Origin of the sequence: Burkholderia stabilis (assembly GCF_001742165.1) — a bacterium.
GTDB classification, from domain to species: Bacteria; Pseudomonadota; Gammaproteobacteria; order Burkholderiales; family Burkholderiaceae; genus Burkholderia; species Burkholderia stabilis.
This window is the reverse complement of sequence record NZ_CP016443.1, coordinates 1,375,683-1,487,735: the sequence shown is the minus strand read 5'-3', so window position 1 is coordinate 1,487,735 and position 112,053 is coordinate 1,375,683. Positions and strand designations below refer to the sequence as shown.

105 protein-coding genes (2 of these 105 running past the window's edge) are annotated in these 112,053 nt (G+C 67.4%); 57 read left to right on the top strand and 48 right to left on the bottom strand.

Annotated features, from left to right (window positions below; translation table 11 throughout):
- Positions 1–1,225 carry the 3' portion of an MFS transporter gene (locus BBJ41_RS24595; RefSeq protein WP_069748864.1) on the top strand. It extends 314 nt beyond the left edge of the window, so the window shows 1,225 of its 1,539 coding nt (coding positions 315–1,539); its start codon lies off the left edge, out of view; the stop codon is at positions 1,223–1,225.
- 33 nt (positions 1,226–1,258) lie between these two features.
- On the opposite strand, the gene BBJ41_RS24590 is transcribed toward BBJ41_RS24595, so the two are convergent.
- From BBJ41_RS24590 to BBJ41_RS24560, 7 genes are all read right to left on the bottom strand, one after another.
- Positions 1,259–2,632, bottom strand: a complete 1,374-nt coding sequence (locus BBJ41_RS24590; RefSeq protein WP_069748863.1) for an efflux transporter outer membrane subunit — start codon at positions 2,630–2,632, stop codon at positions 1,259–1,261.
- 11 nt (positions 2,633–2,643) lie between these two features.
- Entirely contained in the window at positions 2,644–4,662 is a 2,019-nt protein-coding gene (locus tag BBJ41_RS24585; RefSeq protein ID WP_069748862.1) for a MacB family efflux pump subunit, read from the bottom strand.
- Between the two features lie 2 nt (positions 4,663–4,664).
- Complete coding sequence (locus tag BBJ41_RS24580; RefSeq protein ID WP_069748861.1) at positions 4,665–5,858, bottom strand: efflux RND transporter periplasmic adaptor subunit; 1,194 nt, start codon at positions 5,856–5,858, stop codon at positions 4,665–4,667.
- A 285-nt stretch (positions 5,859–6,143) separates the two neighbouring features.
- Complete coding sequence (locus tag BBJ41_RS24575) at positions 6,144–6,872, bottom strand: class I SAM-dependent methyltransferase (protein ID WP_069748860.1); 729 nt, start codon at positions 6,870–6,872, stop codon at positions 6,144–6,146.
- Positions 6,873–6,927: 55 nt separating this feature from the next.
- Positions 6,928–7,509, bottom strand: a complete 582-nt coding sequence (locus BBJ41_RS24570; RefSeq protein ID WP_069748859.1) for an HD domain-containing protein — start codon at positions 7,507–7,509, stop codon at positions 6,928–6,930.
- Positions 7,510–7,588: 79 nt separating this feature from the next.
- The gene (locus BBJ41_RS24565; RefSeq protein ID WP_069748858.1) at positions 7,589–8,146 is read right to left on the bottom strand and encodes a helix-turn-helix domain-containing protein; all 558 of its coding nucleotides are present in this window, start codon (positions 8,144–8,146) and stop codon (positions 7,589–7,591) included.
- Positions 8,147–8,230: 84 nt separating this feature from the next.
- The gene (locus tag BBJ41_RS24560) at positions 8,231–8,866 is read right to left on the bottom strand and encodes a hypothetical protein (protein WP_069748857.1); all 636 of its coding nucleotides are present in this window, start codon (positions 8,864–8,866) and stop codon (positions 8,231–8,233) included.
- Between BBJ41_RS24560 and BBJ41_RS40590 the strand changes: the two genes are divergently transcribed.
- The 4 genes from BBJ41_RS40590 to BBJ41_RS24545 all read left to right on the top strand — a co-directional run bounded on the left by BBJ41_RS40590 (position 8,850) and on the right by BBJ41_RS24545 (position 12,285).
- On the top strand, positions 8,850–9,179 hold the full coding sequence (locus BBJ41_RS40590) for a hypothetical protein (RefSeq protein ID WP_156814856.1): 330 nt from the start codon (positions 8,850–8,852) through the stop codon (positions 9,177–9,179). The two genes, BBJ41_RS24560 and BBJ41_RS40590, sit on opposite strands and share 17 nt — an antisense overlap.
- Positions 9,180–9,228: 49 nt before the next feature.
- A complete protein-coding gene (locus BBJ41_RS24555) occupies positions 9,229–10,632 on the top strand; it encodes an HdeD family acid-resistance protein (protein WP_069748856.1) in 1,404 nt (467 codons plus the stop codon).
- Positions 10,633–10,725: 93 nt separating this feature from the next.
- Entirely contained in the window at positions 10,726–11,304 is a 579-nt protein-coding gene (locus BBJ41_RS24550; protein ID WP_069748855.1) for a hypothetical protein, read from the top strand.
- Between the two features lie 249 nt (positions 11,305–11,553).
- Positions 11,554–12,285 carry a ribonuclease T2 gene (locus BBJ41_RS24545; protein ID WP_069748854.1) on the top strand — a complete coding sequence of 244 codons (732 nt, stop codon included), beginning with the start codon at positions 11,554–11,556 and terminating at the stop codon, positions 12,283–12,285.
- 86 nt (positions 12,286–12,371) lie between these two features.
- Here the strand turns inward: BBJ41_RS24545 and BBJ41_RS24540 are convergent, their stop codons facing one another.
- Entirely contained in the window at positions 12,372–13,832 is a 1,461-nt protein-coding gene (locus BBJ41_RS24540) for a fatty acid desaturase (RefSeq protein WP_069748853.1), read from the bottom strand.
- Between the two features lie 61 nt (positions 13,833–13,893).
- Between BBJ41_RS24540 and BBJ41_RS24535 the strand changes: the two genes are divergently transcribed.
- Together BBJ41_RS24535 and BBJ41_RS24530 are read left to right on the top strand one after the other, a co-directional pair.
- Positions 13,894–14,604, top strand: a complete 711-nt coding sequence (locus BBJ41_RS24535) for a hypothetical protein (protein WP_069748852.1) — start codon at positions 13,894–13,896, stop codon at positions 14,602–14,604.
- Positions 14,605–14,613: 9 nt separating this feature from the next.
- Positions 14,614–15,729, top strand: a complete 1,116-nt coding sequence (locus tag BBJ41_RS24530) for a hypothetical protein (protein ID WP_069748851.1) — start codon at positions 14,614–14,616, stop codon at positions 15,727–15,729.
- Here the strand turns inward: BBJ41_RS24530 and BBJ41_RS24525 are convergent.
- Positions 15,717–16,613 (bottom strand): lipase family protein, encoded by an 897-nt coding sequence (locus BBJ41_RS24525; protein WP_069748850.1) that lies wholly within the window; start codon positions 16,611–16,613, stop codon positions 15,717–15,719. The two genes, BBJ41_RS24530 and BBJ41_RS24525, sit on opposite strands and share 13 nt — an antisense overlap.
- Positions 16,610–17,452 carry a metal-dependent hydrolase gene (locus BBJ41_RS24520; protein ID WP_236872143.1) on the bottom strand — a complete coding sequence of 281 codons (843 nt, stop codon included), beginning with the start codon at positions 17,450–17,452 and terminating at the stop codon, positions 16,610–16,612. Before BBJ41_RS24520 ends, BBJ41_RS24525 begins: the two co-directional genes overlap by 4 nt.
- A gap of 150 nt (positions 17,453–17,602) precedes the next feature.
- Here BBJ41_RS24520 and BBJ41_RS24515 point away from each other — a divergent pair, with 150 nt between their 5' ends.
- The 3 genes from BBJ41_RS24515 to BBJ41_RS24505 are packed head-to-tail and all read left to right on the top strand — an operon-like array spanning position 17,603 to position 21,274.
- Complete coding sequence (locus tag BBJ41_RS24515; protein ID WP_069748848.1) at positions 17,603–18,541, top strand: fatty acid desaturase; 939 nt, start codon at positions 17,603–17,605, stop codon at positions 18,539–18,541.
- Positions 18,541–20,139 (top strand): GH3 family acyl-acid amido synthetase, encoded by a 1,599-nt coding sequence (locus BBJ41_RS24510; protein WP_069748847.1) that lies wholly within the window; start codon positions 18,541–18,543, stop codon positions 20,137–20,139. Before BBJ41_RS24515 ends, BBJ41_RS24510 begins: the two co-directional genes overlap by 1 nt.
- A gap of 4 nt (positions 20,140–20,143) precedes the next feature.
- Positions 20,144–21,274, top strand: coding sequence for an aromatic ring-hydroxylating oxygenase subunit alpha (locus tag BBJ41_RS24505; protein WP_236872142.1), 1,131 nt, complete (start codon positions 20,144–20,146; stop codon positions 21,272–21,274).
- 33 nt (positions 21,275–21,307) lie between these two features.
- Here BBJ41_RS24505 and BBJ41_RS24500 read toward each other — a convergent pair whose 3' ends face one another.
- The gene (locus BBJ41_RS24500; RefSeq protein ID WP_069748846.1) at positions 21,308–22,252 is read right to left on the bottom strand and encodes a fatty acid desaturase family protein; all 945 of its coding nucleotides are present in this window, start codon (positions 22,250–22,252) and stop codon (positions 21,308–21,310) included.
- A 110-nt stretch (positions 22,253–22,362) separates the two neighbouring features.
- Positions 22,363–23,886, bottom strand: coding sequence for an FAD-dependent monooxygenase (locus BBJ41_RS24495; protein WP_069748845.1), 1,524 nt, complete (start codon positions 23,884–23,886; stop codon positions 22,363–22,365).
- A 148-nt stretch (positions 23,887–24,034) separates the two neighbouring features.
- Here BBJ41_RS24495 and BBJ41_RS24490 point away from each other — a divergent pair, with 148 nt between their 5' ends.
- On the top strand, positions 24,035–24,709 hold the full coding sequence (locus tag BBJ41_RS24490) for a TetR/AcrR family transcriptional regulator (protein ID WP_069748844.1): 675 nt from the start codon (positions 24,035–24,037) through the stop codon (positions 24,707–24,709).
- A gap of 4 nt (positions 24,710–24,713) precedes the next feature.
- Here BBJ41_RS24490 and BBJ41_RS24485 read toward each other — a convergent pair whose 3' ends face one another.
- From BBJ41_RS24485 to BBJ41_RS24465, 5 genes are all read right to left on the bottom strand, one after another.
- Positions 24,714–25,337, bottom strand: coding sequence for a cysteine hydrolase family protein (locus BBJ41_RS24485; RefSeq protein WP_069748843.1), 624 nt, complete (start codon positions 25,335–25,337; stop codon positions 24,714–24,716).
- Between the two features lie 176 nt (positions 25,338–25,513).
- Positions 25,514–26,029 (bottom strand): hypothetical protein, encoded by a 516-nt coding sequence (locus BBJ41_RS39540; protein WP_197680902.1) that lies wholly within the window; start codon positions 26,027–26,029, stop codon positions 25,514–25,516.
- A 759-nt stretch (positions 26,030–26,788) separates the two neighbouring features.
- Positions 26,789–27,724, bottom strand: a complete 936-nt coding sequence (locus BBJ41_RS24475; RefSeq protein WP_069748841.1) for an alpha/beta hydrolase — start codon at positions 27,722–27,724, stop codon at positions 26,789–26,791.
- A gap of 2 nt (positions 27,725–27,726) precedes the next feature.
- A complete protein-coding gene (locus tag BBJ41_RS24470; protein ID WP_069748840.1) occupies positions 27,727–28,611 on the bottom strand; it encodes an alpha/beta fold hydrolase in 885 nt (294 codons plus the stop codon).
- A gap of 31 nt (positions 28,612–28,642) precedes the next feature.
- Complete coding sequence (locus BBJ41_RS24465; RefSeq protein ID WP_069748839.1) at positions 28,643–29,698, bottom strand: sugar phosphate isomerase/epimerase family protein; 1,056 nt, start codon at positions 29,696–29,698, stop codon at positions 28,643–28,645.
- Between the two features lie 111 nt (positions 29,699–29,809).
- Between BBJ41_RS24465 and BBJ41_RS24460 the strand changes: the two genes are divergently transcribed.
- The 3 genes from BBJ41_RS24460 (at position 29,810) to BBJ41_RS39535 (ending at position 31,753) form a co-directional block, all read left to right on the top strand.
- Positions 29,810–30,406 carry a TetR/AcrR family transcriptional regulator gene (locus BBJ41_RS24460; protein WP_069750355.1) on the top strand — a complete coding sequence of 199 codons (597 nt, stop codon included), beginning with the start codon at positions 29,810–29,812 and terminating at the stop codon, positions 30,404–30,406.
- Between the two features lie 117 nt (positions 30,407–30,523).
- Positions 30,524–30,907: an ATP-dependent protease gene (locus BBJ41_RS24455; protein WP_069748838.1), complete on the top strand. Its 384-nt coding sequence runs from the start codon at positions 30,524–30,526 to the stop codon at positions 30,905–30,907.
- 336 nt (positions 30,908–31,243) lie between these two features.
- Positions 31,244–31,753: a hypothetical protein gene (locus BBJ41_RS39535; RefSeq protein WP_083281958.1), complete on the top strand. Its 510-nt coding sequence runs from the start codon at positions 31,244–31,246 to the stop codon at positions 31,751–31,753.
- 507 nt (positions 31,754–32,260) lie between these two features.
- Here BBJ41_RS39535 and BBJ41_RS24450 read toward each other — a convergent pair.
- Positions 32,261–32,722, bottom strand: a complete 462-nt coding sequence (locus BBJ41_RS24450) for a Rid family hydrolase (RefSeq protein WP_069748837.1) — start codon at positions 32,720–32,722, stop codon at positions 32,261–32,263.
- Positions 32,723–32,955: 233 nt separating this feature from the next.
- On the opposite strand from BBJ41_RS24450, the gene BBJ41_RS39530 reads away from it, so the two are divergent.
- Positions 32,956–33,846, top strand: coding sequence for a LysR substrate-binding domain-containing protein (locus tag BBJ41_RS39530; RefSeq protein ID WP_167362213.1), 891 nt, complete (start codon positions 32,956–32,958; stop codon positions 33,844–33,846).
- A 261-nt stretch (positions 33,847–34,107) separates the two neighbouring features.
- Here the strand turns inward: BBJ41_RS39530 and BBJ41_RS24440 are convergent, their stop codons facing one another.
- Positions 34,108–35,022: a glutaminase gene (locus BBJ41_RS24440; protein ID WP_069748835.1), complete on the bottom strand. Its 915-nt coding sequence runs from the start codon at positions 35,020–35,022 to the stop codon at positions 34,108–34,110.
- A 219-nt stretch (positions 35,023–35,241) separates the two neighbouring features.
- Between BBJ41_RS24440 and BBJ41_RS24435 the strand changes: the two genes are divergently transcribed.
- From BBJ41_RS24435 to BBJ41_RS24425, 3 genes are all read left to right on the top strand, one after another.
- Complete coding sequence (locus tag BBJ41_RS24435; RefSeq protein ID WP_069748834.1) at positions 35,242–35,952, top strand: response regulator; 711 nt, start codon at positions 35,242–35,244, stop codon at positions 35,950–35,952.
- A gap of 64 nt (positions 35,953–36,016) precedes the next feature.
- On the top strand, positions 36,017–37,147 hold the full coding sequence (locus tag BBJ41_RS24430; RefSeq protein WP_069748833.1) for an ATP-binding protein: 1,131 nt from the start codon (positions 36,017–36,019) through the stop codon (positions 37,145–37,147).
- A gap of 294 nt (positions 37,148–37,441) precedes the next feature.
- Positions 37,442–38,065: an FMN-dependent NADH-azoreductase gene (locus tag BBJ41_RS24425; protein WP_069748832.1), complete on the top strand. Its 624-nt coding sequence runs from the start codon at positions 37,442–37,444 to the stop codon at positions 38,063–38,065.
- A 71-nt stretch (positions 38,066–38,136) separates the two neighbouring features.
- Here BBJ41_RS24425 and BBJ41_RS24420 read toward each other — a convergent pair whose 3' ends face one another.
- A complete protein-coding gene (locus BBJ41_RS24420) occupies positions 38,137–40,443 on the bottom strand; it encodes a patatin-like phospholipase family protein (protein WP_236872141.1) in 2,307 nt (768 codons plus the stop codon).
- A gap of 361 nt (positions 40,444–40,804) precedes the next feature.
- Here BBJ41_RS24420 and mreB point away from each other — a divergent pair, with 361 nt between their 5' ends.
- The 3 genes from mreB to BBJ41_RS40585 all read left to right on the top strand — a co-directional run bounded on the left by mreB (position 40,805) and on the right by BBJ41_RS40585 (position 43,083).
- Positions 40,805–41,839 (top strand): rod shape-determining protein, encoded by a 1,035-nt coding sequence (gene mreB, locus BBJ41_RS24415; protein WP_069748831.1) that lies wholly within the window; start codon positions 40,805–40,807, stop codon positions 41,837–41,839.
- A gap of 227 nt (positions 41,840–42,066) precedes the next feature.
- Positions 42,067–42,726 carry a YdcF family protein gene (locus tag BBJ41_RS24410; protein ID WP_069748830.1) on the top strand — a complete coding sequence of 220 codons (660 nt, stop codon included), beginning with the start codon at positions 42,067–42,069 and terminating at the stop codon, positions 42,724–42,726.
- A 33-nt stretch (positions 42,727–42,759) separates the two neighbouring features.
- Positions 42,760–43,083: a hypothetical protein gene (locus tag BBJ41_RS40585; protein WP_156814855.1), complete on the top strand. Its 324-nt coding sequence runs from the start codon at positions 42,760–42,762 to the stop codon at positions 43,081–43,083.
- A 160-nt stretch (positions 43,084–43,243) separates the two neighbouring features.
- Here BBJ41_RS40585 and BBJ41_RS41930 read toward each other — a convergent pair whose 3' ends face one another.
- The gene (locus BBJ41_RS41930) at positions 43,244–43,378 is read right to left on the bottom strand and encodes a hypothetical protein (RefSeq protein WP_257786495.1); all 135 of its coding nucleotides are present in this window, start codon (positions 43,376–43,378) and stop codon (positions 43,244–43,246) included.
- Between BBJ41_RS41930 and BBJ41_RS24405 the strand changes: the two genes are divergently transcribed.
- From BBJ41_RS24405 to BBJ41_RS24395, 3 genes are all read left to right on the top strand, one after another.
- A complete protein-coding gene (locus tag BBJ41_RS24405) occupies positions 43,377–51,428 on the top strand; it encodes an autotransporter-associated beta strand repeat-containing protein (RefSeq protein ID WP_069748829.1) in 8,052 nt (2,683 codons plus the stop codon). The genes BBJ41_RS41930 and BBJ41_RS24405 overlap by 2 nt on opposite strands.
- Positions 51,429–51,604: 176 nt before the next feature.
- Complete coding sequence (locus BBJ41_RS24400) at positions 51,605–53,827, top strand: amylo-alpha-1,6-glucosidase (RefSeq protein WP_069748828.1); 2,223 nt, start codon at positions 51,605–51,607, stop codon at positions 53,825–53,827.
- Between the two features lie 96 nt (positions 53,828–53,923).
- On the top strand, positions 53,924–54,175 hold the full coding sequence (locus tag BBJ41_RS24395) for a hypothetical protein (protein ID WP_011354368.1): 252 nt from the start codon (positions 53,924–53,926) through the stop codon (positions 54,173–54,175).
- Positions 54,176–54,673: 498 nt separating this feature from the next.
- On the opposite strand, the gene penR is transcribed toward BBJ41_RS24395, so the two are convergent.
- On the bottom strand, positions 54,674–55,564 hold the full coding sequence (gene penR, locus BBJ41_RS24390) for a beta-lactamase transcriptional regulator PenR (protein WP_069748827.1): 891 nt from the start codon (positions 55,562–55,564) through the stop codon (positions 54,674–54,676).
- Positions 55,565–55,703: 139 nt separating this feature from the next.
- Between penR and blaPEN-bcc the strand changes: the two genes are divergently transcribed.
- Positions 55,704–56,603, top strand: coding sequence for a PEN family class A beta-lactamase, Bcc-type (gene blaPEN-bcc / locus BBJ41_RS24385; protein ID WP_069748826.1), 900 nt, complete (start codon positions 55,704–55,706; stop codon positions 56,601–56,603).
- 480 nt (positions 56,604–57,083) lie between these two features.
- Here the strand turns inward: blaPEN-bcc and BBJ41_RS24380 are convergent, their stop codons facing one another.
- From BBJ41_RS24380 to BBJ41_RS24360, 5 genes are all read right to left on the bottom strand, one after another.
- Entirely contained in the window at positions 57,084–57,284 is a 201-nt protein-coding gene (locus BBJ41_RS24380; RefSeq protein WP_069748825.1) for a DUF805 domain-containing protein, read from the bottom strand.
- Between the two features lie 550 nt (positions 57,285–57,834).
- On the bottom strand, positions 57,835–58,203 hold the full coding sequence (locus BBJ41_RS24375; RefSeq protein WP_069748824.1) for an antibiotic biosynthesis monooxygenase family protein: 369 nt from the start codon (positions 58,201–58,203) through the stop codon (positions 57,835–57,837).
- A 33-nt stretch (positions 58,204–58,236) separates the two neighbouring features.
- Entirely contained in the window at positions 58,237–58,683 is a 447-nt protein-coding gene (locus BBJ41_RS24370) for a MarR family winged helix-turn-helix transcriptional regulator (protein ID WP_069748823.1), read from the bottom strand.
- Positions 58,684–58,950: 267 nt separating this feature from the next.
- A complete protein-coding gene (locus tag BBJ41_RS24365; protein ID WP_069748822.1) occupies positions 58,951–60,327 on the bottom strand; it encodes an ATP-binding protein in 1,377 nt (458 codons plus the stop codon).
- Complete coding sequence (locus tag BBJ41_RS24360; protein WP_069748821.1) at positions 60,324–60,986, bottom strand: response regulator; 663 nt, start codon at positions 60,984–60,986, stop codon at positions 60,324–60,326. Before BBJ41_RS24360 ends, BBJ41_RS24365 begins: the two co-directional genes overlap by 4 nt.
- Before the next feature lie 232 nt (positions 60,987–61,218).
- On the opposite strand from BBJ41_RS24360, the gene BBJ41_RS24355 reads away from it, so the two are divergent.
- The 7 genes from BBJ41_RS24355 (at position 61,219) to BBJ41_RS24325 (ending at position 67,698) form a co-directional block, all read left to right on the top strand.
- Complete coding sequence (locus tag BBJ41_RS24355; protein WP_069748820.1) at positions 61,219–61,572, top strand: YgiW/YdeI family stress tolerance OB fold protein; 354 nt, start codon at positions 61,219–61,221, stop codon at positions 61,570–61,572.
- A 55-nt stretch (positions 61,573–61,627) separates the two neighbouring features.
- A complete protein-coding gene (locus BBJ41_RS24350; protein WP_069748819.1) occupies positions 61,628–62,488 on the top strand; it encodes a MurR/RpiR family transcriptional regulator in 861 nt (286 codons plus the stop codon).
- 55 nt (positions 62,489–62,543) lie between these two features.
- On the top strand, positions 62,544–62,969 hold the full coding sequence (locus tag BBJ41_RS24345; RefSeq protein ID WP_069748818.1) for a GNAT family N-acetyltransferase: 426 nt from the start codon (positions 62,544–62,546) through the stop codon (positions 62,967–62,969).
- A gap of 181 nt (positions 62,970–63,150) precedes the next feature.
- Positions 63,151–64,818 (top strand): ankyrin repeat domain-containing protein, encoded by a 1,668-nt coding sequence (locus tag BBJ41_RS24340; RefSeq protein WP_069748817.1) that lies wholly within the window; start codon positions 63,151–63,153, stop codon positions 64,816–64,818.
- A gap of 145 nt (positions 64,819–64,963) precedes the next feature.
- Positions 64,964–65,824: an isocitrate lyase/PEP mutase family protein gene (locus BBJ41_RS24335; protein WP_069748816.1), complete on the top strand. Its 861-nt coding sequence runs from the start codon at positions 64,964–64,966 to the stop codon at positions 65,822–65,824.
- A 336-nt stretch (positions 65,825–66,160) separates the two neighbouring features.
- A complete protein-coding gene (locus BBJ41_RS24330) occupies positions 66,161–66,427 on the top strand; it encodes a YodC family protein (RefSeq protein WP_069748815.1) in 267 nt (88 codons plus the stop codon).
- Between the two features lie 101 nt (positions 66,428–66,528).
- Positions 66,529–67,698, top strand: coding sequence for a cytochrome P450 (locus BBJ41_RS24325; protein WP_069748814.1), 1,170 nt, complete (start codon positions 66,529–66,531; stop codon positions 67,696–67,698).
- A 15-nt stretch (positions 67,699–67,713) separates the two neighbouring features.
- On the opposite strand, the gene BBJ41_RS24320 is transcribed toward BBJ41_RS24325, so the two are convergent.
- Positions 67,714–68,040, bottom strand: a complete 327-nt coding sequence (locus BBJ41_RS24320; RefSeq protein ID WP_069748813.1) for a superinfection immunity protein — start codon at positions 68,038–68,040, stop codon at positions 67,714–67,716.
- A gap of 90 nt (positions 68,041–68,130) precedes the next feature.
- Complete coding sequence (locus BBJ41_RS24315) at positions 68,131–68,550, bottom strand: rhodanese-like domain-containing protein (RefSeq protein ID WP_069748812.1); 420 nt, start codon at positions 68,548–68,550, stop codon at positions 68,131–68,133.
- Positions 68,551–68,664: 114 nt separating this feature from the next.
- On the opposite strand from BBJ41_RS24315, the gene ftrA reads away from it, so the two are divergent.
- Both ftrA and BBJ41_RS24305 read left to right on the top strand, forming a co-directional pair.
- Positions 68,665–69,627: a transcriptional regulator FtrA gene (gene ftrA, locus BBJ41_RS24310; RefSeq protein WP_069748811.1), complete on the top strand. Its 963-nt coding sequence runs from the start codon at positions 68,665–68,667 to the stop codon at positions 69,625–69,627.
- Positions 69,628–69,679: 52 nt separating this feature from the next.
- Positions 69,680–70,396, top strand: coding sequence for a hypothetical protein (locus tag BBJ41_RS24305; RefSeq protein WP_069748810.1), 717 nt, complete (start codon positions 69,680–69,682; stop codon positions 70,394–70,396).
- 116 nt (positions 70,397–70,512) lie between these two features.
- On the opposite strand, the gene BBJ41_RS24300 is transcribed toward BBJ41_RS24305, so the two are convergent.
- Complete coding sequence (locus tag BBJ41_RS24300; RefSeq protein ID WP_069748809.1) at positions 70,513–71,367, bottom strand: DUF1460 domain-containing protein; 855 nt, start codon at positions 71,365–71,367, stop codon at positions 70,513–70,515.
- A 250-nt stretch (positions 71,368–71,617) separates the two neighbouring features.
- Here BBJ41_RS24300 and BBJ41_RS24295 point away from each other — a divergent pair, with 250 nt between their 5' ends.
- From BBJ41_RS24295 to BBJ41_RS24275, 5 genes are all read left to right on the top strand, one after another.
- Complete coding sequence (locus BBJ41_RS24295; protein WP_069748808.1) at positions 71,618–72,736, top strand: NAD(P)H-dependent flavin oxidoreductase; 1,119 nt, start codon at positions 71,618–71,620, stop codon at positions 72,734–72,736.
- A gap of 80 nt (positions 72,737–72,816) precedes the next feature.
- On the top strand, positions 72,817–74,271 hold the full coding sequence (locus BBJ41_RS24290; protein WP_069748807.1) for a M20 family metallopeptidase: 1,455 nt from the start codon (positions 72,817–72,819) through the stop codon (positions 74,269–74,271).
- 50 nt (positions 74,272–74,321) lie between these two features.
- Complete coding sequence (locus BBJ41_RS24285) at positions 74,322–75,431, top strand: malate/lactate/ureidoglycolate dehydrogenase (protein WP_069748806.1); 1,110 nt, start codon at positions 74,322–74,324, stop codon at positions 75,429–75,431.
- A 16-nt stretch (positions 75,432–75,447) separates the two neighbouring features.
- Positions 75,448–76,020, top strand: a complete 573-nt coding sequence (locus BBJ41_RS24280) for a TfoX/Sxy family protein (protein WP_069750354.1) — start codon at positions 75,448–75,450, stop codon at positions 76,018–76,020.
- Between the two features lie 302 nt (positions 76,021–76,322).
- Entirely contained in the window at positions 76,323–76,901 is a 579-nt protein-coding gene (locus BBJ41_RS24275; protein WP_069748805.1) for an NnrU family protein, read from the top strand.
- Between the two features lie 28 nt (positions 76,902–76,929).
- Here the strand turns inward: BBJ41_RS24275 and BBJ41_RS24270 are convergent, their stop codons facing one another.
- Together BBJ41_RS24270 and BBJ41_RS24265 are read right to left on the bottom strand one after the other, a co-directional pair.
- Positions 76,930–78,309, bottom strand: a complete 1,380-nt coding sequence (locus BBJ41_RS24270; protein WP_069748804.1) for an amino acid permease — start codon at positions 78,307–78,309, stop codon at positions 76,930–76,932.
- A 290-nt stretch (positions 78,310–78,599) separates the two neighbouring features.
- Complete coding sequence (locus tag BBJ41_RS24265; protein ID WP_069748803.1) at positions 78,600–79,337, bottom strand: sulfite exporter TauE/SafE family protein; 738 nt, start codon at positions 79,335–79,337, stop codon at positions 78,600–78,602.
- 275 nt (positions 79,338–79,612) lie between these two features.
- On the opposite strand from BBJ41_RS24265, the gene BBJ41_RS24260 reads away from it, so the two are divergent.
- Genes BBJ41_RS24260 through BBJ41_RS24250 form a run of 3 tightly spaced genes read left to right on the top strand, consistent with a single transcriptional unit; the run spans position 79,613 to position 82,046 of the window.
- Positions 79,613–80,668, top strand: a complete 1,056-nt coding sequence (locus BBJ41_RS24260; RefSeq protein WP_069748802.1) for an aromatic ring-hydroxylating oxygenase subunit alpha — start codon at positions 79,613–79,615, stop codon at positions 80,666–80,668.
- A 20-nt stretch (positions 80,669–80,688) separates the two neighbouring features.
- Entirely contained in the window at positions 80,689–80,859 is a 171-nt protein-coding gene (locus BBJ41_RS24255) for a rubredoxin (RefSeq protein ID WP_048250728.1), read from the top strand.
- Complete coding sequence (locus tag BBJ41_RS24250) at positions 80,856–82,046, top strand: NAD(P)/FAD-dependent oxidoreductase (RefSeq protein ID WP_069748801.1); 1,191 nt, start codon at positions 80,856–80,858, stop codon at positions 82,044–82,046. Before BBJ41_RS24255 ends, BBJ41_RS24250 begins: the two co-directional genes overlap by 4 nt.
- Before the next feature lie 168 nt (positions 82,047–82,214).
- On the opposite strand, the gene BBJ41_RS24245 is transcribed toward BBJ41_RS24250, so the two are convergent.
- Positions 82,215–83,156: a LysR family transcriptional regulator gene (locus tag BBJ41_RS24245; RefSeq protein WP_069748800.1), complete on the bottom strand. Its 942-nt coding sequence runs from the start codon at positions 83,154–83,156 to the stop codon at positions 82,215–82,217.
- A 386-nt stretch (positions 83,157–83,542) separates the two neighbouring features.
- On the opposite strand from BBJ41_RS24245, the gene BBJ41_RS24240 reads away from it, so the two are divergent.
- Complete coding sequence (locus tag BBJ41_RS24240; RefSeq protein WP_069748799.1) at positions 83,543–83,980, top strand: hypothetical protein; 438 nt, start codon at positions 83,543–83,545, stop codon at positions 83,978–83,980.
- A gap of 129 nt (positions 83,981–84,109) precedes the next feature.
- On the opposite strand, the gene BBJ41_RS24235 is transcribed toward BBJ41_RS24240, so the two are convergent.
- The 4 genes from BBJ41_RS24235 to BBJ41_RS24220 form a co-directional block, all read right to left on the bottom strand.
- Positions 84,110–84,784, bottom strand: a complete 675-nt coding sequence (locus tag BBJ41_RS24235; RefSeq protein WP_069748798.1) for a TetR/AcrR family transcriptional regulator — start codon at positions 84,782–84,784, stop codon at positions 84,110–84,112.
- A 43-nt stretch (positions 84,785–84,827) separates the two neighbouring features.
- The gene (codA, locus tag BBJ41_RS24230) at positions 84,828–86,081 is read right to left on the bottom strand and encodes a cytosine deaminase (protein ID WP_069748797.1); all 1,254 of its coding nucleotides are present in this window, start codon (positions 86,079–86,081) and stop codon (positions 84,828–84,830) included.
- A 48-nt stretch (positions 86,082–86,129) separates the two neighbouring features.
- A complete protein-coding gene (codB, locus tag BBJ41_RS24225) occupies positions 86,130–87,425 on the bottom strand; it encodes a cytosine permease (RefSeq protein WP_069748796.1) in 1,296 nt (431 codons plus the stop codon).
- 181 nt (positions 87,426–87,606) lie between these two features.
- On the bottom strand, positions 87,607–87,855 hold the full coding sequence (locus BBJ41_RS24220) for a hypothetical protein (RefSeq protein WP_069748795.1): 249 nt from the start codon (positions 87,853–87,855) through the stop codon (positions 87,607–87,609).
- 304 nt (positions 87,856–88,159) lie between these two features.
- On the opposite strand from BBJ41_RS24220, the gene BBJ41_RS24215 reads away from it, so the two are divergent.
- The 4 genes from BBJ41_RS24215 (at position 88,160) to BBJ41_RS24200 (ending at position 92,838) form a co-directional block, all read left to right on the top strand.
- Positions 88,160–89,449, top strand: a complete 1,290-nt coding sequence (locus BBJ41_RS24215; RefSeq protein ID WP_069750353.1) for an NAD(P)/FAD-dependent oxidoreductase — start codon at positions 88,160–88,162, stop codon at positions 89,447–89,449.
- A gap of 22 nt (positions 89,450–89,471) precedes the next feature.
- Positions 89,472–90,029: a helix-turn-helix domain-containing protein gene (locus BBJ41_RS24210; protein ID WP_048245547.1), complete on the top strand. Its 558-nt coding sequence runs from the start codon at positions 89,472–89,474 to the stop codon at positions 90,027–90,029.
- A gap of 151 nt (positions 90,030–90,180) precedes the next feature.
- On the top strand, positions 90,181–91,527 hold the full coding sequence (locus BBJ41_RS24205) for a glutamine synthetase family protein (RefSeq protein ID WP_069748794.1): 1,347 nt from the start codon (positions 90,181–90,183) through the stop codon (positions 91,525–91,527).
- A 168-nt stretch (positions 91,528–91,695) separates the two neighbouring features.
- Positions 91,696–92,838, top strand: coding sequence for a hypothetical protein (locus tag BBJ41_RS24200; RefSeq protein ID WP_156814854.1), 1,143 nt, complete (start codon positions 91,696–91,698; stop codon positions 92,836–92,838).
- A 168-nt stretch (positions 92,839–93,006) separates the two neighbouring features.
- On the opposite strand, the gene BBJ41_RS24195 is transcribed toward BBJ41_RS24200, so the two are convergent.
- A complete protein-coding gene (locus BBJ41_RS24195) occupies positions 93,007–94,185 on the bottom strand; it encodes an FAD-dependent oxidoreductase (RefSeq protein WP_069748792.1) in 1,179 nt (392 codons plus the stop codon).
- Between the two features lie 155 nt (positions 94,186–94,340).
- Between BBJ41_RS24195 and BBJ41_RS24190 the strand changes: the two genes are divergently transcribed.
- Complete coding sequence (locus BBJ41_RS24190; protein WP_069750352.1) at positions 94,341–95,276, top strand: LysR family transcriptional regulator; 936 nt, start codon at positions 94,341–94,343, stop codon at positions 95,274–95,276.
- Here the strand turns inward: BBJ41_RS24190 and BBJ41_RS24185 are convergent.
- The 6 genes from BBJ41_RS24185 to BBJ41_RS24160 all read right to left on the bottom strand — a co-directional run bounded on the left by BBJ41_RS24185 (position 95,256) and on the right by BBJ41_RS24160 (position 100,966).
- Positions 95,256–95,795: a GNAT family N-acetyltransferase gene (locus BBJ41_RS24185; protein WP_069748791.1), complete on the bottom strand. Its 540-nt coding sequence runs from the start codon at positions 95,793–95,795 to the stop codon at positions 95,256–95,258. The two genes, BBJ41_RS24190 and BBJ41_RS24185, sit on opposite strands and share 21 nt — an antisense overlap.
- Before the next feature lie 42 nt (positions 95,796–95,837).
- Entirely contained in the window at positions 95,838–96,416 is a 579-nt protein-coding gene (locus BBJ41_RS24180) for a hypothetical protein (RefSeq protein WP_069748790.1), read from the bottom strand.
- Between the two features lie 69 nt (positions 96,417–96,485).
- Positions 96,486–96,875 (bottom strand): lysozyme inhibitor LprI family protein, encoded by a 390-nt coding sequence (locus BBJ41_RS24175; RefSeq protein WP_069748789.1) that lies wholly within the window; start codon positions 96,873–96,875, stop codon positions 96,486–96,488.
- Positions 96,876–96,929: 54 nt separating this feature from the next.
- Positions 96,930–97,685, bottom strand: a complete 756-nt coding sequence (locus tag BBJ41_RS24170; protein WP_069748788.1) for an N-acetylmuramoyl-L-alanine amidase family protein — start codon at positions 97,683–97,685, stop codon at positions 96,930–96,932.
- A gap of 147 nt (positions 97,686–97,832) precedes the next feature.
- A complete protein-coding gene (locus BBJ41_RS24165; RefSeq protein ID WP_069748787.1) occupies positions 97,833–99,452 on the bottom strand; it encodes an NAD(P)-binding protein in 1,620 nt (539 codons plus the stop codon).
- Positions 99,452–100,966, bottom strand: a complete 1,515-nt coding sequence (locus tag BBJ41_RS24160; protein ID WP_069748786.1) for a polyamine aminopropyltransferase — start codon at positions 100,964–100,966, stop codon at positions 99,452–99,454. Before BBJ41_RS24160 ends, BBJ41_RS24165 begins: the two co-directional genes overlap by 1 nt.
- 121 nt (positions 100,967–101,087) lie before the next feature.
- Between BBJ41_RS24160 and BBJ41_RS24155 the strand changes: the two genes are divergently transcribed.
- Genes BBJ41_RS24155 through BBJ41_RS24135 form a run of 6 tightly spaced genes read left to right on the top strand, consistent with a single transcriptional unit; the run spans position 101,088 to position 105,003 of the window.
- On the top strand, positions 101,088–101,474 hold the full coding sequence (locus tag BBJ41_RS24155) for a DUF350 domain-containing protein (protein WP_059239663.1): 387 nt from the start codon (positions 101,088–101,090) through the stop codon (positions 101,472–101,474).
- Between the two features lie 27 nt (positions 101,475–101,501).
- On the top strand, positions 101,502–102,545 hold the full coding sequence (locus BBJ41_RS24150; protein WP_069748785.1) for an SPFH domain-containing protein: 1,044 nt from the start codon (positions 101,502–101,504) through the stop codon (positions 102,543–102,545).
- A 9-nt stretch (positions 102,546–102,554) separates the two neighbouring features.
- Positions 102,555–104,063, top strand: a complete 1,509-nt coding sequence (locus BBJ41_RS24145) for a DUF4178 domain-containing protein (protein ID WP_069748784.1) — start codon at positions 102,555–102,557, stop codon at positions 104,061–104,063.
- Positions 104,060–104,209 (top strand): hypothetical protein, encoded by a 150-nt coding sequence (locus tag BBJ41_RS40575; RefSeq protein WP_156814852.1) that lies wholly within the window; start codon positions 104,060–104,062, stop codon positions 104,207–104,209. The genes BBJ41_RS24145 and BBJ41_RS40575 overlap by 4 nt, the downstream gene beginning before the upstream one ends.
- Entirely contained in the window at positions 104,206–104,589 is a 384-nt protein-coding gene (speD, locus tag BBJ41_RS24140; protein WP_069748783.1) for an adenosylmethionine decarboxylase, read from the top strand. The genes BBJ41_RS40575 and speD overlap by 4 nt, the downstream gene beginning before the upstream one ends.
- A 54-nt stretch (positions 104,590–104,643) precedes the next feature.
- Positions 104,644–105,003, top strand: coding sequence for a hypothetical protein (locus BBJ41_RS24135; RefSeq protein ID WP_236872139.1), 360 nt, complete (start codon positions 104,644–104,646; stop codon positions 105,001–105,003).
- Positions 105,004–105,180: 177 nt separating this feature from the next.
- Here the strand turns inward: BBJ41_RS24135 and BBJ41_RS24130 are convergent, their stop codons facing one another.
- A complete protein-coding gene (locus BBJ41_RS24130) occupies positions 105,181–106,068 on the bottom strand; it encodes a DUF4261 domain-containing protein (RefSeq protein ID WP_069748781.1) in 888 nt (295 codons plus the stop codon).
- A 141-nt stretch (positions 106,069–106,209) separates the two neighbouring features.
- Positions 106,210–106,662, bottom strand: a complete 453-nt coding sequence (locus tag BBJ41_RS24125) for a type II toxin-antitoxin system RatA family toxin (RefSeq protein ID WP_069748780.1) — start codon at positions 106,660–106,662, stop codon at positions 106,210–106,212.
- Positions 106,663–106,843: 181 nt separating this feature from the next.
- Here BBJ41_RS24125 and BBJ41_RS24120 point away from each other — a divergent pair, with 181 nt between their 5' ends.
- Positions 106,844–107,884 (top strand): bifunctional nicotinamide-nucleotide adenylyltransferase/Nudix hydroxylase, encoded by a 1,041-nt coding sequence (locus BBJ41_RS24120; RefSeq protein WP_069748779.1) that lies wholly within the window; start codon positions 106,844–106,846, stop codon positions 107,882–107,884.
- A 73-nt stretch (positions 107,885–107,957) separates the two neighbouring features.
- Positions 107,958–109,391 (top strand): nicotinate phosphoribosyltransferase, encoded by a 1,434-nt coding sequence (locus tag BBJ41_RS24115; RefSeq protein WP_069748778.1) that lies wholly within the window; start codon positions 107,958–107,960, stop codon positions 109,389–109,391.
- Positions 109,392–109,430: 39 nt separating this feature from the next.
- On the opposite strand, the gene BBJ41_RS24110 is transcribed toward BBJ41_RS24115, so the two are convergent.
- Positions 109,431–110,909 (bottom strand): aminotransferase-like domain-containing protein, encoded by a 1,479-nt coding sequence (locus tag BBJ41_RS24110; RefSeq protein WP_069748777.1) that lies wholly within the window; start codon positions 110,907–110,909, stop codon positions 109,431–109,433.
- Positions 110,910–111,032: 123 nt separating this feature from the next.
- Between BBJ41_RS24110 and BBJ41_RS24105 the strand changes: the two genes are divergently transcribed.
- Positions 111,033–111,920, top strand: a complete 888-nt coding sequence (locus BBJ41_RS24105) for a DMT family transporter (protein WP_069748776.1) — start codon at positions 111,033–111,035, stop codon at positions 111,918–111,920.
- Between the two features lie 55 nt (positions 111,921–111,975).
- On the opposite strand, the gene BBJ41_RS24100 is transcribed toward BBJ41_RS24105, so the two are convergent.
- Positions 111,976–112,053 carry the end of a VOC family protein gene (locus BBJ41_RS24100; RefSeq protein ID WP_069748775.1) on the bottom strand. The gene runs 291 nt beyond the window's last position, so the window shows 78 of its 369 coding nt (coding positions 292–369); the start codon falls outside the window, past its right edge; its stop codon occupies positions 111,976–111,978.

The following is a 112,053-nucleotide window of genomic DNA, read 5'->3' as shown; positions in this document are numbered from 1 at the left end:
CCGGCTGCTGCAGGGCGCGAGCGGCGGCGCGATGCTGATCTGCCAGATCGCGGTGTTGTCGCACCAGTTCCGCGAAGGCCGCGAGCGCGGCCGCGCGTTCGGGATCTGGGGCATCGTGTTCGGCATCGGGCTCGGTTTCGGGCCGATCGTCGGCGGCGCGATCGTCGCGCTGGCGAGCTGGCCGTGGGTGTTCCTCGTCCATGCGCCGCTCGCGGCCGTCGCGCTCGTGCTGATCGGCGGCGCGGTGCAGGAGTCGCGCGATCCGCATGCGGGCACGCTCGACGTGGCGGGCATCGTCACGCTGTCGCTCGCGGTGCTCGGCCTTGCGTTCTACATCACGCAGAGCGCGGAACTCGGGCTGACGAGCGCGGCAGGCCTCGGCGTGCTCGGCGCGACCGTGCTGGCGCTGATCGGCTTTTTCGTCGCCGAACGCGCGAGCGCGCGGCCGATGTTCGACTTCTCCGTGTTCCGGATTCGCGCGTTCACCGGCGCGATCTTCGGCTCGATGGGGATGAACTTCAGCTTCTGGCCGTTCATGATCTACCTGCCGATCTGGTTCCAGGTCGCGCTCGGCTACGACAGCGTGACGGCCGGCCTTGCGTTGCTCGCGTACACGCTGCCGACGCTGGTCGCGCCGCCGGTCGGCGAACGGCTCGCGCTGCGCTACGGGCCGGGTGTCGTGATCCCGGGCGGCCTGTTCACGATCGCGGCCGGCTTCGCGCTGATGCGGCTCGGCAGCGCGGCCGAGCACGCGAGCTGGCTCACGATGCTGCCCGGCTGCGTGATCGCCGGCATCGGGCTCGGGCTCACGAACACGCCCGTCACCAACACGACGACGGGCGCGGTGCCGAGCGCGCGGGCCGGGATGGCGTCGGGCATCGACATGAGCGCGCGGATGATCTCGCTCGCGCTGAACATCGCGGCGATGGGCTTCGTGCTGGTCGCGGGGATCGTCGCGAGCCTGAAAGCCGGCGTCGCGGGCGCGATCGGCGATGCCGCGCTGCGCCGGCTCGCGCAGGAAATCGCATCGGGCCGCACCGACGGGCTGCAGCAAATCGCACCGGCGCTCGCGCAGGCCGACCCGAGCGGCGCTGCGCTGCACGCGGCGCTCGTGCACGGGTTCGGCTGGGTGATGGTGTACGGTGCGACAGGCGTGGCCGTGCTCGCAACCGCGAGCGCGGTGGCGTTCGCGCCGGCGCGGCGCGGGGCGGCCGTGTGCGAATGAGGCGGCCCGGCCGGCGTGCTTGCCGGCCGCCGGTCAGGACGTGCCGCCGCCGAGCGCGCGGTAGAGCGTCATCTGGTTGTTGAGCCGGTTCAGGCGCGTCAGCTCGTCGGCGCTTTGCGCATCCCGCAGCCGCTGCTGCTGGTCGAGCCACGGCTGCACGGCGGTCGCGCCGGCCGCGAACCGCGCGGCGGCAAGCTGCTCCGCGCGCTGCGCCTGCGCGAGCGACAGCGCGCGCTGTTCGGCTTCGCGTTCGAGCTGCACGCGCGCCGACAGCGCGTTCTCGACTTCCGAGAGCGCCGTGTAGAGCCGCTGACGGAACCCGACGACCGCTTCCTCGTATTGCGACTTCGACACCTTGATCTGCAGCTGCATCGTGTTCCACTGGATGAACGGCAGCGCGAGGCCGAGCCCGAGCGTGCCGACCGGGTTCATCAGCACGCGCTCGAGGCTCGTGCTCGACGTGCCGGCGTTGCCGGTCAGCGTGAAGGTCGGGTAGAAGCTCGTGCGTGTCGCGTCGACCTGCGCGAGCGATTCGCGCAGCCGGAATTCCGCCGCGCGCAGGTCGGGGCGCCGGCCGAGCAGGCTGGCCGGCAGGCCGGCCGCCACGTCCGGTGGCGCCGCGTCGGGCAGCGCCGACGGTTCGGCCGCGAGCTGCTGCGGCGGCCGGTCGAACAGGAGCGCGAGCGCGTGGCGGTTCTCGGTGCGTTGCTGGATCAACTGCGTCTGCGCGGCGCGTTGCGCGGACAGGCTTTGTTCGGCCTGCGCGAGATCGAGCCCCGACACGGCGCCGGCCGTGTGCCGCGACCGGACGAGCGCGAGCGTGCGCGCCGCGTATGCGATGTTCGCGTCGCCGAGCGCGATCTGCCGGTTCAGATAGCCGATCCGCCAGTACAGCGACGCGGTCGTGCCGATCAGCGACAGCCGCGCGGCTTCGAGATCGGCGGCCGTCGCGTCGGCTTCCCAGTGCGCGGCGTCGCGCAGCGCGGCCAGCCGGCCCCACAGGTCGATTTCATAACTGAGCGAACCGGTGATGCCGCTCGCCCGGCTCATCTGATGCGTATCGAGCGTGCGCGACACCGAGCCGTTCGCGCCGATCGATACGTTGGGCGTCAGGTTGGTGTCGACGAGCCCGGCCTGCAACTGCGCGCGATACACGCGGATCGCCGCGATCGCGAGATCGTTGTTCGCGCGCAGCGCGTCGTCGATCAGCCGGTCGAGTTGCGGATCGCCGAAGCTGCGCCACCAGTCGGGTGTCGCGGCCGGCGCGCCGGCGGCAACCGGCGCGGCCCAGTTCGCGGGCATCGCGACGGCCGGCAGCGGTTCGTGGCGCGCGGCCGTGCAGCCGGCGAGCAGCGCGGCGGCGCACGCGCATGCGCACAGGCGGAGCAGGGGTGAGGATCGGGTCATCGCGGCCTCCGTCAGTCGCGCGCGAGCGCATCGATCGGATCGAGCCGCGACGCGTTGCGCGCGGGCATGAAACCGAATATCACGCCGGTGAGCGTCGAGCAGACGAACGCGGTCACGATCGCGCCGGCGGAGAACACCATCTTCCATTGCGCGACGAACATCGAGAACACCGCGCCGAGCCCGAACGACAGCGCGATGCCGATCGTGCCGCCGAGCAGGCAGACGAGCACGGCTTCGACGAGGAACTGCTGCAGGATGTCCGACTGGCGCGCGCCGACCGCCATCCGGATGCCGATCTCGCGCGTGCGCTCGGTGACCGACACCAGCATGATGTTCATCACGCCAATCCCGCCGACGACGAGCGAGATCACCGCGATCAGCGACAGCAGCAGCGTCAGCGATTGCCCGGTTTTCTCGACGGTCTTGACCACGCTGTCCATGTTGTACGTGAAGAAATCCTTGCGGCCGTGGCGCTGGATCATCAGTTTTTCGAGGCTTTTCTCGGCGGCGGCGCTCGGCTGTCCGTCGCGCACGCGCACGGTGATGCTGTCGAGATAGCGCTGGCCGAACAGGCGCCCGCTCGCGGTCGTGAACGGCACCCACAGGTTCAGGCTTTTCACGCTGCCGAACGCGCTTTTCTTGTCGGCCGTGACGCCGATCACGACGCACGGCACGTTGTCGACCAGGATCACTTCGCCGACCGGATTGCGCGTCGCGCCGAACAGCTTGCGGCGCGTGTTCTGGTCGATCACGGCCACCTGCGCCTGGCGGCGCACCGCGTCCTCGTCGAACGCGACGCCGAGCGCGAAACGCATCCCGCGCGCCTGGAAGAAGCGGTCGCCGACGCCGCTCACGAGCGCGTTGACGTCGATGTTGCGGTAGCGCAGCAGCAGCGTGCGCGAGGTTTCGGGCGTCGCGCTGTCGACGTACGGCTGCTCGGCGAGCGCGGCGACGTCGGCGGGCACGAGCGTCTGGATCGTGTCGGCGCGGCTGTCGCCCCAGTCGGTGCCCGGATAGACGTTGATCGTGTTCGTGCCGATGCTGCCGATCTCGTCGAGCATGTAGCGCTTCGCGCCTTCGCCGATCGCGACGATCGACACGACCGACGTGATGCCGATGATGATGCCGAGCATCGTCAGCAGCGTGCGCAGCCGGTGCGACACGAGCGCGATCCACGCCATCCGGCACGCTTCGGCGAAGCGGCCGGTGCCCGCGGCGAAGCGGCGCGTGCGCGTAGCGGGTTCGGCGGCCGGCGGATCGTCGGGGTGCGCGTGTGCGGAAGGCTCGCCGGCCGCGTCTTCGGCGGTGCCGACGCCGGCTTCCGCGAGCGCTTGCGCATAGTGGCGATTCGGCCGGTCGGCGACGATCTCGCCGTCGCTGATCTCGATGATGCGCCGGGCGTGGCGTGCGACGTCCTTGTCGTGCGTGACGATGACGATCGTGTGGCCGAGCGCGTTCAGCTCGTGCAGGATGCGGATCACGTCCTGGCCGCTTTTGGTATCGAGCGCGCCGGTCGGTTCGTCGGCGAGGATCACCTGGCCGCCGTTCATCAGCGCGCGCGCAATGCTCACGCGCTGCTGCTGGCCGCCCGACAGTTGCCCCGGCCGGTGATGCGCACGATCCGCGAGCCCGAGGCGCGCGAGCAATGCCTGCGCGCGCGCGTGGCGTTCCGCGCGCGTGGTGCCCGCGTAGATCGCGGGCATCTCGAGGTTCGCGACCGCGTCGACGTGCGGCAGCAGGTGATAACGCTGGAACACGAAGCCGAAGTGCTCGCGGCGCAGCTGCGCGAGCTCGTCGCTGTCGAGCATGTGCGTGTCGCGCCCGCCGACCGTGTAGGTACCTTCGCTCGGATGATCGAGGCAGCCGAGGATGTTCATCAGCGTCGATTTGCCGGAGCCCGACGCGCCGACGATCGCGACGATCTCGCCCGCGTCGATCGACAGGTTGACGTTGTTCAGGACGACGACGTCCTTGTCGCCGGCCGGAAAGCGCCGCGTGACGGCGGCAAGTTTCAGCAGGGGCTGGCTCATCGTCACACCACGTCCGCCAGCGGCGCGTGCTCGTCGGCGGCGGCTTCGCCGATCACGACGCGTTCGTTTTCCTTCAGGCCGGCCAGCACCTCGACGCGCACGTTGTTGTTGATCCCGATGCGGATAGTGCGCGTTTCCGTGCTGCCGTCGGCGCGCAGCACGCGCACCGCATAGGCGCCGTCCTTGCGTTTTTCGCCGAGCGCGGCGGCCGGGATGCTGAGTGCGTTGCGCGCGTTGCCGAGCACGATGTTGACCTGCGCGGTCATCGAGATGCGCAGCCGGTGCTCGGGGTTCGGCACTTCGAACAGCGCGTTGTAGAACACCGCGGCGTTCGGCTTCGTGCCGCCGCCTGCGCCGCCGCCGAGCGCGCTTTGCGCTTCGGCGTAGTTCTGCGGTGCGGGCTCGATCGCGCGCAGCTTGCCGTAGTGGCGCGCGTCCGGTTCGCCGAGGATCGTGAAATACGCGGTCTGCCCGGCGCGTACGCGGATCACGTCGGCCTCGGAGACCTGCGCTTTCACGGTCATCGTGTCGAGATCCGCGAGCTTCAGGATCACCGGCGCCTGCTGTTGCGCGATCACGGTCTGGCCTTCCTGCGTGACGATCGCGACGACTTCGCCGTCGATCGGCGCGACGATGCGCGTATAGCCGAGGTTGGCCTGTGCGGTCTCGATCTGGATGCGTGCGGAGCGGATCTGCGCGGCGAGCGACGCGAGGGTCGCGCGCTGCACGTCGAGCGTCGCGCGCGCGGCCTCGAACGATTCGCGTGACGTCGCATCGTCGGGCAGCATCGCCTGCTGGCGGCGGAACGCGAGTTCCGCCTGCGTCAGTTGCGCGGCGGTCGATTGCTGCTGCGCGCGCAGGCTTTCTTCGCTGGCGCGCGCCTGGCGCAGCGCGTTCTCGGAGATCACCGGATCGATCTCGGCGAGCCACTGGCCCTTCGTGACCTTGTCGCCGAGTTTCACCTTCAGCGACTTCAACTGCCCGGACACCTGCGCGCCGACGTCGACCTGCCGGAACGCCTGCAGCGCGCCGGTCGCGAGCACCGCATTCTCGAGATCGCCGCGCGTGACGGGCGCGCTCAGGTATTGCGGATGCTTGTCGGGCGCGCAGGCCTTCAGCACGACGCCGGCGGCGATCGCGACGACGGCAAGGGAAGCCAGCACGATGCGCCGGCGGCGACGGGGTTTCTGATTCATGAGAACGCAACGAGGATGAAGCGGCACCGGCGATGCGTGCGGCCGGTCGGGACGATCCGGTCGGCGTCGCATGCCGGGCGTGTCGCCCGCGACGGAATCCGCGTACGCATCGCGCGGGCGTGCCGATTCGAATCAGCCGCTCATGGTAAGCGAGGAATCCTCGTCAAATCGTGTGGAAATTGTGCTGAATTGTGCGAAAGCCGCGCCGGAGCAGGGCCGGGCGGCGTCATTGTTGCGATCCGCGAAGCGCGGTGTGCGAAGGCGCGCGGGTGATGCGATCCTGCGTCAACGTTGCGCGGCGACGATCGCCATCATCGGCCGGTCGCGTTCTTCGTCGAGTGCGGGTATCGCCGCGACCTGTTCCGGCGTCGGCCCCCATTCGTTCAGGTGCGTGAGCGTGAAGCCGCTGCCGATCAGCAGGTTCACGAGCGTGCCGAGCGTGCGATGCTGCTTGACGACGCCCGGCGCGAGCCAGTCGGTCACACGCTCGCCTTCGCGCTGGTAGCCGTCGAGCGGCCAGGACCGGTTGCCTTGCGCGTCGACGACGAAACCGGGCCGGCGCGGCGCCGTGTAGACCGGATGCTCGATCGAGAATACGAGCCGGCCGCCGGGCACGAGCGCGCGATGGATCGTGTGCAGCAACGTGTCGAGGTGCGCGATGTAGTGGAACGCGAGCGAGCTGTACGCGAGATCGAATGCGGCGTCCGGCAGCGCGAGCGTTTCGAGGTCGGCGCGGCGGTACGTGATCGCCGGATGCGACGCGATGGATGCCGCGCGTTCGAGCATGCGCTCGGAGACGTCGACGCCGAGCACGCTCGCGGCGCCCTGGTCGGCCGCCCAGCGGCTGAACCAGCCGTAGCCGCAGCCGAGATCGAGTACGCGGCGGCCGTGCAGGTCCGGCAGCAGCGCACGCAGCGCGGGCCATTCGGGCGCGCCGTCGAGGCCGTGGACCGAGCGGTTCAGACGGCTGTAGCCTTCGAAGAAAGCCGGATCGTCGTAGATGTTCTGCGTCATGCGTAGGGCCTCGTGCAAGCGGGGCGCGCGAGGCCGCGCACCCGACATCGCGAGCTTACGCGCGGTGCCCGCCCGCGTCGATCCTGCGCTGCGTATCGGCATCGACGATGGCGCGAATCGCGCTGAACAGCGGCGCGGCATCGGTATAGCGCCGGCCGTAGTCGAGATTGAACGCGTAGTCGAAATCGGGCGGATTGCTGCCCTGGTTGTGCTGCAGGATCGTTTCCAGCTTGTCGAGCGCCTTCGCCGCGCGCGCTTCCGGCGACGCGGCCGCTTCGTATTCATCCCACAGCGCGACGATTTCGTCGCGCAGCGCGCGATCGAGCGACGCGGTCAGCGTCAGCAGGTCGTCGCGTTCGTGCGCGCTTTTGTCGGGGTGCGCGGCCTGCTCGATTGCGGGGATGTCGCCGTGCAGCGCCTCGCCGAGATCGTGGACGACGCACAGCTTCAGCAGCTTCAGCGTGTCGACGCCGGGCAACGCGTCGGCGAATACGAGCGCCATCAGGCACAGCCGCCAGCTGTGTTCGGCGGTGCTTTCCGCGCGTCCGGCCGACGTGTGGCCGCTGCGCAGCACGTCCTTCAGGCGTTCGGCTTCGCGCAGGAAATCGAGCCGCGCGTGGATCGTGTCGGGGTTCATGGTCGGCGTCCTTGCGATGAGCCGTCAAGCGTAAGCCGGCCGCACGCGGTTCGTCCACGCATGAAATATGCGCGGCCGGCTAGAGCGTTTCGACGAGCCGCGCGGCCGAGCCATCCGACAGCGTCATCCGCGTCCACCGGCACGTGCTGCCGCGGATCGGCACGATGCGCGACGCGTTTGCGCCGGTGTCGAATTCGACGCTCGGCGGCCCCGCGCGGTCGTGCCAGCCGAGCGTGTCGAGCGCGGTTTCCATGCGGACGATTTCCGGCGTCGCGTAGCGCCACAGCGACGTGCCGAGCAGCATCGGCAGGGGCTGCGAGAACTCGGCCGCGCGCGCCGGCGAGCTGGCGAGCAGGCGGTGCGTGAGGTCGCACACGAGATGCATGCGGCCTGCGCTGCCTTCGATCAGCCGCGCGAGCGCGTGGTCGCCCGCGGAATCGAGGCGCGCGGCGAGCAGCCGCTCGGCCGTCGCGCGTTCGTCCGGCGACATCTGCTGGATGCCGGCTTCCCAGCGCGAGATCGTCGATTGCGCGACGCCGAACAGTTCGGCCGCATGGCTTTGCTTGATGCGGTGCAGCGCGCGCCAGCGCTTGAGTTGCGGGCCGAGCGGCGGGGCGTGAAGCGGCGAGGCGGGCATGGCGGTGCTCCGGTTGCGGTCGTCGTGTGCGCTCGCGTGTCGCGGGCTGCTGTCTTCGGCGCTACGGAGGCGACGCGCGCGCCGTTACATGATCCGGAGGCCGCCGTTTGCCTCGATCGCGATGGCCGCGAACGGCACGAGCACGATGCCGCCCAGCACGAGCACGCCGTCGGCGGCAACCGTGATCGGCGTGGCCAGAATCCGCAGCCCCATGCCGACCACGGACGGCGACTCCCTGATGTACACCGAGTACGGCTGGTTGAAGGGTTGCGTGGTCCCTTTGTCTTTCTCGGCGAAACCTTCCGTCGAATAGCGTTTGCCGTCGATGTCGCCTTCGAGCACGAGGCCGGCTGGCTCGACGGTGAATCCGTCGGCGCTGGCGGCCTGTCGATCGTTGTCCGACGCGTTCTTCAGCACGATCCGGTAGTGCCCGGTGATGCTGCCGCCGCTCGCGTGAAAGCCGGCAAACGTCGTATGCAGCGATTTCCGATAGCCGGACAGCAGTACCGGCCGCAATTGGGCCGGCAAATCGAAGATGTAATGGTAGCGCGTGCCGAGGACGACCAGTTTCTTGCCGTCCTGGGTAATCATGAATCCGGACACTTTTTCGCTGTACGCGTCATCCTTGTACAGCTTCGGCGTGAAGCAGCCAGACAGTGCGACGCTGGTCGCGGCCAGGCTGGCGGCGAGCAGGCGCCGGCGCGTGATCGATACGTTCATTTTTTGTTGTCCCGTCTTGTGCGGATTAGTGGCTTTCGCCCTCGGAGCCCGGATTCTGGCGCATTCCCCGCGAATTGTCGAACGGGAAATCTGCCCTGGCAGCGTTATCGGCGCGCACCACCATCCGGCGGCGCGCCGGCATGTGCGCGCTGGCCGAAAACGTTTCATTCAGGCTTTCAACCCGCTCCGCCATATCTTATTATTCGGCCGAAGCGGCACGCGCCGGCCGCCATCGGTCATGCCGAAAGCAAGCCGCGCCGGCAACAATTGCCGTTTTTCGGTCGGCGCGTCGCACGACGTGCGGTCGAAATGACAGGAAGCGCGTGGCCAGCGCGTTTCAATAAAAACGACACGAGGGCGCGATGGTAAGACTGATCTTGCTGCTGCTGGGCATCGAATATCTGCGTACCCGCTGGCGCGGGCTGACTGTGCTCGGCTGGCTGTGGGTCGTCGCCGGTGTCGTGATCTTCGTCGACGCGCTCGACGGCGCACTGCATTTTCCGATCGAGCTGTTCGCGTGGTTGTTCCTGATCGAAGGGCTCGCGACGCTCGCGGTGGCCGGCAGCGGCGTCGGCGGGCAGCGCATCCTGCGCTACGTGAAGGGGATCGTGGTCGTGGTGGCCGCAGGGCTCGTGTTCGCCGGGCATCACCACGGCCATTTCCTGCTGTCGATGATCTTCGGCACGCTGTTCCTCGTCGACGGGCTGCTGCAGTGCACGTCCGCATGGATGGTGCGCTACCGCCGCTGGAACGTCGCGTTCGCGTGGGGCGTCGTCGAGATCCTGCTGGCGATCTTCTTCTTCCAGCCGTACCCGACGCACTACGTGGGCACCGTGCCGTACTGCCTCGGCCTGCTGCTGGTGTTCGGCGGAATGCACATGCTGAGCCTCGCCGCACGCGTGCGGTGGCTCACGCGCAATCCCGCGTTCGCGACGTCGCCCGCGCCGTCGATTGCGCCCGACCTCGACGATGCGCGCGGGCGGCCGCCGTTCGCGCAATCCGAATGGGACGGCCCGCCGGCCGACGGCGAACACGCGCTCACCGTGCACGTGTGGACGCCGACCGGCACGTCGAAGGCCGAAGCGCAGCGCTATCCGGTGATCGACCGCTACATCGCGGCGGTGGACGTCAACGGCGTGATCTCGACCGGACATGCGGCGCTCGAGTCGCCGGAGGGCATCTACATCAGCCTGTATCCGGGCGTCGAAATCGATCGTTCTCCGGACGAATTCACCCGCATCCTGCGCGCGACGCGCGAGAACGACGTGCCGGGCCTGTTCCAGCCCGACTATGCGACCGAGTCGAATGCATGGTGCCCGTCGACGGTGCGCGTGCGCATCCGCAACTACGATCCTGCGAAGCTGGACGCATTCTGGACGTCGTACCGGCAGAACGTGACGTACAACCTCACGCACCGGAACTGCTCGAGCACCGTGTCGAACGCGCTCGAAGCCGCACTCGACGGCGCGGTGTGGCGCCTGAAGGGCGCGCGCGCCGGATGGGGCGCGTTCGTGCGCTTGCTGGTCACGCCCGAGCTGTGGGTCGCCGCGCAGATCCGCAAGCGCGCGGTGACGATGGCATGGACGCCCGGTCTCACGCTCGACTATGCGCGTGCGCTCAGCATGCTCGCCGATCCGCGGCCGTTCGCGTGGTGGAAGGTCGCGCGTTCGGCGGTGAAGGCGATCATGGCGTCGCGCCGCGCGTGGCGCGAGCAGGACAGTGCGGCGCTGTCGTCCGGCGGATCGGAAGCCGCATCGATGAAGTGATCGCGCGGCGCCGGACGAGGGCCCGGTGCCGCAAGGGCCGCATCATGCGGCCTGGCGATGTTGCCCGCGACAAGAACCCACGGACGAACAACAATGAACAAGACGAGCGTGTTCCGTATCCTGATCCCCGCTTCGCTGGCGCTGGCAAGCGCAGGCCTCGCGCATGCGGCCGAGGACGAAGTGCCGCACATGAGCAACGACGTGTACCGCACCTCGGTGTCGTTCTGCTCGAACGTCGCGGCCGCCGAGAAGATCGAATGCCAGGGCGACATGATCGCCGCGGGCAGCCGGATCGTCGCGGCGATCGGCGGATTGCCGCCGGCGGCCGCCACGTCGATCGACGAAGGCGCGCGCAGCAAGCTGCCGGCGGACGAGCGCAAGGGGCTCGCGCCCGTCGTGCCGGGCGCGATCGACAAGGACGACGACCTGGCCGGTCTGGCCGGCATGGTGCGTCTGTGCGATGTCTACGAATCGGAGCCGGCGTCGCGCGCGCGGCATCATGCGGCGCTGAAGCAGCAGGCGCCGGCCGCCGCGCCGCGCGTCGAGGCGTTGCTGGCCGATTCGACGCCGGCAGCGCGTCAGCGCGTCAGTATCGGCGTGTGGCAGATCCTCGCTCTCGAAGGCCCCGAATCGGTCGCGCGCGCGTGCACGCAGCTGGGCGCCGGATCGTGACCGACGGCGTGCCGTGCGGGTGGCGGCACGCGTCGACCCCGTGCGACATCGGGTAGCAAGTGGAACCGCCGGCCGTGCCGGTGGTTCGCTCGCGTATCGCGTATCGCGTGGCGATGCGATGCAGAGCCCGCCGGACATCATTCGTCCACCTTCATATTCGTGCCATGTTGTGTCGGCAACAATCGCGGGCAGACATTCGACAATCTTGCGGCGCATCCCGCGACCGCAAGCCTTTTCCGAGGAAACGCCATGCTCAAGACGCTCGCCCGCGCCGCTGCCGTACTCGCCGTCGCATCCGCCTCGCTGCACGCCTGCGCGCAGACCAGCTACGACTACCTGTTGCTCGCCGCCTCGTGGGAGCCCGGCTTCTGCGCGTCGCACGACACGCCCGAATGTACGAACCTCGCCGGCTCGTATGCGGCGACGAGCCTGTCGCTGCACGGCCTGTGGCCGAACCGGTACGACGGCAACCAGCCGTTCTACTGCGGCGTGCCGCAGAACGACGTCGATCTCGACAACGCGCACCAGTGGTGCAGCATGGATGCGTACCCGATCAGCAGCACGACCCGCAACACGCTGTCGACGTACATGCCGGGCGTCGCGTCGTGCCTCGACAAGCACGAGTGGTTCAAGCACGGCACCTGCTCGAACTCGGCGTCGCCCGATGCGTACTGGAACCAGGCGGCGGGCATGATCAGCCGGCTCGGCAACACGTCGTTCAACGCGTACCTGCAGGCGAACGCGGGCAAGACGGTCACGCGCAACCAGCTGCTGTCCGCGTTCGAAGGCGCGTTCGGCAGCAATACGCGCAGCGCGGTGTCGCTGAAGTGCACGAAGACCAACGGCGTCAGCTATTTCACCGAAGCGTGGATTTCGGTGAAGACGAATGCGACCACGCAGTTCCCGAGCGCCGCGTCGCTCGTGACGGACGGCAATACGCAGGGCACGTGCCCGACGTCGGGCGTGTATATCGCGAAGTAACGTGGCGGATGGCCGGCGTGCTTGAACCGGCTTCGGCGTGCGCGGGATCGCGCACGTCGTCGCCAGTCGTCGCCAGTCGTCGCAATTCACGGCTTCGGCGGGATGCCTGACCACAGCAGCCGGGCCAGCTCCGGCGATTCGAGCTGATGCTCGTCGGCGTCGATCGTATCGGGCAGCGCATGCCACGGCACCGCCGGATTCCTGTGATGCTGCAGATGCAGGTTGATGTGATACGGCCATACGAACACACGACCGATCCAACCGGTACGCCATGAATACGTCCAGTCGGCCCAGCCGGGCGTCGCATGCGGGCCACCGCTGTGCTCGGCGATGCTGCGGATCTTCTGCAGCAGCACCGACAGCGTGAGCAGCGGCACGAACCACAGCGCGGCAACCAGCAGGATCGTCCGCGCGGAACAGGCCCAGACGAGCAGCACGACGAGCGCCGCCCATACCGCGGCCGCTGCCTGAAACGGCCGGCCGAGCCGCGTTTTCTGCCCGCCCGCACGCTGGAACGCAGCCATGTTGCGCACCATGTTGAGCACGAACAGGTCGCCGAGGAATTGCCGCGCGAGCGGCCATGCATCGAGCGGCCGGAATTGCCACGGCTGGCCGTGATAGAGGAACCGGCGCTCGGGGTCCTGCGCGGTGCCGAGGTGGCGATGATGCGCGAGATGCAGCGGCCGGTAGAACTCGACGGGCACGAGCCCCGGCACGCCGATCGCCAGGTTGATCAGGAAGTCGTTGATAGCGCGGCGGCGCGTGAGGTGATAGTGGGCCGCATCGTGATACAGGATGAACAGCGCGTGCTGGCGCGTCGCGACGACGAGCACGGCGAGCGCATACAGGTACCACGCGCCGAGCGCGACGGCCACCCGGATCGCGACGACGATGCACGCCCATTCGAGCAGCGCCGCGGCAACCGTGCGCAGGTCGGCTTTCACGCGCAGCAACGCGAGCGTCACCGCGCCCGCTGCGATGCCCACCGCGCCGCCCCAGACGACATCCGCCGCGCGATGCTGCCCGGTGGTCAGCACGGTCACCATCAGCAACGCGCTCCACGCGACGAACAACACGGCCGGCCGCCGCCGCAGTGCCAGCAGCACGATCGCGATGGCGACCGGCAGCGCGACGTGCCCGCTCGGTGACGCGGCCAACGGCGTATCGATCCGCTGCAGCCATGCGATCCAGCCGGCATCGGTCGGCGGCCACGCCACGCTGGTCGGATGCAGCAGATGACATGCAAGGCAAAGTCCCGCCGCAAGCGCACCGGCGAAGAACGCCGGCAGCAACCATGCGCGGCCGCGCCCGAGCCCGACCAGCACGGGCATCATGAAGAGGTAGCTCAGGTAGAGCGGCACGGTGCCGGGCAGCACCGGAATCGCGCGATCGAGCGCGCTTGCCGGAATCGCCGTGACCGGCCCGAGCGGCATGTGCGTGACGAAGCGGTAGAGCGCGCCCGTCACGACGAGATAGGCGACGAGCAGCAGCCATGGCCGGGCGATCGGCGTGTCGTTCGCATCCTGGCGGGAAAGGGCGTGGGACATGGCTGGGGCGGGCAAATGACGGGCTATCATAGCAAGCTGTTCAGTCTTGCAGGAGTATCCGATGGAGTTGCGCGCCACCGCCGTCGACCGTGCGGCCCTGGGCCCGGACGACATCGACCGGATGTTCTCGTTGTATGCGGCATCGTATTGCGATACGGGCCGTGCGCAGTTCGACCGCGACCTCGGCGACAAGACGCACTGCATCGTGCTGCGCGACGACGGCGGCGCGATCCAGGGCTTCTCGACGCTCAAGCAGTACGAGATGCGCTGGCGCGACGCACCGATCCGCGTGATCTTTTCCGGCGATACGATCATCGATCCCGCTCACTGGGGCACGCAGCATCTCGCGTTCGCGTGGATCCGCCACGCGGGCGACGTGTGGCGGCAGGCGCCCGCCGTGCCGCTGTACTGGTTCCTGATCTGCAAGGGGCATCGCACGTATCGCTATCTGCGTGCGTTCGCGCGCGACTACGCGCCGCGCGCCGACAACCTCACCGCACCGGCGACGCAGGACCTGATGGATCACCTGGCCGCGAGCCGCTACGGGCACGCATACGATCCCGCTACCGGCCTCCTGTCGTTCGACACGCCGCAGGGCCGGCTGACGCCGACGCTCGCGGAGGTGCCGGTCGCGCACCGGCGGCTCGCCGACGTCGACTACTTCCTCGCGCGCAACCCCGGTTATGCGCATGGCGACGAGCTCGTTTGTCTCTGCGAACTGTCGGCGTCGAACCTGCGGCCGCTCGCGCGGCGGCTGTTCGACGGCGCATGAGCCGCACGCATGCGGATTCGTCTCGCGCAACCGGCCGACAACGCGCGCATCCTCGATTTCCAGGCCCGCCACGCGATGCAGGGCAGCCTGCCGCTGCGCTTCGACCGCGCGCCCGACTACTTCGCGCTGCATCGGTGCCACGCGCCCGGTCATGAAGTCTGGCTCGCGGAAGGCGAGCACGCGTCGCTGAAGGGGCTTGCAAGCCTCGTCGTGCGCGACGGTTATCTCGGCGAACGCGCACGGCCGGTCGCCTATCTCGGCGATCTGCGCCTGATGCCCGACCGGCGCCTGTCGCGCGAGTGGACCGATTCCGTGCGCGAGCGCTTCGCGACGCTGCGCGCCGAAGCGGGCGTGCATCACGCGTATTGCTGCATGATCCGCGACAACCGGCTCGCGGTGCAGTCGCTTGCGCGGTCGCGGCGCGAGAACCGGCTGCGCTTCGCGCACTGGCAGGGTTATGAAAACGTGTCGATCTACGCGCAGCGTGGGCTGTCGTCCGTGCCGCGCATGGCGCCCGGCGTCCGGATCGTCGACGCGCAGCCGCATCACGCGGACGCGCTGCGAGCGTTTCTCGATGCCGAATCGCGCCGCCAGCCGTTCGGCGGCGTGTTCACCGCGGACGAATTCGCGCGCCGGCTCGATACGTGGCCGGCATTCGGCATCGGCGCGTTCCTGCTGGCGCTCGATGCGCGCGGCAACGTGCTCGGCTGCGTCGCGCCGTGGGATGCCGGCGACATCAAGCGGATCGTGCTCGAACGGCTGCCGTTGCCGCTGCAGGCGATCCGTGTCGCGTTCAACGCGATCGCGCCGGCGCTGCGCCGCCCGCGCATCGCGGCGCCCGGCGCACCGCTGCGCGATGTCTATCTGACTCACTTGCAGGTGCGCGACCGCGATCCCGCCGTGTTTGCCGCACTGCTCGATGCGGCGTGGCTGCGCGTGCGCGACCGTTATGCACTGATGCAACTGTGCCTGTACGACGGCGATCTGCTGTGGCCGGCGCTCTCGCGCTATCGCGCGGCGCGCACGCCGATGGATCTCTACACGCTGTCGACCGGCGAGCCGGCTGAACCGATCGACGGGCTGCTGGCCGGCCGCGTGCCGGGCTTCGAGATCTACCTCGTCTGACCGCGCGTGACGTGCAGCAGGTCGGCGAGCGCGAGCCAGAAACGGCCGGCGTCGAAGCCGAGCCCGCCGAGCACGGGCTGGCCATGATCGAGCCGCGGCAGGCAGACTTGCGGGAGGCCGGCCATCACCTGGTGTTCGAGATAGAACTGCCCGTCGTGCGCGCAGCCGGGGCGATGGCCGTTCAGCCGCCCGTGATGCGAATCGAAGCGCGTCGACGCTTCGACGGACCAGCTCACGCCATGTACGAGATGCAGGTTGCGCGGCAGCGCTGCGAGCATCGCGCCGACCCGCGGATCGCGCCGGCTGCTGATGTCGCGTGTGCCGGCATTCGCCCACCGCGTGCGCAGCAGGCGCTGAGCGACGCGGTCGGGCCACGGCGCGGCGGCATGCGGCGGCACGCCGTGACGGAAGATCGTATCGACGATCGCGGACGGGCCGCACGGCGGCTGCACGAGCGCGATACCCGCGCAACGCGACGCCAGCACCGGGTCGCCGACGAGCGCGGCAAGCGTATCGATGCCGCCCTTGCTGTGTGCGAGCGCAACGAATTCGCCGGCCGGCAGGTGTGCGCGCAGGTACGCGCCGATATGCGCGCCCTGATCGAACACGCCGCGCGCGGAACGCACGGGCACCGTCAGCACGCGATAGCCGGCCGCGCCGAGCGTCTGCCGCGCGCCGCGATTGCAGCCGGGCAGCCATTCCGAATACAGCCCGGCGACGAGCACGATCGTCGTCGTCAGCGGCAGGCGCGCGGTGCGCTGGGTCCAGCCGTCGATGAACGCGTTGGTCCAGTCGAGTGTCGTTTCGGCGCGTGTGAACGGCGTCGCCGGATAGTGGCGTTGCCAGTCGTCGAAGCCTTCGGGCGTCCACGGCGCGCGCGTCATGCGTGCGACTCCGGCTCGTGTTCGGATGTTGCTTGATAGGGTTCGAGCGCGGCACGCGCCGCGCGCAGCGCCGCGTCGCTGTCGATGCGATCGGGATGAAAGCGCGGCGAGAACCAGAACAGCCACAGCGGCATCACATGCGTGAAGATGCCCGGTGCGACGAACAGCCAGCGCAGCAACCGCAGCCACCCGCGCACGTTCCGCGTCTGCCCGTCGATCGCGACGAGCCGATGCACGAAATAGATCAGGTCGACCACGAAGTAGACCGAGATGCCGAGCATCGCCGCGCAGCGCACGACATAGCGCCGCGCCGCGTTCGGCATGGCCGCCGTGAACACGTCGAACGCAACGGTCTTGTGCTCGGTTTCCTCGACCGCGTGCCAGCGCCAGACGGCCGCCATCGTCGGATCGGCGCCGTCGAGGATCGCCGGGTCGCTCAGCAGGCGGTGCGCGAGGATCGTCGTGTAGTGTTCGAGGCAGGCCGTCAGCGCGAGCCGCGTGACGGGCGACACCTGGCGCGCGGCGTTGCGCTGACGCTTTTCGAGCAGCGCTTCGAGCGTATCGACCGGCACGCGCTGCGACGCGAGGCGCGCGTTGTAGAGCCGGTGCACGCGGATATGCGACGCTTCCTGCCGCACGAACGCGTCGACGTCGGCCGCGAGCGACGCATCGCCGCCGACGCGGTCGCGAAACGGCCGCACGCTTTCGATGAAGAAGCGCTCGCCGAGCGGAAACATCACGGAAAACGCGTCGAAGAAGCGCGTGACATGGCACGCGCCGCGATACCAGAAGCGCGGAATGCGCTCGTCGATCGCGAAGCGCACGTCGCGCTGCGGCATGCGCGACGCGGTGCTGGCGGCGGGGGCGCGGCGAAACGGCCGCATGCTAGTTCAGCCCCGTCAGGAGCGGGGCGCAGGCCGTTACCGGCGGCTGACGCATCTGTTGTATCCTCCCGTGCAAACAACCGCCATTCCGAGTCATTCCGAGCCATGAACCGACCGAGCGCGCAGGCCGCCGCAGCGCAGACCCGACGTTACGATCGTGCGAACCTGCTGGCGCTCGCGCTGCAGAGCATCGTGTGGGCCGGCACGCTCACGTGGCTTTCGCATACCGATGCCGGTGCACTCAAGTGGCTCGTGCTCGTGCCGTTCTGCCTCGTGATGCAGGGCGTGTTCTCGATGATGCACGAGACCTTCCACGGGTTCGGGCATCGCCGGCCGATCGCGAATTATATGATGATGTGGTGGGCTTCCACGATGTTCGGCGCGGCCGCGACGCTCATCCACGTGAACCATCTCGGCCATCATGTGCGCAACCGCACGCGCGCCGAACGCGCGGATTTCGCGACGGCGGACGAATCGTTGCTGCGCAAGCGTATCGAATACTACGCGGCGATCCTCGGCGGCATCTGGCTCGGCAGTTTCGTCGGCAGCTTCGTGCTCGCGCTGGTGCCCGGCCGCACGATGCAGCGGCTCGCCGCGCGCGGCGACGACAACACCTATGCGGCCGCCTTCAAGGAATTCACGACGGCCGATTTCAGCCGCATCCGCTACGAAACGCTGGCCGGCGTCGGCGCATGGCTGCTGGCTGCGTGGTGGCTCGACTGGTCGGCGTCGGTGGTGCTGGCCGCGTATATCGCATTCGCGTTTTCGTGGTCGTCGCTGCAATGGGTGTACCACATGCGTACGCCGCTCGACGTCGTCGAAGGCACGTACAACATGCGCGCACCGACGCCCGTGCGCTGGCTGCTGCTGAACTTCAACTACAACCTGACGCACCATCGCCGCCCCGCGCTGCGCTGGCAGGACATGCACGCGGCGTCGGACCTGCGCGAGACGCGGCCGCTGTGGTACGGCTGGCTCACGATCTTCGCGCCGCCGCGCCGGCTGCCCGACGATCTCGCGCAGCTCGACAAGACCTATTTCTGATGGACGCTTCCGCCCGCAGCCCGGCCGACGCGTGGCGCACGTTCGCGCGCGTCGCGCAGCCGGACGTCGATCGCTGGCTGGCCGGCCTCGAAGCGCCGGGCGACGCACAGGCGCAGCGATTGATGGCGCTGCTCGCCGCGAATCGCGACACGGCGTTCGGGCGTCGGTTCGGTTTCGACCGGATCGACAGCCCCGTGCAGTTTCGCGAGCGCGTGCCCGTGCATGCCGCCGCCGATTTCCTGCCGTGGCTCGATCGCGTGTCGCACGATCGTGAACCCGTGCTGACCGCCGAACGCCCGGTGTTTCTCGAACGGACGAGCGGCAGCACCGCGCGCCAGAAGCTGATTCCGTACACGCCCGCGTTCCTGCGTGAACTGCAGGCCGCGATGATCGTGTGGCTCGCCGACATGGTTCGCGCCTGTCCGGCGCTCGGCGAAGGGCGCGCGTACTGGTCGATGTCGCCGCCGCTGCAGGCGCCGGGCGTTGCGCCGAACGGCATTCCGGTCGGCTCGGCGAGCGATCTCGATTACCTCGGCGACAGCAGCGCGGCCGCGCTGGCGTCGACGCTGCTCGTGCCGCCGCTGACCGGCGACGCGTCGACGTGGCGGCGCGAAACGCTGCGCGCGCTCGTCGCCGACGAAGCGCTCGCATTCATCAGTGTGTGGAGCCCGACGTTCCTGACGAGCGTGCTGCGCCCGCTGTTCGATCGCGACGATGCCGACGGCGCCCGTGATCTCGCATGGGTCGATGCGTCGTTGCCGGCCGACCGTCGCGCGGCGCTGCGTCGTGCGATCGACGAAGGCGATTGTCGCGCGCTGTGGCCGCGTCTCGCCGCGGTGAGCTGCTGGCTGGACGGCCCGAGCGCGCATTACGCCCGCGCGTTGCGCGCGCGGTTTCCGCACGTGCAATGGTTGCCGAAGGGATTGTTTGCGACCGAAGGCGTGGCGAGCATTCCGTTCGGCGCGGGCGACGGCTGCCCGCTCGCGATCGGCAGCCACTACCTCGAATTCGTGCGCGACGACGGCAGCGTGTGCGATGCCGAAGGGCTGCGCCCCGGTGACGACGCACAGGTGTTGTTGACCACGGGCGGCGGGCTGTATCGCTATGCGCTCGGCGATCGCATTCGCGTGGTCGGCATGGCAGCACGCACGCCGCGCATTGCGTTCGTCGGGCGTGCGGCGGCGAGCGTCGATCTCGTCGGCGAGAAGCTCGACGAGCAGATCGCGGCCGGCGCACTGAACCACGCGCGCGGCCAGTACGGTGAGGTCGGCGCATGCCTCGTACCGTGCATGGCGCGGGAAGGTTTGCCTTGCTACGTGCTGTGTGTTGCCGGCGAAATTGACGGCGATGCAGCGGACGCACTGTGCGCGGCTGTCGAAGCGGCGCTCGCGCAGGCGTTCCATTACGCGCATGCGCGGCGCATCGGCCAGCTCGGCCCGTTGCGCGTGCGATGGCTGGCCCGCTCGCCGGGGCGGCTCGGCGACCTGCTGCAGCATGCGGCCGAGCGGGCCGGCATTCGCGCCGGCGACGTGAAGCCATGCGCGCTCGTGACGCGGCTGCCGATGGCCGACGCGCTGCTCGCGATGACGGATGAATGACGCAATGAACGACATGATCGAACCACGCGGATGCGGGCAGGATTGCACGGCGCACGACGCGGCGCATGAACATGCGCGGCCGGCCGACGGTTTGCACGAGCAATGGTTCGTCGCGTGCACGGAGCGCGAACTCCCGCGCGACAAGCCGCTCGGCGTCCGGATTCTCGACATCGGCATCGTGCTGTTCCGGCAGCGCGACGGCCGGATCGCCGCGCTGATCGACCAGTGCGTGCATCGCGGCACGCGCCTGTCGGCCGGCAAGGTCGATGGTGATGCGCTCGTCTGCCCGTATCACGGCTGGCGTTACGACGGAGAAGGGCAAGTCGTTCATGTGCCGAGCATCGACGGCACGCGCCCGACGGGCACGCCGGGCCGCTATCCGTTCCGGCAACGCGCGCTGCCCGTGCAGGTGCTCGACGGGCTCGTGTGGGTCTACCCGGGCGCCGGCGACCCGTCGGCGCGCGCGATCTTCCGGATGCCGTTTCGCGATGCCGCGCCGTGGCAGTCGTACACCATGGTCAACACGTTCGACGGCGACATCGCGATGCTCGCGCAGAACTTCATGGACGTGCCGCATACGGTGTTCGTGCACGACGGGATCTTCCGCAGCAGCCGCGGCCAGGCAATGGAAGCGACGGTCGCGGCGACGCCGGAAAGCGTCGCCGTCACCTATCACGACGGCGACGACAAGATCGGCTTCTGCCTCGACTGGCTCACGAATCCCGATCGCGTGCCGCTCGCGCACGTCGATCGCTTCATCGCGCCAAACGTGACGCGCTGCGATTACCTGTGGGGCGAACGCTCCGGGTTCCTGATCGTCAGCCAGATCACGCCGATCGATGCGCGCCGCTCGCGCGTCTATACGTACATCGCGTATCGCTTCCGGCTGCCGCGCTGGCTGCTGCGCGCGCTGCGTCCGCTGCTGAACCTGTACACGCACCTCGTGATCCAGCAGGACGTGCGGATCATGCGCGCGCACCGGCAGGGCCTCGACAACGCGCCGGGCTTCCGGCCGCACAACGTGCGCGCGGATATCGTGCATGTCGCGATCGATCGTTTGCTCGACGCGGTGAAGCGCGGCGAACCGTTGCCGGCCGAGCAATGCGGCGAGAAGGTGATGCGTTTCGAGCTGTAAGCGCGGCGTGCGGTGCAGCGAAAGGGAGAACGACTAGCGCGCGGGGCCGGCGCTGCCCGGCCCGAACGCATCCACTTCCGTCAGATGGCGATGCACGGCCGGCAGATGCTCGAGCGCGAGCGCCGGATACGCGTGATGCACCTGGTGATAGCCGATGTTGCGCGGATACAGCACGAGCTTGCCGATCCAGCCGAACGTCATCGTGCGCGTCATCCGCCAGATCGATTCCGGCGAGCGTCCGTCGATCTCGACGTGCTCGTGTTCGAGCAGCACGCGGTTCGCGTTCATGATGCCGCCGACGATCCACGGCAGTCCGTAGTACATGAAGAACGGCAGATCCCAGTGCACGACCGCCGCGATTGCGAGCAGGTAGCCCGCGCAATGCGGCAGGTCGGCGCGCGCGCAGGCGATGACTTCGGGATGACGGCGCAAATCCTGGCGCGAGCGGTCCTGCATGAAGCCGCGCGCATACCACGGCCGGAACGCGGGCCACGCGAGCGCGAGCGGCGCCATCAGCGCGCGCAGCGGCCACCAGACCGGCAGCAGCGCGCCGCGCAGCATCATCGCGCGCTGCACCCAGCCGCCGCGCGCGGCCAGCCGGTGCAAGTACGGATCTTCAGCGGTGCCGACCGCGCGGTGATGGCGCAGGTGGTGATAGCGCATCGCGGCGATCGACGAGCCGATCGTCCAGCCGGCGAGCGCCTCGACGAGCGCGAGCGGCAGCGTCATGCGCCGCGCGGGCAGGTGGCAGGCATCGTGCAGGATCACGCCGAATGCCTGCAGCCGGCCCGCGATCAGCAGCACGGCCGCGCCGTAGACGAACGGATTCGGCACGAAGCGGATCGCGGCCCAGCACATCAGGATGCCGAGCCAGTCGATGCACGCATAACGGACGAGCCGCCACGGCCGCGCGCCGGCCGCGAACGGCAGCGTTCGGTTCAGTTCGGCAGGCGTCGGCAGGGCGGATGGGATGGGCATTCGGTGATGTCGGGCGCGCCGTCGGCGGCGCGCATGCAGGCGTATCTATCGGTCGGCAATATACACCGGTTTCGGACGACGTTCGGCTCTGCCCGCAGGCGCGGGCGCGGTCAGTTTTCGGTGCAGGGCGCGCCGAACCATCGCATTGCCGCGCGGGCCGCTTCGTCGGCGTTCGCGCCATCTTCACCGGCCCAGGCGACGATGCCGTCGGGACGCACGAGCACGGCGCGCAATCCGAGCCGTTCTTTCGCATCGCTCGCGACATACGCGATTCGGTCGCGCCAGCGGTTTGCCAGCGTCTGCAACGGTCGGCTCGCATCGAAGTCCAGAAACAAACCCTTGCCGTGCCTGACGCGTTCGCCGAGCCGTGTACCGTCGGTCAGTTCGAAGTCCGGCACACTGCGGCCCACGAGCGGATGGCCGCCGCCGAGATCGTAGGCAAGCGAGACGCCCCACACGCGTTCGGCGAAGTACGTCGCGCCGTCGCGCGTGTCGACGAGATCGCGAATGATCGCTTCGAGCGCGCGCGAACCCGGGGCCGGCCGCATCAGCGCGACCTGCGCGCGCGACCAGTCGAGCACCCGCGCGCCTACCGGATGCCGTTCGTCCGAATAGCTGTCGAGCAGGCCGGCCGGCGCATCGCCGCGGATCGTCGCGGCCAGCTTCCAGCCGAGATTCATCGCATCGCCTATCCCGAGATTGAGCCCCTGGCCGCCGAGCGGCGAGTGGATGTGCGCGGCATCGCCCGCGAGCAGCACGCGTCCGCTGCGGTACGTCGTCGCCTGACAGGCGCGATCCGTCCACGTGGTGGCGAGCCGGAGCGCCGACAGCGTGACGCCGGTGCCGGACACGCGGCGCAAGACGGCCTGCGCGTGCTCGAGCGTGACCGGCCCGCTCCGGTGGAACGCGCCGCCGTCGAACTCGACCATCGCGATCGTTCCCGGGAGCGTGTACGTGTACATGCCGGCCGGCGTGTAGTGGCGGCCCGGCCGCAATGCGTCCGGATCGGCGAGCTCGACGTCGATCGAATAGCCGGTGAACTCGGGATCGGTGCCGACGAACGCGAAGCCGCCGGCCTTGCGAACCGCACTGCGGCCGCCGTCGCAGCCGACGAGCCAGCGCGCGCGAAACGTCTTGCCGCCTGCGTGCAGCGTCACTGCGTCATCCGATTGCTCGAAGCCTTCGACGCTCGCCCCGCGCCGGATCGCGACCCCCGTCGCGCTCGCGCGGGCGGCCAGCACGGATTCGACGCGCGCCAATTCGGTTGCCATGTGGGTGCCGGCCGGTCCGGGCAGGCGGTACGGCCAGCGGGACCCATCGATGTTGTCGTGGAAGAACTGGATGCCGGCGAAATGGCCGCCCGGGCGGCGCGACTGCGTTGCCCAGTGCGCGGCATCGTGCGCGCCGGACGGCAGCGGGATGTCATCGAGCAAGCCGCGACGGTAGAGCGCATCGATGGTCGGCGCCGACAGCCCGCGCATGCCGAACGGAAGGCGCTTCAGCGGGGAGTGTGGATCATCGGCCTGCTCGACGACCTGCACCGACAGGCCGGCAACGCGCAGCTCGCATGCGAGAAACAGGCCGACCGGGCCGGCGCCGGCAATGACGACGTCATGGATTGGGGGAACATTCATCGGACAGCTCGGGTTCTGGCCAGCGCGTACCGAGGGATGCTGCGAAGACGGCGCCTGACCTGCATCGTCCTTCTTCCCGGGAAGGTATGGAACGTTGTTCCAGGCGCGGATATTGGAACAATGTTCCAGATGTGTCAAGCTAGCGCGCATGACATCCAGAACCCGGACCGAACGACGCGCGGACGCGCTGTCGAAAGAGCGGATCGTCGAGGCCGCGATCGAGATACTCGACCAGGAAGGCGAGGGCGCGCTGACGTTTCGCGCGCTGGCGGCGCATTTGTCGACCGGAAGCGGTGCGATCTACTGGCACGTGGCTGACAAGCACGACCTGCTCGCGGCCGCCGCGGATCAGGTCATCGAGGCGGCGATGACGGACGTGTCGGGGAACGCGGAAGGCGGCGCGGCCGCTTCGATCCGCCGCGTCGCGCTGCGCCTGTTCGACGCGTTCAGCGCGCACCCGTGGGTGGGCGCGCAGTTGTTCCGCGAGCCGTGGCAGAACGCGGTGCTGCGCATCCTGGAGCGCGTCGGCGGGCAGCTCGACGCGCTGGGTGTGCCCGAGCACGCGCAATTCAATGCGGCGTCGGCGCTGATGCACTACATCTTCGGGCTGGCCGGCCAATATGCGGCCGGCGCCCGTCTTCATCCACGCGATACGGCGCAGCCGGAAATCGTCGCGACCGTTGCCGAGAGGTGGGCGCAACTGGAACCCGCGCAGTATCCGTTCGTGCGCAAGGTGGCGGCGCAACTGGCCGCGCACGACGAGCGCGAGCAGTTCCTGGCCGGCATCGATCTCATTCTGGCGGGCATCGGCGCCGCGCGGTAACGCGTTACCCGAGCAGCCGCAACGCGTCCGCGAGCGACAGCACCGTCGTGCGCGATTCGAAGGCGGTGGAGAACAGGTGCTCGTGGACGATCGGGTCCGGGTCGTAGCAGCAATCCTTGACCGTATAGAGGCGGAAGTCCGCGTCGCTCGCGTACGCGATCGACGACAGCATCACGCCGGTCGACGCGATGCCGACCAGGATCAGCGAATCGATTCCTTGCGCGGCGAGTTGCGCCTGCAGATCGGTGCCGAAGAACACGCTGGCGCGGTGCGCGACGATCAGCGGTTCGTCGGCCTGCCGGCCCAGCTCCGGGCACAGGCCGTCGTCGATGAAGAGGCCGAGCTGCTTGATGCCCTGACCGTTCTTGTTGACCGGGCTGACTTCCGGATAGCCGGGGCTGAAGCGGAGATTGGCGAACCAGACGCCGACACCGCCGGCCCGTGCCGCATCGCATAGCCTGCGCGTGTTCGCGAGCAACTCGGGCGCGACCGACGGGAAGAGTCCGAGGATGTCGGTCTGGTAATGCATGACGAGCAGCGCGGTCTTTGACGGCACGATCGCGGGAATCGTTTCGGTGTGGTGGCGGGTTGTCGTTGCGATATGCGATGCGTTGTTGTCCGGATTCATGCGTGATGTTCTCCAGTAACCGCTGCGGGTTTAAGAAAATCGATCGTTCCGTGTGCGTGTCGGTAACTACTTCGGCGCGAGCCTGTTGAAGCGCGGGCCCTATGCGACGGTCAGGCGAGCGTTATACCGCTTTCGACGACCGCTTTTGCTCAACTTCGAACGACAGCGGATCTCCGCTAATGCGTCAGATCACAGTGAATCTGCAGGCTTTCCGTTGCGTTGCGGTGAATCTGAAACCCTTGCCGTATCAGCGCGGCATGGATCTGCGCCAGCACCGAAGCGCATTGCCGCACACGACGCCGCTGCCAGAAGGGCGGTGTGAATACGCCCAGCGGCAACAACCGTACGCGACGGCCATTCAACTCAAATGAAACGTCGATATGCGTGCCATCGACATCGTGTCCATTGCTTCCGAAAATATCGACCAGCTCGTCGCGCCGGGCGGGATAGAGCAAGCGGAACACGCCGATTCCCAGTGCGCGAAACTGGCGACGGGCAAAACCAAGACCGGACGATTGCGGCTCGTAGCCTCGCGTCAGGATCAGGTTGACCTGCTCGGGCAACTCGGCCTGGATTGCCTGCAGCTTGACCAGGACGCGTGCATCCACGTGGACGTGCCGTGCGGGCCAGCGCGGCCGGATCTGCACACCCGCTTGAACACCACGAGCCAGCGTCAGCAAATTCAAATTCATCGTCAGGATATCGGAGAATGCGATGGGCAATGAGCGCGAGTCGCGGAAGGGCGAATGCCCGATCGAGCGTACCGGCGCGCGCCGATTTCGACCGGCCACCGTTGCGTCGGATCAGTCGCGCCTGAGCCCGCCGCTTCAGAAAATCGACCGGCCCGAATGAGCCGTCAACCGTATCAGAACCAGCGTGCTGGCATTCCGGCAATATAAATCAGCATGTCATCCGGAGTCGACGAAGTGAGCGAGTGCCGAGCTGCCTTTGACGTCTTGGATGGGCCACTTGCAGACATCCGGCATCGCATCTAGGATCGTCGGGAATCAAGTCGTCGATATGCCACCGTCCATGCATTGCCCTTATTGCGCCGCAGAACTGGTTGATGCCGCTGCTGGAGAACTTCAGTGTTCGTCGACCGGTTCGCTGTTTAGCCGCTCCGTTCGAGCGCAGTTTGAGGCCCCTCCGCCAAAAGGAGTCCGTCCGCCCGACGCGGAAGCCTCGTTCGATCCGGGACGGTGGTTTTGCCCCTGCTGCGGCAGAGATACCGAAGATGGCGTTTGTGCCGCTTGCGGCTTCGTGTTCACGCGCATGTTGGTAAGGCAACTCCGTGAGTTGAATCCTCACGTACGCGTTCAGGATGATCCGATCAACCGCGACGGATGACGCCAGTCGCTGCGCGCACGCGTTGTACACCGTGCCAAAACGATCGCCACGGCATGTGCATTGCGTTCACGCACGGTGGTTCGAGAACCACCGTGCAACACACACTATTGGAACAATCTGCGGATCGCCACGCCAGCGACCTCGAATAGATGGCGCGCTGCCGGCGCCACGCCGCACATATGGATGCAGGCATGGATCATCCCGGGCAGCACGGTCAGATCGACCGGCACCCCGGCGTGCCGTAACTGCGCCGCATACGCTTGCGCTTCGTCGCGCAATGGATCGAATTCGCACGCCAGCAAGGTGACTGGCGGCAACCCCTCATGCGAGGCCGCACGCAACGGCGACACGTAAGACGATCTCCCCTCGGCAGGATCGGTCAGATACATGGCGAAGCAATATTGCATGACCTCTTTCGTGAGGTAGCAGCTTTGCCCGTAGGTCCGATAGGAGTCGGTGTCCATCGACGCATCCAGCGGCGGGTACAGCAACAGCTGATGCGCGATGGGCGGGCCGCCCTGGTCGCGGGCGACCAGGCAGGCTGCTGCGGCGAGGTTGGCCCCCGCGCTGTCGCCGCCGACGACGATGCGCGCAGGGTCGAGTCCCAGGCTTGCCGCCTGGCGGCACACCCAGGCCAGCGCATCGCAGAAGTCTTCCAGGGGAACCGGGAATTTGTGCTCGGGCGCAAGCCGATAGTCGACCGACAACACCACGCATTGCGTCGCGTTCGCCAACGCGCAGCATGGATTGTCGTAAAGCTCGAGCGTACCCAGGCACCACCCGCCGCCGTGTGCATAAAGGATCGCTGGCTGGGGTAACGCGCGGTCTCCCGTGCCGGATGGCCAATAGGCTCGCACGCGTATCTGCTGCCCGTCGCGCGTGGGTATCGTGAAGGTCTCCGTACGATCGATGGATTCCAGCGGCCCGTGCCACGTGCGCAGCGTCGTATCGGTGGCATGCCGCAACCCGGCCAGCGACGAGGGTGGCTCCTCCCGGGCCAATCGTTCCAGCAGCGCGGCGATGTCGGTGTCGATCGGCATGTTCAGCGGCTCCGTTCCAGGAAGGGCAGCAGATGCCCGATAAAGGCTTCGGGCGCCTCCTCCATGATGAAGTGGCCGCAGTCGGGCACGACCACGCCCTGCAAATCCGTGGCGTTGTCGCGCATGGTGACCAGCGGCGCGTCGCCGGTGGCATGTTCGGCACCGATGGCGAGCACCGGCATCGCCAGCTTGCGCTTCGCGCGCGCCTGATTCTGGCGAATCGTCTCCGGTATGGCGCGATAGTACGAAAAGCCGCCGCGCAGGCCGCCCGGAGCCGCATAGGCGTCGACGTAGACATCGACGGCCACACGGTCGCGCCGGAACGACCAGCGGTTGAACATGAACTCCAGATAGGCCCGTTCACGCCCGGCGATCAACGTCTCGGGCAGGTCGGCCAGCTGGTTGAACATGAAATGCCAGAGAAAGATGTTTTCTTCCGGCGGGACGAAGATCGGCGGCGGGGGCGCCAGCCCGGGGATCACGGCCTCCGTGAGCGCCAGCGCCGTGACCGCCGCGGGCTGGTCGCTGGCCAGCGCATAGGCCACCCACATGCCGACGTCATGGCCCGCCACCTGGTAAGTATCGAAACCGAGCTTCGTCATCACGCGATGCAGGGTGGCGGCAGTGTGGCCCGTGTCATAGCCAGCGTGTGGCCGGTCGGAATAGCCGGTGCCGGGCGGATCGACCGCAACGACCATGAAGCCGCGCGCTTCAAGTGCCTGCATGACATGGCGCCACGCGTACCAGGTCTGTGGCCATCCCGGAATCAGCAGGACGGGGGTGCCGGTGCCGGCGATGACGCAATGTACGCGCTGGCCATCGATGCGCACATATTGGTGAGTAAAGCTTTGGGCGTTGGCCGACTGCGACGGAAGTTGGGCGGACATATCGATCGTGCGTATCAATGTGGGAAGCGACTCATGCCATGCCGAGCATGGTGTGGATTTGCTGCGGGTTGACCGCGGCGCCGGCGAAATCGTCGAAGATGCGCGTCGTCACGCGGATGATGTGGTCGTTGATGAATGCCACGCCTTCACGCGCACCATCGTCCTGATCCTTGAGGCAGCATTCCCACTCCAGCGTGGCCCAGCCTTCGTAGTCGTACTGCGCGAATTTGGAGAAGATCGCCTTGAAGTCGACCTGGCCGTCGCCAAGCGAGCGGAAACGGCCGGCACGCTCCAGCCATGAACCGTAGCCGCCGTAGATGCCTTGCCGGCCCGAAGGCAGGAACTCCGCGTCCTTCACATGGAACATGCGAATGTGCTCGCGGTAGATATCGATGTAGGCCAGATAGTCCAGCTGCTGCAGCACGAAATGGCTGGGATCGAACAGGATCTTGCAGCGCGCGTGCTGGCCGACCAGCGCATGGAAGCGCTCGAAGGTGACGCCGTCATGCAGGTCTTCGCTGGGGTGGATCTCGTAGCAAAGGTTGACGCCGTTCTCGTCGCAGACGTCGAGAATCGGCCGCCAGCGCCGCGCCAGCTCGTCGAAGGCCGTCTCGATCAGGCCCGCGGGCCGTTGCGGGAAGGGAAACAGGTAGGGCCATGCCAGGGAGCCGGAGAAGGTACCCATGTCGGTCAGCCCCAGGCGGCGTGAAGCCCGTGCCGCCAGCTCGAGTCGATCTAGGGCCCACGCGGTGCGCGCGACCGGATTGCCGCGCAGTGGCTCGGGGGCGAAGTTGTCGCACATGGCGTCGTACGCGGGATGCACCGCGACCAGTTGGCCGAAGATGTGCGTCGTCAGTTCGCTGATCTCGAGACCATGCTCGGCCAGGGTGCCCTTCACTTCGTCGCAGTAGTCCTGACTATCCGCGGCGGTCTCCACATCGAACAGGCGCTCGTCCCAGGCGGGAATCTGCAGTGCCTTGAAGCCTGTTCCGGCAGCCCATTGTGCGATGTTCGGCAAGCTGTTGAAGGGCGCGACATCGTCAGCGAACTGCGCGAGATGGAGGCTGGGGCCCTTGAGGGTACGCATGTGTATTTCCTATTCTTTGTTAATTGACAAAGAATAGAGCGAGCGAACATCCCGTGTCAATACGACGCGCGATAAAATTGCCGCGCGACGTACGAGCAGACGAGAGAAATGATGGCAGGAAGACCGAGAGAATTTGATCGCGACATGGCCTTGAAAAAGGCCATGCTTGCGTTTTGGCGCCGCGGCTACGAAGGCACGTCGATGTCCGACCTGGTCGAAGTCATGGGCATCGCGTCAGCACGCATCTATGCCGCCTTTGGCAGCAAGGAGGCGCTGTTCCAGGAGGCCGTGGCGCTCTACGAGCAAGGCGACGGCGGTTTCGCCGACCGCGCTTTCAGGGAGGAAACCGATGTCCGCGCGGCCATCGAGCGGATGTTGCGTGACGCTGTTGCCGCCTATACCAGGCGTGGCTATCCCCATGGATGCATGGTGGTCTCTTCAGCCACGAACTACTCGGCCGACAACGAAGGCGTCATGGAATGGCTGGCCGAACATCGACGCGCCCGCACACAATCGATCGCTGAACGCTTGCGAGCGGCGCTGGCCCAGGGCCAACTCAAGCCCGGCACCGAAGTCGAGGCGTTGGCCGATTTTTACGCCACGCAGTTGCACGGCATTTCCGTCCAATCCCGAGACGGTGTATCGAAGGATCGCCTGCTGGCATCCCTCGAGCCAGCGATGATGCCGTTGGAGATGGCTTTGCGCTGACAAAAACGGCATCACCGTAGGCGATATTTACGTGCTGCGCGTTGCACCGCCCGGATTCGAGGCATCTGCCCGGGTGCGCGCATGCAATGATGTGCCACGACCAACATGAGAGATGGAATGACGACTACGTTTGACGAGGCGACAACGGCGGCGATTGCCGCGTTTGCCCAACTGGATTTCTACACGGCCGTGCAAGCGATGCGCGCCGAGGCCGATTACGACCACGAACGAGACCAGTGGATCTCGCGCTATATCGACGAGCACGGCGGCGGTGCGGACGATGCCGAATACGACGCCTTGCACGCGCAGGCCCAGGCAACGCCGGAATACGCGCAGTTCATCGATGCGGTTCGCGAGGAAATCCTGGAATACTTCGGCGTGACCGACGACCAACTGGACTGGATGGTCCTGCTGCGCGATGACGACAGCGATGAGCTTTGGGCGGAAGTCAACCGGCAGCGGAGCGCGCTGGGAACCGGTGAAGTGCGCGGAGATCTCTGATCATTGCCTGTCGTTGGGGGCTCGAGGCGTGCCGGGTGAGCGCCAAATCGCCTTTGACGTCCTGCCGCAGCCACGAGTAGTCACTGATCGACGTCCGCTTTCGATAGCTGTTGTCGCGCCGAGGGCCGGCCATACTCGTATTTTTGAGAGTCGGATGAGATGACTTTTAACCCGTGAGCACGGTGCTCCTGCAATGACGATCAGTGACGTGGTTTCTAATCCGCAGATGCGTTATTTCGTCGGCGTAGGGTGGTGTTATGGGTTTGGCGTCTGCATTTCCCGTTATCAAGAGGGTTCGTCCATGCCTGTAACATCTAGCCCCCATAGGTCAGCACAATGATCAGTCTGGACAGCTCTCGTTGGGCGGAACTTGGACACGCATATGGCAATGCTGCTGACATTCCTGCGTTACTGAAGCAGCTTGAGGGAATGCCCGCCTCCGCAAACAATTCTGAACCATGGTTCACACTCTGGAGTGCTCTGGCGCATCAAGGCGATGTATACGATGCATCATTCGCTGCTGTACCTCATGTAGTCCGTGCACTAGCTTCAGCGCCTGAGCGAGCGGATCATTCTTACTTTCAGTTTCCAGCGTGGGTCGAAATCTGCCGTGCCAGGAATATGATTCAAGTTCCGGCAGACCTTGAGCCGGCCTATTTGTTGTCATTGGCGCAGCTACCGTCGCTTGTCGCTACCGTATCGGAACGTGCGTGCGATGCAGGCCTTCTTGTATGCATGCTTGCCGCCGTAGCGGTTGCGAAGGGCCAGCCCAAGATAGCTGAAGCAGTTCTCGAACTGACTCCGGAGGTTGCCGGAGAATTCATGGAATGGCTTTTCACGCGTTGACACAGGTCGACTACGCGCGACAACGTCTATGGTACTTCCTGAGCATTCAACGCTGAATGCCTGCTTCCCATCGTCGAATGCGGCCTCTCGAAGGGCCGTTCCGGGTCGAGCGTGGCCGAAAGACGAATTCTCCGGTGGTGTGCTCGCGCGTGCCGCTATTGCGCGGAATGAGTCGCGCTTGACTTAGGCGCTTCAAAAAATCGACCGCCCCGTATAAGTCGTCAACCACTCCAGCGCCAACGTGCCCGCGGTCCGTGTATATAAACCGATGGTGGCCGGATCAGAGTATCGAACCACTGGTGTACCGTGTCAGTTTCTCAAGTGCCTGAACGCATGTGTTCGGGAAATATAACTCTCAAGTAATTCCTTCTGCACAGATCGAACGGGTGAGCGGCACGCCTGCTTTGGCCTCTGAGATCGGCCGCGGGAGATCGCTCAGGGACGTGCCAGGATTGTCGACAATGTCATGGGATCGATAAAAAATAGGTTGGAATGACGGTAGTATGGTCAGGCATTCGTGACCTTCGCTGCTGTCACGGTCACCTCGACCAGCCAGCCCGGCTCGACAAGCCCAACTACCTGTGCGCGAGTCCTGACCGGCAGATTTGGTTGCACTGCCGAGCCAAAATATTCAGCATAGACGCTCGAAAAACTCTCGTAGTTTGGGGTGCCGCCGTTCGCGGGATCAGCAACGAAAAGCGCTTGCACGGTAATCACATCTCCCAACGCATACCCTTTTCCTTCGAGGATTCGCTGGATTTGATCCAGCACACTTTTAGTCTGCGTTTGTGTATCGCCGAAATAGTCGATCGTGTGCGGCTCGGCATCGAGATTCGACGGCAGCGCGCCTACTCCGCTCAACGTAAGGGTTGTCGCACATGCAGGGATCTCGATCGCTTCTGAAAATTCGCGTGCCCACGATTCTTCGAGATACGCGGGGGTACGGTGTCGCACAATGGTGACGCTCATCAGGTGCTCCAGAGGTGAGACTGACGGCGCTAGTGCAGTCAGTTGAATTGTCTTTCCGTGACGTACATCTGCCGCTTGCGACGAGCCCACGCGTTGTCAGCGCGGATATTGAGGCAGTGTCGATGGATAATGATACGTATGTATCGATGATCAAAAAAATGAATTAATTCGATAAAATCGTTCGATGGTATCGATCGATGCTGCTACGCCGGCCTAAACCCGCTGGGAGACATATGGAACTGCGCCACCTTCGCTATTTTCTGGCCATTGTCGAACTCAACAACCTTTCCCGCGCGGCCGAAACAATGTGCGTTGCGCAATCCACGCTATCGCACGCTCTTCGGCAACTCGAAGAGGAGTTAGGGATTGCGCTGTTCGATCGAGTAGGGCGTGGCATTCGGCTCACACAGGCCGGCCGGGTTTTCCACGACTATGCCGCACGCACTTGCAATGAAACGATGCGGGCGAGACGTGCCCTACAGGAACTGAGCGAGCTCAACGCGGGCATCTTTACCTTGGGTGCGATCCCGATATTTCCGCTGTCATTTTTGCCTCGAGCTGTCTCGTCCTTCAATCAGCAGTATCCGAAGGTTCGGATCGTCGTTGAGGATCTACTCGCAACTGAGCTTGAGCAAAAACTGGCACTCGGCACACTCGATCTCGGTCTCGGCTTCCATCCTGCTTCGCGGGACGATGTCGAATCCGAGTATCTCTTCACGGAGCGACTTGTTCTTGCCGTCGGCCGGAGCCACCCCTTCGCACAGAAACGCCGGGTCCAATGGAAAACACTCGATTCGATTCCCCTTGCACTGCTGACACCAAAATTCTCGACGCGCGTCCTGATCGAAGAGGCGTTCAAATCTGCAGGCGTTCAACCGAGGGTAGTCGTAGAAATGGATACCACGCAGTCGCTTCTGGCCGTTGCCGCAGAAGGGCAACTTGCGACTATCGTTCCGGAGCGTGCCTGTTCCGACTTCGAACGCATTAACTTGATACCCGTAACGCATCCGGAGTTGTCTCGAAAACTCGGTTTGTTATGGCCGAAAGGAACGGGGCGAACCCGTGCCGCAACTACTTTTGCAGACATGGTGAAAGCCGCGTCCGCAAATCTGCGGCGCGGCTAGAAAGTGTGATGTGTGGTCGAATCAATTTGGCCTGCGGCAATTCGCACGTGGTGGCGCTTTGCCACTACAGCTCAACATGCTCCCGTACCCGGAATACAAGGGCACCTTCCATGTTCTTGTCGAATGACTAATACCGGGGCAGCTATGCGACCGGTTCGGTTTGGTCGCTGCCAGAGGACGAATTCCCAATTCCGCGTGCGGGTGCGTGCTGAACCAACCTGCCACCATTGCAAATGATGAGTTACGTTTAACTTCGCTGCTTCAGAAGATCGACCTTCCCGTATAAGTCGTCAACCACTCCAGCGCCAACGTCCCCGCCAACGAATTCCCGTTCGCATCGAGCCCCGGCGCCCACACGCACACGGCCATCTCGCCGGGCAGCACCGCGACGATCCCGCCGCCGACGCCGCTTTTCGCGGGCAGCCCGACGCGGTACACGAAATCGCCGGCCGCATCGTAGGTGCCGCAGGTCAGCATCAGCGCCGACAGCCGTTTCGCGGAACTCGAGTCGACGACCCGCTCGCTCGTCACCGGTGCGACGCCGCCGTTAGCAAGAAACAGCGCGGCGCGCGCGAGTTCGACGCAGTTCATCGTGATCGCGCACTGGCGGCAATACGCATCGATCACCGTATCGGGCGGCATCTGCATGTTGCCGAAGCTCGCCATGAAGTGCGCCATCGCGCGGTTGCGCTCCGCGTGCTGCAGCTCAGACTGCGCGACGCGCGAATCGTAGTCGATGTCGTTCGTGCCGATCAGCCGCCGCACGAATTCGACGAGCGCCGTCTCGGCCTTCACGAAGCGGCGGCACAGCACGTCGGTGACGACCAGCGCGCCTGCATTGATGAACGGGTTGCGCGGCTTGCCGCGCTCGCTTTCGAGCTGCACGAGCGAGTTGAACGCGTTGCCCGACGGCTCGCGGCCGACCCGTTCCCACAGGGCATCGCCCAGCAACTGAAACGCGAGCGTGCACGCGAACAGCTTCGAGATGCTCTGGATCGAGAAGCGCTCGTGCGCGTCGCCCACGGTGTAAACGTTTCCGTCGAGCGTCACGACGGCCATCCCGAACTTGTCGGCGGGGACTTTCGCGAGTTCGGGAATGTAGTCGGCAACCCGTCCCTGGCCAATCCAGGGGGCGAGTTCGGTATGGATGCGTTCGAGGATCGTCTGGTAATTCATCACGTCAGGCGGGTAGGTGCGCGGCCCGGATTCCGGCGAGCCCGTATGGAACCGTCTCGGCGCCGATTCGTCAAGCGCACCCGGTATCGTGCCCTTATTTTCAAGACGGACAAACAGGCAATCGGCGGGCGCAGTATCATGCGGTACGTTTCGGCCGATGGCCGGCGTCCGGCACCTGCCGTCGCCGCCGCGGCCACCCCGATGATCCGACCGTTGCCCATGTCTTTTCGCATCCTGCTCGTCGAAGACGACACCCGCCTGTCCACGCTGATCGCCGGCTACCTGCGCAAGAACGACTATGAAGTCGATACTGTGCTGCATGGTGACGCCGCGGTGCCGGCGATCCTGTCCATTCGCCCCGATCTCGTCATCCTCGACGTGAACCTGCCGGGCAAGGACGGCTTCGAAATCTGTCGCGAGGCGCGCAAGCAGTACGACGGCGTGATCATCATGGTGACGGCGCGCGACGAGCCGTTCGACGAGCTGCTCGGCCTCGAGTTCGGCGCGGACGACTACGTGCACAAGCCGGTCGAGCCGCGCATCCTGCTCGCGCGGATCAAGGCGCAGCTTCGCCGCGCGCCCGCGCGCACGGCCGAAAGCACCGCACTGCAGCCCGAGCGCTATGCGTTCGGCAAGTTCTCGATCGACCGCACCGACCGCACGGTCGTGCTGCCCGACGGCAGCACGCCCGATCTGACCTCGGCGGAATTCGACCTGCTGTGGGCGCTCGTGTGCCATGCAGGCGAAGTCGTCAGCCGCGACGACCTGATGCTGCAGTTGCGCGGCGTCGAATTCGACGGCCTCGACCGCACGATCGACGGGCGCATCTCGAAGCTGCGCCGCAAGCTGCGCGACGACGCGAGCAACCCGCAGCGGATCAAGACGATCCGCAGCAAGGGTTACCAATTCAGCAAGCACGCGTGGGAATGACGCCGCCGTCGGGCGACGCCGTCACGTTCCGCGCGGGCCTTCCGCCCGCCAGCCCGGAGAGGCGATGATCCGACGAACCCGTTCGCACCCCGATGCACCGCCGCTGCCGACGCTGCGCTACGTCAAATGGCGCTGGCTGCATTTCCGCCGCGCGTGGACCGATACGCGCGCCGACCGCATCCCGAGCTGGTCGCGCCTTTACGTGCGCACCTACCTGCACCTGCTCGGCCTCGTGCTGCTGACCGCGCTCGTGCCGGCGCTCGCGCTGTGCGTCGAATTGTCGCCGCAGGTGGTGTGGCATGCGTTCGACCCGCTGCCCGGCGACATCTATATCGTGCTCGCGTTCGTGTTCGCGGCGCCCGCGCTTGCGGCGTACCGGTGGATGCGGCCCGTCTGGTCGGATCTCGTGATGGTGCGCGAACGTGCGATCGACTTCACGGGCGGGCGCTTCAACACCCGCGCGCGCGAATCGCACAGCGTGATCATCGGTCCGCTCGCGCGCACGCTGAATGCGCTGGCCATGCGCATGGAGCGGCTGATCGCCGCGCAGCGTGACCTTACCAACGGCATTTCGCACGAACTGCGCACGCCGCTCGCGCGTGTGCGCTTCGCGCTGGAGATGCTGCGCGAGCCGGCGTCGGCGGCCGAATACCAGGGCGCGCTCGAAAGCATCGCGCAGGACGTGACCGAGCTCGAGGAACTGATCGACATGAGCCTCACGTTCGCGCGGCTCGAATACAGCTCGCTGCAGTCGAACCTCGAGATGACCGCGCCCGTCGCGTGGTTCGAGCACCAGGTCAAGGACGCGCAGCTGCTGTATCCGGAGCGCACGATCGAGTCGCGCATCGCGCTCGAGTCGGACCTGCGCGTGAGGATGGACCGGCGGCTGATGTCGTACGCGATGCGCAACCTGCTGCGCAACGCGAGCAAGTATGCGCAATCGCGGATCGTCGTCGGCATCGTGCTCGATCACGGCAATATCGGGATCTTCGTCGAGGACGACGGCCCCGGCGTGCCGGAGCAGGAACGCGAACGGATCTTCGATGCGTTCGTGCGCCTCGACCGCCGCACCGGCGGCTACGGGCTCGGCCTGTCAATCACGCGGCAGGTGCTCCACGCGCACAACGGCCGGATCGCAGTCGTCGATCCGGTTGAACTCGGCGGCGCGCGCTTCGAGATCAGCTGGCCGATCTAGCGGTTCACGGCGCAAGGCCCGGCCCGCGGCCATCGCCACGCGTGCGGGTATCGCGCGCCCCGATCTTTTCCGCCCGGATACGGCGCCACACCACATTCACCTTGCGCCTGCCCGACGCCATCGCCGGGCAGGCGCGCTGCCGCATTCCCGTGACGTTTCGTTTGCCGTCCGCGAGCGCTTTGCATTACGATTGCAATTGCAATTATGTGGGCGGGCCTGTCCGCGCCAGCGGCGAAGCCGGCGCAGGGACGATTACCGCCCGTCGTTCATGCATTCCTGCCAGGGCCACGCACCATGCGGTTATTGAACATCGTGTCTTCCCCTCGCGGCGCCGGATCGGCTTCGATCGCCGTCGCCAATGCCTTTGTCGACGCTTGTCGCGATGCGAATGCGTCAATCGACGTCGATACGCTGAATGTCTGGGAAGAGGATTTGCCGGACTTCGACAGCGGCGCGATCGGCGCAAAGTACAAAGGCGTCGCGAACGAGCCGATGGATGCCGCCGAGCAGTCGGTCTGGTTGCGAATCCAGTCGCTCGTGAAGCGGTTTCAGGCGGCGGACCGGATCGTCATCGGCGTGCCGATGTGGAATTTCGGCTATCCGTACAAGCTCAAGCAACTGATCGATCTCGTCAGCCAGCGGAACATGCTGTTTACGTTCGACGGCCACGCCTATGGCCCGCTGCTGAAGATTCCGCGCGCGCTGGTCATCCATGTGCGCGGGCAGAGCCGGGAAGCCGGAGCCGGCGCGGGCAATCCCGGGTTCGGGCATCAGGCCGATTACATCGAGTTCTGGTTGAAGTTCATCGGCGTGAACGAGGTCAGAAGCCTGCTCGTGGAGCAGACGTGGAATGCCAGGGCAGGGGAAAGCATCGAGCGGGCGCGAGCGCGGGTGGTCGAGATGGCCGCGGATTTCTGATCCGGGCGCGCGGGCGCAACGCCAATGCGCAACGCGAACGCGGATGCCGCCGAAGCGGCATCCGCGCATGCTCAGTAGGTCCGGCCGAGCTGCAGGTAGAAGTTGCGCCGCCCGCCCGGCGCGAGCGCAACGCCGATGTAGACGGGCCCGAACGCGGTCGACAGGCTCGTGAAGAACGTATAGCTCTGCTTGAGCGCGCCGCCGCCGATCTGCTGGCCGCTCGACCAGACGTTGCCGACTTCCGCGCTGGCGCCCACCGACAGGGCCTTGATCGGCGACGCGTTGAACGTCATCAACTGATTCATGTAGGTGATCTGGCCGTACGCGAGCTCGTTGCCGTTCAACTGGTCGGCCGCATAGGCGGACAGATGCTGGAAGCCGCCGAGCGTGAAGTTGAACGCGTTGATCAGGTTGGTGCCGCCGATGCTCTTGCCGCCTTCGATCGTCGCGCTGAAGCTGTGCCGGCCGAATTGCTGCGCGATCATCGCCTTGCCGTAGATCTCGGTGTAAGGCGCGTTGTTGATCCCGTCGTCGAAGTCCTGCGCCGATCCGCCGTTGCGCGACACCAGCGAGCGTTCGACGCGCAATTCGGTGAAGTAGCCCTTGCGCGGGAACATCGGATCGTCGAGCTGGTCGATGACGAGCCGCGCGCGCGCAACCAGCGCCTGCGACGTGAAGCTGGGCCAGAGCAACTGCTGGCCGCTGGCATCGAGGTCGAGCGGCAGGTTGTAGGTCGGCGAACCGTGGCCGGTCACGTACCCGAGACCGATCCGGAAATCGCCGAGCCGCGAAATCGGCAGGCCGAAATCGATCCCGGCGCGTGTGGTCTGCATCAGGTACTGCGTGACCTTCACGTCGCCGGTGTCGTCGTACAGGTTCGCGTAGCGGCGCTGGTATTCCGCGTAGGGCGAGATGTAGACGCCATAGGCCATCGGCAGCGGCTGGCGCAATTCGACGCGCGCCGACAGCAGGTCGCTGCCGATCGTCGTATCCGCGCGGAACTCGAGGCCCGATTCGGTGAGCCACGGCCGCCGGTAGCCGACGTGCAGGCGGAAGCCGCCCTCGTCGGTCGAACTGCTCGACATGCCCAGCCCGAACAGCAGGAAATTCGGCCCCCAGTATTTCTCCCGCGCATCGATCTCGAGCACGTTGTCGTCGCCGTGGCTCACGACCTGCTGGGTGACGCTCTCGAAGTTGCCGCCGGTCGTGAGCCCGAGCAAATCCTGGCTGATGGTCTGCGGATCGTAGAGGTCGCCGGGCTTCACGTGCAGCGCATCGCTGACGACGCGTTTCGGCACGCCGCCGCTCGTCTTGATCTCGATACGCGTGATCCGGACCGGCGGCGGCAGCGGCTGCGCGTGCGCGGAGCGGTAGGCGGCGTAGTCCTCGGGGCTGAGCGCGTAGCGCTTCAGGCTCGGCAGTGCGGCGGTCGCCGCCGCTTCGCCGGCGGAGATGGCCTGGTGTGCGTTCTGGAAATCGGTGAAGCTGAGCGAGCCGAGCGCAGGCGTGAGCAGCACGTCGTTCGCGGTGATCTGCTGACGCTGGGCCGAGACGTTCTGGCGAATCAGGATGCCGACCATCTGCTGCATCACGTCGGCAGGCGACGCGAGCGCGTCGAGCGGGCGCAGCTGCGAGCCGATGTCGACGGCGATCACGACGTTCGCGCCCATCTGCCGTGCGGTGTCGACCGGCAGGTTGCTGACGAGGCCGCCGTCCACCAGCGCGCGGCCGTTGATCTCGGCCGGCGCGAACAGCCCGGGCATCGCCATGCTCGCGCGGATCGCGAGCGGCAGCGAACCGTGGTCGAGCACGACCATCTGCCCGGTCTGCAGGTCGGTCGCGACCGCGCGGTACGGAATCGGCAGCCGGTCGAACGGCTGGTTGGTCGGCACGGACGAGGTCCAGTCGGCGAGCAGCGCCTGCAGCCGGTTGCCCTGCACGAGGCCGACCGGCGCCTTCACGCCGTTCTTGCCGAAGCCGAGCGTCAGGCCGTTGATGTACAGTCGCTCGTCCTCGCGGCTGGTTTGCGGCAGGTCAGCACGATCGACCACGTCGAACGCGATATCGGCGAGGTTGACCTCCGATAGCCGCTTCTGCATGTCGTTGGCGGCCATCCCGCTCGCATACAGGCCGCCGACCACCGCGCCCATGCTGGTGCCCGCGATGCAGTCGACCGGGATGCGGTTTTCCTCGAGCACCTTCAGCACGCCGAGGTGCGCATAGCCGCGCGCGCCGCCGCCGGACAGCACGAGGCCGATCGACGGGCGGCCGGCCGGGCCGCCGTCGGCCGTGCAGTCGTGCGTGGCGGCCGGCGTCACGGCGGGAGCAGCGGTCGCGGGCGTGCCGGCCGTGGCGGGCACGGGCGCGGAGGCGGGCAACGGTTGCGCGACGGCCGTGCAGCACCAGAGGCGACGAGCGTCGTGCAGAGCGGGCGCACCCGCGCCCAGCGGAAGGAAACGGTCGCTGTCATGGTGGAAATACCTGGCGAAATCGGGCGTCGGAGGCCTGCCGGGAGCAGGCAAGACCGAGAGATTACCGTGTTTTACAGACGCAATGCGAGAGGCCGTTTCGGAGTCCGATACCCTCGAAGCGGTGTTTTCGGCAATTTCGTCGCGAAAAAATCATCGGAATTGCCTAAAGTATCGGAACGATTTGCCGCTAAGTTTCATGATGGGGCGGCAGGCGCGCCGCGAGGATGCCGCCTGGCCGTTCCGGCCCGTTCGCTCAAAAAGGCTTGATATGTCGACACCGCTGTTCGGAAAGTTGTTTGCGCAACCCGTTGCGATCGACCCTGGAACGGCGAGTACGCGGATTTATACGCACGAACGCGGCGTGGTGCTGAACCAGCCGTCGGTCGTCTGCTTCCGCAAGGCGGGTGCGACCGACGCGCGGCCGACGCTCGAGGCGGTCGGCGAGCTCGCGAAGGCGCTGCTCGGCCGCGAACCGGGGCATCTCGAGGCCGTGCGGCCCATGCGGCACGGCGTGATCGCGGACGCGCACGCGGCCGAGCAGATGATCCGCAGCTTCATCGACATGTCGCGCACGCGCTCGCGCTTCGGCCGCCGCGTCGAGGTCACGCTGTGCGTACCGTCCGATGCGACGGCCGTCGAACGCCGCGCGATCCGCGAGGCCGCGTTCGCGGCGGGCGTGTCGGAGGTCGAACTGATCGAGGAATCGCTGGCGGCCGGGCTCGGCGCGGGCCTGCCGGTGACCGAGCCGGTCGGCTCGATGGTCGTCGACATCGGCGGCGGCACGACCGAGGTTGCCGTGATCGCGCTCGGCGGCATCGTCTATCGCGAGGCGATCCGCGTCGGCGGCAACCAGTTCGACGCGGCGATCGTCAACCACGTCCGCAACCTGTACGGCGTGCTGCTCGGCGAACAGACGGCCGAGCATGTGAAGAAAACGATCGGTTCGGCCACCAGCGCGGTGCCGCGCACGTCGACGCGCGCGGTCGGGCGCAGCATCGGCGATGGCCTGCCGCGCTCGGTCGAGCTGTCCAACCACGATGTCGCGGACGCGCTGGCCGCGCCGCTCAAGCAGGTGATCGGCGCGGTGAAGTCGGTGCTGGAAAACGCGCCGGCCGAGCTCGTGACGGACATCGCGAATCGCGGCGTGGTGCTGACGGGCGGCGGCGCGCTGCTCGCCGATCTCGAACGCCTGCTGTACGACGAGACGGGGCTGGTCGCGCGGATCGCCGACGAGCCGGCCACCTGCGCGGTGCGTGGCGCCGGCGAGGCGATGGGGCGGCTCGCGATGTGCCCGGTCGACTGAGCCGGGCCGGGCCGCGCGCGCGGCCGTTCACATTCTTTCGATCTCCGGATCAACGATTCTGTTCTGACGGGCTGCGCCGGCCGGGTTGCCGAACGCGCGAGCAGCGGCCGTCATCGATCCGTCGCGTGGACACGTGCGAGCACGCCGTGCTAGCGTGACGCGCCCGTGCGGGGCGGGCCGGCCGATACAGTCGATATGGCCGCCGATGACCTGAGAGACCGACAACCTTGAACTACCGAACCAAACGGGGCTTCGTGGCCCGAACCGGCCGCCTGCTGGCCCTCATTGCGTGTATCTGGGCCGCAGCGGCCGTCGTGCTCGTCGTATCCGGGATGCGGATGCCGAGCGAGGCGACGGACGTCGCCGTGATCTTCGGCAACGCGCTCGACGAGACCGGCGCGCCGAAGCCGGTGCTCGCAGCCCGGCTCGACGCTGGCGTGAGCTGCTATCGCACGGGGCAGTGCCCGGCGTTTCTGGTTAGCGGCGCGATCGACGGCCCCGGGCTGAACGAGGCGACCGCGATGCGCGACTATCTCGTCGCGCGCGGCGTGCCGGCCGACCGGATCGCCGTCGACGACCAGGGCGACAACACGCTCGCGACCGCGCAGCACACGCTTGCCTACCTGCAGGCGCACCGTGTGTCGCGCGTGCTGATCGTCAGCCAGTACTACCACCTCGCGCGGGCGCGCCTCGCATTCGAGCGCGTCGGCATTGCGCGGGAGAACATCTCGGCCGCATATCCGCGCCGCTTCCAGCTGCGCGACGTTTATTCGAGCTGGCGCGAGGTGCCGGCCTACACGGTGTATGCGGTGCGCCTGTGGCTGAATCCCGACGCGCGGCCGGTTTCATTTCGGCCGATGCTGTATCTGATGAGCCTGTTTTCGTAATGCGGTGCGCGCGGGCGAATGCCGCCGGCGCGCATGATTCTCTTTCCCCTTCAGATTTCCTGCCGTCTCGCGCCGGATGCGGCGCGCCTGCTTTTTCAATTTGCGGAACGCCAGAAAAACCCGGTTTTTACCGATCGATTAGCCGTGCGCGGATTATCGGCATCGACGATTTGTGAACGTCAGGGTATTGCGAGGCAGAATCCAGGTGCGGCCAATCGCGGCCGTATATTGGCGTTTCCACGGATGCGGTGTTTTCGATGTTTTTGCGAAAGATCAAGCGATCTGGACGGGAAACGTGCGGAGCGTGCCGTCGGGCGTGTCGCGGCGAGTAAAAAATACCCGATCCGTCGCCTTTGATTCGATGGGTAAACATCGACTGGAAAATGACACAAGTTTGATATAGCCTTGTCAGACAAAAGCAGGGCAGTAATCAAACCAACCAGAAAGTCGCTGCAGAAAAAACCGGGGGCAACCGTCATGTCATTCGACTAGTTTCGCATCTGCAATTCAGGTTCGATTAAAGATTCATCCATGAATCAACCGACGTCGCATCGCGACCGCCGGAGCGGATGCTTTTGTCCGCGATTTTCTGCTGTCGGCCGTTCGGTGCGGCCGCGATACCAATACCAAAGCCAATAACGAGGGAAAGCATGAACCTTGCGCGTTCGAAAAAAGCTGGCGAGCCGTTTCCGAGATTTTTGTTGCCGACCGGCGTTTTCCTGGCGCTGTCGGGCGCGGGCATCGTTCCCGCTTATGCGGGCTGTACCGCGGCCGGCACCACCGTGTCCTGCTCGGGTGCCGCGAACCCGCTGTCTCCCAGTTATACGAATGGCGGCAACAACCTGAACGTGACGGTCAATCCCGGCGGAAGTCTCGGCGTGCTGCTGGGCGTCGGCGGCAATGCTTTGACGCTGATCGGCAACAACAATACGTTGACCAACAACGGCACGATCGATCCGTCCTTGCTCGGCACGGGGCTTGGCGTGCTGTCGAGCGGGGCCGTGATCGGCAACGCGTCGGCGAGCACGACGACCGTGACCAACAACGGCACGATGAAGGGCTCGACGGGCGTCGCGCTGAGCGGTGCGACCGGGATGGCGCTGGCCGTGCAGAACGGCACGGGCGGCACGAGCAACATCACCAATACCGGTACGATCAGCTCGACCGCCCTGGTCGGCGCGACGCTGGTCGGCGCGGACGCGCCAGTCGTGGTCGCCTACGGCGGCGCACAGGTCAATTTCAACAACAGCGGCACGATCAACGGTCGCGTCGCGTTCCAGTCGTCAGGCGCGCCGGGTACGGGCAACACGTTCACCAACTCGGGCACGATCAACGGCAGCGTGTCGATGGGCGTAAACAGCACCAATACGTTTACCGCGAACACCGGCTCGTCGGTGAACTCGGCCGGCGGCACCGGGGCGTCGCTGAACCTCGGGATCGGCGCGGTCACGATCGGCATCGCGGCGACGGGTACGGTGGATGGAGGCGCCGGCGGCAACAACACGCTCAAGCTGCAGCAAGCCGGCGGCGGGCCGGCGACCGGTGCGATCAACAACACCAACTACATCAACTTCCAGCACATGGAAGTCGGCAGCGGTACGTGGACGCTGACCGGCGCGTCCAGTGCCCAGGACGCGACGCTGAACGGCGGCGTGGCGATCATCGACAACAACGCGGGGCTCGGCACCGGCACGATCACGGGCAATGGCGGCGCGATCCAGAGCGCGAATTCGAGCGTCAACCTGAACAACGGCGTGACGCTCGCCGCGGGCGGGCTGACGGTGCAGGGCGGCAACAATCTCGCGCTGTCGGGCACGATCAGCGGCGGCGGCGGCCTGACGAAGAACGGCACGGGCACGCTCACGTTGTCGGGCGCGAACACGCATTCGGGCGGTACCGCGCTGAACGGCGGCGAGATCATGCTCGGCAACAGCAGTGGGCTGGGCACGGGCACGCTGACGGTGGGTGGCGCGGGCACGCTCGATACCAACGCGAACATGACGGTCGCCAACAACGTTGCGATCAACGGCGGTGCGACGTTGACGCTGGGCGGCAGCAACAGCCTCGAATTGTCCGGGGCCGTTTCGGGGGCGGGCGGCCTGGTCAAGAACGGCGCGGCCACCACGACGCTGACCGGCGCGAATACATACACGGGCGGCACGACGGTCAACAGCGGCACGCTGGCGCTGGGCGCGGGCGGCTCGCTCGCAGCGACGGGCGGCGTGAACCTCGCCGGCGCGGGGGCGACGTTCGACATCAGCGCGTCGGGCGCGAACCAGACGATCGGCGCATTGAGCGGTGCGGCCGGCACGACGGTGGCGCTGGGCGGCAACGGCCTGACGCTCGGCGATGCCACGAACGCGACGTTCAGCGGCACGATCGGCGGCACGGGCGCGATCACGAAGCAGGGCAGCGGCACGGAAACGCTGACGGGCGCGAACACGTACACGGGCGGCACGACGATCAACGGCGGCACGCTGGCACTCGGTGTGGGCGGCTCGCTTGCAGCGACGGGCTCGGTCAATCTGGGCACGGCGGGTGCCGGCTTCGACATCAGCGGCGCGGGCGCGAATCAGACGGTCGGCGCGTTGTCGGGCGTCGGCGGCACGACCGTGTCGCTCGGCGCGAACACGCTGACGTTCGGCGACTCGACGAATCAGACGTTCGGCGGTTCGATCGGCGGCACGGGCGGCATCACGAAGCAGGGCAGCGGCACGGAAACGCTGACGGGCGCGAACACGTACACGGGCGGCACCACGGTCAACGCGGGCACGATCGCGATCGGCGCGGGCGGTTCGCTGTCGTCGACCGGCACCGTGAATCTCGCGAATACGGGCACGGCGCTCGACGTCAGCGGCGCGACCACGCCGCAGGCGATCGGCGGGCTCGAGGGCGCGGCCGGTTCGTCGGTCAATCTCGGCTCGAAAAACCTGACGCTGGGCGATGCCGGCAATCACACGTTCGCCGGCACGATCGGCGGCACGGGCGGGATCACGAAGTCGGGTACCGGCACCGAGACGCTGACGGGCACGAATACGTACACGGGCGGCACGACGATCGCGGGCGGCACGCTCGCACTGGGCGCGGGCGGCAGTCTGGCGGCAGGTGGCGCCGTGAACCTGAGCGGCGCGGGTTCGACGTTCGACATCAGCGCGTCGGGCGCGCCCCAGACGATCGGTGCATTGAGCGGCGTGGGGGGCACGACGGTGGCGCTGGGCGGTAACGGCCTGACGCTCGGCGATGCCACGAACGCGACGTTCGGCGGCACGATCGGTGGCACGGGCGCGATCACGAAGCAGGGTAGCGGCACGGAAACGCTGACGGGCGCGAACACGTACACGGGCGGCACGACGATCAACGGCGGCACGCTGGCAATCGGTGTGGGCGGCTCGCTTGCAGCGACGGGTTCGGTCAATCTGGGCACGGCGGGCGCCGGCTTCGACATCAGCGGCGCGGGCGCGAATCAGACGGTCGGCGCGTTGTCGGGCGTCGGCGGCACGACCGTGTCGCTCGGCGCGAACACGCTGACGTTCGGCGACGCGACGAACCAGACGTTCGGCGGTGCGATCGGCGGCACGGGCGGCATCGTGAAGCAGGGCACGGGCACACAAACGCTGACGGGCGCGAACACGTACACGGGCGGCACCACGGTCAACGCGGGCACGATCGCGATCGGCGCGGGCGGTTCGCTGTCGTCGACCGGCACCGTGAATCTCGCGAATACGGGCACGGCGCTCGACGTCAGCGGCGCGACCACGCCGCAGGCGATCGGCGGGCTCGAGGGCGCGGCTGGTTCGTCGGTCAATCTCGGCTCGAAAAACCTGACGCTGGGCGACGCCGGCAATCACACGTTCGCCGGCACGATCGGCGGCACGGGCGGGATCACGAAATCGGGCACCGGCACCGAGACGCTGACGGGCGTGAATACGTACACGGGCGGCACGACGATCGCGAGCGGCACGCTGGCGCTGGGCGCGGGCGGCCGGATTTCGGGCAGTTCGGTCGACCTGACCGGTGCTGGCGCAACGTTCGATATCAGCAGTTCGGGCGCGAGCCAGACGATCGGCGCGCTGAACGGCGTGGCCAGCTCGAACGTGATGCTCGGCGGCAACACGCTGGTATTCGGCGACGGCACGAACGGCGCCTTCGCCGGCACGATCGCCGGCACGGGCGGGTTGTTCAAGCAAGGCAGCGGCACGGAGACGCTGACGGGCGTGAACACGTACACGGGCCTGACGACGATCGGCGGCGGCACCTTGGCGATCGGTGTGGGCGGCAGCATCGCGGCATCGAGCACCGTGAGTCTCGGCGCTTCCGGCACGAAGCTCGACCTGAGCGGCGCGGGCGCGCCCCAGACGATCGGCGCGCTGATGGGCGTGGCCGGTTCGACGGTGGCGCTGGGCGGCAACGGCCTGACCTTCGGCAGCACGGCCAGCCAGACGTTTGCCGGCGCGATCACGGGCACGGGCAGCGTCACGAAGCAGGGCAGCGGCACGGAGATGCTGACCGGCACGAACACGTACACGGGCGGCACGACGATCAATGACGGTACGCTCGCGCTCGGCGCGGGCGGCTCGCTTGCGGCGACGGGCGCCCTGAATCTCGGTGGGTCGGGCGCGATCTTCGACATCACGACGTCGGGGGCGAACCAGACGATCGGCGCGTTGTCGGGCGTCAACGGATCGTCGGTGCGCATCGGCGGTCAGTCGCTGACGTTCGGCGATGGCACGAACGCGACGTTCGGCGGGTCGATCGTGGGCACGGGCGGCATCACGAAAGAGGGCAGCGGCACCGAAACGCTGACGGGCGTGAACACCTTTACGGGCGACACGACGATTGCGAACGGCACGCTGGCGATCGGCGCGGGCGGCAGCATCGCGTCGAGCAACGCGGTGAACCTGACGGGCACGGGCGCGGCGCTCGACATCAGTGCGAGCGGCAACGCATCGATCGGCGCGCTGAACGGCGTGGCCACCTCGAACGTGACGCTCGGCGCCAGCACGCTGACGTTGGGCAACGGCACGAACGGCGCCTTCGCCGGCACGATCGCCGGCACGGGCGGCGTGACGAAGCAGGGCAGCGGCACCGAAACGCTGACGGGCGTGAACACGTACACGGGCACGACGACGATCAACGGCGGCACGCTGGCGATCGGCGCGGGCGGCAGCATCGCGTCGTCGGGCACCGTGGATCTCGGCAGCACGGGCGCGACGCTCGACCTGAGCGGCGCGGGCGCGAACCAGACGATCGGCGCGCTGACGGGCGTGGCCGGTTCGACGGTCGCACTCGGCGGCAACGACCTGACCTTCGGCGGCACGGCCAGCCAGACGTTTGCCGGCGCGATCACCGGTACCGCGGGCGTGACGAAGCAAGGCGCAGGCACCGAAACGCTGACCGGCGTGAACACGTACACGGGCGGCACGACGATTGCGGGCGGCACGCTGGCGATCGGCGCGGGCGGCAGTCTCGCCGCAGGCGGCGCGCTGAACCTGACCGGTGCGAACGCAACGTTCGACGTCAGCGCGTCCGGCGCAAACCAGGTGATCGGCACATTGAGCGGCGTGCGCGGTTCGACGGTCGCGCTCGGCGCGAACGGCCTGACGCTCGGCAGCGGCGGCGGCAGCGCGACGTTCGGCGGCACCGTCGCGGGCACCGGCTCGCTGACGAAGGTCGGCGCAGGCACCGAAACGCTGACGGGCGCGAACACGTACACGGGCGGCACGACGATCGACGCGGGCACGCTGGCGCTCGGCGCGGGCGGCAGTCTCGCGGCGACCGGCGCGGTCAACCTGAACGGCATCGGCGCATCGCTCGACCTCAGTGCCGCAGGCGCAAACCAGACCATCGGCGCGCTGAGCGGCCTGTCCGGTTCGACGGTCGCGCTCGGCGGCAACACGCTGACGTTCGGCGACGGCACGACCCAGACCTTCGGCGGCGCGATCACGGGCACGGGCGGCATCGTGAAGCAGGGCGGCGGCACGACGACGCTGACGGGCGCGAATACGTACGGCGGCGCGACCACGATCGGCGCGGGCAACCTCGTGATCGGCGCGGGCGGCAGCCTCGCGGGATCGACCACCGTCAACCTGACGACCGCCGGTGCGGGCTTCACGCTCGGGACGGGCGCCGGCACGCAGACCGTCGCCGGCCTTGCGGGCGTCACGGGCACGACGGTTGCGCTCGGCGGCAATACGCTGACGCTCGGCGGCGCGGCGAACACGTCGTTCGGCGGCACGATCGGCGGCACGGGCGCGATCGTGAAGAACGGCACGGGCACGCAGACGCTGTCGGGCAACAACACCTACAGCGGCGGCACGACGGTTGCGGGCGGCACGCTCGTGCTCGGCGGCAACGGCGCGCTCGGCACGGGCGCCGTGACGGTGGGCGCGGCAAGCACGATCGATACGACGAGCGCGGTGAATCTCGCGAATGCGGTCACGCTGAATGCGAACGCAACGATCGGCGGCACGCAGGACCTGACGCTGTCGGGCGTCGTGTCGGGCGCCGGCGGCCTCGTCAAGGACGGCCAGGCCACGCTGACGCTGAACAACAGCAACACGTTCCAGGGCGGCACGGTGGTCAACGGCGGCTCGCTGGTGCTCGGCAACAGCCAGGCGCTCGGCACCGGCGGCCTCACGCTGAACGGCGGCAGCCTCGCGCTCGGCAGCACGAACGTGGCGCTCGACGGGCTGAACGGCGGGGCGAACGGCACGCTCGACACCGGCACGGGCACGCTGACGGTGGCGGGCGGCGGCACCTTCGGCGGCGCGCTCACGGGCGCCGGTGCGTTGACCAAGAGCGGCAGCGCCACGCTCGTGCTGACCGGCGCGAGCAATTACGCGGGCGGCACGACCATCGCCGGCGGCACGCTGCAGATCGGCAACGGCGGCACGTCGGGCAGCATCGCCGGCAACGTCGCCGATTCGGGCACGCTGGTCTTCAATCGCTCGGACAACCTGTCGTTCGGCGGCGCGATTTCCGGCACGGGTTCGCTGACGCAGGCCGGCAGCGGGCAACTGACGCTGACGGGCACGAGCACGCTGAGCGGCCCGACCACGGTCAGCGCAGGCACGCTCGCGGTCAACGGGTCGCTCGGCCCGTCGATCGTCACCGTGCAGAACGGCGCGACGCTGACGGGCACCGGCACGATCGGCGGCCTGGTGGTGCAGAGTGGCGCGACGGCGGCTGCATCGCAGCCGGGCGCGGCGCTGAACGTGGCCGGCAACGTCACGTTCCAGCCGGGTTCGACGTTCCAGGTCGCGGCCACGCCGCAGCAGAGCGGCAGCCTCGCGGCGGGCGGTGCCGCGACGCTGAACGGCGGCACCGTGCAGGTGCTCGCGAACCAGAGCGGCTACCAGCCGAGCACGACCTACACGATCCTCAGCGCCGCGTCGGGCGTGCAGGGCGCGTTCAGCCAGGTGAGCGCGAACTATGCGTTCCTGATGCCGAAGCTCAGCTACGATCCGAACCACGTGTACCTGCAGCTGGTCGCGAACGGCACCGCGCTGCCCGACGTCGCGACGACGCCCAACCAGCGCTCGGTCGCGACCGCGATCGGCGGGCTCGGCGCCGGCAACGCGGTATACGACACGGTGCTGACGACCGACGCACCCACCGCGCGTCGCGCGTACGGGCTGCTCGACGGCGAATTGCAGGCGAGTATGAAGAGCATGCTGCTGCTCGACAGCCGTTATGTGCGCGACGCGGTGACCGATCGCGTCCGGCAGGGCCTGGCCCCCGGATCGGGCCCGCTCGCCGCGCTGTCGTCGGGCGGCGCCGCGCTGTGCGGCGACAACACGGCCGGCGCGGTCGACCCGACGCTGCCGCCGGAACGCCGGATCGGTTCGCGTGAAGGCTGCTATGGCGGTACGCCGTACCAGCCGGTCGTCTGGGGGCAGGCGTTCGGCGGCCGCAGCCGGCTCGCCGGCGACGGCAACGCATCGTCGATCAACCGCAGCATGACGGGCTTCATCGCCGGCGCCGACATGGCGCTCAACGACAAGTGGCGTGCCGGTCTGGCCGCGGGTGTCACGCACAGCTCGCTCGACAACGACCAGAGTTCGTCGGCGTCGGTGAACAGCTACTACCTGTCGCTGTACGGCGGTGCGCAGTACGGCGCGCTCGGCGTGCGCGGCGGCGCGTCGTACACGTGGTACCGGATCAACAGCGACCGTTACCCGGGCTTCGCGGGCTTCTCCGATCACGATTCGGCCGGCTACGACGCGAATTCGGCGCAGGTGTTCGGCGAAGTCGGCTACGCGCTGCCGGTCGGGCCCGTCGCGATCGAACCGTTCGCGGGCCTCGCGTACGTGAACCTGCATACCGACGGCTATACGGAAACCGGTGGCGCGGCTGCGCTGCGAGCCGGCGGCGAGACGACCCACGTCGGCTTCTCGACGCTCGGCCTGCGCGCGGCTTCGCAGCTCGGTTCGATCGCAAGCGGCACGCTCACCGCGCGCGGGACGGTCGGCTGGCGGCATGCGTTCGGCAACGTGCGGCCGTCGTCGGCCTTCACGTTCGCGAACGGCGGCACGTCGTTCCAGGTGTCGGGCGTGCCGATTGCGCGCGACAGCGCGGTGCTCGAAGCCGGTATCGACGCGAACATCACGAAGCGCCTGACGCTCGGCCTCACGTACAGCGGCCAGTTCGGCAGCGGCGTGCGCGACAACGCAGTGCTCGGCAACATCCTGTGGAAGTTCTGACGAAGGCCTGACCGGCGCCTGGCGCACCCGCGCCAGCGCCCGCACGCGACGCCATGCGGCGACGGAGACGTCGCATGGCGTCGCGGCCGTTTCGCTGCGCACGTTCCCCGTTCTGGCCTATCCTGTGCGAAACACGCGACGCGCGCCGCGCGTTGCGCCTCGACACAGGAGCATCGATGCCGAATCACGCCGAAGCCACGACGACGCAGGCGCCGCAAGTCGCGCCCGCTGCCCCGACCCAGGCGTCGGGTCCCGCATTCATCGCGCCCGAAGCCGATCCGCAGGCCCTCGCGCGCAACAACCAGTACGTGCTGAAATCCGGCGACGCGTTCGTGGTCAGCGACGCGCTCGGCGACATCGGCGGTCACGACGACGGCCTGTTCGTCGACGACATGCGCGTGCTGTCGAAATGGCGCCTGACGTTCGGCGGCCGCGCGCCGTCGCTGCTGTCGGGCGCGACGAGCGCCGACAACGCGTCGTTCACCGCACACCTGACGAACCGCCCGCTGCCGCCGCTCGGCGGCCACGAAACACCTGAAGGCGTGATCCATATCGAGCGGATGCGCGTGCTCGCGGGCGATGTGCTGTACGAAGCGCTGACGCTGACGAACTACGGCGCGAGCGAGGCCGAGGTGCCGCTGTCGTTGTCGTTCGCCGCCGATTTCAAGGACATGTTCGAAGTGCGCGGCACGCAGCGCCCGAAGCGCGGCACCGTGGTCGCGCCGCGTGTCGACGCGGGCGCGGTGCGGCTGCGCTACGACGGCCTCGACAGCGTCGAGCGCAACGTGACCGTGTATTTCTCGCCGGCGCCCGATGCGCTGTCGGTCGATCGTGCCGACTACACGCTGACGATCGCCGCGCAGGCGTGCGTGTCGATTTACCTGACCGTCGACGCGACGCTCGGCCCGGCGCACGGCGAAGGGCCGGGCTGCGGCCGCGTCGCGCTGCGCACGGCACTCGTTGGCGTGCACCGCGAAATGCGCGCGCGGCGCGAGTCGATGGCGCGCGTGCGCAGCGGCAATCCGCTGTTCGATGCGTGGCTCGACCGCTCGCTCGCGGATCTCGGGCTGCTCACGACGCAACTCGACACGGGGCCGTACCCGTATGCGGGGATTCCGTGGTTTTCGACGCCGTTCGGCCGCGACGCGGTCATTACGTCGCTGCAGATGCTGTGGCTGCAGCCGTCGCTCGCGCGCGGCGTGCTGCGTTTCCTGGCCGAGCACCAGGCACGCGAGACGTCGGCGTTCCGCGACGCGGAGCCCGGCAAGATCATGCACGAGTTCCGCCGCAGCGAAATGGCCGCGACGGGCGAGGTGCCGTTCGCGCTGTACTACGGCGGCGTCGATACGACTCCGCTCTTCATCGTGCTCGCAGGCGCGTATGTCGAACGCACCGGCGACGACGCGCTGATCGACGAGCTGTGGCCCGCGCTCGAGCGTGCCGCGCAATGGGTGATCGACAAGTGCGACCGCAATCCGTACGGACTGCTCGATTACCAGCGCACGTCGGAGCGCGGCCTCGCGAACCAGGGCTGGAAGGACAGCCACGATTCGGTGTTCCATGCGGACGGCCGCTTTCCGGACGGGCCGATCGCGCTCGTCGAAGTGCAGGCCTATGCGTGCGCGGCGCTCGATGCGATGTCGGCGTGCTCGCACCGGCGCGGCCACGCGGCCGATGCCACGCGCTACGCACTGCGCGCGAAGGCGCTGCGCGATCAGGTCGAGGCGCTGTTCTGGATGCCGGAAGGCGATTTCTACGGGATCGCGCTCGACGGCCACGGCGACCTGTGCCGCGTGTTCGCATCGAACGCGGGCCATCTGCTCGCGTTCGGCCTGCCCGATGCCGAGCGCGGCGCGGCGGTCGCCGGCGTGCTCGGCTCGGCGCTGTTCCAGACGGGCTGGGGCATTCGCACGCTCGCGGCCGGCCAGCCGCGTTTCAACCCGATGGCGTATCACAACGGCTCGGTATGGCCGCACGACAATGCGCTGATCGCACGCGGGCTCGCGCGCTACGGCGACAAGACGGCCGCGGTGAACCTGCTGCGCGCGCTGTTCGAGGCGGCAGTGAGCTTCGAGATGCGGTTGCCCGAGCTGTTCTGCGGGTTCCCGCGCCGGCGCGGCGAACCGCCGACCGCGTACCCGGTCGCGTGCCTGCCGCAAGCATGGGCGGCAGGCGCGCCGTTCATGATGCTGCAGGCATGCCTCGGCGTGAGTATCGATGCGTCGCGCCACGAGGTGCGCGTCGAGCGTCCGGCGCTGCCCGAAGGCGTCGACTGGTTGCGGATCGACGAGCTGCGCGTCGGCGACGAAACGGTGTCGCTGACGTTCCGCCGCGTCGACGGCCAGGTCGTCGCGGCGGCGGAGCAGCCGGGCCGCGTGAAGGTGGTCGCGGTGCTGTAGCGCGGCAATGCGCGGACGTTGCGCGATGTCGCGCCACGTTCGCGTGCAGCGGCATAGAATCGTGACATGACCCTTGAACGATGGCGGAGGTAGACGATGACGACCGACAACCGGCCCGACGACAGCGAGCACAAGCTCGAGAATCTCGAAGCGGCGGTCGACCACCTGCACAAGTCGATCGAATCGCAGAGCATTGCGGTCGGCGCGGCGAAGGGCATCCTGTTCAGCCTGATCGAAACGCTCGGCGCACTGATCGGTGATCCCGACCTGCCCGAGCATGCCCGCTCGGGTTACGAGGCGCTGCGCGACAAGGCGAGCGAATTGCGCGGCGGGCTCGACCGGCATTGACGACGGATCGCGCCGGCGCCGGCCATCCGGGCGGTGCCGGCGCTGCCCGTTCCTGCAGACAAAGCACAAAATCCCTTGCGCTCAATGAGTTAGGTGGCCGATGCGCAGGATATCCACAAGCTTGCCAACACAATCTGTGGAGAACCGGCCGCCCCCGGCCGGGCGCGCGGCGCGTGCCGGGCGAAAGCCCATGCGCTGCCACGCGGATGACCGGTCAAGGTCCCCGTATCGAATCCCCTTTTGTATCAATGTGTTACGCGGCGGATCGAAGGGATATCCACAGGCTTGCCAACAAAATCTGTGGACAACTCGCAATCGATTGCGTCGCGACAGTTGAGGATGCGGCGTGCGGCGACCGGCTTGCGAGCCCCGTGCGCAGGGGCTGCCCGCGGTCTGCTCCGGTGCGGTATTTCGTGCGCGATCAACGGGTTAGATCCCGGGTACCCAGGATATCCACATCCTTGCCAACACTTTCTGTGGACAAATGCACCGCATGTGTCATTCGGCCGGCGCCGCGCCGGCCGCCTCGGCCGCGATCCAGTCGCGAAAGAGCGTCATCGCGGGCGTGAGCGGTTTCGACTTCAGCGATGTGAGCCAGTAGCCGCCGGCGCGCACGTCGATGTCGAGCGGCCGCGCGAGCAGGCCGAGCTGCAGCTCGCGCGCGAACATGCAGGCCGGCGCGAGCGCGACGCCCGCGCCTTGCATCGCGGCCTCGACCATCAGCCGCGACGAATCGAACACGGGGCCGTTGACCGCCCACGGTTCGAGCTGGGCGGCGTCGAACCAGCCGAGCCATTCGTCGGTGCGGTAGGAGCGCAGCAGCGTTTCGTTCGCGAGATCGGCCGGCTGCGCGAGGCGTCGCGCGATCTCCGGCGCGCACAGCGCGGTGAGCGGCGCATCGAGCAGGCGCTCGTTGCGCGTCGCCGGCCAGTTGCCTTCACCGAAGCGGATCGCGAAGTCGAGACCCTCGGCGGCGAGGTCGACGACGTTGTTGTTGGTCCGCAGCCGCAGCTCGACGAACGGGTGCGTGTCGCCGAACCGTTTCAGCCGCGGCATTAGCCAGCCTATGGCAAAGGTGCCGACGACGCCAAGCGTCAGCACCTCGTGGAAACGCCCGCCCTCGAACTGCTTGAGCACCGTCTCGATGCGGCTGAACGCGTCGCTCAGCACGGGCAGCAGCGCGCGCCCTTCGTCGGTGAGCCCGAGACCGCGCGGCAGCCGCGTGAATAGCGTGCAGCCGAGCCGCTCCTCGAGCGAGCGGACCTGCTGGCTGACCGCGGCCTGGGTCACGCTCAGCTCGAGGCCGGCGCGCGTGAAGTTCAGGTGTCGCGCCGACGATTCGAACGCGCGCAGCGCATTGAGCGGAAGATGAGGGCGGAGCTTGGTCATAAGATTTTCTTTGGTCAGCGCTCAATTATCGTTGCTTGTCAGGCAACCGTAAAGTCTCGATAGTGCTGTCTCGGCGGCCGGCCGTCCGCTTCGGTGTTTTGCCTTCGTTCCGCGTCCATTCCACCACGAGACACATCACATGACCTACTCATCGCAACGTCGAACCCTGTTGCTGGCCGCCGCGGCGGCGCCGCTCGTCCTCACCGTTACCGCGTGCGCGTCGCAGCGGGCCGCCGCGCCGGAGGTGGCCAATCCGGCCGCGGCGGCGCTTGCCGATCTCGAACGCGACGCGGGCGGCCGTCTCGGCGTGTGCGCGATCGACACCGCGAGCGGCCGGATCGTGGAGCATCGCCCCAATGAGCGCTTCCCGTTCTGCAGCACGTTCAAGGCGATGCTGAGCGCGGCGGTGCTCGCGCAGAGCGTCGAGCGCCCGGGATTGCTGCAGCAGCGCGTGACCTACTCGAAGGCCGACCTCGTCAACTATTCGCCCGTCACGGAGAAGCATGTCGACACGGGCATGACGGTGGCCGCGATGTGCGAGGCCGCGATCCAGTACAGCGACAACTCGGCTGCGAACCTGCTGATGAAGCTGCTCGGCGGCCCGTCGGCCGTGACCGCTTACGCGCGCTCGATCGGCGACGACGCGTTCCGGCTCGATCGCTGGGAGACCGAACTGAACACTGCGCTGCCGGGCGACCTGCGCGACACGACGACGCCCGCCGCGATGGCTGCGAGCATGCGCGTGCTGACGCTCGGCGATGCGTTGCCGGCCGCGCAGCGCGCGCAGCTCGTCACGTGGCTGCGCGGCAACAAGGTCGGCGACAAGCGGATTCGCGCGGGCGTGCCGGCCGGATGGACGGTCGGCGACAAGACGGGCACCGGCGATTACGGGACGACGAACGACGCGGGCGTGATCTGGCCGGCGTCGGGCGCGCCGATCGTGCTCGTCGTGTACTACACGCAGGCGCAAGCCGATGCGCGGTCGAAGGATGACGTGATCGCTTCGGCTGCGCGCATCGTGGCCCGGGCATTCGGTTGAGCCAGGCGGCTCGGCATGCGTGACCGGGTTCGCATGCACGTCGTGCCGCAGTCGTGACCCACGCGCCGAAACGTTGCGCGATCAACGACTTAGGTCGCGCATGCTCAGGATATCCACATCCTTGCCAACAAAAATTGTGGACAAGCCCGCGCGCGACCGCGTTCGCGGCGCAGCGGGCCGCCGTGCCCGGTTCGAAGCGGCGCGGACAAAGTCTTTCGGATCAAGCGCTTGGCTGCGGTATGCGCAGGCTATCCACACGCTTGCCAACAAAATCTGTGGACAAGCGGGCGGCCCGGCGCGGCAGGCGGCCGGTCACGCGTCGCGACGCTGCAAGCGCGGCGATTTGCCGGCCGCGTGCCGTATTCGAAGCGGCGCGGACAAAGTCTTTCGGATCAAGCGCTTGGCTGCGGTATGCGCAGGCTATCCACATGCTTGCCAACAAAATCTGTGGACAAGCCCGTGGGGCGGCCGCGACGACGTTCAGCGCTGCTGATCGTCGACCGTGGGCCAGCGCGCGAACGCGAACACCCACAGCATGATGAAGTTCAGGACCGGGACGAACATCGTCAGGATCCACCAGCCCGAATGCCCGGTGCGGCGGACGATGCGGATGTACGGATAGATGACGACGGCGACGAGCACGAGCGAGACGAGCAACTGCCACGCGGTGAAGTGTTCCATGGCCTTCCTCGGAGTGGATGTGTCGTGGTGCGGCGCCGGCGAAACGGCCGGCCCGTGGCGCCGACGCGCGAATCGGCGATGCCCGGCTGCGTGCGGCTCGCGTGATCTTGACGCGTGGCATGCGCAGGCGTCAAGGCGCGGGCAGCGCGCCGCATTCGCGCCGGCTCGCGCGCCGTTGCCGAAACGATGGCGCGGCGCACGAACCGTTGGCCGATCAACGGGTTAGCGCAGGCGTGCGCAGGATATCCACAAGCTTGCCAACACAATCTGTGGGTAAGTGACGCGGCGTATGGCCGGCACGCTCGCGGCGCCCGCGACGTGCATCGTCGTGGCGTCGTGACGCGAACTGAGGCGAAGCGGCGCGCGTGAAGGGCGCAGCACGTGGGTTGTCTGCATCACGCGTGCCAAAGTCCATCGGATCAAGGGTTTAGCGTTGCGGTGTGCAGGATATCCACAAGCTTGCCAACATTTTCTGTGGAGAACTGCGCGTTCGCGATCGGCGGGCACGACACCGGCCGATGCCACATGTTGCCCCGATTCGCGCGCACGCTCACGCCGTGCAGATGCCGGTCACGCCGACTTTCTGGAACAGGTGCGGACTGGCGACGGCGGACGACGGATAGGCCGCGAGTTTTGCAACGAACTCGGGATGCGTGAAGGCCGCGCGAAACGCGTCGGTCGATTCCCAGATCGCGTAGTTCAGGTAAGTCGGGCTGTCGCCGAGCGCGCGATGAAGCTGGGTCGAGATGAATCCCGGCTGCCGTTTCATGAATTCGGCGTCGTCCTTCCATACGGCCAGAAAGTCCGCTTCGTCTGCGGGAGCCAGCGTGAACACGTTGACGAGGACGACCGGCTCCGCGGCGATGCCGAGTTGCTGCCGGATCGGAAAATTCGGATCCATCGGTTTGAACTGGGCCATGAGAACTCCTGTGGGTCGTGGGCCATCGAGCGATCACGCGTGGCCATCGGCGCCATGCGCGCGGGACATCGCCGACAGAACGCGAATGGCCGCATCCAGGTCGGCCGAACTGAACTCGCCGGCGATATCGCGAACGTGCTGTTCCCATTGCCCGACCACCGCCTGATAGGCGGTTTCGCCGCGCGGTGTCAGCGCATACAGCGGCGAGCGCTTGTGCGCCGGGTTGGGCAGCGACCGCACCAGCCCTTCATCGACCAGCACGTTGATCTGTTTCAGCACGGCTTGCCGCGTAATGCCCATCGCATCGGCAATCTGCGGGATGTTCGGCGCTTCCGGCGCCATCGAGATGGCGCCCAGCACCTGCCAGCGCGCACTGGTCAGGCCGTGCGGCCCGGAAAAGGTGTTGCCCCATTCGATCAGCAGGCCGTTCAACCGGAACACGGACAACGCGACGGCGGTCAACTTCGCGGATTTCGTCATACTCGATACGCTTGATGAATTGACAACCACTTTACGTAATAGACAACTGGTTGTCAAATTAAAGATGCGCAGGGTCGAGCGGATCGTCTACGACAATTGAATCGGGGTCGTCATGGCGGCCAACATGCGCGTGCCTGCCGCCGTCTGGCGCATTTGCCGCGCACGACCGACAAACCGTTTCCGATCAATGGCTTGGTGACATTGGCGGCCGGTTGTCCACAAGCTTGCCAACATAATCTGTGGACAAAGCCGCCTGTCGCGCGTGCATCAAAGTGGTGCGGGGAAGCGCACCGTGACGGTCAGTCCGCGCCCGCCGCGCGTGGTGCCGAGCGCGACCGTCGCGCGATGCTGTTCGGCGATCCGCTTGACGATCGACAGCCCGAGCCCGCTGCCCGACGACGTGACGGCCTGCGCGCCCTCGCCGCGATAGAAGCGCTCCCACACGTCCGCGCGTTCGGCTTCGGGGATGCCGGGGCCGTCATCGGCGACTTCGAGCACCGGCGTCGTGCCGTCGATGCGCGCGGACACGTCGATGCGCGCGCCGTCGCCCGCATAGCGGATCGCGTTGTCGACGAGGTTGTTCAGCAGCACGCGCAGCGTGTCGGCGTTGCCCGTGGCCATCACGGCAGACATGACGATCGCGCCGAGATCGATCCGGTGCGCATCGGCGACGCGCGCGCGATCCGCGACCACCGACCGGCACAGCGCGGCGAGATCGACGGGCGCAGACGCGGACGCGGCCGCTTGCGCATCGGGTTCGAGGCGCGCGAGCGTCAGCAACTGCTCGGCGAGGTGGCCGAGGCGCGTCGTGCCCGCATGGATCTGCGCGAGGATGTGCTCGCGTTCGTCGGCCGTCGCCGCGCGCCGCAGCAATTGCGACTGGATCGACAGCCCCATGATCGGCGTGCGCAATTCGTGCGCGGCATCGGCGATGAAGTGCCGCTGCAGCGTGAACGAGCGGTCGAGCCGCGCGAGCAGGTCGTTGATCGCCTCGGCGAGCGGGCGCACCTCGTTCGGCATCGACGCGACGTCGACCGGTTCGAGATTGTTGGCATTCCTGCGCTTGAGGCCGGAGGCGATCGTGCGCAACGGCCGCAGCCCCGCGCCGATGCCGAACCACAGCCCGATCGCGAGCACCGGCAGCATCGAGAACACCGGCCACAGCAGGTGCACGGCGATGCCCGCGATCGCTTCCCAGCGCGCATGGCGCGCCTGCGCGAGCCGGATCGTCGTGCCGCCGCGTTCGGTCACGTAGGTGCGCCACGGCTGGCCGCCGACGTCGACGCTCGCGATGCCCGTCTGCGCGGGCGGCGGCAGTTTCGAATCGCGGTCGGTCGAGTACACGAGCGTGCCGTTGCGCCACACCTGCAGCAGCACCGCATCGGGATCGCTGGCCTCGAAGCCGTGCTTGCTGTCGGTGTGGTTACTGAACGACAGCTCGCCGTTCGGGCCGACGACGATTTGCTTCGACATGCTGCGCATCTGGTCGTCGAGCAGGTCGTCGAGTTCGCGCAGCGCGCCCCAGTAGGTGCCCGCGCTCGCGACCAGGCCGATCACGCATGCGGCCGGCAGCAGCCACATCAGCAGGCGCCGCCGCAGCGACGCGCTGCGCCAGCGTTCGATCGCGCGTTGCATGCGCGTCATGTGCCGTCACCGATCCGGTAGCCGACGCCGCGCACCGTGCGGATCATGTCGTGGCCGAGCTTCTTGCGCAGGTTGTGGATATGCACCTGCACCGCGTTGCTCTCGATTTCCTCGCCCCAGCTGTACAGCCGTTCCTCGAACTGCTCGCGCGAAATCACCGCGCCGGGTTCGCGCATCAGCTCGTGCAGCAGCACGAACTCCTTCGGCGACAGCGGCACTTCGTCGTCGTCGAGCCACACGAGATGCTTGACGGGGTCGAGCCGCAGCGGGCCGATCGCGAGCGTCGTCTGCGCGCGCCCCGCATGACGGCGGTTGACGGCGCGGATGCGCGCGAGCAGTTCGTCGAGCGCGAACGGCTTGACGAGGTAATCGTCCGCGCCGCTGTCGAGGCCCGCGATACGGTCGGGCACGCCGTCGCGCGCAGTGATGATGATCGCGGGCAGCGTCTCGTCGCGGCGGCGCAGCGCCGCGAGCACCGACAGGCCGTCGCGGTTCGGCAGCCCGAGGTCGAGCAGCAGCAGGCCGTAGCCGGTCGAGCGCAGCGCGAGCGACGCGGCATCGCCGTCCTTCACCCAGTCGACGGCGAAGCCTTCCTGTTTGAGGCCCTGTTCGAGCCCGCTGCCGATCAGCGGATCGTCCTCGACGAGCAGTACGCGCATGGATTCGTGTCTCTTCAACGGGGCGCCGTGGCGCCCGGGGTTCCCATGATAAGCGCTCGTGTCTTAGCCCAGGCTTAAAGGCGGGCGGTGCCTGGCGGGCGTTCGTACTCGTCCAATGCGGCACCGTGTCGCTTCGGCACGACCTTCAGGTTTGCTTAATCTTACGGTCCGTAATCTTGGCGTGTCGCGTTCAACGGGGCGCGGCGCCACATCGAAGAAGAGGAACGACATCATGAAACACCTGGCCAGAATCCTGACGATCGCGCTCGCCGCGCTGCCCGCCGCCGTCTACGCGCAATACACCGGGCCGTCGGCGCTGACCACGACCACCGTGAAGGAACTGCTCGCGAACGGCAAGGACGACCAGCACGTGCAGTTGCAGGGGCGCATCGTCAAGCATGTCGGCGGCGAGGATTACGAGTTCGCCGATGCGACCGGCACGATCCGCGTCGAGATCGACAACAAGCTGTGGGCGGCCGGCCAGCCCGTGAACGACAAGAACGAAGTGAAGGTGACCGGCGAATTCGAGCGCAAATGGTCGGGCCGCGTGAAGGTCGACGCCGACCACGTCGAAGTGCTGCGCTGACCGATGCGCGCGGGGCCGGTGATACCATGAACGACCGGTTCCCGTTCTCATCAAGATGGCCGCCAATTTCGACGAACTCGCGTCCCGGATCCGGGCGCAATTTTCCGAGCTGAGCCCGCAATTCCAGGCGGGCGCCGCATTCCTGCTCGATCATCCCGACGAAGTCGCCACCTCGTCGATGCGCAAGGTCGCGCAGCGCGCGCAGGTGCAGCCTGCGTCGCTCGTGCGGCTCGCGCAGCAATTCGGCTTCCCTGGCTGGAACGAACTGCGCGACCTGTGCGTCGCGCGTGTGCGCACGCGCCCCGAGCCGCTGACGCAGCGGGCGCGCTCGCTCGTACGGCCCGACGCGAAGGCGTCGCTCGCGCACGACCTGCTCGCCGCGCAGCAGCACAACCTGTCGGCCACCGCCGCGCAGAACGAGCACACGCTCGCGGAAGCGGCGAAGCTGATCCGCAAGGCGTCGCACGTGCATGTCGCCGGGTTTCGTTCGTGCTACCCGGTCGCGTTCGGGTTCGTGTATGGCTACCGGCTGTTCCGTCCGACCGTGTCGCTGCTCAACGGCGTCGCCGGTTCGCTCGAAATGGAACTGCGCACGATCGCGAAGCAGAGCGTGACCGTGATCGTCAGCTTCGCGCCGTATTCGGCGGAAGCCACGCGCGTCGCGCAGGCCGCGAAGGCGCAGGGCAGCCGGATCGTCGCGATCACCGACAGCGCGGTGTCGCCGATCGCGCTGCACGCGGACGCGCAACTGATCTTCACGCACGACAGCCCGTCGTTCTTTCCGTCGCTGGTGGCCGCGCATGCGATGGCCGAGGCGCTGGTCGCGCAGTTGCTGGCGCTCGAAGGCAGCGATGCGATCGCGGCGCTCGAGCGCACGGAAGCGGAGTTGCACGCGAAGGGCGCCTACGTCGTCTGAGCCTGCGAGGGCCGCTTCAAGCTTCCGTCATTCACGATTCAGCCGGATACGACCGATGACGTTCACATACGAGGTGACCGACGCGGGCGATGCGAACGTTCGCAAGGAGATCGTCGCGCCGCTCGTCCGATTCAACGAAAGCCGGGCCGGCCCGAGCAACTTCCGTCCGCTGGCCGTGCTCGTGACCGACGTGCAAGGCACGGTGGTCGGCGGCCTGTGGGGCGGCACCGCGTTCGGCTGGCTGCATGTCGACCTGCTCGTGGTGCCCGAGGCGGCGCGCGGGCAGGGCGCCGGCACGCGCATCATGGATCTGGCCGAAGCGGAGGCCGTCGCGCGCGGGTGCCACAGCGCGTGGCTCGACACGTTCGATTTCCAGGCGCGGCCGTTCTACGAGAAACGCGGTTATGTCCGCTTCGGCGAGCTGCCGGACTATCCGGTCGGGCACACGCGCATTTTCCTGACGAAGAAACTCGCGGGCTGAGCGGCGGCGCGGCACGGTTGACGATGTCGCCGGCCGTCGCCTAGGATAGCGATCAGCGATGCAGGTCGCTTCCGGGTCCGCGGAAAGGGTTGAACCCACCTGTCGCAGCAAATCCAGTCTTTCCCCATCCTTGGTGCTGGCGGTATTGCGGACCTTCGGCCATTTCTGCACGAGGATCCGCATGAAAAAGCTGCCCCCCAGGGCCAATCCCGATCATCTGAAAAAGCAGGCCAAGGAATTATTGCGCTTGTATCGGCAGGGCGATGGGCATGCCGTCGCACGCTTCGTCCAGTTTCTCCCCGCCGCAGCAAACCGCACGCACGACCAGGCGCTCGCGCTCGGCCTCCGCCTGCATGACGCGCAATCCTGCATCGCGCGGGAATACGGCTTCGCATCGTGGGCTGATCTCGGCGCGTTCGTCGAAACGCAGGCGCTCGCGCAGCAGCAGCGGCCGCTGCTGATTCGGCGCTGGCTCGGTCTTGCATACGGCGGCGACGTGACCGGCGGCTTCGACGCGCCCCGGCCGCGCGTCGCCGCGCAATTGCTGCGCGACCATCCCGACCTTGTCTCGGACGACGCGACCATCGCGTGCGCAGCGGGCGACCTCGACGCGCTGAAGGCAGCCATCGCCGCCGATCCCGGCTGGATCGCGCGCGCCGGCGGCGCGTTGAAGCTGCCGCCGCTGGTCGCCGTCACGCATTCGCGGCTCGGCCAGCTTCCCGAGTTCGCGGTCAGGCTGCGCGCCTGTGCACGGCACCTGCTCGATGCCGGCGCCGATCCGAACCAGCGGATCGGCAACCGGTTTCCGCCGGCGTCGCTCGCTGCGCCCGACGAGTCGGGCCCGCTGTCGGCGCTGTACGGCGCCGCCGGCGTCAATCGCGACCCGGTCCTCACGGCCATGCTGCTCGAAGCCGGCGCCGACCCGAACGACGGCGAATCGCTGTATCACTCGCTGGAGAACCCGGTGTGCACGCGCGTGCTGCTCGAACACGGCGCGCGGGTGGGCGGCACGAATGCGTTGCGGCGGGCGCTCGACATGCGCGACGCGGCCGCGCTCGAACTGCTGCTCGCGCACGGCGGGGACCCGAACGAACCGGCCGGAGAAGGGCCGACGAAAATGTGGGGCGCGCCGCTGTTGCGGGCGATTGCCGTGCGCTGTTCGGCGCGCCACATCGCCGCGTTGCTGGCGGCCGGCGCGGATCCCCGCGCGCGGACGGCGGCGGGCGTCAGTGCGTACCGGCTGGCCATGCAGACGGGATTGACCGACGTCGCCGCGTTGCTGCGCGCGGCTGGCGCGGAGGAGACGCTCGGCGCGGAAGACGCGTTCGTCGCGGCCTGCGCGCGCGCCGACGCCGACGATGCGCGGCGCATCCAGGCGCGACATCCCGAACTGCCCGGCGCGCTGCCCGAAGACCGGCTGCGGTTGTTGCCGGACGCCGCCGCGTGGGGTTCGGCCGATGCGGTGAAGGTCATGGTCGAACTGGGCTGGCCGATCGCCGCGCGTGGCGGCGACTGGGACGCGAGCGCGCTGAATCAGGCGGTGTTCCGCGGCGACGCGAAGCTGCTGGCGTTCCTGCTCGCGCACGGCGCAAGCTGGCGCGAGATGCATGGCTACGGGAGCGATGCGCTCGGTACGTTGTCGTGGGCGTCCGTCAACGAACCGGCGGACCTCGGCGAGCCCGACTGGGAAGCGTGCGCGCGTGTGTTGCTCGCGCACGGCGTGCCGCAAGCGGCGCGGGACCCGTCGAATCCGGAAGGCGTGCTGGTCGACGGCCGTGCAATGCGGTTCTCCGAAGCCGTGACCGACGTGTTGCTCGGCATCGAAAGCGGGCAGCCCGGGTCGCAATAAGCAACGGCGCTCGGCAAGCGGGCAGGCTGTCGCGTCTGCCCGCGCACCGGTTTTTCCCGCCGTGCGACGACATTTCGGCGATCGCTGAAACGTCGGGCGCACGGCAGGCGTAAGCTCGTCCGTCATCCCCTTCCCGGAGTCCGCGATGACCCGTTCCGATCTTCAAGTCCGCCAGGCCGAAGCCTTTCGTGCGCTCCATGTGCGCCCCGGTGCATTCATCATCCCGAACCCGTGGGATGCCGGCACCGCGCGCCTGCTCGCGATGGCCGGCTTCGAGGCGCTCGCCACCACCAGCGCCGGCTTCGCCTTTTCGAAAGGGCAGCCCGACAACGCGATCGACCGCGACGCGATGCTCGAGCACATCGCCGATCTGGTCGCCGCGGGTGGCCTGCCCGTGAGCGCCGATCTCGAGAACGGTTTCGGCGACGCGCCCGAAACGGTGGCCGACACGATCCGGCTGGCAGCCGAGGCCGGCGCGGTCGGCGGCTCGATCGAGGATGCGACGGGCCGCGACGATGCGCCGATCTACGCGCGCGAAGCGGCGATCGAGCGCATCGCGGCGGCCGTCGCGGCGGCGCGTGCGCTGCCGTTTCCGTTCACGCTGACCGCGCGCTGCGAAAACTACCTGCACGGACGGCGCGACCTCGCCGACACGATCGCGCGGCTCGTTGCGTATCGCGATGCGGGCGCCGACGTGCTGTATGCGCCGGGTATCACCGACGCCGGCGAGATCGCGGCGGTGACGCAGGCGGTCGGCGCGCCCGTCAACGTCGTGATGGGGCTGCAGGGCGGCTTGCTGAGCCTCGATGAACTGGCGGCGCTCGGCGTAAAGCGCGTGAGCGTCGGCGGTGCGTTGGCGCGGGCCGCGCTCGGCGCGTTCCTGCGCGCCGCGACGGAGATGGCGCGCGACGGCACGTTCACGTTTACGCAAGCGGCCGTACCGGGGCGCGACGTCAATCGCTGGTTCGCGGCGCCCGATAATTCGCCGGTATCGTTCGGAGAATGACCGCTAGTAAATCGTGGGATCGTTTCCAGCCGAAATACTGATTGACAATAATCAACCTATTTCGCGTCCGATTTAAACGTCGGTGACGACGCAAAATACATCGTTTATTCTCCGCATTCCGCCCGTTCGTCCGGAATCGGCGCGCAAGCCGCGCCGGTTCTGGCGATCGGCTACCCGCCGGGTGCGTCGATGGCGCGCATTGTTGCATTTTCCCGATCGATGGATTGTCGCGCGCGGCAGTTGCCGGTTATTTTTTTGATTGATAATCTGCGGCACAGTCGAATGGCCGGTCGGCAGGCCGTCGGGAATATCAATATATAAAAATCTGAGAGAGCGATGACGATCCGAGAAAATCACCGTGTCGGGTTTCGCGTCGGCGATGTCGTGACGCTGAAAACGGGCGGGCCGCGCATGACCGTCACCTATGCCGGGCCGGTCGTGTTCGACGACGGCGACTGGCTGATCTGCCAGTGGTTCGACGAAAGCGGCGAATTCCGGCAGGAAATGTTCCATCACGACACGGTCGCGCCCGAGCCGCGCGCGATTTCGGCCGGGCGCGTACGGTTGCGCATGCAGGCGCTTCGCTACCGGTCGGCTGCCTGACGCCCGGCTGTCGTTGCGATGCCGCGACGCGCGGCAATCGAACGGCGATATTTCACGTCAACCCGAAACATGCGGCGGCGCACCGCCCCGATACTGTCCGCATGAACCCGACCGATCCCATTGCAGCGGTTACGCACCGCGACCCCTATCCCTACTATGCGGCGCTCGTCGACGGGCCGCCGCTCGCGTTCGACGCCTCGCTCGGCCTGTGGGTCGCGAGCCGCGCGGCGACCGTCACGGCCGTGCTCGGCCATTCGGCCTGCCGCGTGCGCCCGCTGGACGTGCCCGTGCCGCCCGCACTGCGCGGCACGACGGCTGGCGCGCTGTTCGGCGAACTGGTGCGCATGAACGACGGCGCGTTGCGGCACGACGTGCCGAAAGCGGCGTTGCGCGCGGCGCTCGCGCCGGTCGAAACGGGCGCGCTGCGCGAGCGTACCGAGCAGCTTGCCGCGCGGCGCTTGCGTGCGCCGGACGATGCCGACGCGCTGAATGCATGGTGCATGACGGTGCCCGTCTGCGCGGTCGCCGATCTGCTCGGCTTCGACGAGGCGCAGCTCGACGACATCGCGGCGCTGGTCGTCGATTTCGTCGCCGCGTTGTCACCGCTGTCGGACGCCGCGGCGCTGGCCCGCGCGAGCGACGGCGCGCGGCAACTGCTCGCCCGGATGACGGAGCGGGTCGCGCAGACGCACGCGCACGACGGCACGCTCGTCGCTGCGGTGCAGCAGGCGGCGCGCGCGTCGGGCTGGCAGGCGAGCGGTGCGCTGGTCGCGAATCTCGTCGGGTTGCTGTCGCAAACCTGCGAGGCGACCGCCGCGTGGCTCGGCAATACGCTGGTGGCATGGAACGGGGAGGCGCAAGCCGCGCGCGGCGCGCCGGACGCCGCCACGCTCGACGCATTCGTCGCCGAAGTCGGGCGTTTCGATGCGCCGGTGCAGAACACGCGCCGTTTCGTCGCGTCGCGCACGACGATCGACGGCGTGACCGTCGAAGCCGGCGACGCGATCCTGGTCGTGCTCGCCGCGGCGAACCGCGACCCGGCCGTGTATCCCGACGCGCACCGGCTGCTGCCCGGCCGCGAATCCGGACCGAATTTCGGTTTCGGCTCGGGGCCGCACGGCTGCCCGGGCGAGCGGATCGCGCGCGCGGTGACGGCGGGGGCATTCGGGGCGTGGTTGCGCGCGGGCGGCTGGCCGTCGCGCGGCGGGCTGGCGTGGGATTACCGTGCGTCGACCAACGTCAGGATGCCGAAGTTCGACGCGGCACGGTGAAGGGGAAAGAGGGACTTAACGGCAGCCTTGCTTCTCCGCCCATTGCTCCTGGGCGGCGACGCGGCGCTGCACGCGTTCGACGAGACCGGTCGAGAAGGTCCGCATGCTGACGCCGCGGCGCTTCGCGAGGATCGTCTGCGCGACGTCGGTTCGCGGGTTCGGCTGGCACGCCCAGTAGAGCGTCATCAGCCAGCCGATGCCCGTCCATGCGAACAGCGCGTTGAACATCGCGATCGTCAGCTTGTCGTGCCGGCCGCGCCGGTCGGCAATGACTGCCGGCAGGAAATAGAGCGCGATCGCTGCGACTGAACCGGCCACTTGAATCAGGACTGCGTCTTGCATTTTGCTGCTCCGTCCGAACTGCAATGAGGCTGATTGTCGCGCTTTTTCCGTTCGTGTGCCGGCAATTGATTGTTGCGTTTTTATTGACGATCAGCCGGCCTCGGCGTCCGCGGGCTGCACTTCGTTGCTCAGCGCGAAACCTTCGTCGAGCCAGCCCGTCACGCCGCCGATCATCAGCTTGACCGGGCGGCCGAGGCGCGCGAGCTGGATCGCCGCGCGCGCGGCGCCGTTGCAGTGCGGCCCTGCGCAGTAGACGACGAACAGCGTGCCGTCCGGGTAGCCGGCGAGCTTGCCCGCGACGATCTTGCGGCGCGGCAGGTTGCGCGCGCCGGGCACGTGGCCGGCGGCGAACTGGTCGGGGCCGCGCACGTCGAGCAGCACGAAATCGGGTGCACCCGATGCGAGCGCGTCGTGCACGTCCCAGCAATCGGTCTCGAATCGCAGTGATGCCTCGAAATGCGCGAGGGCGGCGGGGCTGTCGGCAGCGGGCACGTCGGTGACGTAGGACATGGGCAGGCTCTCCAGGATGAGCAGGCGCGGAATGCACCGGAATGAAGGGCAGTATCGCGGTTCGGCGCATTTCGCGGCAGTGGCGCGATCGACAAGTTCCGGTAACATCACGCCATGCATAATCATCTCGTCGTCGCGCTCGCCTACGATCGCCTTTGCACGTTCGAATTCGGCTGCGTGGTCGAACTGTTCGCGCTCGAGCGCCCCGAACTCGGGGTCGACTGGTATCGCTTCGCGGTATGCGCAAGCGAGCCGGGGCCCGTGCGCGCGGCGGGCGGCATCACGGTCGCCGCGCCGTACCGGCTCGCGACGCTCGATCGCGCGGACACCATCGTGATACCCGGCTGGCGGGATCCGGACGAACTGCCGCCCGAGCCGCTGCTGAAGAAACTGCGGGCCGCGCATCGGCGTGGCGCGCGGCTCTGTTCAATCTGTTCGGGCGTGTTCGTGCTCGCGGCGGCCGGCGTGCTCGACGGGTTCACCGTGACGACGCACTGGCGTTACGCGGAGCGCCTGCAGGCGCGTTATCCGGCGCTGCGCGTGAATCCCGATGCGTTGTACGTCGACGAAGGGCAGGTCATCACGTCGGCCGGGTCTGCGGCGGGGCTCGACATGCTGCTGCATCTCGTGCGCCGCGATCACGGCGGCGCGATCGCGAACCGCGTCGCGCAGCGTCTCGTGCTGCCGCCGCATCGTGACGGCGGCCAGGCGCAGTTCGTGCCGCGCCCGGTCGCGCCGGGCGGCACCGACCGGCTCGCGAAGCTGATCGACTGGATGCGCGCGCACGCGGCCGAGCCGCACACGCTGGCATCGCTCGCCGCGCAGGCCGCGATGAGCACGCGCACGCTGCAGCGTCAGTTCGCGGATGCGACGGGGATGTCGCCGCTCGCGTGGCTGATCCGCGAGCGCGTGAACGTCGCGAAGGACATGCTCGAAGCGCAACCCGCGCTGCCGCTCGCGCAGGTCGCGGCGCGCGCGGGGTTCGGCTCGGAGGAATCGCTGCGCCGGCATTTCCGGCGCGTCGCGGCGACGAGCCCGGCCGCGTATCGACGCGGCATGGATCGTGGTGCAGGATAGCGGGCGTTGCACGATGCCGTTCGTGCATGACAACTAAAAAAGGAAAACCAACATGGGCTTGCTGGGAAAGCTGTTCGGAAAGAAATCGCGCGACGACGCGTCATCGGCTCCGGTGCCGCCGGCCAACGAACAGGATGCGTCGGACGAGCAGGGCGGCCCCGACATCGCACCCGAACTCGCGCCCGCGCTGGCGGCCTATCAGGCCGGGCGGCACGAGGCCGCGATCGCGGCGGCCGCGCCCCACGCGGCGCGTCTCGCCGATGCGGCGCGGCTTTGCGCGCTCGCGTATTCGGCGATGCATCGGTATCCCGAAGCATTCCGGTACTGGCTCGCGCTGTTCGAGCAGGAGCCGAGCGCGCACAACGCGGTGCAGCTCGCGACGACTTCGGTGATGTGCGGTGAAATCGAGCGCGGCGAAGCGTGGATGCAGAAAGCCGCCGAGGGCAATCATGAAACGCGCGAGCAGTCCGACGTCAACGCGCGCGTGAACTTCATTTCCGCGCTGATGCAAAGCGGCCGTCCGCACGACGCGCTGCCGCATCTCGACTGGGTACGCGACGTGTACGGCCACGTGCGCATCACCGATTCGACGTTCCTCTACATGCGCGGCATTCCGTTCTTTTCGGCGTTTCTGGAGAACAGCCTGGAGATCCTGAAGGCCGCGCTGCCGGCCGCCGCGATTGCGCCGTGGTACGGCGAACTCACGGGCAAGCTCGACGAAGAGGGCGAAGCGCAGCTTGCCGAGTGGGTCGGGCGGCTGCCGGCGTAACCTGCCGAGCCGTTCCTCGGCGCGCGCGACGTTGCGCGACGTTGCGTCGTAGCGCAGGCCGTCATGCGTTTAGCGGGTGATCGGCGCGCGCGCGGGCGCCGGGTCGATACCGTCGCTCACGCGCGCGGCCTGAGCACGACGATGCCCGGCGTGTTCTTCACGTACTCGACAAAAGGCGAATCGACGACCTTCATGTTGGCCTTTTTCGACGACGCATTGCGCAGCATCGGCCCGTCGGGCGTGTCGATGAAGAAGCCGACGTGCGTGACGTCGAGGCCATCGGCCTTCGCGTAGATGCCGATGTAGTCGCCGGTCCGCAGGCGGCTGACGACATAGTCGTCGACGAATTCGCTCGGGATATGGACGATGTCCCGGCTGACGACCGGCAACCCCGGCAGGTATGCGCTGCCGTCGGCTTTCCGGTTGAGCTGCTTCGTGACCGTGGTGGCATGCACGCTGATCGTGGCGGTCACGTCGTCGGCCAGCACCTGCGGCCGGTAGGCCCAGTCGGTGAAGAAATGGCGGCGATGCGTGAAGCTGATGTCGCCGTTCACGTAGCGCGTCGGCACGAGGCGGCTCGCGTAGTCGGTTTTCGTCGTCGCCTTTCTCGCGGCTTCGACATAGTCGAGATAGGTATAGCAATCGAGCCCGCTGAAGTCGATCACCAGTTGCTCCGGCATCGTCGACGATCCCTTCAGCATGTCGCCTCGATAAGGCGTGCCAAGAAATTCACGCGACAGGGCTTCGATGAGCGGGCCGGTGGCGCTGTCCGGCTGCGCGGCGCGTATCGCCAGCAACGCGTCGAGCTTGGCGGAGGTCTCCGGATTCAGGGTCGCCAGCGCGGCTTGTTGCTGCATCGTCGTTGCATCCGGCGGCGGTGACGACGTGACGGACGCACCGCCGTCGCAGCCGGCCAATGCGAGCGCGACGACCAGCGGCAAGAATTTTCTGAAGTTCGTTTCAATCGGCATACGCGGGTTCGGGTTGGAGGTTTCAAGCAAGCGTCAAGGGCGGGTGAAGATCGATCCGGCCGGATCGTCGGGCATTCGATGACGGACAGGTATCGCCGGGCCTGGCTTGCGATGGACGATATTGAATAGACGAGCGAACCTCAAGAAATCTCAACGAAATCTGAATTAACGAGATAGCGTGGCGGCACATCGTGTTCATGGTCGTTCGCGTATCATCGTCGCTTCCGTTACTCCCGTTCCGGTTCCCGCCATGACCTCTGCCGCTTCCGTTGCCGGCCACGACACACGCGTCGCATCGGGCGCGGCGCTGCCTTCCCGCCTGCCGTTGATTCAGGCGCCGATGGTCGGGTCCTTCAGCCCGCTCGCGATCGCGGTGTGCGAAGCCGGCGGGCTTGGCTCGCTTGCGTGCGCGGCGCTCGGCCCGCAGCAGCTGCGCGACGAGATCGCGGCGATCCGGGCGCGCACGCCCGCGCCGTTCAACGTGAACTTCTTCTGCCACACGCCGCCCGCGCCCGACGCCGAGGTCGACGCGCGCTGGCGCGCGGCGCTCGCCGGCTACTACGCGGAAGCCGGGCTCGATCCGGCCGACGTGAAAGGCGGCCCCGGCCGCGCGCCGTTCGACGATGCGATGTGCGCGGTCGTCGAGGAGTTGCGGCCGGCCGTCGTGAGCTTCCACTTCGGGTTGCCGGACGATGCGCTGCTCGACCGCGTGCGGCGCGCCGGCGCGCGGGTCGTGTCGTCGGCGACGACCGTCGAGGAAGCGCGCTGGCTCGATGCGCGCGGCGTCGATGCGATCGTCGCGCAAGGTGCGGAGGCCGGCGGCCATCGCGGGATGTTCCTGACCGACGACATCCACGCGCAGCCCGGCCTGTTCGCGTTGCTGCCGCAGATCGTCGACGCGGTGCGCGCGCCGGTGATCGCAGCCGGTGCGATTGCCGACGGGCGCGGTATCGCGGCCGCGTTCGCGCTCGGCGCGCGCGCGGTGCAGATCGGCACGGGTTACCTGCTGACGCCGCAGGCCGGCCGCTCGGCGCAGCATCGCGCGGCGGTGCGCGCCGCGCGCGACGACGGCACGCGCATGACCAACCTGTACACGGGCCGCCCCGCGCGCGGCCTGCTGACGCGTTTCATGCGTGAGCAGGGGCCGATGAGCGCGCTCGCACCCGCGTTCCCGCTCGCGACGGCCGCGGTCGATCCGCTGCGCGGCGCATTCGAGCGGCAGGGCCGCGACGATTTCTCGCTGCTGTGGTCGGGCGAGGCCGCGGCGCTCGCGCGCGAAGCGGACGCCGGCGAACTGACGCAGCGCCTGTGGGACGACGCGCTGGCCTGCGCGGCGGGGCTGCGCGACGCGATCGGGCGGGCCGTCTGAACACGCGCGGAAGGGGGCGCCGGCGGCGGATCATCGGCGTATGATCTGGGTTTTCGTCAGCCCGATCCAGGCCCCCCACCATGACCTCCGTCGACACTACCCCCGTCCTCGACCATGACAAGCTCGTTACCTTCATCGAGCGCAAGTGGAACGATGAAATCCTCCACGCACTGACCGACTACATTGCGATTCCCGCGAAGAGCCCCGCATTCGACCCCGACTGGGCGAAGCGCGGCTATCTCGAGCGCGTCGTCACCGATGCCGCGCAGTGGGCCGAAAAGCAGCCCGTGAAGGGCCTGAAGCTCGAGATCGTGCGCCTGCCCGGCCGCACGCCGGTGATCTTCTTCGAATCGCCCGCGACGCGTTCGGGCAGCACCGACACGATCCTGCTGTACGGCCACCTCGACAAGCAGCCCGAATTCGACGGCTGGCGCGCGGACCTCGGCCCGTGGACCCCCAAATTCGAGAACGGCAAGCTGTACGGCCGCGGCGGCGCGGACGACGGTTACGCGATCTACGCGAGCCTCGCGGCGCTCGGCGCGCTCGACGAGCAGGGCATCGAGCGGCCGCGCTGCGTCGGCCTGATCGAAACCTGCGAGGAGTCGGGCAGCTACGACCTGCTGCCGTACGTCGACGCGCTGCGCGACCGGCTCGGCCAGGTGTCGCTCGTCGTGTGCCTCGATTCGGGCGCGGGCAACTACGACCAGATGTGGCTCACCACGTCGCTGCGCGGGCTCGTGTCCGGCGACCTGCAGGTCGAGGTGCTGGAAGAAGGCATTCACTCGGGCGTGTATGGCGGCATTGCGCCGTCGAGCTTCCGCGTGATGCGCCAGTTGTTCGAGCGCCTGGAAGACGCGAAGAACGGCAACCTGCTGCCGGGCGTGTTCCATTGCGAGATTCCGTCGAGCCGCGTGCGCGAAGCCGATGCGGCCGCCGCGATCCTCGGCGATGCGGTGTGGAAGGGGCTGCCGTGGGCGTGCGGCGCGGACGGCAAGCCCGTGCTGCCGACCACGACCGACCCGCGCGAGGCGCTGCTGAATTCGACGTGGCGGCCGTCGCTGTCGGTGACGGGCGCGGCCGGCATGCCGGCGCTCGCCGATGCCGGCAACGTGCTGCGTCCGCGTACCGCGTTCAAGCTGTCGCTGCGGCTGCCGCCGCTCGTCGATGCCGCGCAGGCCGTGCAGCAGTTGAAGGACTTGCTCGAACTCGATCCGCCGTACAACGCGAAGGTCACGTTCAAGCCGGACGCGGGCGCCGCGACCGGCTGGAGCGCGCCGGATCTCGCGCCGTGGCTCGCTTCGTCGCTCGATGCGGCATCGCGCCGCCACTTCGGCGCGGACTGCGCGTACATGGGCCTCGGCGGCACGATCCCGCTGATGAACGTACTGCAGGAAGGGTTCCCGGCCGCGCAGTTCATGGTGTGCGGCGTGCTCGGGCCGAAGTCGAACGCGCACGGCCCGAACGAGTTCCTGCACGTGCCGTATGCGAAGAAGCTGACGGCGGCAGTCGCGGACGTGATCGCGACCGCGCGCTGATCGCCGCGGCTGCCCGACCCAATCCGACCTGATTCGACGGAGCCTTGCCGATGACTGCACTGCCGACGCCCGACACCGAACCGCTGCGCATGCGCGCCGAACCGCTGCACGCATTCGTCGCGGCACTCTGGGAACGGGCCGGCAGCAACGAGCGCGAGGCGCGGCTCGTCGCCGATCACCTGGTCGGCGCGAATCTCGCGGGCCACGATTCGCACGGGATCGGGATGATCCCGAACTACGTCGCGTCGTGGCGGGAAGGGCAGTTGAAGCTGAACGCGCACGCGTCGATCGCCCGCGACGGCGGCGCCGTGCTGTCGATCGACGGCGGGCGCGGCTTCGGCCAGGTGATCGCGTTCGAGGCGATGGTCGAAGGGATCGAGCGCGCGCGGCGCATGGGTATCTGCGCGATCGGGCTGCGCGACGTGCATCATCTCGGCCGTATCGGACACTGGGCCGAGCAGTGCGCGCGCTCGGGGCTCGTGTCGTTCCATTTCGTCAACGTGCCTGGTGACCTGCTGGTCGCGCCGCTGCACGGCACCGATCCGCGCTTCGGCACGAACCCGTTCTGTGCCGCGTATCCGCGTGCGGGCAAGCCGCCGCTGCTGCTCGATTTCGCGACGAGCGCGATCGCGTACGGCAAGACGCGCGTCGCGTACAACCAGGGCAAGCGCGTGCCGGCCGGGTCGCTGATCGACCATCGCGGCCAGCCGACCGACGATCCGGCCGTGATGCACGAGCAGCCGTTCGGCGCGCTGCTGCCGTTCGGGCTACACAAGGGTTATGCGCTGGCGGCGATGTGCGAGATCTTCGGCGGCGCGCTGGTCGGCGGGCATACGACGCACGCCGACACGCTGCAGAAGACGAGCGCGATCGTCAACGGAATGTTGTCGGTGCTGATCGATCCGAACGCGTTCGACGCGGCCGACGCCGAGCGCGAAGCCGACGCGTTCGTCGCATGGGCGAAGGCGTCGCCGCAGGCCGGCGACGCGCCGGCGCGGATGCCGGGCGAGCCGGAGGAGGCGAGCCGCGCCGCGCGCGTCGCGGATGGCATTCCGGTCGATCGCGCGACGTGGCGGCAGATTCGCGAGAGTGCGGCGGCGGTCGGTTTCGACGACGCGGCGCTCGATGCGTGGACGCAGCACTGCGTCGGCGCGGCGTAACCGGCAAGGGCGGCCGGTGAGCTGGCAGTCGGACAAGGCGCACGGCGAGGAGATCGCGTACCAGATCGCGAGCCTCGGCCATATCTCGGTCACGCGGTTTTTCAGCGGCGCGGCGATGCGGCTCGACGGCGTGATGTTCGGATTCATCGCGCGCGGCTCGCTGTTCCTGCGCGTCGACGACGTGAATCGCCCGGCGTTCGTCGCGGCAGGCATGGGATCGTTCACGTATGCGAGGCCCACGCGCACCGTTTCGCTCGAGGGGTACTACGAAACGCCGGCCGATGTGCTCGAAGATGCGGGCGCGCTGTTCGACTGGTGCCGCGGCGCGTATCGCGCGGCGCTGCTGGCGGGGCCGCCGAAGCGCAAGGCGAGGGCTGCGCCGAAATTGAAGCCGGCGGTGGAACTGGAATCGAAACCGGAATCGAAACCGGCGTCGAAACGGACCTCGAAGGCGTCGGCGAAACCGGTGGGGAATCCAATGGCGAAATCGGCGGCAAAACCAACGGCAAAACCAACGGCAAAAACGGTGGCGAAATCGACGTCGAAACCAGCTTCAAAAAACCCACCCGTGAAACGCAAGCAAGCGTAGTGCCTGTCACGCGAAGCGGTAGCCTCGCGGTTTCCGCTTTCAGCCCTTTTTCTCCCGCTCGAACGTCTTCAGGCAGCTCGCACGACGTGCCGCAGCCCACGCACGACCAGCGGCCCGAAACCGTCAAGCCCGCCGCGCCGCATATCCGGCATGCTTCACAACGGCGGCCCCGGCGTTTATGATCGCGCGGGTTGCGCCCGTGCACGGCGCGACCCGCGCCGGCCTTGCCGCCGGCCCCGCGAACGGCGCACCGTACGCCGCGCGGCAAGCTTCCCCACTCATCATTCAGACGGAGACAGTCGATGCACGTCCTGATTCTCGGTTTAGCGATCTTCCTCGGTGTGCACTCGATCCGGATCGTCGCCGACGGCTGGCGCGCCGCGATGATCGCGCGGATCGGCGAGAAAGGCTGGAAAGCCGGCTATGCGATCGCGTCGCTCGTCGGTTTCGTGCTGATCGTGCGCGGCTACGGGATCGCGCGCGAGAGTGCGACGCTGCTGTGGGTGTCGCCCGTCGGCGTGCGTCACCTGACGGGCATGCTGACCGCGGTCGCGTTCGTGCTGATCGCCGCGTCGTACGTGCCGCGCAACCGGATCAAGACGCTCGTCGGGCATCCGATGCTCGCCGGCGTGATGGTCTGGGCGGTTGCGCACCTGCTCATGAACGGCACCGTGCACGCGGTCGTGCTGTTCGGCGCGTTCTTCGTGTGGTCGCTCGCCGATTTCGTCGTGTCGCGCGCGCGCGATCGCCGCGACGGCGTTCGTTATCCTGCCGGCCGGCTGTCGGGCGACATCGCGGCCGTCGCGGCCGGGCTCGTCGTCTGGGCCGTATTCGCGCTGTTCCTGCACGGCCCGCTGATCGGCGTGCGGCCGTTCGGCTGAACGCGCACGCCGGGCAGCCTGACGGCGGTCAGCGCGCCTTCGCGCCGGACGCTTGCCCCAACGACGGCTGCCTGCGCCGCACGAAGTACGATGCGACGATCGCGAGCGCCGTCGATACCGTGAACCAGAACTGGAAGCGCGAATCCGGGTTGAAAGCCTGCGACCCGAGCACGGCGACCAGCGCCAGCAGCGCGACCCAGTTCGACACCGGATAGAACCACGCGCGGAACGCCGACGGATCGCGTTGCTCGTGCTTCGTCTGCCGGCGCATCGCGAAGTGCGCGACGATGATGAAGATCCACACGATCATCACGAACGCGCCGCTGCTTTTCGCGAGCATCAGGAACAGGTCGCCGCCGCTCAAGAAGTGCACGCCGAGGATCGACACGCAGATCGCGAGGCACAGCACGAGCGCGTTCATCGGCACGCCCTTCGCGTTGGTGCGGCCGAACATCGCGGGCGCGTGGCCGCGCTGGCTGAGCGAGAACAGCATGCGCGAGTTCGAGAACAGGAACGAGTTCATCACCGACATGAACGACACGAACAGCACGATCTTCATCGCGACCGCCGCGCCGGTGAAGCCCGCCATGCTGAACAGCGACACGTACGGCGATTTCAGGTTGGCCTTGTCGGTCCACGGCATGCACAGGATCAGGATCGACACCGAGCCGACGTAGAACACCATCACGCGCACGATCACGCTCTTGATCGCGCGGATCACGTTCTTGCTCGGGTTTTCCGATTCGCCCGCGGCCACCGCCGCGATTTCGCTGCCGCCGAGCGAGAAGATCACGACCATCACGCCGGCGAGCACCGGCGAGATGCCGTTCGGCATGAAGCCGCCGTGGTCGGTCAGGTTCACGAGCCCGGGTGCGGGAATGCGCGGCTGGAAGCCGAGCAGGATCGACGCGCCGAGCGCCATGAACACGATGATCGTCGCGACCTTCGCGAACGACAGCCAGTATTCCGCTTCGCCGAACGAGCGCACCGAATACGCATTGCTCGCGATCAGCGTGACGAGCATGAACAGCGCACCGCCCCAGATCGGCAGCCACGGCAGGAAATCGTGGAGGATCGCGCCGAGCAGGATCGCTTCGACGGTGATCGTCATCATCGACTTGAACCAGTACAGCCAGCCGACCGCGAAGCCGGCCCATTCGCCGAGATAGGCGCTCGCATACGTGGAGAACGAGCCGCTGTCCGGGTTGCGGGACGCCATTTCGCCGAGCATGAACATGACCAGCGTGACGATCACGCCGCCGATCAGGTACGACAGGATCGCCGCGGGGCCGGCTGTCGCGATGATGGCGCCGGAGCCGACGAACAGGCCCGCGCCGATCACGCCGCCGAGCGCGATCATCGTGATGTGCCGTTGCTTGAGGCTTTGCCTCAACGAGTTGTCCTGCATCTCCTACCTCTAGTTATTGTTGGCCGGGAAGGCATCGGGCGGCGCGGCGGCGAGCATGTTGCCGCCGCAAGGCGCGTCGATGTCGAGGGAGCGTGTGTGACGCGATGTGCCGGGCCGCCGGTGGTGTCGGGGTGGCGGCCGCGAAGTGCCGGTCGGTGCCCGCGAGAGGGCGATGACGACGGCAACCCCGGATTGTGGGCGGACACCGGCGCGACGGCAAACGAGATATGCGAAAGACGTCTTGCGGTTTGCTCATCAATTGCCGCTGCGGCAGCGGCGGCGAGCGTGCGTCAGATCGGTTTGACGAACAACCCGACGGTCAGCACCGCGCCGATGCAGACGATCCCGATGCGCATGATGCGTTCGTTGACGCGCTGCAGCGCCCACGTGCCGAGCAGCCCGCCGACGATCGCACCGCCGCCGAGCGCGAGCGCCGAGCCCCAGTGGAGTTGCGGCGACGTCAGGAACAGCACGACGGCCGACGCGTTCATCACGCCGGCCAGCGCGTTCTTCGTCGACATCGCGTGGCGCGGCGACAGGCCGGCCATCGTCAGCGTGGCCATCATCAGGAAACCGAGCCCGCCGCCGAAGTAGTCGCCGTAGATCGCGATCATGAACTGCGCGATCGCGGCGGGGACCGCGCCAAGGTGGGCCGTGCCTTCGCGCGGCTTGCGGAAGAAACTGCCCCACGCGAACACGATCGTCGCGAACAGCACGAGCCACGGCACGAGGCGCGAGAAGATCGATGAAGGAGTTTTCAGCAGCAGCAGGCCGCCGAGCGCACCGCCGACGATGCTGATCGCGAACATCGTGCGAAACGACAGCTTGCCCACGCCGCGCACCATGTTGCGGCTCGCCCAGCCCGTCGTGACCTGCGCGGGAAACAGCGCGACCGTCGACGTGATGTTCGCCGCGAGCGGCGACATGCCCGACACGATCAGCGCGGGCAGCGTGACGAACGAGCCGCCGCCGGCGAGGGTGTTCTGCAGGCCGGCCCAGAGGCCGGCGAGGATGACGAGGGCGAGCATCGGTGCGGGAACGGGAGGGTGGCGGGGCTCGCTTGCCGGAAGCGGGCACGCGTTGCGGACGCACGATGGTAATGCAGGATCGCAGGCGCGGGAAGCGGCAGGATCGCAGGCGCGGCATGCGCGGGCGGCGCGCGTCCATGCCGGCGTCGACATGAACTACATGGAGGTCCGGCGATGGGCGCGGCGCAAGGCGCCCGATATCGTTGTTTCCGCGCGGCAATGTGCTGGCCTTCGACGGTCGCCGTGCCGACTACAACCCCTGCCAGGAGACACGAATGACGCATACCCAGGTCGTGCCGTTGACGCGGTCACGTTCGCCGGTCCCGCCCCGCAACTGCACGTTCGACGTGCGCGATTGGGAAATACTGAGCCGTTACTGGCATCCGGTCGCGTTCGCGAGCGACGTGCGCGATCGCCCGCTCGGCGTGACGCTGCTCGACGAGCGGCTCGTGCTGTTCCGCGCCGGCGACGCCATCGTCGCGGCGCGCGACGTGTGCCCGCACCGCGGCGCGCCGCTGAGCCGCGGCTGGGTGGTGGACGATCGCCTCGTGTGCCCGTATCACGGCCTCGAATACGCGGCCGACGGCAAGTGCGCGCATATCCCGTCGCAGCCCGACGGCCCGATTCCTGAGCGCCTGTGCCTGACGACTTATGCCGTGCAGCAGGCCTACGGGCTCGTGTGGGTATCGCTGGGCGGCGGGGAGCTGCCGCTGCCCGATTTCCCCGCGTGGAATACCGAGGGCTTCCAGCAGATCCTGCCGCCGTCGATCGATATTCACGCGTCGGCCGGCCGGCAGACGGAAGGGTTCATCGACGTGGCGCACTTCGCGTGGATTCATCACGACAGCTTTGCCGACCGGCGCAATCCGGTCGTGCCGCAGTACTCGGTGGAGCGGCGCGAGAACGGGTTGAAGGCCGAATACGTCAGCACGGTCAGCAACTTTCCGAAGTCGATGCAGCATCGTGCGCCCGAAGGCTTCTTGTGGCGCCGCGTGTTCGAGGTCGACGTGCCGTTCTTCGCGCGCCTCACCGTGCATTTTCCGGAAGGCGGCCGGCTCTCGATCCTGAACGCGGCCAGCCCGGTTTCCGCCCGCGAGACGCGCCTGTTCGTGCCGATCGCGCGCAACTTCGATCGCGACCTGCCGCTCGACGACGTGTACGCGTTCAATCGCCAGGTGTTCGAGGAGGATCGCGAGATTGTCGAGCAGCAGTGTCCTGAGGATCTGCCGATCGATCGCACGCAGGAAGCGCCGATCCTCGCCGATCGCTCGTCGGGTTTCTACCGGCGTGCGCTTGCCGAGCTGGGGCTCGGCCAGAAGTACGCAAGCTGATTCGTGCACGGGAGAAAGCGATGAAGATCTGGGAATGCGTGATCTGCGGGTTTCGATACGACGAGGCCGAAGGCTTGCCGCAGCACGGGATCGCGGCCGGCACGCGCTGGGAAGACGTGCCCGACGACTGGATGTGTCCGGACTGTGCGACCGGCAAGCACGATTTCGACATGCAGGTGGTGGCGGCATGAGCGCACCCGAAAAGTCGGAGAACCGGGGCGATCCCGTCGTCATCGTCGGCACGGGCCTCGCGGGTTATACCGTGGCGCGCGAGTGGCGCAAGCTCGACGGCGACACGCCGCTCGTGATGATCAGCCGCGATGACGGCTGCTTCTATTCGAAGCCGGCGCTGTCGAACGCGCTCGCGCAGCGCAAGACGCCCGAGCAGCTGGCGATGTCCGATGCGCGGACGATGGAAGGGCAACTGCGCGCGTCCATCTGGACACGATGCTCGGTGCAGGCGATCCGCGCCGACGCGCGCGAGATCGTGCTCGATGACGCGCGGGTGCTGCGTTATCGCGCGCTGGTCCTCGCCACCGGCGCGGATGCGCGGCGCGTGCCCTGCGAAGGAGATGGCGCGGCCGACGTGCTGTCGGTCAACGACCTGGCCGACTACGCGCGCCTTCGCAATGCGCTGCACGACTGCCGATCGGTCGCGATCCTCGGTGCGGGCCTGATCGGCTGCGAGTTTGCGAACGATCTGGTGGCCGCGGGGCTGACGATCACCGTGATCGATCCGGCCGACGCGCCGCTGTCGCGGCTGCTGCCGCCGGAAGCCGGGCAGGTGTTCGCGCATGCGCTCGGCGATGCGGGCGTGCATCTGCGGCTCGGCGCGGGCGTGCGTTCGATTGCCCGTCTCGCGCGCGGATACCGGCTTGCGCTGACGGATGGCGGGCATCTCGACGCGGACCTCGTGATCTCGGCGATCGGGCTCGTGCCGAGAACCGCGCTCGCGCGGGAGGCGGCGCTCGAGGTCGCGGACGGGATCGTGACCGACGCGTGGTGCCGCACCAGCACGCCGGACATCTTCGCGCTGGGCGACTGCGCGGCGATCGACGGGCGCGTGCGGCCCTACGTGCTGCCGATCATGCACGCGGCGCGCGCACTCGCGCAGTGCCTGCGCGGCACGCCGGCGCGGGTGGCGTTTCCCGTGATGCCGGTGGTCGTGAAGACGCCGGCCATCCCCACGGTCGTCGTGACGGCGGACGACGGCGGCCGCTGGACGACCGAGACCGGGGTCGGCGACGTGCCGCGCGCGACGCGCGCGCTCTGCTCGGATCCCGAGTCGGGGCGCCTCACGGGCTTTGCGCTGCTCGACGCGGCGACGGCGGAAAAAGCCGCGCTGCTGAAGGCGATGACCGACACCGCATCGACATGACCGCATCACCGCGCGCGTGCGCGCGGCCCCTGAAAGGGCGCCTTTCCAGGTGCGCCTTCGACAGGCAGCCCCTTCGCTGACCGACCCCTGTCGCGGATACGGCCCGCACGACGTGCGCGGGCCGCTCCGTTGGTCGCCGCGAGCATTCGCTCGCGGCTTTTTTGCGTTTCATCGCGTATTGCATGCGTTTTCCGGCACCAGCTTCTTCGCAACGCCCGAGACGAGGCGCCGCAGCCAGATGGCGGCGGCGCTGCGATGCGTGCGGTCGTGCCAGAGCTGGTAATAAGTCAGCGCCTGCGGCTCGCACGGAATCGGTTCGATGCGCAGCGGCAGCAGGCTGCTGAAATGCATCGCGAGCGCGCGCGTCGTCGTGAACAGCAGGTTCGAACGCATCAGCACGTAAGGCGCCATGCCGAAGTAGGGCATCGTCGTCGTGACGTTTCTCGACAGGCCGCCGCGCGCGAGTTCCCGGTCGATCGTGCCGAGCCCCGTCGCGTGATGCGTTGTCACGCCGAGATGCTCGGCTTCCCGGTAGACGTCGGCGGTGAGCTGGCCGCGCTTGATGCGGTGATCGTCGCGCATCAGGCACACGAGATCGTCGCGGCACAGCGGCTGCAGATGCAGTTGCTGGGCAGGCGTGCTCCAGTTGCCGACGGCCAGGTCGAGCGCGCCGCTTTCGAGCGCGTGTTCGTAACCGCCGTCCACCGTCATCAGGTGCTGGAACTCGATGCGCGCGCCCGGTGCTTCGTGCTTGCAGGCGTCGACGATCGCGGGCAGGAAGAACACGTCGAGATAATCGGGGGAGCCGATGCGGAACGTCCGTCGCGTCGTGGCGGGGTCGAACTTGCTGGCCGGATTCAGCACGGCGGCGATGCCGGCCAGCGCCTGGTCGAGCGGCTCGACGAGCGTCATCGCGTGGCTGGTCGGGACCATCCGGCTGCCGCTTCTCACCAGCAGCGGATCGCCGGTGATCGCGCGCAGCCGGCGCAATGCGACGCTGATGGTCGGCTGCGATTGCCCCAGCAGCACGGCGGTTCGCGAGACGCTCGATTCGGTGATGAGCGTGTGAAGGGTCTTCAGGAGATGTGCGTCGATGACGTGTCGGGACATGCGGGCCGCCGGTGGGGGTTTTTTGTCATCGATGTATACGTAGCGATATTTCGGTCGTCAATCGAGCGGGTCGCCGGAGCAGCCGGCCGGGCCTTGCGGGGCGGACCTCATAACGGATCGGATATTGCGTCTATGCCTGCGCGTTCATGGCTGTGGAGTGGCCGGCTCATGACACGGCCGAGCGGACACGCACCTTCGGGTTTTTTTTGTCTGTTCGGCGCGAGTGTTGCATCCCTGTTTTGCCGAAGGCTCATCACGCGTAATGGGTTCGAAAAACGCTGATTTCAGCCAGGAAGCCACCTGATTTAACGCTTCATTACGATGGGCTTACCCGAAAGATGCTAAATTCGCCCATCGTTATCTCGGAAAGCAGTGAGGGCAGACAGATGCTGAAGAAATGGGCCGGAATGGCCGTGATGGTCGGCGCAACGGCGGTGGTCTCGCTGCCTGCCGTGGCAGGCGACACGAACAACGCGCTGGGCGGCGCGCTCGGTGGCGTCGCGGGTGCGGCGGTCGGTAACGCGGTCGGCGGGAGCACGGGCGCCGTCATCGGCGGGGCCGTGGGCGGCGGCGCAGGCGGCGCGGTGACGTCGAACAAGCGCGAACGCACGGGCGCCATCGTCGGCGGCGCACTGGGCGGCGGCGCAGGCACCGCTGCGGGCCACGCGCTGGGCGGCACGACCGGCGGCCTCGTCGGCGCTGCCGTGGGCGGCGGTGCGGGTGCGGCGCTGGGTGGCCATGTGTCGCGCAACAACTCGCGTTCCGACGACCATTACCGCGGCAACAAGCACAAGAAAAAGAAGCGCTACAAGCACGACGACTGACCGGCGGTTCCACGGCGAGCCGCAGTGAAGCAAGTGGCTACGAAGCGTGCATCGTCACGATTTCATCCCCCGCGCCTGGGCGAACGCCGATGGCGTCGGGGCGCCGTCCGTCAATCGCAATGAAGGCGGTCAATCCGCCGTGCCGTTCCCGGTGATCAGCGCGTTGAGCACCAGATTCGAGATGGTGCGATAAGCCGCGTCGAAATCGTCGTTCCCCAGCGTGCGCTTGCCGAGCACCAGCAGCATCTGGGGCGCGAAATCCGCATACGACTGCGTGGCTGCCCAGATCAGGAAGAACAGGTGCTCCGCATCGACCTGCCTGACCTTGCCTTGCTCGATCCAGCGCTCGAGCACCCGGATGTCGTCGCGCAGCACCGGGATCAGTTGCTTGCGGATTTCCTTTCCGTAGGTCTTCGCGCCGCCGATGATCTCCAGCGCAAACACCCGCGAGCCATGCGGGCGGTTTCTGGAGAATTCGAGTTTGGCGCGGATATAGGCCGACATCGCTTCCGCCGGCTCGCGATCGGGAGCGGCAAATTCCCTCATCCTGCCCAGCCAGTCCCGCAATACGTCGTCCAGCACGTGCTTGTAGAGCGCCAGCTTGGTCGGGAAGTAGTACATCAGGTTCTGCTTCGACAAGCCGGCGGCCGCCGCGATCGTCGTAACCGAACTCCCTTCGAATCCATACGTGGAAAACGATTCTTCGGCGGCGGCGAGAATGGCCGCCTCGAGATTGTCGCGCAGCGCTTCGCGCCGGCCGTGAGGCCGGGCGGGTGCTCCTGCAGTCGGCTCGGATGGGTTCATCGCCGTTCTTCCGCAAGCATGCCGGGCCGAAGACGTTGCACGCTCAACGCGCGCCGGCTTCGGGGTAGGTGATGCGTTCGGGCGCGCGCTGCATGATGACCTTCCCGGCGCGCAGCGACGTTCGCACCTTCGCCTGTTTGCGAATCACTTCATAGTCGCAATCCGCGTCGAGGATCAGCAGGTTGGCCGGCCGCCCGACCGCGATGCCGTAGCGATCGCCGAGGGACATCGTATTGGCGCTGTGCTCGGTGACGAAATCGAGGCACCGCTGCAGGTCTTCGTAACCGAGCATGTGGCACACGTGCAGGCCGACGTCGAGGATGCGCAGGATGTTGCCGTTGCCGACGGGATACCACGGGTCCTTGATCGAATCCTGGCCGAAGCACACGTTGATGCCGGCGCGATCGAGTTCGGCCACACGCGTGATGCCGCGCCGTTTCGGATAGGTGTCGAAACGCCCCTGCAGGTGGATGCTTTCGGTCGGACACGAAATGAAATGGATCTCCGAGCGCTTCAGCAACCGGAAGAGCTTCGAGCAGTACGCGTTGTCGTAGGAGCCCATCGCGGTCGTGTGGCTCGCGGTGACGCGCTTGCCCATCCCGCGAACCCGCGCTTCCTCGGCGAGCACTTCCAGGAAGCGTGAATGCGGATCGTCGGTCTCGTCGCAATGGACGTCGACGAGGCAGTCTTTTCGTTCGGCGAGATCCATCAGGAACTTGATGGAGCTCACGCCCTGATCGCGGGTGTTCTCGAAATGCGGAATGCCGCCGACCACGTCTGCGCCCATTTCGATCGCGCGCTCCATCAGCGCGCGGCCATTGTCGAACGACTCGATGCCTTCTTGCGGGAATGCGACGATCTGCAGATCGATGAGATCGCGCGCCTCTTCCTTCACCTCGAGCATCGCCTTCAACGCGGCAAGCGTGTGATCGGTGACGTCCACGTGCGTGCGCACGTGCTGAATGCCGTTGTCGCGCAACATCCCGATCGTCGTGTGCGCGCGGGCCTTCGTGTCTTCATGCGTGATGGTGGCCTTGCGCTGGCCCCAGCGTTCGATGCCTTCGAACAGCGTGCCGCTCATGTTCCACTCGGGGTCGCCGGCGGTCAGCGTCGCATCCAGATGGATATGCGGCTCGACCAGCGGCGGGATCACGAGATTGCTGCCTGCATCGATGACGTCGTCGCCTTGCGCCGTCAGCGGTGCAGCCTGGAGGTCGATGGCGCGAATCGTGTCCGCATCGATGTCGATCGTGAAGCGGCCGCTACGGCCGCGCAATGTTGCGTTGATGATTTTCATGAGCGTTCCTGTTGTTCGAGAAGGGGCCGGCAAAGGCGCGCAGCGGGATCATTCGCCCTGGACGGACGGCTCGCGCGAGAACGCGCGGGCAACCTGCAGCAGCACGATGTAGGCGGCGGCGGACGCCGCGATGCCGACGATCGGTGCGATCCACGGCGACGTATAGGCGAGGGCGGCGCCGATCGCATAGGCGGCCAGACCGACCAGATTGAAGCGCGGAAGGCGGGCGGTGGCAAGCGACGGGTATTTCCCGCGATGGCGGTACCAGTAGTCCGCCATGATCACGCCGCCGACCGGAGGAATGATCGAACCGAGCAGCACCAGGAACGGAATCAGCAACTCGTACATCCCGCCGACCGCGAGCACGATGCCGATCGCCGCGCCCACGAGGACGAGCGTGCGGCGCCGTTCGGTGCGCAGCAGATGGCAGCCGGCGGCCGCCACGTTGTACATCGTCGGCCCCTGGATGGTCCACAGGTTCAGGCACAGCATCACGACCGCCGCGATCGACAGGCCCTGCAGCATCATCACCTCGACGATGTCGGCTTGCTGATAGACGATCGCGCAGTACGCACCCGCGATGATCATCAGGCCGTTGCCCGCGAAGAACCCGATCATGCTGGCCGACACGGCGCTGCGCGCGCTGCGTGCGAGGCGCGTCCAGTTGGTTGCCTGCGTGGCGCCGCTCGCGAAGGTGCCGATGACCATCGTCACCGCGGCCGAGAACTGCATCGGATGCGACGGCACGACGTGCTTGAGGCCGGCCCACCCGCCGATGTCGCGGGTGGCGATCCACATCGACGTCATCAGCAGCACGAACATCAACGGCACGGAGACACGCGACAGCACGTCCATGCCGCGATAGCCGATGATGGCCGTGATCGAGAAGCCGAAGCCGAAGAGGATCATCAACGGCGTGGTCACGGACGCCGGCCAGCCCAGCAGCTTCACCAATACGATCGCCACCGTCGCGGTGCCCCACGCGTACCAGCCGAGTTCCGCGAAGCCGAGCAGGAAATCGGACAGCTTGCTGCCGACTTCCCCGAAGCAGAAGCGCCCCATCAGCACGGCATTCAGACCGCTGCGCGCGGCGATCAGCGCCAGCGACGCCGCATAGGCGGCGAGCAGCAGGTTTCCGATCACGGCGATCTGGATCATGCTGACGACGTCGAACGCGACGCCGATCTTGCCGCCGGCAAACATCGTGCCGGTGAAGAACGTGAAACTCAGCAACACCATCGTGATGGACAGAAATCCGGTGCGTTTCTCGAGCGGGACTTCGCTCAGCGAGAATTCTCCGTGATCCGATTCGGCCGTCGGGCGTGAATCCTGGTTCGTGGGCATCTTGTCTCCCGTGGGCGATGGGGGTGGGTCTGAAAGGGCTTGCGGGGGCCGTGCATGAGCAGATGACGCGCTGTTTCAGCGCGTTATTCTCCCTGGCCAAAATTTTTACAAGGGTAAAAATTCAGGCCGGGAGTATGCAGGAAAAATGACCGGACATGAAGAACGTGCGGCCCGATCGAGCTCAGTCGGCGGATCGTCTTTCGACTGCCTCGTCGACCGCCTCGCCGACCGCCGCGCGAAAGCGTTGCAGCGCGGGCATATCGGCCATCGGCACCAGGTGAATCAATGCGATTTCGCTCACTGGCATCATCGGAAAGCGCGCCAGCACGTCGAGCAGGCTCGATACGTTCGACTCCACGATCATCGGTGGCGGCGCGAGCGCGTCTTGCTGCAACCACCGCATGCTGCGCGGCAGCAGCGCCACGCTCACCCCCGGCAAGTATTCCGATGCGCAACAGCGGGGGCCGCTCGTCGCCTGATTAGCCGGCCAGCGCGACGTCGAATTGCGCGAGCGCGATCCGCAGGCGCGGCAGCACCGCTTCGCCTTCGGCCGTGACCTGTCCGCCGTGCGTGATGAGCATCGTGCGGAATACGGCCGCGAGCCGTTTCGTGCAGGACGCAGTGCAGTACTCATTAATCAGACCAATCCGCCGTTTCCCCGCCCGCTTGCTCCCGTGAAATTGTCATGATAGTTTTTCATGAAATTTCTCGACAAGAATTTCACGGGAGTCCGCATGTTCGTGCAGTCCGACCGTCACGTCGCAAGCTACTACGCCGGCACGTATCCGGAGCCGATTCCGCATCGTCCGGAGCTGGACGAACGCATCGACGCCGACGTGCTCGTCGTCGGCGCGGGCTTCAGCGGGCTGCATACGGCGTTGCGCCTCGCGCTCGCCGGCAAGCGTGTCGTCATGCTCGAAGCGAGCCGCGTCGCGTGGGCTGCATCGGGCCGCAACGGCGGGCAGGCGTTGCTCGGCTGGTCGTGCGACATGCAGCCGCTCGAGGATTCGCTCGGCCGTGACGGCGCGCGCGTGCTGTGGGACAGCATGCGCTGGGCCGCGGCCGAAGTGCGCGAACTGCCCGGGCGGCACGGCTTCGACATCGACTATCGGCCCGGCAGCCTGTGGGCCGCGGTGCGGCCGCGCCGCGTCGCGATGCTCGCGCAGGCCCGCGACGAGGCTGCCGAACGCTGGGGCTACGACCGGCTGCGCGTGATCGAGCGGGCCGACATGCCGGAATGGATCGGCGGCTCACGCTATCTCGCGGCGCTCTACGATCCCGAGGCCGGCCACTTGAATCCGCTGAAGCTCGCACTCGGCCTCGCGCGGACGATCGAGCGCGCGGGCGGCCGGATCTTCGAGCAGAGCCGCGTGCTCGACTGCCGCGAGACGGCCGGTGGCCATATCGCGCGCACGGCGCGCGGCGAAGTGCGCGCGGACGTGCTCGTGCTTGCGTGCAACGCGTACGTCGACCAACTCGATCGCAATCTGGCGCGCCGGCTGCTGCCGGTCGGCACGTATCAGGTTGCGACCGCGCCGCTCGCGCCCGATGTCGCGCGTTCGCTGCTACCGCAGAACAGTTGCGTGATCGACAACCAGTTCGTGCCCGATTACTTTCGGCTGAGCCCCGACAACCGGCTGTTGTTCGGCGGCGGCTGCACGTATCTCGGCGGCATCCCGGCCGATATCGCTGCAGCGACGCGCCCGCATCTCGAACGCGTGTTCCCGCAACTGGCCGGCGTGGCGCTCGATTACGCGTGGGGCGGCCACATCGACATCAGCATGCGCCGCACGCCGGACATCGGCCGGCACGGGCAGCGCTTCTGGCTGCAGGGCTTCTCGGGACACGGCGTGCTGCCGACGCTCGCGGGCGCGCGCGCGGTCGCCGACGCCGTGCTCGGCGACGAGCGCCTGCTCGCGCAGTACCAGCGCATCCGCAACCCGCGTTTCCCCGGCGGTGACTGGCTTGCCGCGCCGCTGGAGGCGCTCGGCAAGGCCTGGTACCGTCTGCGCGACACCGTCTGACCGCATCGCATCGGAACTCACCATGAACGAACAGGAAGAGATAGAAAGTCTGGCGATCCTGATCCGTGACCTGCGCAAGCATCGCAAGGTCACGCTGAACGACCTCGCCGAGCGGATCGGCCGCTCGGTCGGCTTTCTGTCGCAGGTCGAGCGCGGGCTGTCGCGTCCGACGGTCGCGGATCTCACCGCGATCGGCGAGGCGCTCGGCGTGCCGACCACGTATTTCTACAGCCTGAGCAAGCCGCGCAGCGTGCCGTGGGTCACGCGGCCCGACGAGCGGCGCACCGTGTATTACGCGGCCGGCATTACCGACATCCTCGTGTCGCCGAACATGCGCTCGCGCTTCTCGATCCTCGAAAGCCATCTCGCGCCCGGCGCGAGCAGCGGCGAGCGGCCCGTCGACGACAGCGACGAGCAGGGCGGCTTCGTGCTCGAAGGCGAGCTGACGATCTGGATCGACGGTGATGACACGCCCGTCACGCTCGGCCCGAACGATGCGTTCCAGCTGCCTGCACACCGGCGGTTCCGTTATGCCAACCTGACCGATGCGCCGACGCGCGTGATCTGGGTGTTCACCTGAGTTGTCGGCGGGGCGGGCGGCGTTGCAGGCCGTCGCGCCGCGCAGCTTGTTTGTTGTACTGATCGACATGACGTGTGCGGCGTGACGCATGCGCGTGAATCCGGTTCGCCGCGATGCGGCACCGCCATACAAGACATGGAAAGGATGAGACATGGCTGACGTCGTTCCCGCGCTGGTCGGTGAAGTCCGCGCATTCCGGCAGGCGCACCCCGAGATCCGTTATGTCGACCTGATCTGCCTCGACCTGCCCGGACACTTCTACGGCAAGCGTTACCCGATCGATGCGCTCGAGAAGGTCGCATCGGGCTCGCTGCTGAAGCTGCCGCAGAACTGCGTGCTGCTCGGCACGCAGGGCGGCCTCTACAAGATCGGCGACTACTGTTTCAACGACGGCGACCCTGATGCGCCGCGCCGCCTGATTCCCGGCACGCTGAAGCCGGTGCGCTGGGAGCGGCAGCCGCTCGCGCAGATGCTGATCAGCTCCGACGGCACCGATTCGCCGATCGAGTTCGAGCCGCGCGAAGTGCTCGCGCGCGTGCTGCGGCGCTTCGCGGCGCGCGGAATCCGGCCGGTCGTCGCGTTCGAGCTGGAGTTCTATCTGTTCGCCGCGCAGCTCGAGGAAGGGATGCCGCAGTATCCGCGCGACCGGCTGAGCGACGATCGCGACGATCAACCGAACATGCACATCGAGCGCCTGTCGCGCTTCTCCGACGTGCTGCACGAGATGGTCGAGGCCGCGTGCGAGCAGGGCGTCGACGCGACGGTCATCACGGCCGAGCTCGGACCCGGTCAGTTCGAGATCAATTTCGGCCACACCGACGACGCGTTGCGCGCGGCCGACTGGTCGGCGCTGTTCTGCCGCAGCACGCGCGGCGTCGCGTTGCAGCACGGCTATCGCGCGAGCTTCATGGGCAAGCCTTACCTGCATGCGCCGGGCAGCGGGATGCACGTGCACGTGAGCCTGTACGACGACGCGGGGCGCAACCTGCTAGCCGTTGACGAGCAGCGCCCGCTGCGGCACGCGGTGGCCGGCTGTCTCGCGCTGCTGCCGCATTGCATGCCCGTGTTCGCGCCGAATCACAACGCATTCCGGCGCTACGGATCGATGGTGAACGCGGCGAGCCGTGCGAGCTGGGGCTTCGAGGATCGCGATGCGTGCATCCGGATTCCCGAATCGGATGCACGCAACCTGCGGATCGAACACCGGCTGGCGAGCGCGGATGCGAATCCGTATCTGGTGCTCGCGGCGATCCTCACCGGGATGGAGCACGGGCTCGATGCGCGGATCGAACCGATCGCGCCGCTCAACGAGGATCGCACGAGCGGGATCGATTTCCCGAAGGAGATGCTGTCGTCCGTCGCGGCGATGCAGGATCACGCGGCCGTGCGCGAAGGGCTCGGCAGCGAGTTCGTGATGGTGTACTGCGAGAACAAGCGGCAGGAGGAGCTGGATTTTCGCAACGAGATCGGCGCACGGGAGTATCGGTGGTTTCTGTAAGGGACACGCGCGCCGCGATTCCCGCCCGACGGCGCGTTTGCTAAGCTTCCACCCGCACGGCGGGCGATCCCGGTTCCGTCGCGGGTGACCGGTTGCTCCGATACGCTTGCGATGCGCGGATTCGGTACTCGACCTTGTTCGACATAATCAAAAGAAAGAGAGGGCATAGTGAGTACCGATCATCGAGATACCGGCCCGTCGCCCGCACATGCCGACGCAGGTCCAGCCGAGCAAGTCAAACCACCGGCAGGCGCCCGCACTTTTTCGTCCGTGCTGCTGTGGATATCGGGCATCCCGCTGTGGGGGCTGTTCGCGGCCGCTCTGTTGGCGATCTGCTCGATACCTTTCGGTCGTGATCTGGCGTTCGTCCTGTTTATCGGTTGGATGATTTTCCTCGACCAGGCCAGTACCGTCGTCGGTGTCATTGTCGGCGTCGCGTTGCTGGCCTACGCAGCATATTGCAAACCGTGGCGTGCACCGAGCTTCGCCTGGGGCTTCTGGTTGCAGGTGTTGCTTGCCGTGTTGGTCTTGGGGCTGTCCGTTATGTTCAAGCACGACATGAACCGCGGCAATCGCGTAGACCCGCAGCAGGCGGCGCACGAGCAGCGCATCGACGACGACAACACGAACATGACGAAAGCGCTGCGCACCGACGATGCCGTCGCGTTCCAGCGGGCGTTCGCCGATTGCGCCGCCGACTGCGATCGCGCGACGTGGGCGAGCGAAGCCGTTCGCAAGTCGGCGCCGCGCATCCTCGCGGTGACGCTCGAAGGCGTCAGGCGCGCGAGCGAAGTGCGTCTCGGCGGGAGCGATCCGGATACGTTCTGCAAGGGCGGGATCGCCTACGCACTGCCGCCCGATATGGCTTTGCGTGTCGGCTTTCGGAACGCTCCCGCGATTACGGCCCAGTTTCTGCCGTTGTGGGGGCCGGAAGAGCGAACCGCGGCGCTGCACGGCGCCGCGATGAGCGGTTCGATCGCGTTGATGAACCAACTCGTCGCGTTGGGCGTCGATCCGCTGCATCCCGAGCGCGACACGCATCTCGACGGTCTGTACGCGAGCGCGGCCGCGGGCGCCGCCACCGGATCGATCGACTGGCTGGCCAAGGCAGGCGTGACGCTTCATACCGCCGGCGACGTCGACGAGGTCTGGTATCGGCTGGCCGCGTGGGCAGACGCCAATCCGCCCAAAGTCGCGCGCAGGGGGCGGAAGCGTGGCTCGCCGAGTCCGCGAAGATGCGCGCCGACGGGGCGGCGCTGCAGAACCGCATCGCGCCGCTCGAACGGGCCGTGTACGTCGGTAACCCCGTAGTCGTGCAGATGTTGTTGCAGCACGGCTATCGCATCGAGGATCTGTCGCCGGAGTACCGCGCGCTTTTCGACGCAATGCAGGACCCGATACGGCATCCTCACAAGGAGGTATCGGACACCGTGTGCGACGATGACGCGAACTGACTGCCGCCGCCTGCGAGTCCGGGTCTCATCGATCGTGTGCCTGTTCCATCGGCAGATGTGCGCCCCAGGCAGTTGCGATGGCTTCGATTTCGGCAATCGGATCGACGACTTGCCGTACGTTTTCGTGCGTGCCCGTGCCGAACAATTGACGAGCGAAATCGCGGGCTCGCTGGGTGATTGCCGTGGTTTTCGGGTTGCGCCGCATCGTGAACGATGCGAGCGCAGCGTCGAGGTCGCTGCCGTCGTGCGGCCCGTGCTCATCGAGACAACGGGCGAGATGCCACGCATCTTCGAGCGCCTGGCATGCGCCTTGTCCGGAAGTGGGTAACGGCGCATGCGCGGCGTCGCCGATCAGCAGCACGTTGCCGCGATGCCATACGTCGACCGGATCGAGATCGTGCACGCGAATCTTCGCGATCGTGTTCGGCGGTGTTGCGCGCATCACGGCCGTGACGGGTGCCGGCCACGCATCGAACATCCGTTCCAGCATCGGGCCCGGGTCGCCTTCCGCCGTGTCGTCACCGTCAACCTCGTGCCGTGCGGCAGCCCAGTAAACGCGTCGCCGATCGATTGCGACGATGCCGAACCGCTCGCGCGTGCCCCAGTAGTCGAATATCGACACGTCGTCGACGAGCGGTACATCGCTCTGCGCGACGCCGATCCAGTTGACGAATCCCTGATAGATCGGCGTGTTGCTGCCGACGACATGGCGCCGCGCGACGGAGTTCATGCGGCCGTCCGCACCGATGACGAGATCGGGCGCGATCTCCGTGCCATTGTCGAAGCGAACGACGGCGCGGCCATCCGGTGCCGAGTCGATCGTCGTCGCGCAATGGCCGAAGCACACCTCGATGCCTTGCGTGGCCACGTGCCGCGACAGCACGGCCTGCAGATCGCGCCGCAATATCGAGCGCGTCGGAAAACCCATGTATCGGTCGAGTTCGCCGATATCGGTGTGCTTGAACGGGCTGCCGTGGCGGTCGATGCACCGCATTGCGTGCAGGTGGCCGCTGACTTCGACGATGTCGGGCAGCAGGCCGAGCTGTTCGAGCACGAAACCGGCATTCGGCCACAGCACGACGCCCGCGCCCATCGTCGATTCGGATGGCCTGCGTTCGTACAACCGGATTCGATGCCCGCGCCCGGCGAGCGCGAGCGCGGTGCTCATGCCGGCCACGCCGGCGCCCAGAATTGCAATGTCCATGACACTCCTTCCGTAGGGGCGTGCGAGTGCTGCGATACGCAGTGTCGCTGCGCGTCGGCGTCGCACTGGTTGACGGGACGAGCATCGTAAATTACTGTCGCTGGCGGGATAAGCCGTGAAAAACGGCAAGCTTTGATACCTCAAACGGGATAATGATGCGTAGCAAGCTGGATCTGAATGCGGTGCGCGTGTTCGTGTCGGTCGTCGACGAAGGCAGTTTTGCCGGCGCCGCGCGCGTGTTGTCGCTGCCGGGTTCCAACGTGAGCCGCCACGTGGCGCAACTGGAGGCGAAGCTCGGCGTACGGCTGCTGGAGCGCAGCACGCGGCACGTTCGGATGACCGAGGCCGGGCGCTTGCTGCACGAAAGGGCGAGGCCGATGCTCGATGCGCTGATGCTGGCCGAATCCGAATTGACCTCGCAGCAAACGGAGTTGCGCGGCGTGCTGAAGCTCTGCGTGCCCGGCGAAATCGGGCCGCGCATGCTCGGGCCGATCGTCGCGGAATTCGCGAGCCGTTACCCGCATGTCGAGATCGACTGCGATACCAGCCTCGCGGGCATATCGACGTTGCGAGACGACATCGACCTGTCGATCATCGTCAATCGGGGGAAGCTGGACGACAGCGCGTTCATCGTCAGGCCGCTTGCGCGGTTGCCGAGCGTCGTCGTGGCTGCGCCGTCGCTCATCGCCCGGACCGGGTTGCCGACCCGGACGGAGCAGCTCAGGCAATTGCCGTGCATCACGACGTTGAGCACGCTGAAAGGGCAGCCGTGGCAGTTCGCCGATAGCGACGGGCGGATTCACAAGATTCCGGTCGCGAGCCGGTATCGCGTCAATAGCGGCGAGATGGCGGGCCTGGCGGCGCTGAACGGGATCGGCTTCGCGATTCTCGTCGAGCGCGCGTGCGCGGCCGAGCTTGCCGACGGGCGGTTGCTGCGCGTGCCGCTGGAGATGGCGCCGGCGCCGCTGGAGTTGCTGGCCGCTTATGCGAACCGCAATTCCGTCAACGCGAAGATTCGCGAGCTGGTGCGGATGATGCAGTTGCGTCTGGAGACGGGGGAGATCGTTCCGTCACGAGGATCGTTTCGGTAGCGCGCGCCAATAGCGCACTTCTTCGATCGGCGTACCGTCGATCTCGAATGTCTTGATGTCGTCTTCCGCGACGAAGCCCTCGCGTTCATAGAATGCCGTTGCGCGACGGTTTGCGACCAGCACCCAGAGCGACACCCACGCATGGCCCGCGTCGTGCAGCGATCGGCACGCATGGTCGACCAGCGCCGTGCCGATGCGTTGCCCGCAACGCGACGGATGCAGATAGATCGCTTCGATTTCTCCCCACGCGCGATCCTTGTCGGTGTCGCGCGTCGGACCGTATGCGATCCAGCCCGTGGGCTCGTTTTCAATGAACGCGAGCGCGACACGCGGCCGTCCGGCGTCGAGCGCATGGCGCCAGGCGGCCGTGCGCTTTTCGACCGACAGGCCGGCGAGGAACGGGGCAGGCATGATGCCTGCATAGGTCGTTTGCCACGAGGCGACGTGGATGTCGGCAATGACCGGGGCGTCAGCGGATGTGGCAGCGCGGATGTCGATCGTCGCCGGATTCGGTGCCATGTGTGTTCTGCCTGATCGGTTGCGGGTTGTGGCGCGCGGGGTTCATTCCGCCCGATCCGAACTGCCGTCGATCGCAAACCTGTAGCCGATATCGACGCGCGACGCGTCGCCCGGTTCGTCGGTTCGTTTCAGAACGAATTCGAACGCAGGCTCGAACCAGCCATTGCGCGGCACTTCTCCGCCGAGTATTTCGACGTCGTACCAGCCGTTCTCGATTTCGATCACGGGCCTGCCCGGTTCGCGGTAACGCGCGAGCAGCGCGTTCACCGTTTCATCGTTGAAGCGTTCGAGAATGCGCCACGTGTAGAGCATGATCGAGCGATTCTCGACGCGCAGCACGTAGCCGCGACGTCGATGTTGCAGGCGGCATCCCGTCTTCAGCAATTCGGGTGTTGCGTCGTCCAGCGTGAAGATGATCGTGTACGGATGATTCTCGATGCCGGCCAGCGCAATGACGATACCTTCCAGCACGGCCTTGTCGCCGCTGTCGTTCGCCGTGAATTCGGATGCGACGTTGTCCGGCAGCCCGTGTTCTTCCTTGTAGCGCTTCAGCAGCAGAAGATCGCCGACGAGGAAGTAGTCGATCAAATCGTTGAGGACTTCGGAGAATTCATGCCGCATCGCTGTTTCCTTCGTGATGCCGAAGCGCCGCGCCGCGAATCGCTTCGCGGCACGACGCCCGCAAAGCGCTTACTCGCCGAGCTTCGACGCCACGCACCCCGTGCTCGTGCATTCACGCTCGCGTTCGCGCAGGAACGACAGCCGGGACTGTGTCATGTCATTCGCGCACTGGATATCCACGAGGTAGCTGCTGTTGCGCGTTTCGCTGCACTGGGCGTCGCGTTGCTTCAGCCACGCGAGCTGGCCGGCCTTCAGCGCGGCCTGCTGATCGCCGTTCAGTTGCTTGCGCAGGCGGCCGTATTCGTCGTTGAGATCGCGGTCGGACTGCGAGAACAGCGTGCTGGTGCAGTACACCTGGTCGAACGCACTGCGCGGCTTCGCGCAGCCGGCTGCGTGCGCGGCGAACGGAACGGCAAGCGCGAACAGCGCGCAGGTTGCAAGCAGGTTTTTCTTCTTCATGGTGTTGCTCCTGACTGGGTGAAAACCGTTGAGCCCGACGGGTGATACCGTCAATTATTTCGGCGCCGTGCACGCGTCGATCCCGGCCGCGATCGCGGTGGACAAACGCTGGATCGTTTCGCGCCGCGCGAGCCGTGCTTCTTCGTCCGGATTGACGATCACGCCGGCTTCGACGAGCACGGCCGGGATCGGCGCGGTGCGCAGCACGACGAGATCGTCGAAGCGGTGGATGCCGAGTTGCGGGTCGATCAGCGGGCGATTCTCGCCGCGGATCGGCTGCGCGTGATACAGCGACGGCCGTTCGCCGGCCGCGACCAGGCGTTCACCGATCGCCTTCGCGCAACGCAGGCTTTCCGCGTAGTGCGGGTTGCGTTCCGACACGAACACCGAGAAGCCGCGGAATTCGCGCTGCCGGCCTGCGTCGATGAACTGCTGCTGCATCGAGTCGTGATGGATCGATACGAACAGGTTCGCATCGGGCGCCTGCGTCGAACGCTGGTCGAGCGCGATCTCGCGGCCGTCGGCCGATGTGCGCCGCACGCGGTCGCCGTGTGCGGCGAGCTTTTCAGCGACCGCAGCGGACAGATCGAGGTTGTACAGGTATTCGACGCGGCCGCTCGCGCCGGTGGAGCCCGGGTGCGCAGGCGTGTGGCCGGTGTCGACGACGATGTAGCGCCCGGAGGCGGGCTCGGTGCCTGCGGTGTCGGCCGCATGCAGCGCGAGCGGTGCGCCGAGCAGCGGGGCGCAGGCAAGCACGCGCGCGGCGGCGCGCACGAACGGGCGAAGGCGTCGGATGGTTCGGGTCGTCATTGTTGTTGTCGAGGAGGGCATACGATGCGGCGAAGGCGCGGCACCGTCGGCCTGCTCAATGCAGTCGGAATGTCGGGCGATTATAGCGGGTGGCGGTGGCGCCGCCATGACGAAACGGCGGCCGCCGCGCGGGCCGGAAGCCGGCGCTCAGGCGAGTACGCGCCGGGCCGCGAGCATGCCCCAGTACGACGCTTCCTCGAACAGCGACAGCCCGGACAGGTCGGCATGCGCGAACACGACGGGGCCGTCGGCATCGCGCAGCGCGAGCAGCCCCGGCCGGCTCAGGAAACCGACGTCGGGCGTCGCCATCGCGTGGCCGCGCACGGTGATGTCGAGCGCCGTCGCGTGTTTCCACAGCTCGCGGCCGTAGACGGCCTGCAGGTCGGCCGCCGCCTGTTCGCGCAACGCGCCGGGCTCGGCTTGCGCGAGCCAGCGGCGCGTGTCGTCCGGCGCGTGCGTGCTCAGCGCCTGATACGCGGAAAACACCGAGCGCGTCGGCGGCGACATCCGGATCAACTGGTGCGTCGACACGACATAACCGAGCCCCGCACCGTCGTAGACGACGTTGTCCCACGCGAGCGGCACGCCGGCTTCTTCGGCCGGCATTCCGTCGAGCAGAAAGTTGGACACGAGCCACGGTGCGCGCGGCGGCAGGTCGCGCGCGGGTTCGAAGCCGTATGCGGAAAGCTGCGGAAACACGCGCGCGGCGACGAACAGCGGCATCGCGCTGACGACCCGCCGCGCCTTCAGCATAAACGTCGACAGGGTGCCGTCATCGCCGATGCGCGCGCACAGGACGTCGACGCCGCCCGCGCGGTCGGTCGCGCGCACGGCGAAGCCGTCCCGCGTCCACGCGTTCGAGCCGGTGCGCGCGGTGATCGAATCGCCCAGCTTCGTCACCATCGTGTGCAGCCCGTCGGGCCAGGTCAGCACCGCGCCGTCGCTCGCATCGCGCGCGTGGCCGCCGCGCGACGAGAAATAGTGCAGCCCGGCCCATGCGGACACGTGCTCGTATCCCGCGCCGTAGTCGTCGCGGCAGCAGTAGTTCAGATACCAGTGCAGCGCTTTCGCGGTGTAGCCCTCGTCGAGCAGCCACTGGCGGAACGAGCGCCGGTCGAGCGCACGCCAGCGCGGGTCGCGCGACGATTCCGCGATCGGGATGCAGAACACCTTGCGGCCGTCCGCGCCGCGCGCGGTGCGCAGCCCGTCCGTGTACGCGAAGAAGCGCGTCTGCTGCGCGAGTTCGTCGGCGCCGAGGCCGGCCGTCGGCACGATGCCGTCCTGCCATTGACCGGCGATGAACAGCCGCTCGTCGGGCGCGTGGACGAGTGCGCGCTCGTCGTACACGGGCCGGGCGGCAAACGGCGCGGCTTCGATCACGCCGAGGTCGGCGAGCATGTCGCGCAGATGCGCGGATTCGAGCGACGGCAGCGGCAGGTAGTGCGCGCCTTTCGGATAGCCGAGATCGCCGAAGCGGCCGCCGGCCGCATTGCCGCCGAATTCGGGGCCGGCGAGCACGGTGAAGTGCTTGTGGCCCGCGCGCGCGAGCTGCCACGCGCACGACAACCCGGCCGCGCCCGCGCCGAGGATCGCGATATCCGTTTCGATCGTGCCGGACGGCGGCGGCAGCGTTGCATGGTCGCGCAACGCATGGCCTTCGCGCATGCCGGGGTAACCGATGCGCGGCGTCGTCTCGATCCAGCCGGTGCGGCCGCATGCGGCGAGCGACGCGGCCGCCGACGCGACGAGGAACGTGCGGCGGTCCATCAGCGCAGCACGTGCTTCCAGTCGTCGTCGAAGCGGCGCACGAGCGGCTGGTCGTTGAGTTCGTTCGGCGACATCGGCAGCGCCGGCATGTCGGCCGGGAAGTGGAACATCTCGGCGGCCGTCTGCGCGTCGAGCCAGCGCGTGGGCACGGAGTAGTGCGTCGGCACCGTGAAATCGCGGCGCTTGCCGGCGATCACGAAGCCCCAGTCGCCGAACGACGGCACGTAGCAGTGATACGGCCACGTGTTGAGCCCGGCTTCGTGCAGCGTCGCGATGATGGTCCAGTACGCGTGCGGCGCGAAATACGGCGACGTCGACTGGATCACCGCATAACCGTTCTCCGACAGGTGACGCGCGAGCAGCCGGAACACCGGCACCGAATACAGGCGGCCGAGCCCGAAGTTGGTCGGATCGGGGAAATCGACGACGATCGCGTCGTACACGTCGGCATTCGATTCGAGCCAGCGCACCGCGTCGTCGTTGATCACGCGCACGCGCGGGTCTTTCAGCGAGCCCTGGTTCAGCTTGACGAGCGGCGCGGACGTCGAGAACAGCTTCGTCATCGCAGGATCGAGATCGACGAGCGTGATCTGTTCCAGATTGCGATGCTTGAGCAGTTCGCGCACCGCGAGACCGTCGCCGCCGCCGAGCACGAGCACGCGCTTTGCCCACGGCAGCGCCTCGATCGTCGGGTGGATCAGCGCCTCGTGATAGCGGTGCTCGTCGCGCGACGAAAACTGCAGGTTGCCGTTCAGGTACAGGCGCATGTCGTCGTGCCACTGCGTGAGCACGATGCGCTGGTACGGCGTGGTTTCCGAATAGATCGTCTCGTCGCCGTACACGCCGTGCTCGGCCCAGTGCGTGATGCGGTCCGACAGCGCGAAGCCGGCGACGAGCAGCCCGATCACGAGCGCCGCGCGCATCAGCTTGCCGCGCACGTTGCGGATTTCGTCGCGGAACAGGTGCGTCGTCCACAGCGCGACGAACGCGTTCAGGAGCCCGAACAGGAAGCTCGTGCGCAGCAGGCCGAGACGCGGCGCGAGCACGAGCGGGAAGATCAGCGATACGGCGAGCGAGCCGAGATAGTCGAAGGTCAGCACTTCGCTGACGGTATGGCGGAAAGCCTGGCGCCGCTGCTGGAACGCGCGCATCACGAGCGGAATCTCCATCCCGATCAGCAGGCCGAGCGCGAGCACGAGCGCGTAGAGCGCCGCGCGGAACGGCGCGGCCAGCCACGCGAACACCGCGAACAGCAATGCGGCCGATACGCCGCCGAGCAGGCCGACGAGCAGCTCGATGTCGACGAAGCGGTCGAGCACGTCGTCGTCCTCGACGAACTTCGCGAGCCACGAGCCGATCCCCATCGCGAACAGGTAGCAGCCGATCACCGACGAGAACTGCAGGATCGAATCGCCGAGCAGGTAGCTCGACAGCGCGCTGCTGATCAGTTCGTAGCCGAGCCCGCACGACGCGAGCACGAGAATCGACAGGACGAGCGCACGCTTATGCAGCATGGGACATCCGTTGTGCGGCGGTCGGCAATGTGGATATACTGGCGCGGATTTTCGTCTGCTGGCCGCGTGTGGGCCGGCCGGCGACGGGGCGGCGAACCGAGCACAAAATCCGAGGGAAAGAATGAATAGTGCCTATCTTTATGCGGTTCATTTACTGTCGGCGTTCGTGCTGCTTCTTGTGTTCGCGGCAGTGTACCTGAAGGTCACCCCGTTCGACGAACTGGCGCTGATCCGCGACGGCAACGCCGCCGCGACGCTGTCGTTCGGCGGCGCGCTGATCGGTTTCTGCCTGACGCTCGCATCCAGCATCGCGCACAACTCGACGCTCGGCGAAGTCGTGATCTGGGCCGTCGGCGCGATGATCGTGCAACTGATCACCTATGCGGCGCTCACGCGCCTGATGCCCGGCATGAATCATGCGATCGAGGATCGCAACGTCGCGATGGGCGGCCTGATGGGCACCGCGTCGCTCGTCGTCGGCATCATCAATGCCGCCTGCCTGACCTGACGCGCCACGCGTTTCGAGGAGACCGACATGAGTCTGGGATCGTTTATCCGCAAGCAGTTCATCGACGTCCTGCAATGGACGGAAGACACCGACGGCGTGCTGGCCTGGCGCTATCCGATGGAAGACCAGGAAATCCAGTACGGCGGCAAGCTGACCGTGCGCGAAACGCAGGTCGCGATCTTCGTCAACGAAGGCAAGGTCGCCGACGTCTTCCAGCCGGGGCTGTACACGCTGGAAACGAACACGCTGCCGGTGCTCACGTACCTGAAGAACTGGGACAAACTCTTTCAGTCGCCTTTCAAGTCGGATGTCTATTTCTTCAGCACGCGGCTGCAGCTCGGCCGGCGTTGGGGCACCGCGCAGCCGGTGACGATCCGCGATCGCGAATTCGGCTTCGTGCAGTTGCGCGCGTTCGGCATCTACTCGTACCGGATCGTCGACGCGGCCGCGTTCCATCGCGAGGTCAGCGGCACGCGCGCGCAGTACACGGTCGACGATCTCGAGCAGCAACTGCGCAACCTGGTCGTGACCGCGATGAGCACGACGTTCGGCTCGGCCGACGTGCCGTTCGTCGACATGGCCGCGAACCAGTCGCTGCTGTCGCAGCGCGTCGCCGAGGCGCTGGTGCCGGTGTTCACGCGCTACGGCCTCGCGCTCGACGCGTTCGCGGTCGAGAGCGTGTCGCTACCGGCCGAGCTGCAGAAGGCGCTCGACCTGCGGATCGGCGCGGGGATGGCCGGCGATCTCGCGCGGGCCACGCAATACCAGACCGCGCAGGCGATTCCGCTTGCCGCGCAGAACCCGGGCGGCATCGCCGGGGTCGGTGCGGGGCTCGCGGCCGGCGCGGTGATCGGGCAGGCGATGGCCGGCCAGATCGCGGGCGCGGCGCAACCGGCGCCGGCCGCAGCGCCGGCACCCGCCGCCGCACCGGCCACCGCCGCGCAGCCCGCTGAAGGTACCGACTACGTGCAGCGTCTCGAACAGCTGAAGGCGCTGTTCGACAAGGGCCTCGTGACCGAAGACGAATATTCGCGCGCGAAGGCCGAGATCCTCGCGAAGCTCACACGGTAAGCGTCACGCATGTTCAGCACTTCGTGCCCCCAGTGCGGCGCGCCGGTCGAGTTTCGCTCGGCGGCGGCGGTGATGGCCGTCTGCGCGTTCTGCCGCAGCACGCTGCTCAAGCGCGGCGCCGATGTCGAGCGCATCGGCGAGCTGGCGACCGTGCTCGACGACGCGTCGCCGATCCAGATCGGTACGGCCGGGCGCTACGGCAAGCGCATGTTCACGGTGCTCGGCCGTATCCAGATGACCTACGACGCGGGCGCGTGGAGCGAGTGGTACGTCGTGTTCGACGACGGCGCGTTCGGCTGGCTGTCGGATGCGTCGGGCCAGTACGCGGTCACGGTGCGCGAAGCCGATGATGCGTCCGGCGGCGCGTGGCCCGCGTTCGGCACGCTCGAACCGGGCATGCGGATCGACCACGGCGGCCGCGCCTATCTCGTGTCCGACGTACGCACCGCGCGCTGCACGGGCGGCGACGGCGAGCTGCCGTTCCGCGTCGATGCGGGCTGGGAGGCGCGCGTCGTCGATCTGCGCACCGGCAACGCATTCGCGACCTACGACTATTCCGATGCCGATTCGAACGGCGGAAGTCCGGCCGTCTATTCGGGCGAAGCGCTGGAGTTCGACGCGCTCGCGTTCACGGGGCTGCGCGATACCGAGAACGACACGCGCGAGAAGCGCGGCGCGCAGATGGTGCCGTTTGCGTGCCCGAGTTGCGGCGCGCCGCTGTCGTTTGCGCCGAACGTTGCCGACTACGTGGTGTGCGGCAGCTGTCACGCCGGCGTGCAGTGCACGGCCGAGCAGCAGACCGTGTTCGCGGCGCAGCGCAAGCTCGACGCGGTGAAGGGCGCGCTGGAACTCGGTGCGATCGGCACGTTCGACGGCGTGAAGTACACGGTGATCGGCATGATGCGTTGCCGCGTGCCGGGCGACAACGAGACGTGGGACGAATACCTGTTGCTGAACCCGAAGCGCGGTTTCCTGTGGCTCGTGCAGAGTGAAGGGCGCTGGGAGCGCGTGCAGGTGCTCGACCAATGGCCGACGATCGGCAGCGAGTCCGACGTGACCGACGGCGGCAAGACCTATCGCCTGCGCGAGGAATACGATTCGGAGGTCGTCTACGTGGTCGGTGCGTTCAACTGGCGTGTGCAGGTGGGCGACCGCTCGTCGATCATCGATTACGGCTGGCAGAAGGACAAGCTGACGCGCGAGCGTAGCGATGCGGAGATCGTCTGGTCGCGCGCGCAGCCGTTGTCGGCCAGTGCGCTCGCCGACCGTTTCGGCAAGGCCGCGTTCGCGACGGCGGCGGCAACGGGCGCGGCGGAAACGAAGGGGTTGTTCGGCGGGAAGAGCCCGCACAGTTTCGCGCCGCTGCCGTGGGTGTTCAGTGCGCTGCTTGTGATCTTCAACATGGGATCGCTGTTCTCGTTCAGCGGCCGCACCGTCTACGTGCTGGTCGGCCTGCTGGTGCTGTGGCTGCCTGAATGGCTGTGGAAGGGTTTCGCGTCGGACGGGGGCAACTCGTGATCCGGTTCATCCTCTACGGCATCTACGGCCTGATCGTCGTTACGCTGTTCAGCTGCGCGTCGATCGGCGGCAGCGGCTCGGGCGGCGGCGGGTGGGGCAGCTCGTCGGCCCGCAGCGGCTACTCGTCGTACGGGTCGCACAAATGACCGCGCGCGAAGGGATCGTGCCGCCGTGCGCGACACTCGGCTCGCACGTGCTGGCCGACCTGGCCGGCATCGACGCGGCGCTGCTGCGCGACGCGGCACGGCTCGAGGCGATTCTTGCCGATGCTGCGCGGCAGGCGGGCGCACGCGTGATCGGCGCGCACTTTCATCATTTCGGCGGCGAGCATGGCGTGACGGGTGTCGTGCTGCTCGCCGAGTCACACATCACGATCCACACGTGGCCCGAGCATCGCTTCGCGGCCGTCGACGCGTTCATGTGCGGCGCGGCGCGCGCGGCCGATGCGGTCGATGCGATCGCCGCCGCGCTCGGCACGCAGGCGCAGGTTCGACAACAGGTCGCGCGCGGCGGCGCGGCGGCCTGAGCGAGCGTTTCGCCCACCTTTGACGACATGCACGAAAGAATACGAATCGCCGCGTTGCTCGGCCTGGCATTGATGACCGGCAACGTTGCCGCGGAGTTGCCGCCGAAGCCGCCCGGGCCGGTCGTGATGGTCCACTTCGACTACGACGAGAAAGACCAGGCGCGCCTTCATGCGCTGGAGCGCCGGCTGGATCGCGCAGTGAGGCAGGCCGGCGCCGGCGAACTGGGCGAGACCGAACTGCATCGCGACGGCAACGACGGTTATCTGTACCTGTATGGCGCCAGCGCCGATCGGCTGTACGCGGTGGCGCGCCCGATCCTGAAATCGTCAGGATGGCTGACCGGCACGGAAGTCACGTTGCACCGCGATTCGAGAGTGGAGACGTTCGTGATGCGCCGGGACGGAGCGCGTTAGCGTGCGCGTCCGCTCGAAGCCTTGATTCGCCGGGCGTGATGGAGCGGGCCGGAAAGCGCGCTGTGATCATGTCTGATAGCGGTTGTCACGCAGCGGCTGTCACGCCACCGTCATGCGATGCCGCAACGCACGCGGTTCACGAAGCATCGAACGCGGGCGCTGCGTGACAGCGAACGATCAGCGGTTGATCTCGTCCGCCGAGATCAACTCGGCCACCAGCACCGGTGCCGGCCCCTGCAGGTAATACTCGTGCTCGAGCGGTTCGCGCAGCTTCATGAACGTTTCCGAGCCGACCTGCATCGTTTCGCCCGCATGCATGCGCGCGCCGCTTTCCAGCATGTAGTGCATCACGTTGTTGAAGATGCCCGAGTAGCGTTCGCCTTCGTGATGGCCTTCCGCGAGCGCGGCGAAATCGGGCAGGCCGAACACGTCGGCGCCGTACGTGCGCATCCACACGCCTTGAACGCCTTCGACCTCGTATTTCACGAAGCCGCAGAAGAACAGGTTCAGCGGGATCGAGCGCAGCACTTCGAGGCTTTCCTCGCCGAGTTCCTTCGCATCGAGGACGCCGGCCGGCAGCGACGTGTGCGCGTGCTCGTTCAGCACCGCGAGGCCGTTCTGTTCGGCCAGCGCGCCAGCGACGGCGGCCAGCGCGACGTACTGATCGAGCGGGTCCGATGCGTGCCCGGCGTAGTAGAGGATCACGTGGCTGCGGCTTGCGCGCACCTGCTGCTTCAGCTCCTGCCCGTAGTGGGCGGGCGCGACGCACGCTTCCAGTGCCTCGGACGGATAGGGCGCATCGAAGCCGACCAGCCGGACGACGTGGTCGCCCCAGCCGGCGAGCCCGAACACCTGTTCCAGCTCGGGATCGGTTTCGACGCGGGCCTGCGTCATGCTCGGATGGTAGGCACGCAGCGCGGCCGTCAGCGACGCGATATCGACGTGCAGCGGGCCGTCGAAGACGACCGTCACGCTCGGCGGATTTTCGATGTCGGGTGCGGCGACCAGTGCGGCCGGGCTTTCGGGTTCTTCTTTGCGGCCAAAGAATCGGGATATCAGGCTCATCGGATTGTCTTTGTGTCGAAGCCGTTACAGGGAAGGGGCCCTGTTCTCTCGGTCAGGGCCCGCCGTCGGCATGACGGCCGCCCGTAGTTTCCCCGGGTTCGGCGAATCTGGCAATGCGCGATGAGGTGGCCGCGGCGCCGGTCAGCGCGGCAGTGCTTCGGCTTCGGCCCAGCGCTTGAACGAATCGAGACGCCGGCGTGTCTGCACGAGATAGAACGCGCCGATCAGCGGTTCGAGCAGCCAGCGCAGCCAGGACGGCTGCACGCGGAAGTTGTACGTGAACTTCACTTCGGTCGAACCGGGCGTGTGTTCGGTGAAGTTCCAGCTGCCGCTGAAGCGTTCGAGCACCTTCGGCCCTTCGACCATTTCGACGGCGGCGACCTGCGGCGGACGGTAGGAGATGTAGCGCGACACCATCGTCGCGCCCGACTGGCTACGGCAGAACGCGTCGACGCCGACGTCGGCCGTCGTCTCGTCGAGCAGATAGGCGTCGGTGAGGAAGCTGTCCCACACGAGCCGCCGCGCGTAATCCTGCGACCACGTGAAGAGGCGTCTGCGATCGACGCCGACGGTGCGGCTGACTGAGATCCTCATGATGGCGGGCGCAATGACGCGGATTGGGATGGAGTCGAGTGTAACCCGCCGACGTTGAGCATTTCTTCAGACTTCGTCAAGTCGAATACGCGCTCGATTGACGCACTCCGGGAATTCCCCTACGATTCATTTCAACCCTTCGGGACAGACCCGAAGCGTTTCAATCTCTTGAGGGAGCCTCATGAGCACGCAACAGAACCGGCGCTTCGACGCGCTCGTTTTCATTGGTCGTTTCCAGCCTCCGCATCGTGGTCACCTGAACGTGCTGAAGTCGGCACTGAGCCGGGCCGAGCGCGTGTGTGTGCTGATCGGGTCGACCGACAAGCCCCGCACCATCAAGGATCCGTTCTCGTTCGACGAGCGCCGCCAGATGCTGGCATCGCTGCTCGACGCGTCCGAGCGCGAGCGCGTGACGATCGCGCCGCTGCAGGATTCGACGTACAACGACGGCGACTGGGTGCGCTGGGTGCAGGAAGCCGTCGCGTCCGCGCTTGGCGATATCGCGCAGCGCAAGGTCGGGCTGATCGGCCACGAGAAGGACGCCACATCGTATTACCTGCGGATGTTCCCGCAATGGGAGCTTGTCGACGTCGACGCGACGGAAGACATTTCCGCCACCGAGATCCGCGACCAGTATTTCGCCGAACGCACCAACAGCTTCGTGCAGTGGGCCGTGCCGGAACCCGTGTTCGGCTGGCTCGAGCGTTTTCGCACGCAGCCGGAATTCGCGCAGCTGAAGGCGGAAGCTGAATTCATCGCCGCGTATCGCAAGGCGTGGGCGGCCGCGCCGTATCCCGTCACGTTCGTGACGGTCGACGCGGTGGTCGTGCACTCGGGCCATATCCTGCTCGTGCGCCGCCGCAGCGAACCGGGCCGCGGCCTGTGGGCGCTGCCGGGCGGGTTCGTGAACCAGGACGAGCGGCTCGACGCGGCGTGCATCCGCGAGTTGCGCGAGGAAACCGGCCTGAAGCTGCCGGAGCCCGTGCTGCGCGGCTCGATCAAGGATCGGCAGGTGTTCGATCATCCGACCCGCTCGCTGCGCGGCCGCACGATCACGCACGCGTGCCTGTTCAACTTCCCGACCGGCGAGCTGCCGCGCGTGAAGGGCAGCGACGACGCCGACAAGGCGCGCTGGGTGCCGCTCAACGAATTCGCGCAGATGCGCAACGTGATGTTCGAGGATCACTTCGACATCGCGTATCACTTCCTGGGGAAGCTGTGATTCGCTGATTCCCCGCATTCGGTCCGCTGCGACAGACGCGGCGGCACTTCAACGGCCTAGAGGAGCTCTAGCCATGCAAAACGATCCCGGCGGCTTTGCCGCGGTTCTCGCCAATCCGATCCTCAATACGGATTCGTACAAGGCTTCCCACTTCCTGCAATATCCGCCCGACGCGTCAGCGATGTTCTCTTACGTCGAATCGCGCGGCGGCTGCTACGACCGCACGCTGTTCTTCGGTTTGCAGATGCTGCTGAAGGAATATCTGTGCAAGCCCGTCACGCACGCGATGATCGACGACGCGCGCGATTTCTTCACGGTACACGGCGAGCCGTTCAACGAAGCAGGGTGGCGCCATATCGTCGAGCGCTACGACGGCTACCTGCCGGTGACGATCCGCGCGGTGCCGGAGGGTTCGGTCGTGCCGGTGCACAACGTGCTGATGACCGTCGAATGCGACGATCCGGAGGTGTTCTGGCTCGCGTCGTATCTCGAGACGATGCTGCTGCGCGTGTGGTATCCGGTGACGGTCGCCACGCGCAGCTGGCACCTGCGGCAGACGATCCGCCGCTTCCTCGAAAAGACCGACGACGATCTCGCGCAACTGCCGTTCAAGCTGCACGACTTCGGCGCGCGCGGCGTGTCGAGCGCGGAGTCGGCCGCGATCGGCGGCGCGGCGCACCTCGTGAACTTCATGGGCTCGGATACCGTGCTCGGCGTGCTGGCCGCGAACCGCTTCTATCGCGAGCCGATGGCCGCGTATTCGGTGCCGGCGGCCGAGCACAGCACGATCACGTCGTGGGGGCGCGAAGGCGAGGCCGATGCGTACCGGAACATGATCAAACGCTTCGGCCTGCCGGGCGCGATCGTGTCGGTCGTCTCGGACTCCTATGATCTGTTCGCCGCGCTCGAACTGTGGGGCGGCGAGCTGAGGCAGGCCGTGATCGATTCGGGCGCGACGCTCGTCGTGCGCCCCGATTCCGGCGACCCCGTGACGATCGTGATGCAGACCGTGCGCGCGCTCGACGCGTCGTTCGGCTCGACCGTGAACGGCAAGGGGCGGCGCGTGCTGAACCGCGTGCGCGTGATCCAGGGCGACGGCGTCGACGAGCAGTCGATTGCCGCGATTCTTTCCGCACTCGACGACGCCGGTTATGCGGCCGGCAATGTCGTGTTCGGCATGGGCGGCGCGCTGTTGCAGCAGGTGAACCGCGATACGCAGCGCTTCGCGATGAAGTGCTCGGCGATCCGGCGCGGCGGCGTGTGGCACGACGTCCGCAAGGACCCGGTCACCGATCAGGGCAAGCGCTCGAAGAAGGGGCGGCTGACGCTGCTGCGCAATCGCCGTACCGGCGAGTACCGGACGACGACGCTGCCCGTTGCGTGGGACGATCGTGCGCTGGAAGGCGAATGGGACGACGCGCTCGAGACGGTGTTCGATACGGGGCGGTTGCTCGTCGATACGACGTTCGCCGAAGTGCGGGCGAGGGCGCACGCGGGAGAGGCTTGATGCCGGCGGCGGGGTATCCCGCCGCATGGCTTCCGGCTTTCAGCGCCCGCCGGCCAGCGTCCGTTCGCTCGCATCGTCCGGCACGTCGCCGCGCTCGGCCACCCGTGCCGCCTCCATCGCCCGCGCAAGCGCATCGAACACTGCCGGCCCCTTGCAGCGCGACACGTTGAAGCGCAGGTAGGACGTCGCGCTGCGCGATGCGCTGAACACGTTGCCGGGCGCCAGCACGACATCGTGATCGAGCGCGTGGCGCGCGACGCGCGCGGCATCGATCCCGTCAGGCAGTTGCGCCCATACGAACAGGCCGCCGCGCGGCTCCGTCCAGATCCCGAGCCCGGCGCGCGACAAGCGCCGGATCGTCTCTCCCATCGCATCCGCGAGATGCGTGCGCAGGCTGTCGAGGTGGCGCCGGTACGTGCCGTCGATGAGCAGCCGGTGCACGACGTTCGCGCCGATCTGCGCATTGCCGAACGACGTCGCGAGCTTCAGGTCGACGAGCGCCTCGATCCATTCCGGCCGCGCCGCGATGTAGCCGCAGCGGATCGCGGCCGACAGCGTCTTCGAGAAGCTGCCGATCGACACGACGCGCGACAGCCCGTCGAACGCCGCAAGGCGCGGCGCGGGCGTGCTCTCGAAATCCGCGAAGATGTCGTCCTCGACAATCAGCAGGCCGTGTTCGGCCGCGAGCGTCAGCAGCCGGTGTGCGACGGGCGGCGCGAGCGTCGCGCCGGTCGGGTTGTGCAGCGCCGCATTGGTGATGTACAGGCGCGGCCGGTGCTCGGCGAGCACCTGCTCGAAGCGCGCGAGATCGGGCCCGTTCGGCGTGTACGGGACGCTGACGATCCGCGCGCGGTGTGCGCGCAGCAGCGCCTGGAAGTTGAAGTAGCACGGATCGTCGAGCACGACCGTATCGCCCGGCTCCAGCAGCAGGCGGCATACGAGGTCGAGTGCATGCGTGCCGCCGTCGGTCAGCATGATCTGCGCGGGTTCCGCGTGCACGCCGTGTTGCGCGAGCCGCCAGGCGAGCTGCTGGCGCAGCGCGGGCAGGCCGAGCGGCGTCGCGTAGTCGGTCAGCGCATCGGATTCGTCGCGCGACACGGCGCGCAGCGCGCGGCGCAGGCTCTCGTCCGGCAGCCACGACGACGGCAGCCATCCGCAGCCGGGCTTCACGGTCGTCGGCGCGGCTTCGAGCGACTGGCGCGACAGCCACAGCGGATCGAGCTCGCGATCGAGGCGCGGGCCGAGATCGGCGAGCGCGAGCGGCGGCGCGTGGCCCGACACGTAGAAGCCCGAGCCGCGCCGCGCGACCAGCACGCCTTCGCTCGCGAGCCGCTCGTACGCGTCGACGACCGTCGATTTCGACACGCCGAGCGCGTCGGCCATCATCCGGATCGACGGGACGCGCGCGCCGGGCATCAGCGCGCGGCTCGCGATCCGGGCGCGCAAGGTGTCCATCACGGTTTCGACGCGCGTGCGCGACGGCGTGGGCGGGACGGGAATCGGGGAGGTATCGCTCATGGTGATGAACTGTACGGCCGGTTGTCCAGTACAGTTTGTCCGAATTGTATTGGGCTGTAGCTTACGCGTTTTTCGCGGGCGGCGGATCATGGTTCATCCACCTTTCCCTCCTCAGGATTTCCCGTGCAAAAGACAACCGACGGATGGCTCAGCGGCCTGCTGGGCGTGATCATCTTCAGCGGCTCGCTGCCGGCGACGCGTATCGCGGTGCAGGGGCTCGACCCGCTGTTCCTCACCTTCGTGCGCGCGACGATCGCCGGCGTGCTCGGCCTGCTGCTGCTCGTCGTACTGAAGCAGAAGCGGCCGACGCGTTCCGAGACGGTGTCGCTGGCCATCGTCGCGCTCGGCGTCGTGGTCGGGTTCCCGCTGCTGACGGCGCTGGCATTGAAGCACGTGACGTCCGCGCACGCGATCGTGTTCGTCGGGCTGCTGCCGCTCGCGACCGCGCTGTTCGGCGTATGGCGCGGCGGCGAACGGCCGCGGCTGCCGTTCTGGATCTTCTCGATCGTCGGCAGCGGCGCGGTGGCCGCGTTCGCGCTGCGCAACGGCGGCCAGGCGTCGGTGGTCGGCGATGCGCTGATGCTGGCCGCGATCGTCGCGTGCGGGCTCGGCTACGCGGAGGGCGCACGTCTGTCGCGCGATCTCGGCGGCTGGCAGGTGATCTCGTGGGCGCTCGTGCTGTCGCTGCCGCTGATGCTGCCGCTCGCGTGGCTGACGTGGCCTGCATCGTTCGACGGCGTCGATGCGTCCGCGCTGTGGGGGCTCGCGTACGTGTCGTTGTTCAGCATGCTGATCGGCTTCGTGTTCTGGTATCGCGGGCTCGCGCTCGGCGGGATCGCGGGCGTCGGCCAGTTGCAGCTGCTGCAGCCGTTCTTCGGCTTGCTGCTGGCGGCCGGGCTGCTGCACGAGACGGTGCCGCCGTCGATGGTCATCGTGACGGTCGTCGTGGTCGGCTGCGTGGCCGGTGCGAAGTACTTCTCGAGAATGACGCCGGTGCGGCGCGCGGGGTGACGCGCGCCTGAACCAAGGTGCGGGCGCGACCGGTTGACGGCCCGCCCGCTTGCACTTATTTGTCGGGCATACACACGCGCAACCGGTGGCCGTCCGGGTCAAGCGCGACGAAGGTCAGGCCGAACACGGCCGT

Bases quoted from the DNA above. Each gene is read 5' to 3' on its own strand.
- BBJ41_RS24590 (WP_069748863.1), bottom strand. From the start codon at position 2,632: ATGACCCGATCCTCACCCCTGCTCCGCCTGTGCGCATGCGCGTGCGCC.
- BBJ41_RS24585 (WP_069748862.1), bottom strand. From the start codon at position 4,662: ATGAGCCAGCCCCTGCTGAAACTTGCCGCCGTCACGCGGCGCTTTCCG.
- BBJ41_RS24580 (WP_069748861.1), bottom strand. From the start codon at position 5,858: ATGAATCAGAAACCCCGTCGCCGCCGGCGCATCGTGCTGGCTTCCCTT.
- BBJ41_RS24575 (WP_069748860.1), bottom strand. From the start codon at position 6,872: ATGACGCAGAACATCTACGACGATCCGGCTTTCTTCGAAGGCTACAGC.
- BBJ41_RS24570 (WP_069748859.1), bottom strand. From the start codon at position 7,509: ATGAACCCCGACACGATCCACGCGCGGCTCGATTTCCTGCGCGAAGCC.
- BBJ41_RS24565 (WP_069748858.1), bottom strand. From the start codon at position 8,146: ATGCCCGCCTCGCCGCTTCACGCCCCGCCGCTCGGCCCGCAACTCAAG.
- BBJ41_RS24560 (WP_069748857.1), bottom strand. From the start codon at position 8,866: ATGAACGTATCGATCACGCGCCGGCGCCTGCTCGCCGCCAGCCTGGCC.
- BBJ41_RS24555 (WP_069748856.1), top strand. From the start codon at position 9,229: ATGGTAAGACTGATCTTGCTGCTGCTGGGCATCGAATATCTGCGTACC.
- BBJ41_RS24550 (WP_069748855.1), top strand. From the start codon at position 10,726: ATGAACAAGACGAGCGTGTTCCGTATCCTGATCCCCGCTTCGCTGGCG.
- BBJ41_RS24545 (WP_069748854.1), top strand. From the start codon at position 11,554: ATGCTCAAGACGCTCGCCCGCGCCGCTGCCGTACTCGCCGTCGCATCC.
- BBJ41_RS24540 (WP_069748853.1), bottom strand. From the start codon at position 13,832: ATGTCCCACGCCCTTTCCCGCCAGGATGCGAACGACACGCCGATCGCC.
- BBJ41_RS24535 (WP_069748852.1), top strand. From the start codon at position 13,894: ATGGAGTTGCGCGCCACCGCCGTCGACCGTGCGGCCCTGGGCCCGGAC.
- BBJ41_RS24530 (WP_069748851.1), top strand. From the start codon at position 14,614: ATGCGGATTCGTCTCGCGCAACCGGCCGACAACGCGCGCATCCTCGAT.
- BBJ41_RS24525 (WP_069748850.1), bottom strand. From the start codon at position 16,613: ATGACGCGCGCGCCGTGGACGCCCGAAGGCTTCGACGACTGGCAACGC.
- BBJ41_RS24520 (WP_236872143.1), bottom strand. From the start codon at position 17,452: ATGCCGCAGCGCGACGTGCGCTTCGCGATCGACGAGCGCATTCCGCGC.
- BBJ41_RS24515 (WP_069748848.1), top strand. From the start codon at position 17,603: ATGAACCGACCGAGCGCGCAGGCCGCCGCAGCGCAGACCCGACGTTAC.
- BBJ41_RS24510 (WP_069748847.1), top strand. From the start codon at position 18,541: ATGGACGCTTCCGCCCGCAGCCCGGCCGACGCGTGGCGCACGTTCGCG.
- BBJ41_RS24505 (WP_236872142.1), top strand. From the start codon at position 20,144: ATGAACGACATGATCGAACCACGCGGATGCGGGCAGGATTGCACGGCG.
- BBJ41_RS24500 (WP_069748846.1), bottom strand. From the start codon at position 22,252: ATGCCCATCCCATCCGCCCTGCCGACGCCTGCCGAACTGAACCGAACG.
- BBJ41_RS24495 (WP_069748845.1), bottom strand. From the start codon at position 23,886: ATGAATGTTCCCCCAATCCATGACGTCGTCATTGCCGGCGCCGGCCCG.
- BBJ41_RS24490 (WP_069748844.1), top strand. From the start codon at position 24,035: ATGACATCCAGAACCCGGACCGAACGACGCGCGGACGCGCTGTCGAAA.
- BBJ41_RS24485 (WP_069748843.1), bottom strand. From the start codon at position 25,337: ATGAATCCGGACAACAACGCATCGCATATCGCAACGACAACCCGCCAC.
- BBJ41_RS39540 (WP_197680902.1), bottom strand. From the start codon at position 26,029: ATGAATTTGAATTTGCTGACGCTGGCTCGTGGTGTTCAAGCGGGTGTG.
- BBJ41_RS24475 (WP_069748841.1), bottom strand. From the start codon at position 27,724: ATGCCGATCGACACCGACATCGCCGCGCTGCTGGAACGATTGGCCCGG.
- BBJ41_RS24470 (WP_069748840.1), bottom strand. From the start codon at position 28,611: ATGTCCGCCCAACTTCCGTCGCAGTCGGCCAACGCCCAAAGCTTTACT.
- BBJ41_RS24465 (WP_069748839.1), bottom strand. From the start codon at position 29,698: ATGCGTACCCTCAAGGGCCCCAGCCTCCATCTCGCGCAGTTCGCTGAC.
- BBJ41_RS24460 (WP_069750355.1), top strand. From the start codon at position 29,810: ATGGCAGGAAGACCGAGAGAATTTGATCGCGACATGGCCTTGAAAAAG.
- BBJ41_RS24455 (WP_069748838.1), top strand. From the start codon at position 30,524: ATGACGACTACGTTTGACGAGGCGACAACGGCGGCGATTGCCGCGTTT.
- BBJ41_RS39535 (WP_083281958.1), top strand. From the start codon at position 31,244: ATGATCAGTCTGGACAGCTCTCGTTGGGCGGAACTTGGACACGCATAT.
- BBJ41_RS24450 (WP_069748837.1), bottom strand. From the start codon at position 32,722: ATGAGCGTCACCATTGTGCGACACCGTACCCCCGCGTATCTCGAAGAA.
- BBJ41_RS39530 (WP_167362213.1), top strand. From the start codon at position 32,956: ATGGAACTGCGCCACCTTCGCTATTTTCTGGCCATTGTCGAACTCAAC.
- BBJ41_RS24440 (WP_069748835.1), bottom strand. From the start codon at position 35,022: ATGAATTACCAGACGATCCTCGAACGCATCCATACCGAACTCGCCCCC.
- BBJ41_RS24435 (WP_069748834.1), top strand. From the start codon at position 35,242: ATGTCTTTTCGCATCCTGCTCGTCGAAGACGACACCCGCCTGTCCACG.
- BBJ41_RS24430 (WP_069748833.1), top strand. From the start codon at position 36,017: ATGATCCGACGAACCCGTTCGCACCCCGATGCACCGCCGCTGCCGACG.
- BBJ41_RS24425 (WP_069748832.1), top strand. From the start codon at position 37,442: ATGCGGTTATTGAACATCGTGTCTTCCCCTCGCGGCGCCGGATCGGCT.
- mreB (WP_069748831.1), top strand. From the start codon at position 40,805: ATGTCGACACCGCTGTTCGGAAAGTTGTTTGCGCAACCCGTTGCGATC.
- BBJ41_RS40585 (WP_156814855.1), top strand. From the start codon at position 42,760: ATGATTCTCTTTCCCCTTCAGATTTCCTGCCGTCTCGCGCCGGATGCG.
- BBJ41_RS24405 (WP_069748829.1), top strand. From the start codon at position 43,377: ATGAACCTTGCGCGTTCGAAAAAAGCTGGCGAGCCGTTTCCGAGATTT.
- BBJ41_RS41930 (WP_257786495.1), bottom strand. From the start codon at position 43,378: ATGCTTTCCCTCGTTATTGGCTTTGGTATTGGTATCGCGGCCGCACCG.
- BBJ41_RS24400 (WP_069748828.1), top strand. From the start codon at position 51,605: ATGCCGAATCACGCCGAAGCCACGACGACGCAGGCGCCGCAAGTCGCG.
- BBJ41_RS24395 (WP_011354368.1), top strand. From the start codon at position 53,924: ATGACGACCGACAACCGGCCCGACGACAGCGAGCACAAGCTCGAGAAT.
- penR (WP_069748827.1), bottom strand. From the start codon at position 55,564: ATGACCAAGCTCCGCCCTCATCTTCCGCTCAATGCGCTGCGCGCGTTC.
- blaPEN-bcc (WP_069748826.1), top strand. From the start codon at position 55,704: ATGACCTACTCATCGCAACGTCGAACCCTGTTGCTGGCCGCCGCGGCG.
- BBJ41_RS24380 (WP_069748825.1), bottom strand. From the start codon at position 57,284: ATGGAACACTTCACCGCGTGGCAGTTGCTCGTCTCGCTCGTGCTCGTC.
- BBJ41_RS24375 (WP_069748824.1), bottom strand. From the start codon at position 58,203: ATGGCCCAGTTCAAACCGATGGATCCGAATTTTCCGATCCGGCAGCAA.
- BBJ41_RS24370 (WP_069748823.1), bottom strand. From the start codon at position 58,683: ATGACGAAATCCGCGAAGTTGACCGCCGTCGCGTTGTCCGTGTTCCGG.
- BBJ41_RS24365 (WP_069748822.1), bottom strand. From the start codon at position 60,327: ATGACGCGCATGCAACGCGCGATCGAACGCTGGCGCAGCGCGTCGCTG.
- BBJ41_RS24360 (WP_069748821.1), bottom strand. From the start codon at position 60,986: ATGCGCGTACTGCTCGTCGAGGACGATCCGCTGATCGGCAGCGGGCTC.
- BBJ41_RS24355 (WP_069748820.1), top strand. From the start codon at position 61,219: ATGAAACACCTGGCCAGAATCCTGACGATCGCGCTCGCCGCGCTGCCC.
- BBJ41_RS24350 (WP_069748819.1), top strand. From the start codon at position 61,628: ATGGCCGCCAATTTCGACGAACTCGCGTCCCGGATCCGGGCGCAATTT.
- BBJ41_RS24345 (WP_069748818.1), top strand. From the start codon at position 62,544: ATGACGTTCACATACGAGGTGACCGACGCGGGCGATGCGAACGTTCGC.
- BBJ41_RS24340 (WP_069748817.1), top strand. From the start codon at position 63,151: ATGAAAAAGCTGCCCCCCAGGGCCAATCCCGATCATCTGAAAAAGCAG.
- BBJ41_RS24335 (WP_069748816.1), top strand. From the start codon at position 64,964: ATGACCCGTTCCGATCTTCAAGTCCGCCAGGCCGAAGCCTTTCGTGCG.
- BBJ41_RS24330 (WP_069748815.1), top strand. From the start codon at position 66,161: ATGACGATCCGAGAAAATCACCGTGTCGGGTTTCGCGTCGGCGATGTC.
- BBJ41_RS24325 (WP_069748814.1), top strand. From the start codon at position 66,529: ATGAACCCGACCGATCCCATTGCAGCGGTTACGCACCGCGACCCCTAT.
- BBJ41_RS24320 (WP_069748813.1), bottom strand. From the start codon at position 68,040: ATGCAAGACGCAGTCCTGATTCAAGTGGCCGGTTCAGTCGCAGCGATC.
- BBJ41_RS24315 (WP_069748812.1), bottom strand. From the start codon at position 68,550: ATGTCCTACGTCACCGACGTGCCCGCTGCCGACAGCCCCGCCGCCCTC.
- ftrA (WP_069748811.1), top strand. From the start codon at position 68,665: ATGCATAATCATCTCGTCGTCGCGCTCGCCTACGATCGCCTTTGCACG.
- BBJ41_RS24305 (WP_069748810.1), top strand. From the start codon at position 69,680: ATGGGCTTGCTGGGAAAGCTGTTCGGAAAGAAATCGCGCGACGACGCG.
- BBJ41_RS24300 (WP_069748809.1), bottom strand. From the start codon at position 71,367: ATGCCGATTGAAACGAACTTCAGAAAATTCTTGCCGCTGGTCGTCGCG.
- BBJ41_RS24295 (WP_069748808.1), top strand. From the start codon at position 71,618: ATGACCTCTGCCGCTTCCGTTGCCGGCCACGACACACGCGTCGCATCG.
- BBJ41_RS24290 (WP_069748807.1), top strand. From the start codon at position 72,817: ATGACCTCCGTCGACACTACCCCCGTCCTCGACCATGACAAGCTCGTT.
- BBJ41_RS24285 (WP_069748806.1), top strand. From the start codon at position 74,322: ATGACTGCACTGCCGACGCCCGACACCGAACCGCTGCGCATGCGCGCC.
- BBJ41_RS24275 (WP_069748805.1), top strand. From the start codon at position 76,323: ATGCACGTCCTGATTCTCGGTTTAGCGATCTTCCTCGGTGTGCACTCG.
- BBJ41_RS24270 (WP_069748804.1), bottom strand. From the start codon at position 78,309: ATGCAGGACAACTCGTTGAGGCAAAGCCTCAAGCAACGGCACATCACG.
- BBJ41_RS24265 (WP_069748803.1), bottom strand. From the start codon at position 79,337: ATGCTCGCCCTCGTCATCCTCGCCGGCCTCTGGGCCGGCCTGCAGAAC.
- BBJ41_RS24260 (WP_069748802.1), top strand. From the start codon at position 79,613: ATGACGCATACCCAGGTCGTGCCGTTGACGCGGTCACGTTCGCCGGTC.
- BBJ41_RS24255 (WP_048250728.1), top strand. From the start codon at position 80,689: ATGAAGATCTGGGAATGCGTGATCTGCGGGTTTCGATACGACGAGGCC.
- BBJ41_RS24250 (WP_069748801.1), top strand. From the start codon at position 80,856: ATGAGCGCACCCGAAAAGTCGGAGAACCGGGGCGATCCCGTCGTCATC.
- BBJ41_RS24245 (WP_069748800.1), bottom strand. From the start codon at position 83,156: ATGTCCCGACACGTCATCGACGCACATCTCCTGAAGACCCTTCACACG.
- BBJ41_RS24240 (WP_069748799.1), top strand. From the start codon at position 83,543: ATGCTGAAGAAATGGGCCGGAATGGCCGTGATGGTCGGCGCAACGGCG.
- BBJ41_RS24235 (WP_069748798.1), bottom strand. From the start codon at position 84,784: ATGAACCCATCCGAGCCGACTGCAGGAGCACCCGCCCGGCCTCACGGC.
- codA (WP_069748797.1), bottom strand. From the start codon at position 86,081: ATGAAAATCATCAACGCAACATTGCGCGGCCGTAGCGGCCGCTTCACG.
- codB (WP_069748796.1), bottom strand. From the start codon at position 87,425: ATGCCCACGAACCAGGATTCACGCCCGACGGCCGAATCGGATCACGGA.
- BBJ41_RS24215 (WP_069750353.1), top strand. From the start codon at position 88,160: ATGTTCGTGCAGTCCGACCGTCACGTCGCAAGCTACTACGCCGGCACG.
- BBJ41_RS24210 (WP_048245547.1), top strand. From the start codon at position 89,472: ATGAACGAACAGGAAGAGATAGAAAGTCTGGCGATCCTGATCCGTGAC.
- BBJ41_RS24205 (WP_069748794.1), top strand. From the start codon at position 90,181: ATGGCTGACGTCGTTCCCGCGCTGGTCGGTGAAGTCCGCGCATTCCGG.
- BBJ41_RS24195 (WP_069748792.1), bottom strand. From the start codon at position 94,185: ATGGACATTGCAATTCTGGGCGCCGGCGTGGCCGGCATGAGCACCGCG.
- BBJ41_RS24190 (WP_069750352.1), top strand. From the start codon at position 94,341: ATGCGTAGCAAGCTGGATCTGAATGCGGTGCGCGTGTTCGTGTCGGTC.
- BBJ41_RS24185 (WP_069748791.1), bottom strand. From the start codon at position 95,795: ATGGCACCGAATCCGGCGACGATCGACATCCGCGCTGCCACATCCGCT.
- BBJ41_RS24180 (WP_069748790.1), bottom strand. From the start codon at position 96,416: ATGCGGCATGAATTCTCCGAAGTCCTCAACGATTTGATCGACTACTTC.
- BBJ41_RS24175 (WP_069748789.1), bottom strand. From the start codon at position 96,875: ATGAAGAAGAAAAACCTGCTTGCAACCTGCGCGCTGTTCGCGCTTGCC.
- BBJ41_RS24170 (WP_069748788.1), bottom strand. From the start codon at position 97,685: ATGACGACCCGAACCATCCGACGCCTTCGCCCGTTCGTGCGCGCCGCC.
- BBJ41_RS24165 (WP_069748787.1), bottom strand. From the start codon at position 99,452: ATGGACCGCCGCACGTTCCTCGTCGCGTCGGCGGCCGCGTCGCTCGCC.
- BBJ41_RS24160 (WP_069748786.1), bottom strand. From the start codon at position 100,966: ATGCTGCATAAGCGTGCGCTCGTCCTGTCGATTCTCGTGCTCGCGTCG.
- BBJ41_RS24155 (WP_059239663.1), top strand. From the start codon at position 101,088: ATGAATAGTGCCTATCTTTATGCGGTTCATTTACTGTCGGCGTTCGTG.
- BBJ41_RS24150 (WP_069748785.1), top strand. From the start codon at position 101,502: ATGAGTCTGGGATCGTTTATCCGCAAGCAGTTCATCGACGTCCTGCAA.
- BBJ41_RS24145 (WP_069748784.1), top strand. From the start codon at position 102,555: ATGTTCAGCACTTCGTGCCCCCAGTGCGGCGCGCCGGTCGAGTTTCGC.
- speD (WP_069748783.1), top strand. From the start codon at position 104,206: ATGACCGCGCGCGAAGGGATCGTGCCGCCGTGCGCGACACTCGGCTCG.
- BBJ41_RS24130 (WP_069748781.1), bottom strand. From the start codon at position 106,068: ATGAGCCTGATATCCCGATTCTTTGGCCGCAAAGAAGAACCCGAAAGC.
- BBJ41_RS24125 (WP_069748780.1), bottom strand. From the start codon at position 106,662: ATGAGGATCTCAGTCAGCCGCACCGTCGGCGTCGATCGCAGACGCCTC.
- BBJ41_RS24120 (WP_069748779.1), top strand. From the start codon at position 106,844: ATGAGCACGCAACAGAACCGGCGCTTCGACGCGCTCGTTTTCATTGGT.
- BBJ41_RS24115 (WP_069748778.1), top strand. From the start codon at position 107,958: ATGCAAAACGATCCCGGCGGCTTTGCCGCGGTTCTCGCCAATCCGATC.
- BBJ41_RS24110 (WP_069748777.1), bottom strand. From the start codon at position 110,909: ATGAGCGATACCTCCCCGATTCCCGTCCCGCCCACGCCGTCGCGCACG.